Here is a 111,669-nt window from a genome sequence, read left to right on the forward strand (position 1 = left end):
AGAGCATGCGCACCTACCCGAGCGAGTCCGAGGCCCTGGAGGACTTCCTCGTCCTCGTCGGTGACCACGCGAACAGGACGGACTGCCTCGTCGTCACCCGACGCGACGATGCCTGGGTGACCTTTTCCACCGACGAGCGTGCTGCGGTCGTCGACGAGAGCATGCGCACCTACCCGAGCGAGTCCGAGGCCCTGGAGGACTTCCTCGTCCTGCTCCGGCTGAAGAAGCTCCTCCGCGACCTGCAACGGGAGCGCGACCTCGAGCGCGTTGAGGGGGCGGCGATGAGCCTCGCGTCGTTGCCTGCGCAGATGGAGGCGGAGGACGTGAACCGCATTCGTGTCGCTCTCGGTGACGATTACCTCAGGTGCCCGGACTGTCTCGCCGTGGCGCGACGTGACGGCGTGTGGAGCACTTTCTACGTCGACGAACGAGCTGCCGTGGAGGAACGGAGCCTGCACACGTTCCCGGACGAGGTCTCGGCCGTGGCCGACTTCCTCGACCGTCTGAGGTCCCAGCATCGCAAGCTCGAGATCCAGGACGAACTCCGTGACCGACGCCGACGAGCAGGAGAACCGTCATGACGATGGTCGCGCGCACCCTGGCCGACCTCCGAACCCAGGTGGACGCCCGTGGACTCGGCCACCTGAACGCCGTCATCGGGGACGCGACGACGGGGAAGCCCTTCGCGCTCGTCCTCGCTCGACGGGACGAGGTGTGGAGCACCTACTTCCTCGACGAGCGAGGCCTCGTCGAGGAGCAGAGCATCCGCACCTACGACGACGTCGAGGCAGCCGCAGCCGACTTCCTCCGGTTGCTGGGCAACCTGGCCCGCATCGAAGAGATCGGCGCCGAGCTGGCCGCCCGACGGCAGGCACAGCGTCCTCAGTGATCTCTCGGCAGCGTTCAAGCTTGGTTTGAGGTACGAAACGCTGGTCAGAGGTACATTCGTGTCGTCAACGAGCCGGGGCCACGGGGTCCCGGGTCACACCGATCAACCGAAAGGGGACTCTTCATCATGGCCATGTCTTTCGATCCTTTCACCGAGCTCGACCGTCTCACCGGCGCCCTCACGGGCCTGCGGCAGGGGCCCAGGGTCATGCCGGTCGACCTCTACCGCGACGGCGACCGCTACGTGCTCAACGCCGACATGCCGGGCATCGACCCGGGGTCGGTCGACGTCGACGTCGACGGTCAGCTGCTGACCATCCGGGCCAACCGCACGCCCGACACCCGTGACGGCGTCAAGTGGCTCGCGCAGGAGCGGCCGCACGGCTCGTACCTCCGCCAGTTCAGCGTGGGCGAGGGCATCGATTCGAGCCGCATCACGGCCCACTACGACAACGGCGTGTTGTCACTCGTCATCCCGGTCAGCGAGAGGGCGAAGCCGCGCAAGATCGAGGTCGTCTCGGGCCAGGCGCACGAGACCGTCGACGCGATCGACGCGTCGCCGGCCCGCGACACGACGAGCTGACCCTCAGGCGGTCTGGCCGTCGATCCCGGCCACGCCGTCGGCCCCACCACCCCGTCACGATCCGTCGTGGCGGGGTGGTCCTCGTTCCGGCGAAGCCGGTGCTCGACCGCTCCGCCGTCGGTCGCGGGCGCGTACGTACTCGGCCGCGGGCGCACGAGTACTGTGCGGTGCCCAGGTCGGCCGTGTCACCCGGCACCTGACCGTTGCCTCCGCACGTGGGCGAAGCCGACCCGCGCCTCCTACCGTTCACGGCAGGGCACGACGCCGACACGGCGTCGCCCGACAATTCTGAACACCGTCAGCAAGGAGTGCACCATGGCACAGGCCATCGAGACCATCGACGTCAACGTCCCCGTCAGCGTCGCCTACAACCAGTGGACCCAGTTCGAGTCGTTCCCGAAGTTCCTCGACGAGGTCGAGTCCATCACCCAGACCACCCCCACCCTCACGGTGTGGAAGGTGAAGGTCGGACCGGTCGAGAAGACCTTCGAGGCCGAGATCACCGAGCAGCACCCCGACGAGCGCGTCGCCTGGAACAGCACGGGCGGCGAGGTCGACCACGCCGGCGTCATCACGTTCCACAAGCTGAGCGACGACGTGACGCGCCTCACGGTGCAGATCGACTGGACCCCCGAGGGCTTCCTCGAGAAGGTCGGCAACACGCTCGGCGCCGACAACCACGCCATCAAGAAGGACCTCAAGAACTTCAAGGAGTTCATCGAGCGCGAGGGCAACGTCGACGGCGCCTGGCGCGGAGACGTCCAGGCCTGAGCCCCGGCTCCACCCGACGAGGCCCCCGGTCGGCTCCTGTTCGCAGGACGCCCACCGGGGGCCTCGTCCGTGTCAGCCGCCGAAGCCGAACGAGTGCAGCCCGTGCTCCTCGCTCAGTCGGCGGCTCCACTCGGCACCGCGGACGCTCGTCCCCTGCTCGTCGATGGGCGGGCTGAACACCGCCGCACCCAGCCGGTTCGGCGCCGACAGGACGATCGCCCCCGAGACGCTCGACTTCGCGGGCACCCCGACGCCGCGCATCCAGCGGCCCGACCCGTCGTAGACCCCGCAGGTCGCCATGACCGACACCACGTCGCGGGCGACGCGGGCGTCCACGACCTGCTCGCCCGTCACCGGGTTGCGGCCGCCGAACGCGAGCGTCGCGCCCATCACGGCCAGCGCCTCGCTGTCGACCAGTACCGAGCAGGCCCGGGCGTAGAGCGCGACCGCGTCGTCGGCCGTGTGCTCCAGGCTGCCCTCGGACCGCATCAGGTGGGCCAGCGCGTGGTTGCGGTCGCCGTGCAGCTGCTCGGACTCGCTGACCTCGCGGTCGTAGTCGAGCTCGCGCCCCGCGAAGGCCCCGAGCCCCGCCAGGATGCGCGTCGTGCGGGCGTCGCAGGTGCCGCCGTCGACCAGGGCGGCCGTGAGCAGGGCTCCGGCGTTGACCATCGGGTTCGGCGGTCGGCCGGTGCCGCCCTCGAGCTTGATCGCGTCGAACGCCTCGCCGGTCGGCTCGATGCCGACCGCGTCGAGGGCCGCTCCGCCGGTGTCGGCGAGGGCGAGCGCGAAGAGGAACGGCTTCACCGCCGACTGGATCGAGAACGCGTGGCCCGAGTCGCCGGACGCGACCACCTCGCCGGTGGACCGCACCACGGCGACCCCGAAAAGCTCGGGGTCGGCCTCGGCTAGCTGGGGGATGCTGTCGTCCACCGCGCCTCCTCGGGTCGGGAGGACGGAGGCGCGCAGGGCCTCCAGGGACGCGGCGTCGGACGACGGGATGGGGGACGGCATCGTTCCACCCTGACAGGCCGGGGCCCGTGCGTCCGGGCCTGCAGGAGGCAACGGGGGCCCGGGGTGGGGTACAAGGATCACGCCGGGCCCTCGGAGTCAACCCCTCCCGTTGTCAGGTCGCGTGTCTAACGTGCACCTCGTCGGGTCGCATCGGGGCGGCCCGCGAGAAGGGGCGACCATGCTGAACGACGGTGGGGGACGCCGGTCGGGCACGGCCTGGCCGGGACGGGGCCCGCTCGCCAGTGCCCTCGACCTGAGGCTCGACGTGATCGGCCGTGGCCGCTGGCGCATCGTCGACGTGCGGCGGTCGGAGCGCGGAGCCCCGGTGGTCATCGGATCGGTCGCCCAGACCGAGGCGGGCTACGAACTCACCCTCGCCGCGACCCCCGGTCGCCGCCTCTGGTGCACCGACCTCTCGAGCGCCCTCGACACCGTCGTGCGGGCCTCCTGGAACCGTCGCTGACCCGAGGAGGCGCGGCTCCGATCGGTCGGGACCGCCGCCGACCAGAGGAGGCGCGGCTCCCGTCGGTCAGGACGCCCGGCGCACCAGCGCGGCCGGCCGCCACCAGGTGACGCTCCGCCAGGCCCACTCGACCGGGCCGTAGACGAACCGGGCGAGCCAGAGGCGGCTCAGCACGGACTGCACGGCGATCAGGACGACGCTGATCGCCAGCCCCGGGACGACGCTCGTCAGGTGCCCGAAGTCGATCACGAGGGCCAGCCCGGCCACGACGATCGCCGCGACGACGTAGTTGGTCAGTGCCATGCGGCCCAGCGGCTCGAACACGGCGGCGACGACGCGGCGGGCGGGGGTGCGCCAGAGCAGGGCGAGGGCGGTGGCGTAGGCGACGGCCATGACCAGCCCGGCGATGCCGCCTGGCGTCGAGAAGCGCGGGTCGCCCGGGGTCGTGGCCTGCCAGAGCAGGGCCGGCACCGTGAGCACCGCGGCCGCGGCGAAGACCAGGCCGACGCCGCGCCCGGCGGACTCGAGCACCCGGGGCAGCCCGTACGCGGCGGCGCCGGCACCGAGCAGCATGAGGCCGGGAGTCGAGGCGAGGCCGCCACCGGTCAGGGCGTAGGCCGCGACGGTCAGCGCGGCACCGAGGGTCAGGGTCGCCCAGCGTGGGGCGAAGACGACGATCGGCAGCACGACGAGGCCGACGACGCCGTACTCGAGCAGCACGTTGCCGGGGTAGACGAGCATGAGCAGCCCCCCGATCGCGACGAGCCCGATCAGCCGGCGCACCATGACGAGTCCGGGCCGGGGAGCGCGCGCCCGGGCACCGGCGAGCACGAACCAGAGGCTCATGCCGAAGAGGAACACGAAGATCGGCACGAACCGGGTCTGCACCGTGAGGTACAGCAGGTCACGCGCCGGGTCGTCGACCGGGCCGGCGTTCTCGATCGCCAGGTCGATGCCGAGGCGGGTGATGTCGAGCGTGTTGACCAGCAGGATGCCGAACAGCGCGAAGCCGCGCAGCGAGTCGACGAACCTCCAGCGGATGCCGGTGGTGGGTGGGGAGTCGACGGCGGGCGCAGCGGAGGTCATGTGCCCAGCCAAGCCGACCCGCGCCTCCCGGTCGTCCCCCGCGGTGATGGTGCGCCTCCGCCTGAAGTATCAGATGTGGGTCAGGCGAGCGCCCACTCGGCGCGGAACTCGTCGCAGGTGAGCCGGTCGAGGTCCGCCTCGATCTCGACCTTGGACTCGTCGGCGCCGGTGAGGCCCTGGGGCGGCAGACGGTGGATCTCGCGACCGGTCGAGCGCTCGCGGACCACGACGTCGAAGCCCGGCCACTCGCCCTCGACCGAGCCGAGGAAGAACCCGACGACGACCGAGACGAGCCAGCGCCCGGCGACGAGCGGCCGCGGCCGCCGGGTCGTGACGATCTCGGCCTGCCACACCGAGGAGGCGCGGGGCACGTCGTCGGGGTCGGTCACCGGGGGCATGCCCCGAGGCTAACGGCGGGACCGTGCGGGCCGCCTCCGTCGCCCGGGTGACCCGGTGCCGTCGGGTGGGTCAGGAGGCGCGGCTCGTCACGGCGACGCGGGCGGGCGTGAACGAGACGCGCACCGACGACCCCGGTTCGCGCCGTTCGTCGGCCCGGTGGTCCAGCACGAGCAGCGTCTCGCGGTCCACGCGCACGCGGGTGCGGCACACGGCCCCCAGGAACGACACCGACTCGACGACGCCCGCGAGCCCGCCTTGCTCGACGAACGACACGTCCTCGGGGCGCACGTACGCCCAGACCGGTCCCTCGGCCGGCGTCCCCACGACCGGCACCTCGGGGCAGCCCGCCAGCCGCACGAGCCCGCCGATGACCTCGCCGGAGACCCGGTTGCTCGTCCCGACGAACTCGGCCACGAACGCCGTCGCGGGGGCCGAGTAGAGCTCTTCCGGGGTGCCCACCTGCTCGATCGACCCGGCGCGCATGACGGCGACGCGGTCGGCGACGGCGAGGGCCTCCTCCTGGTCGTGGGTGACGAACAGCGTCGTGATCGACAGCTCGCGCTGGATGCGTCGGATCTCGTCCCGCAGCTGCACCCGCACCTTGGCGTCGAGGGCGCTGAGCGGCTCGTCGAGCAGCAGCACGCGGGGTCGCGTGACCAGCGCCCGGGCCAGCGCGACGCGCTGCTGCTGTCCGCCTGAGAGCTGGTGGGCGTAGCGCTCGCCGAGGTCGCCGAGCCCGACCAGGTCGAGCATCTCGCCCGCCCGGGTGGCGCGGGCGGCCTTGTCGACCCGACGCATCCGCAGCCCGAACTCCACGTTCTGCCGCACGGTCAGGTGCGGGAACAGCGAGTACGCCTGGAACACCATGCCGACGTCGCGGCGGTGCGTCGGCACGCCGACCACGTCGCGGCCGTCGATCGTGATGCTGCCGCCCGTGACGTCCTCGAGCCCGGCGAGGCTGCGCAGCGCGGTGGTCTTGCCGCAGCCCGAGGGGCCGAGCACGGCGACGAGCTCGCCGGGCTGCAGCTCGAGGTCGAGCCCGGTCAGCGCCCGGTGCCCGGCGAACTGCTTCGTGACGTCGTGGAACGCCACGGCGGCGCCCGCGCCCGCACCGGCGGCGGTCGGACTCGTGACGGAGGGGCGGGGGAGCGTGGCGGTCACGAGAGGGCCTTCCGGGTGGGGATCGGGCGGGCGGCCCCGAGGGCTCCGACCCGCCCGATCACGAGCAGCAGCACGAAGGCGAAGGCCAACGAGATCAGGGCGAGGACGACGGCGGCGTAGGGGTCGGAACGGGACACCTGCACCAGGGCGGTCTGCAGGTTCACGCGGTTGAGCAGCGAGGCGATGGTGAACTCGCCGAGCACCACGGCCACGGTGATGAACGCCGCCGCGAGCAGTCCCCGGCGGAGGCTCGGCACGACGACGAGGGCCATCGTGCGCGGCCAGCTCGAGCCGAGCGTGCGCGCGGCCTCGGTCAGCGTGCGGAGGTCGGTGGCCGCGAGGTCGGACTGCACCGCACGGTAGGCGTAGGGCAGCACGGTGACGCCGTACGCGAGCGCGAGCGTCCAGGCGCCCGAACCGGCCACCCGCGAGACGACCGAGTAGACCGGCGCCAGCCCGACCACGAGCACGATCGCGGGCACCGTGATCGGCACGAGGCAGACGAACTCGAGGGGCCGGACGAGGCGCGGGTGGCGCAGGTGCACGAGCACCATCGCCGGCACCAGCAGCACGAGCACGAGCAACGCCGAGACGACGGCGAGCAGCAGCGAGTTCGTGACCCCCTCGACGAGGTTGCGGTACATCCGCTCGTTCTCGGGGTCGACGATCGCCAGCCAGTGGTTCAGGTCGTGACCCGTGCCGTCGGCGCTGCGCAGCGAGAACGCGACCATCGCCGCGATCGGCACCGCGAAGAGGGCCCCCACGACGACCAGGGCGGTGCGGCGCGCGACCGTGCCCGCGCCTCCTGCGCTCGTCGACCGCGGAGCGCTCGTCGTGCGCGTCGTGCGCGTCGTGCGCGTCGGCTCCGTCGTCCGGGCGCTCATCGCTGCCACCGCTCGGTGCGGCGCTGCAGCAGCGAGTAACCCGTCATCAGCACGGCCATGACGACGACCATGCCGAGCGCGAGCGCGCCCGCGACGTTCTCGCGGCCGAGCACCGTCTCGCTGATCAGTGCGGCGCGGATCTGCAGCGGCACGATCTGGGCGCCCTGGCTGATCAGGGCGGCGGCGGTCGCGTACGACGAGAAGGCGTTGGCGAAGAGCAGCAGCAGGCTGCCGACGAACGCCGGGGCGAGCACCGGGACGACCACGCGGACGAGGTGCTGCCACCGGGTGCCGCCGAGCGTGGCCACGGCCTCGCTCCACTGCGGGCGGAGGCCGCTGACGGCGGGCATGAAGGTGATCACCATGAGGGGCACCTGGAAGTACAGGTAGGGCAGCAGCAGTCCGGGCACCTGGTAGAACCAGACACCGTCCGTGTAGAGGTCGACGCCGGCGACGTCGATCAGCAGCCGTGTGACGACGCCCTGGATGCCGATCGTCGCGATGAAGGCGAACGCCAGCATGACGCCGCCGAACTGCGCGAGCACGCTGGACGCGGCGTCGATCGCGTTGCGGACGGCTCCGTCGGGGCGCAGCGAGGTGAGGCCCCAGCAGACGACGGCACCGACGACGGCCCCGGCCACGGCGGTGACGGCCGAGACGGCGGCCGAACTGGCGAAGGCCCGGACGATCAGCGGGTCGCCGAGCGCGGCCAGGTTGTCGAGGGTGAGGGCGCCGTCGCCGTCGACGAAGCCCGTCCCGAGCGCGAGCAGGCACGGCACGATCAAGAAGGCGAGCACCCAGACGGCGAACGGGGTCAGCCCCCACCAGGCCGCCGGACGGCGCCGACCCCGTGAGGGGCCGACGCCGTCGGAGGACGAGGAGGCGCGGGTCGGCAGGCCGCCGCCGTCCCCCTCGTGCGCCGACCGCACGTCGGCGGTCGCGTCCGCCGCGCGGGTCGACGTCGTCACCATCAGCCGATCGCCGTGGCCCAGGTGTCGGCCAGGACCTTCGAGGCGGCCTCGGTCTGCTCCGCCGTGAACTGGACGGTGTCGGCGGGCTGCTCGCCGACCTTCTCGAGGGCGTCCTGGTCGACGGTGCCGGCCTCGGTCATCGCCGCGAGGCGCACGGGGTAGGCGCCGGCCGCGAGGTACAGGTTCTGTGCGTCGTCACCCATGACGTACTCCTGCCACAGGCGGGCCGCGGCGGGGTGCGGGGCGTCCACGTTGATCGCCTGGTTGTAGTAACTACCGAGGGCGGTTCCGGGCAGGACGGCCGTCTTCCAGTCGCGTCCACCGGCGTCGGCCGCGGCGGCCAGGTTGTTGTAGCTCCAGTCGAAGACGACCGGGGTCTCGCCCGAGGCGATCGTCGCCGGGGTCGGGTCGGTGGGCAGGAAGTTGCCGGCGTCGGCCAGCTGCGAGAACCAGTCGACGCCCGTGCTGACGTCGTCGGCGCTGCCGCCGGACTGCAGCGCGGCCCACTCGACGGCCGCGGCGGCGGCACCGGCCTGGGTCGGGTCGCCGTTGATCGCGACCTTGCCCTTGTAGTCGCCACCCAGCAGGTCGTCGAGGCTCTCGGGGGCCGGCACGGCGTCGGCGTCGTAGCCGACCGACATCAGGCCGGTGTAGTCGTAGACCCATCTGCCGTCGGCGTCCTTGTGGTCGTCGGCGATGTCGTCCCAGGTCGACACCTCGTACGGCGCGAACTGGTCGAGGTTGGCGAGCGTCACGGCCGAGCCGAGGTCGAACACGTCGGGGGCGGTGTCCTGCCCCTTCAGGTTCTGGGCGGCGGTGATCTCCTCGGCGCTCGAGACGTCGGGGCTGTCCGAGTTGACGGTGATGTCGTACTTCTCCTCGAACCCGTCGATGATCTTCCCGTAGTTCGCCCAGGTGTCGGGCAGGGCGATCACGTTGAGCTCGCCCTCGGCCTGTGCGGCCTCGACCAGGGCGTCCATGCCGCCGAAGTCCTCGGCGCTGGTGGCGGTGGCGGCGTCGGTGCCGTTCGCCGCGCCTCCCGAGCTGTCGGCGTCGGCGCTCGCCGAGCAGCCGGTGAGGGCGAGGGCGGCGATGCCGAGGGTGGCGGCCGAGACGAGCAGGCGCTTGTCGATCATGCGGTGGAGTCCTTCGGGTGCGGGGCCGGGGTTCGCCGGGGACGGCGACGGGGGACCGGACGGCCCGCTGGGCACGCTAAGGAGGCGCGACGACGTCCCGGGGGAGGCCGCGTGAACGAGGGGCGAACAGGTGGTGGCGGGGCGGGCGTACCGACGGGGGCGTCGCCGCACGGACAGTCGGCGACGAGTGGGCAGAAGATGCTGCTCGTCACCGCGGGAGGAGCATCTTCTGCCCACTCGACGAGCGGTGGGGAGAAGAGGAGAGGGCGGGGGTCGAGAGGCGGGCGGGGCCGGCCGGGTCAGCGGGCGGCGGCGAGGGCCGAGAGGGCGACCTCGGCCGCGGCGGCGACGAGGGAGTCGTCGTACTCGGCGGCGGGGTCGTTGCGCGTGGTGAGCACCGAGATCACCACGGGGTCGCCCGACGGGGGGACGACGATCGCGACGTCGTTGCGGATGCCGCCCGCGCCTCCTGACTTGTCGGCGACCTGCCAGCCGTCGGGAGCGCCGGCACGGATCAGGGTGTCGCCGGTCGCGTTGCCCGACATCCACTCGAGCAGGGTGGCGCGGTCGTCGGCGGCGAGCCAGTCGCCGTCGGTGATGCGGGCGAGGGTGGCGGTGAGGGCGGCGGGCGTGGTCGTGTCGGCCGTGCTGCCCGGGGTGAGCGTGTTGAGCTCGGGCTCGCCGTGGACGACGTCGGTCACGTCGTCGCCCTGCGCGGCGAGGGCGGCGTCGAGCCCGGCCGGGCCGCCGAGCTCGGTCAGCACGAGGTTCAGCGCCGTGTTGTCGCTCTGCCGGACGGCCGCCTCGGCGAGCTGCCGCAGCGGGAGCCCGTCGGCGACGTGCTCGCTGGTCAGCGGCGAGTACCCCGCGGCGTCGACCTCGGCCTGGGTCCAGGTGACGACGCGGTCGAGGTCGGCGTCGTCGGTCGCGTCGAGCAGGGCCGCCACGGCGAACGCCTTGAGGCTCGACGCGTACCCGAAGCGCTCGTCGGCGCGGTGGTCGAGGGTCGCGCCCGAGCCGGTGTCGAGCACGGAGAGGCCGACGCGCGCGTCGTACCTGGCCTCGAGGTCGGTCAGCGCGGCCTCGACCTCGGGGGTCGCGAGGTCGGGCGCGGCGATCGGGCTGGGCAGGGGGACCGGGGTCGCGGTCGGGCTCGGGGCGGGTGCCGACGCCCCGGGCGTCGAGCAGCCGGTCAGCGCCAGGCCCAGGCCCAGGGCGGTGGCCGTCAGGAGGGTCGTCGTCTTCGTCGTCCGGGAGGTCATCGGGCCAGTCTCGCCGACGCCCGGGAGGCGCGGGTCGGCTCGACGTCGAGAGGTCGGGTTGCGGCACCGGGGTGAGGTTAGGCTAACCTAAGCGCGTGACCACCGACCTGCCCCTCGCGGCCACCGCACCCGCCTCGGCCACCCTCCGTGCCGACGACGTCTCGGTCGCCTACGACGGCGTCGACGTCGTCCGCGGAGCCCGCCTCGAGCTGCGCCCCGGCTGCGTCACCGCCCTCGTCGGCCCGAACGGCAGCGGCAAGTCGACCCTGCTGCGCACCCTCGCCCGGCTGCAGAAGCCGCGCACGGGCTCGCTGACCCTCGCCGCGCCTCCTGCGGGGGTCGAGTGGTCCGAGAACGTCGTCCGCGCCTCGGGGAAGGACGATTCGCGACCACTCGACCGCGCGAGCGCGAGCACGAGTGCGAGCGCGGACGCGGGCGACGAGACGGTCGACGGGTTCGAGCTGTCGCTGCGGCAGTTCGCGCGGCGCGTGGCGCTGCTGACGCAGGGGCGCCCGACCCCCGGCGGCCTCAGCGTGCGCGACGTCGTCGAGTTCGGCCGCTACCCGCACCGCGGCCGCTGGGGGCGCTCCGACCCGGACGGCCCCGCCGCCGTCGACCGCGCGCTCGGACTCACCGGCGTGGCCGACCTCGCCGACCGCGGCGTCGACCAGCTCTCGGGCGGTCAGCTGCAGCGCGTCTGGCTGGCCAGCTGCCTCGCGCAGGACACCGGGGTGCTGCTGCTCGACGAGCCCACCACCTACCTCGACCTGCGCTACCAGGTCGAGCTGCTCGACCTCGTGCGCGACCTGGCCGACTCGGGGCGCATCGCGGTCGGAGTCGTCCTGCACGACCTCGACCAGGCCGCCGCGCTCGCCGACCGCATCGTCGTGCTGAGCGAAGGCCGCATCGTCGCCGAGGGCGACCCCGGGGACGTGCTGACACCGCGCCTCCTGACCGACGTCTGGGGCATCCGCATCGACGTCGACACCGACCCCACCACCGGCCACCTGCGCACCCGCGCGATCGGCCGACACCACACCCGGGCCGAGACGCCCGTCCGATGAGAGAGACACCACCCGTGACCCAGCGCCTGATGACGACGCCCCGCCACACCCCGACCACCGGCGGCCCCGCCCGCCGCCCCGCCCGCCGACTGCTGACGGTCACCGCCGTCGCCGCGGCCGCGGCCCTGACCCTCGCCGGCTGCGGCACCACCGAGTCGGCCGACGCCGGCTCGACCTCGGGCAGCGGCGAGCAGATCACCCTGACCGACGGCACGGGGGCCGAGATCACCCTCGACGGTCCCGCGACGAAGGTCGTCGGCACCGAGTGGAACGTCGTCGAGGACCTCGTCGCCCTCGGCATCGAACCCGTGGGCGTCGCCGACGTGAAGGGGTACAACGAGTGGGACGCCGCCGTGCCGCTCACCAACGAGCCGACCGACATCGGCACCCGCGGCGAGCCGAGCCTCGACACCGTCGCGTCGCTCGCACCCGACCTGATCGTCGCGACCGACGGCCTGAGCGCCGACGCCGTCGAACAGCTGAAGGAGATCGCTCCCGTGCTGCAGATCACCTCGGCCGACGCCTCGCGCCAGATCGAGCACAGCATGGACAACCTCGACCTCATCGCCAAGGCCACCGGCACCGAGGAGAAGGCGACCGAGGTGAAGAAGGAGTTCACCGACGCCGTCGAGGCGGGCAAGCAGGCCCTCGCCGACGCCGGTCTCGCCGGTCAGCCCTTCGCCTTCGCCGACGCCTACGTCGACGCCGGCCAGGTCAGCATCCGCCCCTACGCCAAGGGCTCGCTCGTGTCCGACGTCACCGAGGAGCTCGGCCTGACGAACGCCTGGACCGTCGAGGGCGACGAGGCGTACGGCCTCGCCACGACCGACGTCGAGGGCCTCACGCAGCTGCCGGCCGACGTGCAGTTCCTCTACATCGACAACACCGCCGCCGGTGCCGACGACCCGTTCGCGGTGTCGCTCGCCTCGAACGCCGTCTGGACGTCGCTGCCCTTCGTGCAGTCCGGTGACGTGCACCGTCTCGACGACGGCATCTGGATGTTCGGCGGCCCCGCCGCGATGACCGCCTACGTCGACTCGCTGGTGTCGACCCTGACGAAGTAACCGGCACCGTGAGCACGACCGTCACCCCCACCGACCCCGCGCCGCCCCGGCTCGGCGAGCCCGCCGCCGGGCCCGACGCGCGGGCGCTCCGCGCGGCGCGAGCCCAGGAGGCGCGGCTCGCCGCCCCCCGCCGGGTCACGCTCGGGTCGGTGGGCGTGACGGTCGCGCTGGTCGCCGTCGTCGTGGTGCTCGCCCTCGTGGACGTCACGCAGGGCACCGCCGACGTCGGCGCCCGGCAGGTCTGGCAGGCGCTGACCGGCACCGCGACGGCAGGCGACGCGTCCGTGGTCGTGGCCTCGCGCCTCCCCCGGATGGTCGCCGGCCTGCTGGTCGGCGTCGCCCTCGGAGCCGCCGGTGCGGCCCTGCAACAGATGAGCCGCAACGTGCTCGCCTCGCCCGACACCCTCGCCGTCAACGCCGGTGCCTACGCGGCGCTCGCGGTCGCGGCCGTCACGGGGCTCAGCCTGCCCCTGCTCGCCTCGTCCGGCGTCGCGTTCGTCGGCGGGCTGCTCGCCGCGGGGCTCGTGCTCGCGGTGTCCGGGCTGGGCGCCGGCACCGTGCGGCTCGTGCTCGCCGGCAGCGCCCTCGCCCTCGGCCTCGCCTCGGTGACGAGCGCCCTGCTGCTGCTCTTCCCGCAGCAGACCGCCGGGCTCTACGCCTGGGGCCAGGGCAGCATCTCGCAGAACGGCTTCGACGGCGTCGTCCAGCTCGCCCCGGTGATCGTCGTGGGGCTCCTCGTGCTCGTCGCGATGAACGTCCGCGTGGACGCCCTCGCGCTCGGGGACGACGCCGCCCGCAGCGTCGGCGTCGACGTCCGCACGACCCGCGTGGTCACCGTCCTCGCCGCCGTGCTGCTCTCGGCCGCCGCCGTCACCCTCGCGGGGCCGATCGGCTTCGTCGGCCTCTGCGCCCCCGCCCTCGTCCGCCTGCTGCGTCGGGCCGTGCCCTCCGTCCGCCGCTTCCTCGTCTTCCTGCCCCTCGCGGCTCTGGCGGGCGCCGCCCTCGTGCTCGGCGCCGACGTGCTGCTGCGCGCCCTGGTCGGTGCCGAGACGTCGGTCCAGGTGCCGACCGGCGTCGTGACCTCGCTGCTCGGGGCGGTCGTCCTCGTCGTGCTGGCCTTCCGTGCCCGCGACCACGGCGGCGTCACCCCGACCGACCGGCACCCCGTGGTCTCCCGCCTGCGGTTCGTGGTCGTCGTCGTGGTCGTGCTCGCCGCCCTCGTCGCCGTCGTCCTCGGCTCGGTGCTGCTCGGCGACGCCAAGCTGCTGCTCGGCGACGTCGCCAACTGGGTGGCCGGTCGGTCCGGCCGCGTCGTCACCTACGTGCTCGACACCCGCGTCCCCCGGGTCGTGGCCGCCCTCGCCGCGGGGGCGGCGCTGGCGCTCGCCGGCACGCTCGTTCAGGCCGTCACGCGCAACCCGCTCGCCGAGCCGGGCATCCTCGGCGTGACGGGCGGAGCCGGCCTCGGGGCCGTGCTGCTCGTCACCACCGTGCCGCTCGCGACCGGCTGGGGCATCGCCGGCGCGGCGTTCGCCGGAGCCGTCGTGGCGGCCGTCGTCGTGTTCGGCCTCGCCTCCCGCGGTGGCTTCCCGCAGAACCGGCTCGTGCTGATCGGCATCGGCGTCTCGACGGCGACGGCGGCCGCGATCAGCCTGCTGATCGTCCTGACCGACCCGTTCAACGGCGCGAAGGCGCTGACCTGGCTGTCGGGTTCGACCTACGGCCGCACGCTGGACGATGCGCTGCCGGTGTCGCTGGTGCTCGTGGCCGCGCTCGTCGTGGTCGTGCTGCTGCGCCGTCGCCTCGACCTGCTCGGGGTGGACGACGACACCCCGCGCCTCCTCGGGGTCTCGCTCTCGCGGTCGCGCCTGGTCTTCCTGTCGCTCGCGGTGCTGCTCACGGCGACGGCCGTGGCCGCCGTGGGCGTGGTCGGATTCGTCGGACTCGTCGCCCCGCACGCCGCCCGGTCGCTGGTCGGACGGCGGCACGCGCGGGTGCTGCCCGTGGCCGTGCTGCTCGGCGCGGTGCTGGTCTGCGCCGCCGACGTGCTCGGCCGCACGCTGATCGCCCCGGCGCAGCTCGGCGCCGGCCTGCTGACCGCAGTGATCGGCACGCCGTACTTCGTCTGGCTGCTCTGGCGCGGGCGGGCCTCCGCGAGCTGACGCCCCGGCGCGCTGGCGGCCTGGCCGCCCTGGCCGGTCGAGTGGGCAGAACATGTCCTTCCCGCCTCGACGAAGGACGTTTTCTGCCCACTCGACCCGCGCCTCCCGGGGTCGGGACGTCAGGAGGCGCGGCGCAGCACCCGGAGCAGCACCAGCCCCGCGACGCCTCCCGCCAGGTACCCGAGCAGGTCGGTCGCCACGAAGGTGGAGCCGAGCACCCACGCGACGGGCGGGAACGCGTCGGCGGCGGCGGCGGGCAGTCCGGTCAGCTGGAGCAGCTCGATGCCGACCGACGCCGCGGTGGCGGCCCCGGCCGCGGCGGGGGCGGCCAGGCGCGGGGCGACGAGGCGCGGGGCGACGAGCGCGAGCAGCAGGGCGAGCAGCACCGTGTAGAGCGCCGAGCCGAGCAGGTCGCCCGTCAGCCCGGGGACGGCGAGCTTCGCGACGACGCCGAGGGCGACGGTCGCCGCCGCCGCGACCGCCGTCAGCAGCCGCCGCCGCCGCGCCCGCGGCCGCAGTCGTCGAGCATCCCCCGGATCTGCGGCCCGCGGGTCGAGTGGTCCCGAATCGTCCTTCCGCACAGCGGGAGGGACGCTTCGCGACCACTCGACGGGCGGCGTCACGAGAGGCACCCGGTCTGGACGCCGAACGACAGGCCGTCGGCCGTGCCGCGGATGCTCGCCGACTCGATGCCGTCGGGACGGCCGGGAGGCGCGGACCAGTAGTCCCGGCCCATGGCGCGACCGGCCTGGTGGAACCCGTCGGCCGACCAACCGTCGACGACGGCGTCGAACGGGCCCTGGGCGTCGTCGTGGACGGTGAACACCGGCACGACCACCGAGCCGACCACCCGGGTGCCGTACTCGGTCTCGCACAGTTCGCGCCTGGTCTCGACCTCGGCCGGCACGCCCGTCGCCGCCACGGATGCCTCGACGTAGGCGCGCACGGCGGCCTCCTGCTCGGGCAGTTCGGCGAGCGGGCCCTCGTTGACGAACGGGCTCTCACCGATGTCGCCCGGCTGGGGCTCCGGACCGTCGTCGGGCTCGGGTGCGCCGAGCGGCAGGCCGATCCAGCCGGTCTCCGGGGTGGTCGCCCGAGGCTTCCGCACCCAGAACTCGGTGCGGCGGGCGACCCCGGCATCGGCCTGCTCGTCGGCCGCACCCCGCAGGACGGCGAGCACCGGATCGGGCTCGTAGGTCGAGACGTCGAGCGACGGTCGACTGCTCGCGGTGACGTCACCAGGGGTGAAGGCCAGTCCGGTGACGCCGTCGAGCGCGAGTACCGCGTCGATCGTCGCGAGCATCGTCGGTGCCGGCGAGGTGGGGCTCAGGGCCACCGACGAAGGGACGGACGTCGTGGTCGTCGCCTGGCCGAGGTGGAGGGAGAAGGTCGGGCCAGCCGTGCCGAGGTGCGGCTGGACCGCCGCCGCAGCGTCCGCGAACGAGTTCCCGGGTGCGACGATCGCCGAGTAGGCGTAGCGGGTGGTGTCGACGGAGGCCAGGGTGCTCTCGCCGCGCAGGTCGCCCGCCAGTCCGACCTGGACCTCCGACGTCGGATCGACGGTGACCGGGGCGAGGCCCGGGCCGCCGGGGACGTCGAGGTCGATGTCGAGGGTGGTACCCGTGACGCCGTCGCCCACCACGCCGTCGACGAGGGCGGCGACCGCCAGGTCGGGGCCGTCCGCGGTGACCTCGACGTAGGCGTCCCAGGTGAAGGGGTCGTCCTTCGCGTCACGCTGCTGCAGGCGGGTCTCGACCGAGGCGACACCGTCGACGGCTGCGATCCGATCGGCGAGCTCGGCCAGGGACTGCTCGGACCCCTCGGGCGGTGGTTCGGCGAAGAAGCACGACGTGAGGCCGCACGCGACGACGACGGTCGCCACCGATGCCGCGATCGCCCGGTGCAGCGTGGGAGAGGCCATCTCTCGAGCCTACGAACGGGCGAGCCGGGTCGCGTCCGTCTCGGGGACCACGCCGCGCGCCGGGAGGACGACCCCGACCAGCCGAACGACGGCGTCACGGGGGCGTTCCTCGCCGACGCGACCCGCGCCTCCTGGGCGGTGGAGCTCAGGAGGCGCGGGTCGCGTGCTGCAGGTCAGGCCGCGTCGACGACGCGCGAGACGTCCGCGCCGACGCGCTCGCCGGCGACGGTGCCCGTCAGCCCGGCGCTCGCCAGGAAGCGGTCGGCGGTGCGCAGGCCGAGGGCCATGATCGTCAGGGCGGGGTTCGCGACGACGGCACTCGGGAAGACCGAGTTGTCGGCGATCCAGAGGTTCGGCACGTCGAAGCTGCGCCCGTCGGGGTCGACCACGGCCGTCGCCGGGTCGGTGCCCATGCGGCAGGTGCCGATCGTGTGCGCGGTGCGGGCCAGGACGCGGATGTCGCGGCCCCCGGCCGCCTCGACGATCGCGGTCATCGTCTCGACGGCGTGGTCGTCGATCGCCTTCTCGTTGTCGCCGGGCGTGAAGGTGACGACGACCTTGGGCATGCCGAACTCGTCGACCTCGTCGGACAGCGTCAGGCGGTTCTGTTCGCTCGGCAGGCACTCGGCGTTGATGCCGACGCCGGCCATGAAGCGGTAGTCGTCGAGCGCCTTCACGAGTTCGGGGCCCCAGAGGCCGGCACCGCGAGCCAGGGTCGTCGCCAGCGTCAACGGCATGGCGCCGAGGCTCTGGATCAGGTAGCCGCCGACGAAGTCGACGCCCTCGGGCCGCATCGTGTCTTCGGTGATGATCGACGACGGGTACCCGCGGTAGCCGCGCATCTCGGTGTCGAAGGTGCCCCAGACCTGCGTCGCGCCGTGGGCCATGAAGTTGCGACCGACCTGGTCGCTGCTGTTGGCGATGCCGGCGTGCAGCAGCAGGCGCGGGGTCTCGACGCCGCCCGCGCAGAGGAAGAGCGCGGCGGTGCGCTGGCGGTGCTCGACGCCGTCGCGGACGTAGACCACGGCCGACACCTCGCCGGCCTCGTCGAGCTCGATCCCCGTGACCATCGACTCGGGGCGGATCTCGGCCCCGTTCGCGACGGCCATCGGCAGGTAGCTGGTGTCCATGCTGACCTTGGCGCCGCTGCGGCACCCCTGGTGGCAGCTGCCGCAGCCGACGCACGCCGGGCGGGTGCCGACGTGCTCCTGGCGCCAGTCACGGCTGACCAGGGCCGCCGGGGCGTCCGTCGCGCGGATGCCCAGCGCCTCACACCCGCGGATCATCATGTCGCTCGACGCGTTCCGCGCGGGCGGCGGCATCAGGTACGACCGCGACGGGTCCCACGGGTAGTCGGCCGGGCCGGAGACGCCGACGAAGTGCTCGACCTCTTCGATGTACCCGATCAGCTCGGCGTGGTCGACCGGCCAGTCCTCGCCCTTGCCCGTGAGGGACTTGAGCTTGAGGTCCCGCTCGTCGGGACGGGGGGTGAAGGCACCCCAGTGCAGGGTCGAACCGCCGACGCCCTTGCCGCTGTTGTTCTGGCCGAAGGCGGTCGGGGTCTCGCCGCCGCTGAGGCGCTCGTCCATCCAGTTGATCTTGACGGCCTCGATCTCGTCCTGCGTGTACTCGTCGGGCTCGAAGTTGCGGCCGGCCTCGAGGGCGACGACCGAGAGGCCCTGCAGGGCGAGCTTCGCCAGGATCGGGGCGCCACCGGCTCCGGTGCCGATCACGACCGCGTCGACGACCTCGGACTCGTCGTAGGTGCGTTGTCCGTCGAGCTTCATCGGATGACCTCCATGGCTGGTTCCCAGCCCTCTCGTTGGCCGGCACCGAGCCGGCTGAATCCTTGCAGGGCGCGACCGGCACGGCCGTTCGCGAAACCGTCGAAGCCGATGCGTTCCATCGTCGCGGGGTGGGCGAGCCAGAGCTTGACCAGGTCGACGCGGCAGTCCTCGAACCATGCGGTGAGCTGCTCGACCGAGAAGGGGTGTGCCTCGTCGGGGCTGGGTTGCCCCGTGCGCCCGGGGGTGCCGCCGGTCATCCCGGCGTCGTCCTGGTCGCCGCCGTGGTGCGAGTCGCCGCCACCGCTGTCGCCGACGGTCCCGAGGGCGTCGTCGGGATCGCCCGCGACGATCGCGGCGAGCCGCTCGTCCTGCTGCTCGTACGACAGCCCGGTGAAGTCGGCGAGGGCGTCGAGGCCCAGCGCGTAGGCCTCGGGGTCGCTCGGCAGGTCGGCGTTGCGCCAGCCGTCGCCGTAGCCGGCGGCGAGCTGGGCGTCGACCCGCGCGGCGAGGTCGACCGAGTGGTCGGGGTCGTCCTGCGGCACGACGCGGGAGGCCACGGCACGTAACGTGGTCAGCTGCGCCTCGGTCAGCACCTGTGGGACGTAGCGCGGGTCGTCGGCGACGGCGCGCCGGGCGAGGATGCCGCGGGTGTTCGAGGCGGTGCGGCTCGAGGCGATGACGCGGGCGAAGTCGTCCGACATGACCGGAGCCCGCCCCGCGTCGTCGCGCCAGAAGTCGAGGACGGCCGAAGCGACCTCGGTCGGGCGCTCGAGCGGCAACAGGTGCCCCGCGCCGTCCAGGGTGAGGTGCGTGGCACGCGGGTAGACGGCGCCGTTCAGGCGACGCTGGGCGTCCTCGCCCAACGGCCCGTCGGCGCCCCCGGCGACGATCAGGGCGGGCACGTCGAGGGTGCCGACCTCGGCCGACCAGTCCTCGCGGCTGCCGCGGTCGAACCATGCGGTCCACGCCTCGGGGGAGGTGCGGTGCAGGTCGGCGAGGGCCTGGTCGTCGAGCGGCGTGGCCAGGGGAGCGCCGACGTTGTCGTCGACGAAGCTGCGGGCCGTGTCGGCGTCGAGCGGGCCGGCGGCGGCCGCGGCGATCATCTGCTCGCGGTTCGCCTCGCTCATGGGCTCGGGTGACGGCGGGGACGCCGCGAGCAGCACGACCCCGGCGAGGCCGAAGAGCCCGCCCTGCCCGGCGAGCGTGCGCGCGGCGACGATCGACGCGATCTTGCCACCCATGCTGTGACCGACGAGCAGCCAGCGGGTGGCGCCGTGCCGGCGGATCTGCCGGGTGACCTGACGGACCATGTCGTCGACGGTCACCCCGTCGGCCGTGGTGGCGTCGCCGAAGCCGGGAAGGTCGAGGGCGACCACCTCGACGTCGTCGCCGAGCGCCTCGGCGACGGGACCGTACTCGAGCCGGCTCATGCCGAGCGCGTGCAGGCAGAACAGGGTGGGGCGTGTGGTGGTGTCACTGGTCACTCGGACTCCTCGGAGAAGACGTGGGGCCGGGCGACGACCCCCGTCGTCCCGGCGCACTCGACGCTACGGCCCGCCACCGTCATCGGGCCGAATGAGGGCGTGCGGACCGTGCCGGTGGTACGACTAATTGCCCACCGCGGGTGGTCCCGACGCTGGGAGGCGTACCCCGAGGAGGCGCGGGCGGCGGATGCTCAGGAGTCGCGCCTTGTGCCCGCCCCGCCCGCCCGGGAGGATGGGCGGATGGAAACCGTCATCATCGCCCTCATGGTCATCGGGTCGATCGTCGTCATCTTCGGCATCGTCTTCTTCCTGGTCGCGGCGGTGTTGCCCACCCGTGCGCCCCGTGCCGACCGCCGGGGCCGCGGCGGACGTCCCGCCGCCCGCACCCGCTAGTCGGGGTCCGGGGTACGACGATGGACGAGGGACTCGTCGTCCACCTCCAGCGGTGCGCCGCCCAGCTGGTGACCCGCGACGAGCTCCGTGATCGGTTCGACCTCGCACGGACCGTCACGCACGCGGCCGACTTCTCGCGCCGATCGGCTGCCGAACGCGCGGCCGACGAACTCCGCACGGCGGGCTACGACGCGACGGTCACCCGGCACGGTCTGCTGGGGGCAGATCTCCGCGCCAGCCGGGAGGACGCGCTCGACGACGACCGCGCCGTGACCTTCACCCGAGAGGTGTTCGACGTCGTGCAGCGATCCGGCGGTCGGTACGACGGCTGGAGCGCCGAGGTCATCGCCGAAGCCCAGGCCTGACCCGCCTGCACCCGCCTGTGCCCCCGGGTCGCACCACCGAGGTGGTGTCGAACCGCCGATGTGCGTGGTTCGACACCACGTCGGGGGTTCGACATCGCCTCCCGCCCTACGGGACGATCGCGTCGACGTAGCCGCCGTCGACCCGCAGCGCCCCGCCCGTCGTCGCCGAGGCGAAGCGCGAGCTGAGGTAGACGACCATGTTGGCGATCTCCTCCGGCTCGATCAGTCGCTGGATGAGCGACTGCGGTCGGTGCTTCAGCATGAACTCGTGCTGGGCCTCGTCCCAGGGCAGGTCGTCGCCGACGAGCTCGCGCACGAACTCCTCGACGCCACCCGTGTGCGTCGGCCCGGCGATGACGCTGTTGACCGTCACGCCCGAACCGGCGGCCGCCTTCGCGAACCCCCGCGACACCCCGAGCAGGGCCGTCTTCGACACCCCGTAGTGGATCATCTCGACCGGCGTCACGATCGCCGAGTCGCTCGCGATGTACTGCACCCGGCCCCAGCCGCGCTCCATCATGCCGGGCAGGTAGGCCCGCGTCAGGCGCACGGCCGAGAGCACGTTCGTCTCGAAGTAGCGGCGCCACTCGTCGTCGTCGATGCTCAACGCGTCGGCCGAGCCGAAGACGCCGAGGTTGTTCACCAGCACGTCGACCTCGGGGAAGGCCTCGACCGCCGCCTGCGCGCCCGCCTCGGTGGCCAGGTCGGCCGCGAGCGTGACGACCCGCGCCTCCCGGGTCCCGGCGTCGAGGGCCGCGAAGGCGGCGTCGTGGGCCAGCGAGTCGAGGAGGCGCGCTCGGGCCGCCCCCGTGGTCTCCGTCGAGCGTCCGTTCACGATGACGCGGGCCCCGGCGGCGGCGAGCCCCCGGGCGATCGCGAAGCCGATGCCCTGGGTCGAGCCGGTGACGAGTGCGGTGGTGCCGTCGAGTTCGATCTTCATGGGTCCATCCTGCTCGCCGCCGCCCCGGGTGCCCACCCGACCTCAGCGGCGGCGCGGCACGACCATCGGCGACCCGGTCACGGGGTCGGGCACGACGACGCAGGGCAGGTCGAACACGTCGGTGACGAGCTGCTCGGTCAGCACCTCGGCCGGGGTGCCCGTCGCCACGACGTCGCCGTCGGCCATCACGATCAGGTCGGTCGCGTACCGCGCGGCCTGGTTGAGGTCGTGCAGCACCGCGACCACGGTCGTGCCCTGCCCGTGCAGCCGGGCGAAGAGGTCGAGCAGGTCGTACTGGTGGGCGATGTCGAGGTAGGTCGTCGGCTCGTCGAGCAGCAGCACCGGCGTCTGCTGTGCGAGCGCCATCGCGACCCACACCCGCTGGCGCTGGCCGCCCGACAGCTCGTCGACGGGCACGTCGACCAGCTCGGTGAGGTCGGTCTCGGCCAGGGCCGCGTCGACGGCCTCGCGGTCGGTGCCGGTCCACTGCCGGAAGAGCCCCTGGTGCGGGTAGCGGCCCCGGGCGACGAGTTCGGCGACGGTGATGCCGTCGGGCGCGGTCGAGGTCTGGGGCAGCAACCCGACGATGCGCGCCACCTCTTTCGCCGGCACGCCCGCGAGCTCGCGTCCGTCGAGCAGGACCGACCCCGACCGGGGCTTCAGGAGGCGCGCGAAGGCCCTCAGGAGGGTCGACTTCCCGCAGGCGTTCGGCCCGACGATGACGGTGAACGAGCCGTCGCGCACGTCGGCGTCGACGGCCTCGCTCACCGTCCGCCGGTCGTAGGCGAGGTGCGCGCCGCGGGCGACTAGGCGGGAGGGGCGGGTGTCGTCGGCGTTCACGCGGACCTCCGGGATTCCGAGACGAGCAGGGTGATCAGGTAGACCCCGCCGATCACGAGGGTGACGAGGCCGACCGGCACCGGGTTGGCGGCCACGTGCTGGGCGACGAGGTCGGCGACGAGCAGGAGCACCCCGCCGACGAGTCCGCCGGCGACGAGCGGCACCCCGGCCGATCGCACCAGGCGTCGGGCCAGCTGCGGCGCGGCCAGGGCCACGAACGCGATCGGCCCGGTGCTGGCGGTCACCACGGCGGTCAGTGCGACGCCGACGACGACGAGCGCCAGGCGCGACCGCTCGGCGCCGAGGCCGTGCGACCGGGCGGCGTCGTCGCCGAGCTCGAGCTGCCGGAGGGGACGCGACAACCCCATGACCAGCGGGGTCAGCACGACGAGAAGCACCAGCGCCGGGACGAGCTGCTTCCAGCCGACCAGCGCGAGCGAGCCCGCCCCCCAGAACGACGCGGTCAGGGCGACCTCGTTCTGCGCGCGCAGCAGCAACCAGCTGTTGACCGAGTGCAGCAGGGCCGTGACGCCGATGCCCACGATGATCAGCCGCAGCCCGTGCACGCCGCGACGGTAGGCCAGCAGGTAGACGACCAGCGCGGTGACGAGCCCGCCGATCAGGGCGCCGGCCGCCGTGCCGATCGTCGAGGCCGCACCCGACACGATGACGACGATCGCCCCGGTGTAGGCGCCGGTCGAGAAGCCGATCACGTCGGGCGAGCCCAGCGGGTTGCGGGTCAGGGACTGGAAGACGGCGCCCGAGACGCCGAGTGCGGCGCCGAAGACGAGGGCCGCGAGGACGCGCGGCAGCCGCCAGTTCAGCACGATGGTCGAGGCGAACCCGTCGCCGCCGAACAGCGCCCGCACGACCTGGGGCGGGCTGAGCGGGTAGTCGCCGATGCCGAGGGCGACGATCGCGACGACGACGGCCACCACGACCAGCGTCAGCGTCGCCGTGCGTCGCCGCCCGCCGGTCGAGCGCCACGAGCGCAGGAGGCGCGGGCCGACACCCGGGGAGGTCGACGTCGTCCGCGTACCCGACGACGTGCCCGTGCCCCGGGTCGGGCGCGTGTCCGGCCCCGTGCCCCCGGTCACGCGCCACCCACCCGTCGGCGTCGGGCGATCGCGATGAGCACGGGGGCGCCGACGGCGGCCGTGACGAGGCCCGCGGCCAGCTCGCCCGGGGGAGCGACCACGCGGCCGAGGACGTCCGCGAGCAGCAGCAGCACCGGCCCGAGCACGGCCGAGAGGGCGGTGATCCACGGCTGGCTGGGCCCGACGACGCCGCGGGCGGCGTGCGCCACCATGAGCCCCACGAACGCGATGGGCCCGACCACCGCGGTCGCGCCTCCGGCCAGCAGGGTGACGACGACCAACGAGACGACGCGCACGGCCGGCACCGAGACGCCGACCGACGCGGCGTGCTCGTCGCCGAGCGCGACGGCGTCGAGCGGGCGCGAGGCGATCAGGGCGACGACGACCCCGGCCGCGACGAAGGGCAGCACCGTGAGCACGGGCTCCCAGCCGCGGTCGGCGAGCGAGCCGACCTCCCACGCGCGGACGGCGTCGAAACGGCGGGGATCGGCCAGCACGATCGACGAGGTGATGCCCGCGAGCACCGACCCGAGCGCGAGGCCGGCGAGGGTCAGGCGGGCGGGACCACCGCCTCCTCGTCCGGCGCCGCCGATCAGGGCGACGGCGACCGTCGCGAGGCCCGCACCGACGAACGAGAACCAGACCCAGCCGCTCGCCGAGGTGACCCCGGCGAAGCCGACCGCGAGGGCGACGGCGAAGGCGCTGCCCGAGGTGACGCCGAGGATGCCCGGGTCGGCCAGCGGGTTGCGCGTCACGGCCTGCACGACGGCCCCGGCGACCCCGAGCCCGGCGCCGGCCACTATCGCGGCGACCGTCCGCGGCAGGCGGAGGTCGAGCACGGCGGTCGCGTCGGCGGTGTCGCGGCTCGCGGCGCCGGTGAGGATGCGCAGCACCTCGTCGAACGCGACCGGCCGCGCGCCGACGGCGAGGCCCAACACGACGGCGAGGGCCAACAGGGCCAGGGCGGCCACGAGGGCGAGGAGGCGCGTGCGGGTGCGCCGGGAGCCCCGCGTCGGTCGCGGGGCACGGCCGACCGTGAGCGCTCGGGGCATCGCCATGACGATTAGCTTAGGCTACCCTCACTTGGAGTCCGGCCGGGTGGCGCACGTCGCCGTCCAGGCCCGCCCCCCGCACCCGACCTTCCGCCCGACACCACGTCACAGCACCGACGTCACAGCCCTGAGGAACACATGCGCAAGTCACTCTCGATCACCGCCGCCGTCGCGGTCGCCACCCTCGCCCTGGCCGGCTGCTCGGCCGACGCCGACCCGGACGACGCCGCCGGCGGCGGAGCCTCGGGCGGATCGGGCGCGTTCCCCGTCTCGATCGACACGAAGTTCGGCGAGGTCACCATCGACCAGAAGCCGACGCGCGTCGTCGCGCTCGGCTGGGGCGACGCCGAGACGGCGCTCGCGCTGGGCGTGCAACCCGTGGGGGCCTCGGACTGGCTCGCCTTCGGTGACGAGGCCGACGGCGTCGGCCCCTGGGCACAGGGTCTCTACGACCAGGCCCCCGAGATCATCGGCACCCTCGAGCCCTCCTACGAGGCCATCGCGGCCCTCGAGCCCGACGTCATCCTCGACACGAAGAGCTCGGGCGACCAGGAGCGCTACGACCGTCTGTCGAGCATCGCCCCGACCGTGGGCGTGCCCGAGGGAGGCGACAGCTACCTGACCGACTTCGAGGACCAGATGGAGCTCGTCTCGAAGGCTCTCGGTGAAGAGGCCAAGGGTGAGCAGCTCGTCGACGAGAACGAGAAGGCCGTCGAGGCCGTCGCCGACGCCCACCCCGAGTGGAAGGGCAAGACGATCACCGCCGCCACGAAGACCAGCGAGGGCTGGGGTGCCTACGTCGAGGACAGCGAGCGGGTCGAGCAGCTCGAGGAGCTCGGCTTCGAGCAGAACCCCGCCATCTCGGCGCTGTCCCCGAACGCCGGTGGCTTCTCGGTGTCGATCTCGAGCGAGCAGCTCGACCAGATCGACGCGGACGTCATCGTGGCCTTCCCGATCTACATCGACACGACCGAGATCACCGACGACCCGCAGTGGAAGGCCCTGTCGGCGGTGCAGGACGGCCACGCCGTCGTCATCGACGGCGACGTCGCCGCGGCGTACTCGCTCGGTTCGGCGCTCTCGCGCCAGTACGCGCTCGACCAGCTGGTGCCGCTGCTCGAGGGCGCCACGGAGTAGTCGCTGCACCCGTGCGGGCCGAATCGCTGCAGAGGGTGAAAGATGTTCTGGTGACCCACGAGCTGCACGACCTGATGACCCCCGAGAAGAACGTCCAACGCATCATGTGGACCGGCACGATCTGGTTCGTCGCCGCGGTCGGCAGCGTGGCGGTGGCCCTGGGGCTGCTGCTCGCGACCGGCTGGCGTCCCGCCCTCCTCTCGGCCGGGCTCGCGACGTTGTTCTGGGTCGGTGCCGCGCTGGTCGCCCTGAGCGTCGGGCTCATCGGGTGGTCGGGCTGCCCGATCCTCGAGGTCGACGTCCCCACGGCCGACCGCAACAAGACCCGCACGATGCAGGCCGGCACGATGCTGTTCATCGTCGGCGGTGCGGCCGCCCTGCTCGCCGTCCTGCTCGGCCCCGCGAGCTGACGCCGACGCCCCGCGAGCTGAGCCCCGCGAGCTGAGCGGGGGACACCTCACGACCGCCCGTCACTAGGGTGGCGCGAATGAGCGAACACGAGTCCCCGACGACGGCCACCGCCCTGCCGGGCCCCTCCTGGACCGAGCACGTCGTGTGGTGGCACGTGTACCCCCTCGGGTTCGTCGGGGCGGACACGACGGGAGCGGACCGCTCGCCGGCACCGCGCCTCCTCGATCTCGTGCCGTGGCTCGACCACCTGGTGGCCCTCGGCGCCAACGGCCTGGCCCTCGGGCCGGTCTTCGCGTCGTCGACCCACGGTTACGACACCATCGACTGGTTCGCGGTCGACCCGCGCCTCGGCACCGAGGCCGACCTCGTCACCCTGATCGAGGCCGCCCACGCGAAGGGCGTCAAGGTCATGCTCGACGGCGTCTTCAACCACGTCGGCCCCGAGTTCCCCGCGCTGGTCGAGGCACGTCGCGACCCCGACTCGAGCGCCGCCTCCCTGTTCCGGCGCGAGGACGACGGCAGCCTGGGCACCTTCGAGGGGCACGGCGGGCTCATCGCCCTCGACCACTCGTCGCCCGAGGTCGCCCGCACGGTCACGGACGTCCTGACGTACTGGGCCGACCGTGGTGCCGACGCCTGGCGGCTCGACGCCGCCTACTCGGTGCCGTCGTCGTTCTGGGCGACCGTGCTGCCGCCGCTCCGCGAACGGCACCCCGACGTGTACGTCGTGGGCGAGGTGCTGCACGGCGACTACGCGGCGGCCGTCCGTGACGGAGGCCTCGACTCGGTGACCCAGTACGAACTGTGGCAGGGCGCCTGGCACGCCCTGGCCGAGGTCAACCTGTTCGAGCTCGAGTGGGCGCTGCAGCGTCACGACGGGTTCCTCGACGACTTCGTGCCGCTGACCTTCGTCGGCAACCACGACGTCACGCGCATCGCCAGCCAGATCGACGACGACCGCCACCACGCCCACGCGATCGTCCTCCTCTTCACCCTCGGCGGCACGCCCTCGGTCTACTACGGGGACGAGTTCGGCCTGCGGGCCGTCAAGGAGGCGCGGGTCGGCGGCGACGACGCGGTGCGTCCGGCGTTCCCCTCGACGCCTGCCGAGGCTCCGGGTGCCGGCGTCCCGGACGCCCTCCCCGAGGTCCTCGCCCTGCACCAGGAGCTGATCGGCGTGCGACGTCGGCACCCGTGGCTGCACACCGCCCGCAGCCGCACCGTGTCGGTCGCGAACGAGTCGCTCGTGCTCGAGGTCACGGGCGTCGGGGCGGGCCGGTCGCTCGTCGTCGCGCTGAACCTCGGCGACGACGAGCTGCGCGTGACCGACCCGGCCCCGGGCGAGTGGGTGGCCGGTCGGGACGCGGGCCTCGACGGCGACGTCCTGTCGGTGGGGCCGCACGGCTGGGCGGTCGTCGCGCGCGCCTGACCCGGCCCGCACGGCTGGGTGGTCGTCGCGCGCGCCTGACCCGGCCCGCGCCTCCGGGGTCCCTCCGACGCTCGTGGGCATCCCCTGGGAGTCGCGACGAACCCGGGCGGGCCGTCGCTACCGTGCCACGCATGGCTAAGACACGAGAGCTACTCATGACCTCGACCCTCGCCGTCGGTGCGCTGGTCGCCGCCACCGGATGCACCTCCGACCCCGCCGTGACGGCCCCGACCGCCGCGGCGACCGGCGTGCCGAGCGCCCCCGCGACGAGCGCGACCCCCGCCGGTTCCGAACAGGACTCGGCCGAGCAGGCGATCGTCGTCCGCTACCTCGACGCGATCTCGGGCGGCGACACGGCGGCGGCCTGGGCCCTGTTGACCCCCGAGGCGCAGCAGTTCTACGGCGCCGAGCGGACCTTTGCCGAGTACTCGCCGGTGGACGGCACGGTGACGCCCGACGAGGCGTCGGTCCTGGTCGACGCCGACCTGGCCGTGGCCGAGGGGCCCGAGGGCGCGTTCACGCTGGTGAGCGCCACGACCGACGACCTCGCCGACGCCTGGATCGTGCGCGAGACGGCCGACGGCCTGCGCGTCGACGACGCCGGCGTGCCGCCGACCGGCGACTCGGTCTACGAGTGGGACAACCCGGCCGTCGGGGCCGAGGACCAGAGCGCAGGAGGCGCGGTGTACGACACCACGGCCCCCGCGTCGATCTCGTTCGCCAGCCCGTTGAGCCAGGACCAGACCGAGCCGAGCGTCGTCGGCTACCCCGACACGCTCTGGGCCTTCCTCGACGGTCAGCAGCTGCCGTCGATCGAGGCCGTGTCGGCCGGCTCGGGCAAGCGCTTCACGACCGAGGTCGGCGAGTCGAGCGGGGCCGGCCGCGGCCTCACCGTCGTGTGGCAGACGGGCGACGACTCGCTCGGCTGGCGCAGCAGCACCGTCGTGCTCTGAGTTCTGGCCCGGCGGGACGTCCGCCGCGATCCCCGTTCACGAAGACGAACCCCGTTCACGCAGGGTTCATCTTCGTGAACGGGGTTCGTCGTCGGGAGGCGGCGGAGCGCTCAGCGGCGACGCAGCAGGGCCATCGCCTCGAGGTGCGGCGTCTGCGGGAACATGTCGAACACGCGCGCGGCGACCACGTCGAACGACGGCATCGCGTCGAGGTCGCTCGCCAGGGTGACGGGGTTGCAGCTCGAGTAGACGACGTGCTCGACGTCCGACCCCTCGAGCCAGCCGGCCAGCGTCGCCCCGATGCCGCGTCGCGGCGGGTTGACGATCACGAGCTCCGGAGGCGCGGTGCCGGTACCCGAGGGCCCCGCCCCCGCGGATGCGCCCGTCGCGAACCGGGTCGCGTCGTCGGCCGCGAAGCGCACGTGCTCGAGGCCTGCGCGACGGGCGCTGCCCCGGGCGCTGGCCACCGCCTCCTCGCTGGTCTCGATGCCGACGACCTCGCGGTGCGCGTGCCGACTCGAACGGCCGGCGCCCGGGCGCGCGACGTGCAGGGCGAAGCCTCCGACGCCGCAGTAGAGGTCCCACACCGTGGCCGGATCGATCGCGTCGACCCACTCGGCGGCCTGCGCGTAGAGCCCGGCCGCGATCGCCGTGTTCGTCTGGAAGAAGCTCTGGGGGCGCAGCTCGAGGTCGACCCCGCCGAGCTGCATGGTGAGCGTCTCGCGCTCGGTCAGCACGATCTCGTCGGTCCCCTCGAGCACGGCCTTGTGCTCGGGCAGCAGGTTGACCGACACGACCGCGACCCGGGGCAGGGCCTCGAGCAGCCAGGGCAGTTCGGACCGCAGCCGGGGCAGGGCCTGCTCGCTGCGCAGCACGAAGCGCACCATCAGCTCGCCCGAGGGCGACTCGGTCACGTGCACGTACTTCGCCTCGCCGCGGCGACGCGGGACGTCGTAGGGCAGGAGGCGCGCCCGGGTCACGAACGCCGCCAGCGTGGGCAGCGCCTCCTGGATTCCTGACGTGTGCAGCCCGCAGCCGCGCAGGTCGACGCCCTGCCCGCGGCCGTCGAGGATGCCGAGCGTCGGCTCGTCGATCGTGCCGCCGACGACCATCTTCGCCTTGTTGCGGAACCCCGACTCGGGGCCGGTCAGCGTCGGCAGCCAGGCCGAGGGCGCATGGCGCTCGCCGAGGAGGTCGCGGACGCGCGCCTCCTTCTCGGCGACCTGGACCGGGTAGGGGCGGTCGAGGAGCGTGCACGAACGGCACAGCCCCGCGTCGAAGTAGTCGCACTGCATGGCGGGCCGAGTCTAGGCGAGGGGCGTGGGGTGGCGACCCGCGCCTCCTCGGCCGGGTGCGGCCGGGTCAGAGCTGGGTGATGCCGCGTACGAGGGCGAGGGCGCTGCCGACGGCCGCGAGCGTCAGGACGAGGATGCGGCCGACCCGGGCCGGGACGACCTTGCTGAGGTGGTGTCCGACGAAGGCGCCGACGAACAGCAGGCCGAGGGCTCCCGCCCAGACGGGGACCGGCTCGGACGGGATGCCCTTCGTCAGCACCGAGGTCAGGTTGATCGCCAGCAGGAACACCTGGCCGGTGCCGACGAAGACCTCCCGGGGCCAGCGGTCGCTCGTGGCGTGCACCGTCAGCGCCGGACCGCCGACGCCGGCGGTCACGTTCATGAAGCCGCCGAGGGTGCCCGCGGCCACGGCGCCGACGCGGCCGGGCAGGAGGCGCGCGCGGCTCGAGAACGCCATCACGAGCACGCCGACCAGGGCCAGGGCGCCCACCGCGATGGTCAGCGGGCCGGTCGGGGCGGTCTGCACGACCCACGCGCCGATCGGGATCGTCACGAGGGCGGGCAGGACGAGGAGGGCCGCCGTCCGCCACCGCACCGTGCGCCAGGTGCTCGCCAGCACGACCAGCGCGAGCACGGCGGCGAGGGCGTTGCCGACCGAGACGCCGGCCTCGGGGCCGAGCACCACCACGAGGAGGGGTGCGGCGGTCAGCGCGAAGCCGATGCCCGCCATGCGCTGCGTGAGGGCGCCGACCACGATGGCCGCGGCGGCGAGGGCGAGCGTCAGCGGGGTCACGCCGCCACGCTACCCGGCGTGCCGGGCCGGGCTGCGCCGTGCCGGGCTGTGCCGGGCGTGCGTGGCGGGTCGGCATGGCGCCAGGAGATGGTCACAGCGCCAGGACTAGTCGTGGTGCGGTGGCCATCTCGTGGTGCTGTGGGGCTGGGGCTGGGGCTGGGGCTGGGGCTGGGGCAGGGCAGAGGCGCGGCGTCAGTAGGGTGGCGGCATGACCGACTCGTCGAAGACCGTCCAGTTGCGCCGCTACGAGCTCATGGAGGGGGTGCTCGACGACTTCGTCGCGTGGTTCACCTCGACGCTGATCCCGGCTCGGCTGTCCGAGGGCTTCGCGATCGAGTTCGCCTACGCGGACCGTGACGCCAACCAGTTCGTCTGGGCCGTCAGCACGCCCGGCGACGCCGCACGGTTCGCCGAGGTCGAGGCCGCCTACCTGCAGTCCGAGGCGCGGGCCGCGGCGTTCGCCGGCCAGCCCGTGCGGGTGGCGACACAGCACGTCGCGCTGGTCGAGCCGATCGCCTGACCCGACCGCTGCCCCCGTACGACGTCGCCCCCCGGCGATCCGTGAATCGCACCGCCGTCTGAACGTCGCACCGCCGAACTGCGCGGTGCGACGTTCAGCAGGCGGTGCGCTACGGGCGGCCGCCGCGTGGCGGGCGCTGACCGAGCGTCGCACCACGGTCCGCGCATTGCACCACGGCTCGAGAATCGCCGCGTCCGGAGAGTCGCACCGCGGTCTGAGCGTCGCACCGCCGAGGTGGGCGGTGCGATGTTCAGCAGGCGGTGCGACAGGGGCGGCCGCAGCGTGATGGGCCCGGCCCGAGCCTCGCACCACGGCCCGAGCGTCGCACTGCGGCTCGAGAATGGCGGCGGCCCAGGAGTCGCACCGCGGTCTGAGCGTCGCACCGCCGAACTTTGCGGTGCGATGTTCAGCAGGCGGTGCGACAGGGGCTGCCGCCGGGTGAGGAAGAGACGGCGGTGCGGAACGGGCGCCGGCGGACGGAGGCCCGGGCCGCGAGCCCGCGACCCCGAACCCCGAACCCCGAACCCCGAACCCCGAACCCGGGGACCCGGATCGCGGGCCCCGGGCTCAGGGCAGCAGGCCCGAACGGTAGGCCCAGACGACCGTCTGCAGCCGGTCGCGGGTGCCGAGCTTGGTCGTGATGCGGGTGAGGTGCGACTTGACCGTGCTCGTCTCGACCACCAGGCGCTCGCCGATCTCGTCGTTGGACAGCCCCTCGCCGAGCAGGCGGACGAGCTCGCGCTCGCGCTCCGTCAGGACGTCGGGCGACGGCTCGACCGCCGATGCCCGACGGCGTCGGGTGAACTCGGCGATCACCCGCCGCGTGGTGGCACCGTCGATCGCGGCCCGCCCCGATGCGAGTGCCCGCACGGCGCCGACGAACTCGTCGGGCTCGACGTCCTTGAGCACGAACCCGCTCGCACCGGCCTCGAGGGCGCCGAACACGTACTCGTCGAGGTCGAAGGTCGTGGCGACGAGGACCGCGGGGGCGCCCGCCGAGCCGACCCGCGCCTCCTGCCCGTCGGCAGTCCCGAGTCCGGCGCCGCGGCCGCTGCCCCCGGAGCCGCCGCCCTCGAGCCCGCCGCCGTCGAACCCGACGCCGTCGAGCCCGCCCCCATCGAGCCCGCCGCCCTCGAGCCTGCCGCCCTCGAGCCCGCCCCCACCGAGCCTGCCGCCCTCGAGCCCGCCGCCGTCGAACCCGACGCGGGCGTCGACGATCGCCCGCGTCGCCTCGATGCCGTCGCCGCCGGGCATGCGCACGTCCATCACGACGACGTCGGGTCGGGTGCGTCGCACGACGTCGACCGCCTCGCGCCCCCCGGAGGCCTCGCCGACGACCTCGATGCCGCCCGCCGTCTCGAGCACGACCCGGAACCCGGTACGCACGATCGCCTGGTCGTCGACCAGCACGACCCGGATCACTCGGCACCCCCGCCGGTGATCCCCGTGTCCGGCCCCGGCCGGAGCCCCGAGGTGGGCCCCGAGGCGGCCCTGCCGTCGGCCCCGGACGCCGCAGCGGTCGCCGACGGCCCGCCCGCAAAGGCCTCGGCCTCGACCGGCAGCTCGAGTCGCACTCGCCAGCGGCCGTCGGCGGTCGCTCCGGTGTCGAGCCGCCCACCGACCAGGTCGGCCCGTTCACGCATGCCGACCAGCCCGAAGCCGCTGCCCCCCGACGTGTCGTGAACGACGGGCAGGTCGTTCTCGACGACGATCACGAGGGACCCGGCCGTCGCGGTCAGGTGCAGCTCGACCGTCGCCCCCGGCGCGTGCCGACGGGCGTTGACGAGCGCCTCTTGCACGGTGCGGTAGGCCGTGACGTCGGCGAGCGGGGCCAGCGAGGGCAGCGTCCCGTCGACGTGCGACGCGACGACGGCCCCGGAGGCGCGGGCCTGGTCGACGAGGTCGGCCACGTCGCCGAGACCGGGGACCGGCACGGTGCCGCTCGGTCCGTCGCCGGTCTCGCGGAGGATGCCCACGATCGACCGCAGCGCGTCGAGGGTCTCGCGGCCCTGGGCCCGGACGCTGCGGAGGGACTCCTTGGCGCGCTCGGGGTCGCCGTCGACGAGGCGTTCGGCGGCACCGGCCTGCACCACGAGCCCGGTGAGGTGGTGCGCGGCGACGTCGTGCAGCTCACGGGCCATGCGGGTGCGCTCGGCGGCGACCGCGGCCCGGGTGAGCGCCGCCTGGTGCTCGACGCTCTCGGCCGCGCGGGCCCGCGCGTCGCGGTCGTGGGCGCGGCGCAGGGCCACCCACGAGCCGACGGCGGCGCTCACGCCGTTGATCAGCACGGCGCTGGCCACGAGGGCGAGCGCCTCGACCACGACGCCGACCTCGCCGAGCCCGGCGGGGGCGCCCAGCTGGTCCTTGACGATCGCCGACGCCCCGACGGCGGCACCGACGGCCTCGATGCCCACGGCGGCGAGCACCGCCCCGACGACGTCCCGGGTCGGCCGCAGGGTGGCGACCGTGTAGGCCGTGACGACGGGGGCGGCCGTCCACAGGGCGAGGCCGGTCGGCAGCACGGTGAGCAGGGCGGCCTGCAGGACGGCGACCGCGAGCAGGGCCGTGACGGGGCGGACGCGCCGGAGTGCCAGGGGCACGTGCTGGACGAGTGCCAGCACGATCACGGCGACGATCTGGGCGGACGGGATGCTGCGGTTCGCCCCGTAGAACTCGCCCGCGGCCAGCAGCGTGGCGAGGAAGGCCACCGTGACGAGCGCCCAGACGACGGCGAGGGCGACGTCGCGGCCGAGCACCGTGTGCACGCCCAGCCGGTCGAGGACGCGGCGCACCGTCGCCATCCCGGGCCCAGCCGAACCGGCCTGCCCGGCCTGCCCGGCCTGCCCGGCCTGCCCGGCCTGCCCGGCCGAACCGGCCTGCCCGGCCGAACCGGCCTGGCCGCGCGGACCGCCCGGAGCGGGCGAGGTGTCGGGGGTCGTGGTCACCGTCCGAGCATGCCAGGTGCCGTGGGCGTCTCGGCCCCGGGCCGACGACGGCTGTGCACCGTCGGCCCGGGTGTCGCGCTGGGGGCGGGTCATCAGAAGCTCACGCTCGGGGCGATGAGGCGGAAGCCGAAGGCGAAGCCGGCGAGCACGACGAGCGACGCGAGGACGAGCACGCGTCCGGTCACCACGGCCCAGCCGCGACGGTCGCGCACGGCCCGCCAGGCGACCAGGGCGGCCGGCACGATCGCGACGACGCCGAGCAGCTGCAGCCCCTGGAGGACCCGCAGGGTGACGGCCGACACCTCGGCGAACGACATGGCCTGCACCGCGACGACCGCCCAGCCGACGAGGGCCAGCAGCGTCGACGCCTGTCCCAGACGCGACAGCAACAGGGTGCGGTCGCGGCGACGCGGGGTGGTGGTCGCCGACCCCGTCGACAGGCCGGCCCGGAGGTCCCGACGTCGGCGTCCGACACCGGCGAGGGCGGTGGCCGGCCAGACGATCATCGAGGCGAGCAGCACCACGACGGCCAGGACCACGCTCGGCAGCACGGCCGACGCCGCCTGCCAGGGCTGCGCCCGCAGCATGGTGAAGGAGGCGCCCCACGAGATCGCCTCGACGGTCGAGTCCCCGTCGGTGTCGGTGGTCCGCGTCGCGAGCAGGGCGTCTCCGCCGACCTCTCGCCACAGGTCGGTCCCGACCTTCTCGTAGACGCCGGTGGTCACGCCGAGGGGTTTCGGGGTGACGGCGACCGTGCCGTCCGAACGGGGGACGATCGTGGTCTGACCGCTCAGGGCGAGCAGGGCGCCGGGGTTGGTGACGGGGGAGCGCGACGAGAGGTACGTGCCGGCGAGGTCGGCGGCCACGGGACCGTCGGAGGCGTCGCCGTCGACCGTGCCCGCGCCTCCTCGGCTGTCCGTGTCGGCCGTGCCGACGGTCGCCGCGTCACGCAGGTACCGGTCGGCGAACCCCTGCAGCACCGTGGTGCGCAGGTCGAGGGAGGCCGTGGCCGATCGTCCGCTGCCGTTCATGCTGAGGAAGATCCCGGTGTCGTGCTCGGGGAACATCCGCATCGCCGAGTGGAAGACCTGCGTGTCGCCGTCGTGGCCGAAGGCGGCCAGGCCGGGCGTGCTGTCGTCGAAGAACGCGAGGTCCATGCGCTGGCCGGCCACGAGCGTGCCGAGGTCGTCGGCGCCGAGGGCGGGACGGTGCATCTCGGCGAGCGTGTCGGGCTGCAGCAGCGCCTGGTCGTCCGGCAGGTCGCCCAGCTGGGCGAGCATGAAGCGGGCCATGTCGGTCGCGGTGGCCGACATCGCACCGGCCGGGGCCGCGTTGACGACCTCGGTGGCGACGGCGGGCTTCGAGTCGTCCGGGTAGCCGTGCGCCAGGCGGGCGTCGAGGTCGGCGGGAAGCGGCTGGGCGAACGACGACGAGGTCATGCCCGCACGGTCGAAGACGTCCTGCTGCAGCAGGTCGGCGAACGGGACGCCGCTGACGCGCTCGGCGACGTACCCGGCCAGGGTGGCTCCGTAGTTGGAGTACGCCGGGGTGGTGCCGGGCGTGAACACCTGGGCGGGAGGCGCCTCCGAGACGGCCTCGCGCAGCGTCTTCTCGCTGCCGGGCGTGCCGATCAGCCCCGCGATGACCTCCTCGAAGCCGGCCGTGTGGGTGAGCAGGTGCCGCAGGGTGACGGCGCCCTTCGGGGTGTCGAGGTCGAAGTCGAGGTACTGCTGCACGTCGGCGTCGAGGTCGAGGTCGCCCTTCTCGACGAGCTGCATGATCGCGGTGGCCGAGACCACCTTCGACACCGAGCCGACGCGGAACAGCGTGCGCTCGGGGTCGACCGCCTCGGCGGGCGTCTCGCCGGTTCCCGTGTCGGCCATGCCGTAGCCGCGGGCGGTCAGCACCTTCCCGTCGGCGACGACCGACACGGTCGCCCCCGGGATGCCGGTCGTCTGCAGCGCCGATCCGACGGCGCCGTCGAGCCACGTGTCGACGTCGTCCTTGGTGAGCGAGTGACCGCCGGGCTGGTGCTGAGGCGGAGCAGGAGGCGCGGGGTCGGCGGTCGCGCCCGTCGCCCCGGACGCGCACCCGGCGAGCGTGACGCCCAGGGCGACGACGGCCGCGGCGGCGGCGAGACGGGTCGTGCGGGTCGTGCGGACGAGGAGGCGCGGGTGGCGCCGGCGGGACGGAGGGGCTTCTCGGGTCGGTGTCGTGATCATGCCTCTACGCTCGCGGCTGCGCCGCGGCCGCACCGGGTGCGGGAGTCGGGACCTGCCGTACGACTTTCGTCGTACGCCGGACGTCGGTGGTCGCGCCTACGGTCGCCGACATGGGCGTGCAGACGAAGTTCGAGAACGCGCGGGCGGCACTGCGCAAGCCGCCGGCCGAGCATCCGTGCGCGATCCCGCCGATCCCGGGCGGGCAGGGGCTGTGGCTGATCCGGCAGGGCGAGGCGGCTCCGCTCGGCTACGTGCGCCAGCGGCCGGTCACGGGCGGCTTCGCGTTCGACGTCTACGCCCACTGCCGCGACGAGGGCGGGCGTCGGCCCTGGTTGCACACGGCGTCGTCGCTGAACTCGGCCGTGGCGTGGACGCTGCAGCACGACGCCGACGTCCGCGCGCTCATCGCCCGCAGTGCAGCCGAGCCCGACCCGTGGCCGCCCGCCGCGCCTCCCGAGCCTTCCGCCGGTCGCCGCCGCCGCACCCCCTGACCCCGGGCCGGCCCCGGGCGGCAACGGAAAAACCCCGCCCCGTGCGTGAGCACGAGGCGGGGTCCACCGGGATCGCCGACCCCGTCGAGCAGGGCGGGGCCGGTGCGTCGTCACGGAGACGACCCGGTTTCCAGGCCGCACCTCGCGAGGCGGAGTGCGGCCAGACAGGTACTACTCCGTGGCGGCGGTGATCTTCGCGACGCCGACGAGCATCTCGTCCTGGACGGCGTCGGTCTTGAAGGTCTGGTTCAGCAGCGACGCGGCGTCGGGGCTGATGTGCACCGTGGTGCCCTCGAGGACGGCGTTCGAGCCCTCCATCTGGATCGGCTTCAGCGTGCCACCCCAGAGGTTGAAGAGGTAGGCGTCTTCGGCGGCGACGGTGCCGTTGGCGGTCACGGTGCCGTAGAGCTTCGACTCGCCCGGGTCGATGCGGAAGTCGGTGAGTTCGACGACGGTGCCGTCGGCCGAGGTCAGCGACAGGCCGGAGCCGTCGTGGTCGATCTCGCCCTGGACGTAAGGTCGCACGTCGCTGTCGGGGCCGTAGTAGTCGACGTTGCCGCCCGTGATGGGGAAGGCGAAGGTGCCGTCGGTGAAGGTCGCGGTGCCGACGACGCCGGGGGTCAGGCCGAGCGAGGTGATCGCGTCGACGAAGGACTGGTCGACGGCGACCTGGGTGTCGACGCCGTTGCTGAGGTCGGCGATCGACGCGGCGGGCGTCGACGCGGCGCTGGGCTCGGACGAGGAGGACGACGACGTCGAGGAGGTGTCGGTCGCGGTGCCCGAGTTGGACGAGCAGGCGGCGAGCGAGAAGATCAGGGCGCCGGAGGCGGCGATGCCGAAGGCGGCTTTCGTGATGCGCTTGCGAGTGAAGGCGTTCATGGTGAAGCTCCTTGTCAGTTGGTCCCGGTGGGGATGTACAGGGTTCGCCACCGAGGGCGAGAAGGTTTGGATCTCGGTCACTTCGTTACCCGCCCGTGACCTTCACCCCCGAACGAGGGGTGGTCGTGTCCGAGGGGTCGAAGCCGGTGCGCAGGAGGCGCGGTGCCGGTCTCGAGGACCGGCGCCGCGCCTCCTGCGGTCGCGTCGAGTTCCGCTCTACTTCTTGAGGAACTCGAGCACGACGCGGTTGAACTCGTCGGCGTCGCTGACGTTCGCGCCGTGCGGTGCGCCGGCGATCACGTGCAGCTCGGACCCGGCGATCGCCGCGTGCGTCCGGGCGCCCGAGCCCTCGTACGGCACGGTCGCGTCGCCGTCACCGTGGATGACCAGCGTCGGCACGGTGACCTTGGTCAGGTCGTCACGGAAGTCGGTGTTCGCGAACGAGGCCATGGCCTCGAGCGCGGCGGCCTTGTCCGCCTGCTTCGCGAGGCGCAGGGCGTCCTGGCGGTCGGCCTCGGACACCTTGAGCACGCCGTCGACCGAGAAGAAGCCGGTCGTGAAGTCGTCGTAGAACGAGTCCTCGTCCTTGGTCAGGCCGGCCGTCATCTCGGCGGCGGCCTCCTTGGTGAGGGGGCCGTCGGGGTTGTCGTCGGTCTTGAGCAGGTACGGCGGCACGGCCGAGGCGAAGACGACGCTGTGCAGGCGCTCGGTGCCGTACGTGCTGAAGTAGCGCGCGACCTCGCCGCCACCCATCGAGAAGCCGACGAGCGTGACGTCGTCGAGGTCGAGCTCGGTGAGGACGGTGTGCAGGTCCTCGGTCAGGTGGTCGTAGTCGTAGCCCGTCTTGGGCTTGTCGCTGCGTCCGAAGCCGCGGCGGTCGTACGTGACGACGCGGTAGCCGGCCTCGACGAACGCGGGGACCTGCTTGCTCCAGGACTCACCCGACAGGGGCCAGCCGTGGATCAGGACGACGGTGCGACCCGTGCCGCCGGTGTCGTCGACGTGCAGGTTCGTGTCCTTGAAGAGGCCGTGGTGTGCGGTGATCTCGGTCATGGTCGGGTGCCTTCTCTCTCCCGCCGTCCTGGCGGGTACCCCTCCGTTAGTAGTCGGCCTCCCTGGAGGCCGGGCCGTCTCGGAGGCATCTCGGAGGTGGGGGACAACCGGCGGGCAGGCCTGGCAGGGATACCCCTAGGGGGTATAAGCTGAGGCCCGATCGAGAGGACAGCGCATGACCGACACCACCATCACCACCCTGCAGGTCGACGGCATGACCTGCGAGCACTGCGTCGCGAGCGTCACCGAAGAGCTCTCCGAGGTCGACGGCGTCGACTCGGTCGAGGTCGACCTCAACCCCGGAGGCGCGTCCACCGTCTCGGTCCAGGCCGACGCCACCGTCGAGCACGACCAGCTGCGCGCCGCCGTCGAAGAGGCCGGCTACCAGCTCTCCGCACGATGACCACCGCCGGAGGCGCGGGTCGGCCGGGCGAGGGCGTCACCGGGAGCACCCTGCCACCCGACGCGGTGCAGTTGGACATCACCGGCATGACCTGCGCCTCCTGCGCCAACCGCATCGAGCGCAAGCTCAACAAGCTCCCCGGCGTCGAGGCCTCGGTGAACTACGCGACCGAGAAGGCGCACGTGCGGGTCGTGGCCGGTGCGGTCGACGACGCACGCGAGGGCGACCCCGGGGTGCCCGACGTCGACGCGCTCATCGCCACGGTGGCGGCCGCGGGGTACGGGGCCACCGTGCCCGCGCCTCCTGCGTCCCCGACGCGCGCGGCCGACGGCTCGTCCGACGCCGCCCCGGACGCCCGGGCCACCGAGGTCGACGCCCTCCGCCGGCGCACCCTCGTCAGCGCCGCCCTCGCCCTGCCGGTCGTGGTGCTCTCGATGGTCCCGGCCCTGCAGTTCACCAACTGGCAGTGGCTCGCGCTGACCCTCGCGGCCCCCGTCGCCGTGTGGGGCGCCTGGCCCTTCCACCGCGCCGCGGCCGTCAACCTCCGCCACGGCGCCGCGAGCATGGACACCCTCGTCAGCGTCGGCGTGGTCGCCGCCTTCGCCTGGTCGCTCTGGGCCCTGTTCTTCGGCGACGCCGGCCGGCCGGGCATGCACATGTCGTTCAGCCTGGTCGCCACCCACGGCGGTCCGACCGAGCTCTACCTCGAGGTCGCGTCGGCCGTGACCGTGTTCATCCTGCTCGGCCGCTGGCTCGAGGCCCGCGCCAAGCGCCGCTCGGGCGAGGCCCTGCGCGCCCTGCTCGAACTCGGCGCGAAGGAGGCCACCGTGCTGCGCGACGGTCAGGAGGCGCGGGTCGCCACCGCGGGTCTGGTGCCCGGCGACCTCGTGGTCGTCCGTCCGGGCGAGGCGATCGCCAGCGACGCCCTCGTGCGCGAGGGCACCTCGGCGGTCGACCTGAGCATGCTGACCGGCGAGTCGGTGCCGGTCGAGGTCGGCCCGGGCGACCGCGTCGTCGGAGCGACCCTCAACGTGGGCGGACGCCTGCTCGTCGAGATCACCCGCGTCGGGGCCGACACCGAGCTCGCCCGGCTCGGTCGCCTCGTCGAGGAGGCGCAGAGCGGCAAGGCCGAGGTGCAACGACTGGCCGACCGGGTCTCGGCCGTGTTCGTGCCGGTCGTCATCGGGCTGGCCGTGCTGACCTTCGTCGGCTGGCTCGCGTTCGGCGGCTTCGTCGAGGGTGCCGGGGGCGGGGGCTTCTTCGCCGGGTCGCTGCAGACCGCGTTCACCGCCGCCGTCGCCACCCTGATCATCGCCTGCCCGTGCGCGCTCGGGCTCGCGACGCCCACCGCGCTGCTTGTCGGCACGGGCCGCGGCTCGCAGCTCGGCATCGTGATCCGGGGGCCGCAGGTGCTCGAGCGCACCCGCACGGTCGACACGATCGTCCTCGACAAGACCGGGACGGTCACGACCGGGCGGATGAGCGTGCGCGAGGTCGTCCTCGACGACGCCGCGGCCACCGGGGTCGACGACGTCCTGGCCCGGGCCGCCGCCGTGGAGTCCGGCTCGGAGCACCCGGTCGCCCGCGCGGTCGAGGCCGAGGCCGCCCGGCGCGGGGTCGTCGTCCCGACCGCCGAGCAGTTCACCGCCCACGCCGGGGCCGGCGTGCTGGCCTTCGTCGACGGCACGCTCGTGCTGGTCGGCCGCCCCGGGTGGCTGGCCGACGAGTGGTCGGTCACCGCGCCTCCCGGGCTCGAGAGGGCGTTCGCCGCCGCCGAGGCGACCGGTGCGACCCCCGTCGCCGTCGCCTGGGACGGTCGGGTGCGCGGTGTCGTCACCGTCGCGGACACCGTGAAGCCCGGTGCGCGCGAGGCCGTCGAGCGGTTCCGCGGCCTGGGCCTGACACCCGTGCTGCTGACCGGCGACAACGCGGGCGCGGCGCGGCACGTCGCGGCGCAGGTCGGCATCGCCGCGGCGGACGTCGTGGCGCAGGCGACCCCGCAGCAGAAGGTGGAGGCGGTGGCCCGGTTGCAGGCCGAGGGTCGCGTCGTCGCCATGGTCGGCGACGGCGTCAACGACGCGGCGGCCCTCGCCACCGCCGACCTGGGCATCGCCCTCGGGACCGGCACGGACGCGGCCATCGCGGCCGGCGACCTGACCGTCGTCAGCGGCGAGCTCGCCGGGGTGGCCGACGCCATCCGCCTGTCACGGGCCACGCTCGGCACCATCAAGGGCAACCTGTTCTGGGCCTTCGCCTACAACGTCGCGGCGATCCCGGTCGCGATGCTCGGGCTGCTCAACCCCGTGCTGGCCGGCGCGGCGATGGCGGCGTCGTCCGTGTTCGTCGTGACGAACAGCCTGCGCCTGCGGCGGTTCCGCGCCGGGTGAGGCGGGGCGGGCTCCGCGTGCCCGCGTGCCCGCTCGAGTCGCACCGCCGGAACGACCCCCGGGCATGGCGAAGCCCGAGACCGTCCAACCGATCTCGGGCTTCGATGTGCTCTCCGTGAAGAGAACCAGGGACCCAACAGAGATCCCGCTTCATCTGATCGGAAGTGTAATCCCATGACGATCGACGTGCAAACGTCGATCCCACGGGGTGGGTCCCTGGCTCTCTCGCGGTGTTCGCCGGCGCGAACACCGAGAGGAGGGAGCGGATGTCCGACGACGACCGCCGCCCGCCCAGGAAGACCGTGCCGTGGTGGCAGATCGCGACTCTCGTCGTGACCGTCGCCCGGTTCGCGGTCGACCTGGTGCGCAAGGGCTAGGAACAGGGTCCCGGGGCCACCAGGCCCCGGGACCCGCTCCCGCCGGCTGCTCCGACGCCGCCTAGGGTGAGCGCATGATCATCTTCGGCACCAAGGGCACGAGCGCCCTGCTCGGCGTCCTCTTCTTCGTCTGCCGGGTCTGCGGCAACGAGGCCGCGCAGCGACTGGTCAAGCACCGTCGGTGGTTCACGCTGTTCTTCATCCCGGTGATCCCGTACTCGACGAAGCACGTCTACACCTGCGCCTACTGCGGCGCGGGCACCGAGCTCGACGCCGAGGCGGCCGGCCGGTTCCAGGCCGACGCCGAGCATGCCGCGGCCTCCCGCGGCGGCCGGTCGCAGGGCTGACCGACCGCTCCCGCGGCGGCCGGCCGCAGGGCTGACCGACCGCTCGGCGACACGGGACGCCCAGGGAGGCACGGCCGCGGCGTCAGGGCAGCGCGCGGTACCAGCCGGCCACGCGGGCACGCAGGCCGACGGGGCGGGACCGGAGCCGCGCCTCCTCGGGGGCGTCGGCGACGGCCGGGGCGAAGCCGACGGTCGCGCACGAGGTGCAGACGAGCACGTGACGGTGCACCGAGAGGGCCGTGCCGTAGAACGGGTTGGGCTCGAGACGGGTCGGCGACGCGCACAGCGTGCACAGGGGGAGTTCGCGCGTTTCGTCCATGAGGATCACCACGACTCATGTTCGGCCACGAGGGGCCCCTCGGTTGTCCCCCACTTCGGGTGGCGGGGTACGCAGCGACGGGCGTCGGGGGGACCCGACGCGGCGCCGGCTCGGCCAGGGCGGAGCCCGACGTCGGGACGAGGAGGCGCGGGTCGGCCACCTAGGATCGTCGCGTGACGGACTCCCACGCTCCCGGGCACGCCGCTCCCGCTCACGGTTCCCTCGGCCACGCCCACGGCGGCTGGTCCCCGCTGGCCGGCAGCGCGCAGGCCGTGGTGCTCGACATCCTCGTGCACGGCGCCCGCCCCCGGACCGAGCTCGCCGCCCGGCTCGGCCTGTCGGGCCCGAGCCTCACGCGCATCACCAGACCCCTGCTCGAGAGCGGGCTGCTGGTCGAACGCGCGTCCCTCGCGCCGTCCGGCTCGGGTCGCCCCTCGGTCCCGCTCGACCTCGACCCGGACGCCCACCACTTCGTCGGCGTCAAGCTGACCCGTGACCGCCTCTTCGTGGTCGTGGCCGACCAGCGGGGCAGGGTGCTGGACGGCCACGACGACGACCTGCCCGACCCGTCGCCCGCCGCCGTCGTCGCCCAGGTCGCGGCGGTCGTGACCTCGGCCCGCGGCCGGGACGACCGCATCCGCGCGGTCGGCGTCACCGTCGGCGGACAGGTCGTCGACCGTGCCCACGTGCAGCACGCGCCGTTCCTCGGCTGGGACGACGTGCCCCTCGCCGAGCTGCTGACCGCCACGACCGGCCTGCCGACCTGGGTCGAGAACGACGTCCGCGCGCTGACCCAGGCCGAGCTCTGGTTCGGCGAGGGACGCGGTCTGCGCTCGTTCGCCCTGGTCACGATCGGCGCCGGCGTGGGGCTCGGCCTCGTCGCCGCGGGCGAGGTGCTCGGCGGGGCACACTCGTCGGCGGGCAGCGTCGGACACCAGCGGATCGTGGCGCCCGTGCCCGTGCCCGTGCCCGTGCCCGTGCCCGTGCCGGTGCAAGTGCCCGTGCCGGTGCCCGCGCCCGTGCCCGTGCCGGTGCCGGTGCCCGTGCCGGTGCCCGTGCCCGCGCCCGCGTCGGCCGCCGCTGCGGCCCGCGCCGACGTGCCGGCCCCCACCTGCGACCTCGGCCACCACGACTGCGCGAGCGCGTTCCTCACGGTCGCCGCGGTCGAGGCCGCCGCCGCCCGGGCCCTCGGCCGCCCGGTCGCCTACGACGACCTGCTCGTCCTCGCCGCCGACGGACACCAGGAGGCGCGGGTCGTCGTCGACACCGCCGCCGACGTCCTGGGCCAGCTGATCGCGGGCGTGCTGAACGTGCTCGACCCCGAGGTGGTCCTCATGTCGGGCGAGGGCGTGCGGCTCGCGACCGTCGGTGGGGCCGCGGTGGACGCGGCGATCGCACGCGACGCCCACCGGGCGGTCCCGCCGCCCCGCCTGCTCGTCCAGGAGTTCCGGTTCGACGAGTGGGCCCGCGGCGCCGCCGCCGTCGCCATCCAGATGCACGCACTCGGTCGCTGACGCCGCGCGTGCTCGCGCGAGCGCCCCTCGGGACGCGACCCGCGCCTCCTGCCCGACCCGCACCTCCTGCCCGACCCGCGCCTCCTACCCGACCGTTCGCCGATGAACCCCGAATGCGAAGACGAACCCCGATTCATCGGGGTTCATCGTCGTGAACGGGGTTCATCGGGCAGCGAGCCGAGCAGCCGCCCCCGCCTCACCCCGCGGCGGTGACCCGCAGCAGCACGACCCGCTCGGGGAACGACGACGGCGCCTGCAGCCCGGCGACCGCCAGGGCGCGCCCGTCGAGCACCACCCCGGGGTACGCGCCGCCCTCGTCCGCCGTGCCCCACCACGGCGGGGGCGTCAGGCCGTGGTCGGGCGAGCCGACGGTGACGGGGGCGACCCGGTACCGGCGCTCGGGGTCGAGCCCGGGCAGCAGCACGCGGCCGAGCGGTGCGACGTCCGACCGTCCGACGTAGGCGAGGAAGAACAGGGCCTCGCTCGCGTCGGCGGCGACCGAGCCGTAGACCAGCAGCGACGGGTCGGCCTCGTCGACCCGGACGAGGTCGCCCGTGTGCATCAGCTGGCGGTGCTCCTTGTAGAGGGCGATCCACGCGGCGAGGTCGCGGTTCTCGGCATCGGTGGCCCGGGCGAGGTCCCACTCGATGCCGAGGTGGCCGAACAGGGCGGTGCCCGCCCGGAACGACAGCTCGTGCCAGCGGCCGGTCGAGTGGCTGACGCCCGAGGCGATGTGCGAGCCGAGCAGCTCGGGCGGCAGGAGCTGCATGGTCCAGCGGTTCATCTGCTGCCGGTCGAGCGGGTCGATGCAGTCGCTGACCCAGACGCGGTCGGTGCGTTCGAGCACGCCGAGGTCGACGCGGGCGCCGCCGGACGAGCACGACTCGATCTCGAGACCGGGGAACCTCGCCTTGAGCTCGTCCATCAGCCGGTACGCCGCGAGGGTCTGCTCGTGGACGCCCGCGGCGCCGGTCGGCCAGGTGCCGGCGTCGACGAGGTCGCGGTTGTGGTCCCACTTCAGGTAGGCGATGTCGTACTCGGTGAGGATCGCCGTCATCTGGCCGAGCACGTGTTCGAACGCCCCAGCGATGCCGAGGTTCAGCACCTGCTGGTCGCGCGACCGCGGGGGCAGCCGGTCGCCGGTCTGAAGCAGCCATTCGGGGTGCTCGCGGGCGAGGTCGCTGTCCTCGTTGACCATCTCGGGCTCGAACCAGAGGCCGAACTCCATGCCGAGGCCCGTGACGTGGTCGATCAGCGGTGACAGGCCGTCGGGCCAGACGTCGGCGTCGACCACCCAGTCGCCGAGGCCGGCGTGGTCGTCGCGTCGTCCCCGGAACCAGCCGTCGTCGAGCACGTACCGCTCGACGCCGAGGGTGGCGGCCCGGTCGGCCAGGTCGCGCAGGCGGGCGAGGTCGTGGTCGAAGTAGACGGCCTCCCAGACGTTGATCGTCATCGGGCGCGGGCGGGTCGGGTGCTGCTCGCGGGAGCGCAGCCACCGGTGGAACCGCCGGGCCTGGTCGTCGAGGCCGTCGCCGTACGAGCCGAAGACCCACGGGCTGCGGTACGACTCGCCCACCTCGAGCCGCAGCTCGCCCGGCAGCAGCAACTCGCCGCCGCCCAGGACCTGCGCCCCGGTCGACAGGCGTTCGGCGTAGTGCCGGTGGCCGCCGCTGAACCCGACGTGCAGTCCCCAGACCTCTCCCGAGCCGGCGCCGAAGCCGAACCCGGGCACGCCGACGCTCAGCACGGTCGCGGCGTCCGGGCCGGTGCGGCCCTTGCGTCCCTCGCGTTCGTGCACGCCGACGACGAGCTCGCGGCGCTGGGGCGTGCGCTCCTTGCCCCAGCGGCCCGCGAAGTCGAGGATCTCGCGGGCTCGTGGCGGCACCGGCAGGGCCAGGTGCAGGTCGGTCAGCGTGTACACGTCCGCCGCCGTGCTCGCGGCACCGGCCGCGGTGCTCGCCGCCCGGTCGTCGCCGGGGGTCGACCGACCGCCTCCGCGTCGCCCGGCGACGTTCGTCAGCTCGGCCCGGGTGCGGACGAGCCCGCTCGCCGTCAGCTCGATCTCGAGCACGACGGCGAGTCCGGCGACGTCGTCGTGCGCCTCGACCGTGACGACGGCGGCGCCGGCGTCGACCAGCTCGGGACCCGAGGAGGCGCGGGTCGCCTCCGCCTCGCCCGTCACGTCGAGCGTGTCGACCGTGAACCGCGGCGACCAGTCGGCGCCGTCCGAGCGGTGACCGCCGACCCCGGGCTTTCCCGACCAGCCCGCGTGGTGCTCGGGCAGGATCGCCAGGCGCACCGGTTCGTCCATCAGGTTGTTGACGTACGGCGGCACCGCCGCGACGGCGAGGGACCGCACGTCCTCGAGCGTCGGCCGGCCGAGGGCGGCGCCCCAGTGCAGGACCGCCGGCAGGCGCGCGTCGGTGACGTCGAGCAGCAGGCTGACGCCGGCGCTGCTCAGGTGGACGAACGCGTCGGGTGCTCGGGACGGCGCGACGACGGTGGGCGACGGGGTGGGGTGCGACACGGGTGCTCCAGACGGCGGCAGATACTTTCGTCCGAAAAGTATCTCCGACGCCGAGCGGGGGTCACAACCCCGGCGGGGTCGGACCGTGGGTCAGGAGGCCCCGGTCAGCGGGCCCCGATCAGGAGGCGCGGGGCGAGAACAGTCCGTCGGTCACGTCGGTCGGCTGGTCACGGAACCAGCGCAGCAGGGTGCGGACCTTGTGCGACGACGACGGGGACAGGTTGCTGAAGTCGTCGTGGACGCCGGCACCCGCGACGGAGGCGGAGCCCGTGCCGGTGCCCGTGCCCGTGCCGGTGCCGGTGCCGGTGCCGGAGTCGAAGACGTCGGCGTAGCCCGGGAGGACCGTCGCCAGGTCGTCCGTGACGGCCCGGTAGCCCATGGTCCAGGCGGGGAACAGCCGGTCCTCGACGAGTTCGTCGACGATGGTGTGCACGGCTGTGTGCCGGGGGTCGCGCGCGATCACGGCGAGGCGCTCGCGGACCGCCTCCTCCGGCCCCTCGAGCACCTGGATGAAGCGGCCCTCGCGGTGCAGCAGCATGCCGGTGATGCCCAGGCGGGCGTTGTTCGAGCGACTGGTCATCAGCAGGTTGGCCAGGTCGTCGTCGGTGAAGGGGTACGACGATCGACTGACGTACACGGTGGACAGCACGGGTGGGCCTCCTCGGGCTCAGGGCTGAGCCGATTCTGCACGGCGTCCGGCCCCGCCGCACTCCCCACTTCTGGGCGCTGACAGGTCCGACCCCGGCCCCTCCGTCCCCGCCGCGTCTCGGCCACGTCCCCGCCCGACCAGGTCGCACCACCGACGTGTCGTCGAACCACCCTCGTGCGTGGCTCGACGACACATCGGTGGTGCGACCTCACTCGGCCCGGGGCATCGTCCGCCCTCCGCTGGAACCGTGCTGCCGACCCCCGAGCCCGAACCACTCGGCCTGCCCTGACCGATCGCGCCGCGTCGCCGTCGCGCCGCCGACCCGGGCTCGCACCGTGACCGGCGGGTGCCCCGAGGCCGCACCACGCTCGCGTCGTCGAACCACCTCGGAGCACGGTTCGACGACGCGACGGTGGTGCGACCCGACCCGACCCGACCCGACCCGACCCGACCCGACCCGACCCGGTCCGGCACGGACCGGATCAGCTGCCGCGCGGTGCCGCCCCCCGGGCCCGACGTCCCTCGAGCACCCCGGCGAGCAGCACCACGGCCACGCCCACCACGGGCACGAGCAGCAGTCCGTACCGCAGCCCGGCCGAGTCCGCGACGAACCCGACGACGGGTGGCGACGCCAGGAACCCCAGTCGCAGCAGCCAGCTCACCAGCGTCAGCCCCGTGCCGGCCCGGAACCCGGGCAGGTTGTCCGCCGCGTGCATCGCCGCCGGGATCAGGGTCGCGACGCCGAACCCCGCCGCCGCGAAGCCGAGGATCGTGCCGATCACCGACGGGAACGCCAGGGCGATGCCCATGCCCACCGCGACGAAGACGCCCCCGGCCCGGGCGACGGCCTTCTGGCCGAAGCGGTCGACCATGCCGTCGCCCAGCAGTCGTCCGACGAACTGGGCCCCCTGCAGCGAGACGAACCCGAGGGCGGCGACGGTCACGCCGGCCCCGAGCGACCCCAGGTAGAGCGCGGCCCACGTGCTGCCGGCGTCCTCGACGACGGCGCCCGACGACGCGATGACGACGAGGGCCAGCAGCACGCCCCACTTCGCGACGAACCCGGGCGAGACGCGGTGACCGTCACGAGCCGAGGAGGCGCGGGTCGCGTCGTCGACGGAGCCCGCCCCGGTCGCCGAGCCGGCCCGCGCCTCCTGCGCTCCGCCGTCGGGGGAGTCCGTCGCCACGGGTGCGGCCGCCGCCCCGGCGCCCGCGGTCACGTCGTCGCCGGGCAGGACCGCCGCGTCGGCCGTCTCGGACGGACCCTCGGCCGATTCGGGCCCGGCGAGCAACAGCGGGTAGGCGACGAGCGCCACGACGGCGCAGATCAGCGCCGAGGCCCCGAGGTGCCAGACGATCGGGATGCCGAGTCCCGCCGCCGCCCCGCCCATCAGCCCGCCGAGGACGGCTCCGATGCTCCACACGGCGTGGAACGAGTTGAGGATCGACCGGCGGTAGCGGTACTGCACGCGCAGTCCGTGCGAGTTCTGCGAGACGTCCACGATGGCGTCGAGGGCACCGGCGAGCAGGAAGCCCGCGGCGAGCAGCCCACCGACCGGGGCGATGCCGGCCAGCAGGACGGCGACCCCGGTGACGACCGTGCCGACCACGGCCACCCGTGACGACCGGAGGCGGCGGATCAGCCATCCGGCACCGAGCCCCGCGACGAGCGCGCCGACGGGCATCGCCGCGACCGCCAGGCCGAAGTCGGCGTTGGACAGCTCGAGGCCGTCCTTGATGGCGGGGTAGCGCGGGAGGAGGTTCGCGATCAGGGCGCCGTTGGTGAAGAAGAGCAGGGCGACGCCGAGTCGGGCGCGGCGGTCCTCGCGCGTCGGCACGGTGCGGGCCGGCGCCGCGGGAGAGGTCGTCGGTGACGTCATGGTGTACGAACGTACACTAAGGCCGGGCGGCGGCGGACCGCTCGCGGGGACGCGCCGCCGAGGTGATCAGCGAGGCGCCCGCGACCACCACCAGCACGACGATCATCGCGCTGCGCAGGCCCACGTGCTCGCCGACGAAGCCGAGCAGCGGCGGCCCGACCAGGAACGCCACGTAGGCCATCGTCGCGACGGCTCCGACCGCCGTCGTCGGGTCGTCGCCGTCGGCCGCGGCCGAGACGGTCACCGGGAAGCCCAGGGCGGCACCCAGACCCCACAGCACGACGGCGACGCCCGCGACGACGACCGAGTCCGAGAAGACGACGAGGGCGATGCCGACCGCCGAGACGAGTGCACTGGCGCGCAGCACGGTGGCGTGCCCGAAGCGGGCGAGCAGCGGTTCGCCGAGGAAGCGGCCGACCGTCATCGCCGCCGCGAACGCCGTGAAGACGACCGTGCCGGCGGTCGCCGAGACCCCGTGCCCGTCGACGAAGAGCAGCGGCAGCCAGTCGTTGGCCGACCCCTCGGCCAGGGCGAGCGCGAGCACGATCAGGCCGAGCAGCACGAGCCGGCGGTCGTGCCAGACCGCGAGCGACCCGGCGAGCCGGGCCCGCACCCCGGAGGCGCGCTCGGCCCGCTCGTCGGAGCGTCCGGTCGAGCGCGGCACGATCGGTACCGCCCAGGCCAGTGCGGCGCCACCCGCGAGCGCGACCCCGAGCAGGTGCCACTGGACGGGGACGTGCGTCGCCGTCAGCAGGATGCCGAGGCCGGCCCCCGCGACCGTGCCGAGGCTGAAGCAGCCGTGCAGCACGGGCAGCACCGACCGGCCGGAGGCGGTCTCGATGGCGGCGCCCTCGATGTTGACGGCGATCTCGGCCAGGCCGACCCCTGCCCCGACCAGGGCGAGGCCGACGAAGACGCCGGGGGTGATCGAGAGCGAGGCGGCCACGCCGACCAGGGCCACGCCGGCGACCAGCGAGCTGCCGCCGATCGCCACGGCGCGGTGGGCTCCGTGACGTCGCACGATCGGGGCGGACGACACGATGCCGCCCATCGACCCGACGGACAGGCCGAAGATGACGAGGCCCATCTCGCCCGTCGACGCCTGCAGCAGGTCGCGGATGGCCGGGGTCCGCACGACCCACGAGGCGAGCGAGACGCCGACGACCGCCATGAAGACGAACACCGCCGCCCGGCGTCGGGCGAGCTCGGGGCTGAACGGCGGTCGGTTGGTCATGGGTCCAGTGTGTACGTTCGTACGCTCGTCGTCTAGGGTGTCGTGCATGACCACCACCGACCACTTCGCCGGCGACCCGCGCACGAACCACGAGCGGATGCTCGCGGGCGACCTCTACATCGCGGACGACCCCGAGATCGCGGCGCAGCAGCAGCGGGCGATCACCTTGCAGGCGCGCTTCGCCGCGGTCTTCGCCGACGACGTCGACGCCGCGCAGGCCGTCGCGCGCGAGCTGTTCGGCAGCATGCACGAGACGGCCCACGTCCGGCCGCCGGTGTACGTCGACTACGGCAGCTCCATCACCATCGGGGCCGGCACGTTCGTCAACTACGGCCTGACCGCGCTCGACGTGGCCCCGATCACGATCGGGGCCGACTGCCAGATCGGCCCGAACGTCCAGCTGCTGACCCCGACGCACCCGGTCGAGCCGCAGCCGCGTCGCGACAAGCTCGAGGCCGCGAAGCCGATCACGATCGGCGACAACGTCTGGCTCGGCGGCGGCGCGATCGTGCTGCCCGGGGTGACGATCGGCGAGAACAGCGTGATCGGCGCCGGGGCGGTGGTGACGAAGGACGTCCCGGCGAACGTGGTCGCGGTCGGCAATCCGGCCCGCGTGCTGAGGAGCATCTAGTCGTGGGCGCCGTGCGACGCACCGAGCCCGACCGTCGTGACCGCCTCATCGACGTGGCGCTCGACGTCGTGGCCGAGGTCGGCGTCGCCGGCGCCTCGCACCGCAAGATCGCGGCGCGCGCCGACGTGCCCCTCGGCTCGATGACCTACCACTTCGACGGCATGGACGAACTGCTGTACGAGGCGTTCTCGCGCTTCGCCGAGACGATCATCGTCCGGTTCGAGAGCCGGCTCGGTGCCGCGACCACTCGCGACGACGCCAAGGAGGCGGTGGTCGCGTTGGTCCACGACGACCTGACCGGCCCTGCCGCGGTCCGCGACCAGGTGCTCAGCTACGAGCTCTACACGCTGGCCGCGCGGGAGCCGAGGTTCCGCGAGATCACCCGCGAGTGGATGCGCCGCAGCCGGGTCGAGCTCGAACGCCACTTCGACCCGGACACCGCCCGCCAGGTCGACGCCCTGATCGAGGGGCTGTCGATCCACCGCGCCCTCGACCCGTCCCCGCCGAGTCGGGCGCTGACCCGCGAGGCCGTGGACCGCATCACGCGCGCCTCCTGACCGTCGCCGGCCGCGCCTCCTGCGGTTCCGCTCGTCCTGGCCACAAACCGAACTGCCGTCGCACCGGGATGCGACTCACAGTAGCTAGGCGCTCTAATGGAACCAGTGCAGAACATGCACGGCGGTGAGAAGGTACGCACCGGATCGGGACGAGAGTCGAGAAACCAGTGGACGCAGAGAGCGACATGTCGCGCCGCGCCCCCGAGGTCGACGCTCCCGGGGCCGCCGGTTCGGACGCCCCCGACACGGCGTTCGGCGACTTCAACGTCGCCAGCGACTTCGGCGAGATCGGCGACGCGACCCGCACGGCGGCGGCCGACCTCTTCTTCGGCGACTTCGCGCCCCCGCTCGACCCCGACCTGGTCTTCGAGTGCTCGGCGTCCATGAACGGCGAACACGGTGCGGTGGCCCTCTACGAGGACCGCGTCATCGTCGAGAGCCCCGACGAGCCCGACGGCGAGGCCGTGTTCTCGACCGAGACGGTGCGGTCCTGGTGGTTGGTCGAGGGCGAGACGTTCTTCGCGCTGGTCGTCGAGGCCGACGTGCTGCACCGCACGCGGCTGCCGACGGGCTTCAAGGCCGTGCTCAAGGCGGCGTTCACGAAGGCCTTCGGCCCGGCGACGAGCCCGACCGGCGCGTGAGCCCCACGCACCTCCGCCCCCGCTTCGGGGCTTCGGCCCGGTCAGGGCGTTCTTTCAGGGGCCCGGTCATGGCAGGATCACTGTGATGGAACCCGAACAGACCCTGCCCCCGGTGCGTTCCGAGATGGGCGGCCGCGACATGGACCAGGCGCGCGCCCTGTTCGAGGACACCTACAACGGCGCCGGGTTCCGCACCGACACCCGGCAAGAGACGTTCGCCTACCGCTACACGACGGCGGGCGACGAGGACATGACCCTGCGGTCGGCGATGTTCCTCGGGGACATCCGCGGGGCCATCCAGCCCGAGCGCGAGTACGTCGTCGCCTGGATCACCGCGGGCGAGGGCCGGGTCGACGTGGGCGCCGAAGAGGCCGCGTTCGAGATCGGCCGTCCGCTGATGTTCCCGACCGGCAAGGCCTTCGAGTTCGAGGTGCGCGAGTACCGCCAGAACCTGGTGCACTTCGACGCCGCCTACCTCGAGCGCATGGCCGCCGAGCACGAAGGGGCCCTCGCCGGGCCGTTGCAGTTCGACCACACGGCCGTGCCCGACCTGGCGAACCTGCGTCGTTGGCAGTCCACCATCACCAACGCCGCGAAGACCATCCTCGGCGGCGAGTCCACCGAGCTGCTGCGCTCCGAGCTCAAGCGCGAGTCGGCGTTCGCCCTGCTCGACACGTTCTCGCACCGGTCGATCGACCTGCCGCCCGCCCTGCTCGTGCCGCGCAACGCCCGGCTGCGCGAGGCGGTCGAGTACCTGCACACGCACTCGCACCTGCCGGTCAACATGACCCAGCTGGCCGAGTCCGTGCACCTGACGCCGCGGGGGCTGCAGCAGGCCTTCAGCCGACAGCTCGGCGTGACGCCCACCGAGTACCTGCGCACCATCCGTCTCGACCACGTGCGGGCCGAGCTGATCGAGCTCGCCCCGGGCGAGGCCACCGTCGGCGCCGTCGCCCAGCGCTGGGGCTTCACCCACCTGAGCCGCTTCACGGCGTCGTACGTCGGACGCTTCGGCGAGTACCCCAGCGCGACGCTGCAGCGCTGAGCCCGGGCGGTCAGCCGCGCCGGCGCGAGCAGGCCGCGCCGCGCCTCCTCGGACGTCCCGCCAGCCGGGCACGCCGCCATGATGTAAACAGTCCGCCACGTCTTTGTGTGGCGGACTGTTTACTTCATGGCGGGATGGGGCGTGGCGCGACCAGCCCGCCAGCCACCACGCCAGGAGGTGGACACCGCGCCACGGGAAAACCTGGCGCCGTGACCACGTCCTTGCGCCTTGACCACCTCCTGGCGCGGTGCCCGTCCCCCGGCGGCGTGCGCGCGACGCGGGGCAGCCCCCTGGAGGCGCGGGTCGCCACCCGACGCGGGTCGCGCCCGACGGCGCGCGGGTCGCGGACCGCGGGTCGTGCCCGATGGTGCGCGAGGCGGGTCGCGTCAGCCGCGCAGCGCGCCGGCGACCCGGTCCCACCAGGCGGCCGACGCCGCGCGGGTCCCGTCGAGGCGGTCGGCCCACGCCGAGCGCACCGCGTCGCGTCCGGCCCAGGCCGCCAGCGCGACCGCGTCGGCCTCGCCCGCGAGCAGCTGCGCGGCCGAGACGACGCTCGTCTGCCCGAAGTTGCCGAGCGCCCCGGTCAGCTTGATCGTCGTGTAGTCGTCGACCGCGAGCCCGACCGTCGGCACGCCGCCCGCGACGGCGAACACGGCCGGGTGGTAGCGGCTCGTCAGGTGGAGGGCCGCCCCGCGGGCGAAGCGGGCGGCCGCGGGGGAGTCGGTCGTGGGTTCGACCCGCGCCGGCACGGTCAGCTGGTCGAGCACGGCCCGGTGCAGCAGCGAGTCGCCGCGCTCCTCGGTCGGGTCGAGCGAGCCCCAGTGCGCGAGGAACACGACCTCGAGCCCCGCCTCGCCCGCCACCCGGTCGAGCAGTCGGGCGACGGCCGTGGCGAAGGCTCCCCGGTCGGCGTCGCCCACGTGCGCGGACAGGCTGACGGCGAGGTACGGCGCCGCCGCGCCCGCCACGGACGCCGCGCCCGCCGCACCCCCGGCAGGAGGCGCGGCCTCGAACCCGAGGAAGCTCGCGTCGTCCACCGTCCCCACGGTCGTCGCCGGGTCGACGCCGAGCGACCGCACCAGCTCGAGCGACGCGCCCTCGCGCAGGCCCACGAGCGCGGCGGCGTCGAGCAGTTCGGTGACGAGCTCGCGGTCCTCGCCCTCGAGCACCGGCCCGATGGTCTGCCCGCTGACGACCAGCGGTTTGTCGAAGCGTCGGGCGACGAGTCCGAGCGTGTTCCGCTCGTAGACGTGCATCGGCCAGAGCGAGGCCATGTTGCCGCCGCCGGCGACGAGCACGCCGTCGGCTTCGCGGACGGCCTCGACCACCTGCCAGGCCGGGTCGTCCTGCGGGAGGTGACCCGCGCCTCCGTCGATCGCCGACAGCACGCGGGCGCGTCGCTCGCGCTGGCCGAGCCGGCCGCCGGTCGTCGCGGGGTGGAAGCCGATCGCGGGCACGGCGTCGATGCCGTACCGCTCGGCGGTCTCGGCCGGGTTCGACGAGACGCCGGTGATCGTGGCGCCGCGGGCACGCAGCTGCACGGTCGCCTCGTGGAACATCGCCTCGTCGCCGATGTGGACCATGCCGTCGAGCACGCCGACGTCTCCGATGGTGACGATTCGCACGGGTGTGACCTCTCGCTGCGGGACTCGGCAGCGGGATCGATGCCGCCCACGACGGTACCGGACCCCCGCGGCGCCGAGCACACCGTGCGGCCACCGGGCGGCCACCGGGCGGCGATAGGCTCCACCAGGCCCCGGGCTCCGCGGGCCGGGCACCGCACCACCACCCCGCCGCACCCGAGAGGCACCGCCATGGGCATCCAGACCTCGCTCGACGCGATCCACGAGGCCGACCGCCTGGTCGACTCGATGCGCCTCGCCGACGACCTCGCGCTCGACGCCGCGCGCACCGGCGGGGCCCGGACGATCCGCGTGCTGCGCGGCGCGCTCGGCAGCCCCGACCAGCTCGTCGCCATCGCGGCGACGAACGCCCTCGCGCAGGTCTTCGACGAGCAGGCCGACGTCGTGCTGAGCGACCTGCTGTCGAGCGACCGCACCTTCCTCCGCGAGCACGCCGCGTCGGCGCTCAGCCAGCGGCTGCCCCGCTACGACACGGTCGGTCGGCTGATCGGGCTCGTCGTCGCCGGGGGCTTCACCGGCATGGTCGCCCAGCGCACGCTCGAGCAGTGGTCGTCGGCCGCCCCCGCCGTGGTCGGCGTCGCGCTCGAGGGCGCCCTGATCGGCGTGCACGAGCCCGACGCCCGGTACCGCCTGGTCGAGACGCTGGGCCTCGTGCGCGCCCGCATCACCTCCCGCCCGCTGCTGACGATCGCCCGCGACCGGGGCGAGGACGAGCACGTCCGCGTCGCCGCCGTCTCGGCCCTCGGCCAGCGTCGTGGCGACCAGGCGGTCGCCGCCGTCGTCCACGAGCTCGCCCGCCACGACGGCTACCTCGGCGACGTCGCGCGCCTGTCCGCGATCGACCTCTCCGCCCCGGACGAGGTGCCCGACGGCCACCGGGTGCACGACCGCGGAGTCGAGGACGGACCCGACGGCGACCACCCCGCCGGGCGCGACGGCCTCACCATCGCGCAGCTCTTCCTGCACGCCGACATCGACGCCGGCCTCACCCACGCCGGCAGCGGCGACAACGGCGGCATCGCGACGCTGCTCGTCCGGCTCGGCGACGCGCTCGCCGCGGGCGGCGTGCTCCCCGCCGGAGCCGTGCTCCCCGCAGGAGGCGCGGTGCAGGCCCTCGGCGACCGTCACGTCGAGCGGGTGGTCACCCTCTCGCGCGGGTCGGCGGACGCTGCGGTCGAGAGCGTCCACGACCTGGCGACCCGCGCCTCCGGACACGTCTACGGACGCGTGCCGCTGCTCAGCGACCCCGTCTCGTCGGCGACCGCGTGGCCGCTGCGGGTGGCGGCCCGGCGCGGCATCCGGCGGGTGCTGCGCGCCGCGGGCGGCGTCGACCTGCTGCACCTGCGGATGGCCGACGTGGGCAGCCTCGCGGCGGCCGACGTCGCCCGCGAGCTCGACATCCCCGTCGTCTTCACGGTGGCACCGGACCCGCACGCCGTCATCCAGTCGCTCGACCTGTCGGGCGCGCTGACCCGCGAGACCTTCGGCGACGTCGACGAGGTCGAGCACTTCTGGTTCCGCACCCGGCTCGTCCAGCAGCTCGCGTCGAACGCGTCGCACACCGTGCTGTTCCCCCGGCCCGAGCTCGAGCGCGACATGCGCGAGCTCGTCGGCATCGACGTCACGTCGCACCCCGAGCGCCACACGATCGTGCCCGAGGGCATCGACCTCGGCGTGGTCGACCGCTCGGTCGCCGAGGCCGCCGAACACGCCGCGGGCCTGCCCGCGACCCCGCCGCTCGCCGAGCTGGGTGCGCTGCTCGAGACCCTGCCGCCCGAGCGTCGCGGCCTGCCGCTGCTGGTCAGCGTCGGACGACTGCACCGGGTCAAGGGCATGGCGACGATCGTCGAGGCCTGGGCCGACGGTCCCCTGCGGGATCGCGCGAACCTGCTGCTGATCGGCGGCGACCTCGAGCACCCGAGCGCCGACGAGCGCGAACAGCTCGACCTGATCGACGCGATCGTCCCCGCGAGCCGGCACCGCGCCTCCGGACTCCTGTTGCCCGGCCACCGGCCGAACGACACGGTCGCCCGGTGGGTCGCCGCGGCCCGCTTCGGCCTGCCCGGGCTCGCGGCGCCCCGCGGCGTCTACGTCTGCGGCAGCCTGAAAGAGGAGTTCGGCATCGCCCTGCTCGAGGCGATGGGCTCCGGTCTGCTCGTCGTCGCGCCGCAGGGCGGCGGGCCCTCGACCTACGTGCGTCAGGGCGACACCGGCTGGCTCACCCGCACCTGGGACGTCGACGCCCTGCGCCTCGCGATGGGCGAGGCGCTCACCGCGGCCTCGGTCGAGACGACGGAGGCGCGCGCGGCCCGGTCACGCGACACCGTCGAGCGGTCCTTCACGATCCAGGCCATGGCGCGGTCGCTGTCGGGCGTCTACGACACGGTGCACCACGACGAGCTCGAACAGCGCGAGTGGAGCGTGAGCGCACGATGACCCTGCTCGTCGTCAGCCCCGACTACGCGTCGCACCTGCTGCCGCTCGCGACCCTGGCCACCGAGTGGCGCGACCGGGGCGAGCGCGTCGTCGTCGCGACCGGCCCGGCCACCGCCGCCATCGTCGAGTCGTTCGGCTTCGAGCGCGTGCACCTGCAGCTCGGGCGCGGCTCGAACCCCGGGGTGATCCGTGCCGAGGAGCAGGTGGCCGAGGAGGACGCGTCGCTGCGCGGCTTCTTCGACGCCACCCGGCTCGGCATGGTCGAGACGCTCTCGTACCAGGCGCGCGAACGCCTCACCGACCTCATGTGGCAGCCGGTCGCCACGGCCCGGGCGGTGCTCGACGTGGTCGCCGCCGTCCGGCCCGACCAGATCGTCGTGGACCACCTCGCGTTCAGCGCCCGGCTCGCGCTCGTGGCCGGCGGCGTGCCGTTCGCCGACGTCGTGCTGGGGCACCCGACCGCGCTGCCCGTGGGCGACGAGGTGTACGGCTGCCCGCCCGAGTGGCCCGCGGCGTTCGGCGGTGCCGGCGCTGGTGCCGACCCGGCGCTGGCCGGAGGCCGCACCACCGTCGAGTCGTCGAACCACCCCGGAACGCGGTTCGACGACGCGAACGTGGTGCGAGCTGCCGGAGATGCGTCGGTGGCGCGGGCCGACGCCGGCGCCGCGCCCGAGGGCGTCGCCGGGCTGCGCGAGTTGTGCGAGCGGGTCGACGCCTCGTTCACCGCCGAGTGGAACGCCGCGCTGGCCGAGCTCGCTCCGCACCTGCCGCCGTCGACGAGCGCCTTCGGCGAGCACGGCGACCTGCTGCTCTACAACTACCCGGGCGAGCTGGCCGACCCCGAGCGCGAGGCCCTGCTGCCCCCGCACGTCTGGCTCGGATCGGCCGTGCGTGCCGAGCCGGTGGACGCCGAGGTCGCCGCCTGGCTGGCCGGCGGCGCCGACCGCGCGCCCGCGCCAGCGCCCGACCTCGACCCCACCCCCGATCGCGACCCCACGTCCGATCCCGACCCCGACCCCACGCCCGCCCCGTTCGTTTACGTCAGCTTCGGCAGCTTCCTCTCGGTGCGGTCGGACGTGCTCGGGCGCGTGGCCGAGGCCCTGCGTCGGGTCGGGGTGCGGGCCGCGATCGCGCTCGGCTCGGGCGACCGGGCCGACCTCGGCGAGGTGCCGAGCGACTGGCTCGTCCGCGAGTTCCTGCCGCAGGTGACGCTGCTCGACGCGGCGACCGCGGCCGTCACGCACGGCGGCAACAACAGCGTGACCGAGGCGATGACCGCGGGCGTGCCCGTCGTCGTCCTGCCGTTCTCGACCGACCAGTTCGCCGGGGCCGCCGCCCTCGAGCGCACCGGGGTGGGCGTGGCGCTCGCCCCGAACACGGCGACGGTCGACGAACTGGCGGAGGCGCTGCGGCACGTGCTCGACCTGCCGACGCGCGACCCCGGTGCGGCCGGACGCCTGGCCGGGCTGGCGGCGTCCCTGCGCGAGACGCCCGGACGGGCACGAGCCCACGCGGCGCTGACCGGGCGCGACTGACCGAGCCGGCCCGCGCCTCCTCGGCTCGCCCCGCTTCTCAGCTGTCACGACGTGCCGCTCGCCTTCGCAGGCGAGCGGCACGTCGTGCCGTCTGGTCCGTCCGGCCGAGGGCCGACCGGCAGGAGGCGCGGGTCGGCCTACATCGTCCGGGTGTGGAGGATGCCGCCGTCGACGTCGAGCAGGGCCCCGTGCACGAAGGCCGCCTCGTCCGACGCCAGGTACCGCACCGCGTGCGCGATGTCGACGGGACGCACGGGTCGACCGGCCGGGGTGGCCGCGGTCAGGGTGTCGAGGACGGCCGCCGACTCGGCGTTGCCCGGAGTCGACGTCGCACCGGGTGCGACGCTGTTGACCCGGACGCCGCGGGGGCCGAACTCGGCCGCCCAGGTGCGGGTCATCTGCTCGACGGCGGCCTTCGACGCGGTGTACATGGCGCCGAACGGCACCCCGACCCGGGTCATCCACGAGCCGATGTTGACGATCGAGCCGTCTCCACGGTCGGCCATCGCCGGGGCGAGGGCCCCGACGAGCACGTGCGGCGCCCGGACGTTCGTCGCCAGGATGGCATCGAGGTCCGCGTCGTCGAGGGCGTCGGTCGGCATCGTCGGGTAGACGCCGGCGTTGTTGACCAGGATGTCGACGCGACCGCCGAGCACCTCGGTGGCCCGGGCGGCGAAGGCGCGGACGTCGGCGTACGGGCCGGCGAGGTCGGCGGGCACGGCGTGGGCCGAGCCGCCCCGGGTGGTGATCGCGTCGACCACACGTCGGGCCCGGGCGTCGTCGCGGCCGCTGACGACGACGGTGGCACCGGAGGCGGCGAGCACGCGGGCGATCGCCTCGCCGATGCCGCTGGTCGAGCCGGTCACGAGGGCGGTGCGACCGGCCAGGCGGTCGTCGGTGGGCAGGGAGTCGAGGACTTCTTCATTGGACTGCATGGTCCATTGCTAGCACGGACTGGACCGTCGAGTCCAGTGTTCGTGGACCGAATGGTCCACTCGACGTAGGATCTCTCCGTGGACGAGACGAAGATCACCGAGCGCGGGCGGCTCACCCGCCAGAGGATCATCGACGAGACCGGTCGGCAGATCCTCGCCGCGGGCATCGGCGGGACGACGCTCGACACGGTGCGGGCCGCGACGCTGACCAGCAAGAGCCAGCTGTTCCACTACTTCCCCGGCGGCAAGACCGAGCTGATCCACGAGGTCGCCCGGTGGGAGGGGCGCCAGCTGCTCGAGGCGCAGGAGCCCGAGATCCACGACCTCGGCACCTGGGAGTCGTGGGAGCGCTGGCGCGCCGCCCTGGTCGAGTACTACATCAGCCTCGGCCGCTGGGCGTGCCCGATCGGCACGCTCGCGGCCCAGGTCGCCGCCACGGACGCCGAGGTCGAGCGCAGCGTCAAGGCGAGCTGGGACGCCTGGCGCGAGCAGCTGGCCGCGGGCATCCGGCGGCTGCAGGCCTCGGGGTCGGTCGACGCCTCGGCCGATCCGGTGCGCGTCGCCACCGCGGTCATCGCGGCGATCCAGGGGGGACTGCTGCTCAGCCAGTCGGAGCGGGCGGGCTGGCCGCTCGAGGCCGCACTCGACCACGCGCTCGGCCCGTTGCACACCGTCCGCCGCGACTGACGCGGGTCGTCCGCCGGACGTGCCCCGCGCCTCCTGCGCTGTCGCTCTTCCGCTCAGTCGCTCTGGCGCTCTGTAGCTCTAGGCGCCGAAGACGACCGCGCGCATCGCGTCCTCGCCGACCGCCGCGTCGCGGTACCGCTGCATCAGCGCGGCGTTGGCGTCGTACTGCGGCCCCTCCCGCACCTCGGCCTGGTGGTGCAGGGCGAAGACCATGCCCTCGTGCCGTCGCGGGGCCTCGCCGAGCAGGGTGGTGTGGGCGAGGTACCAGGCCGCGTCCTCGAAGCCCCAGCCCCGGAAGCGTTCGTCCTGCCCGCCGTGGCTGCGCCACGAGGAGGCGCGGGTCACGTAGACCCCCGAGCAGGCCCCGCGCACGAGCTCGAAGTCGCACTGCTCGAGGGGGGTGCCCGCGGCCGCCTGCGCGGTGCCGTCGCGTCCCAGCCAGTGGTACTCGGTGTAGGGCAGGTGCACCCGGCCGCTCGTGCGGGCCGCCTCGATCGCCGCGAGCAGGGGCTCGCGTTGCGGCAGGGTGTCGGCGTCGCCGATCACGGCGACCTCGTCGTCGGCCAGGCCGGCGACCCCCAGGTTGCGGCACTGGGCCAGGTTGAACACCGGGTCGGGGGAGTCGATCGTGCGGATCTCGGCCTCGGGCAGGGCGTCGGCGTACCAGTCGCGGACGACCTCGAACGCCGCGACGCGACTGGGTTGCGGACGCCAGGGGAGCACGACGGTGACCATCCCGCGAGCCTAGCGGCGTGCGCCGGGCCGCCCCGCGCCTCCTGCGCCGCCCCGCCGGCCAGGGGCCGCGAACCCCGTTTGCGAAGACGAACCTCGTTCTGTCGGGGTTCGATTTCGTGAACGGGGTTCGAGGCCGGGTGCATCGCCGTCCGATCGCACGCCGAGCAGTCGTCAGGAGGCGCGGGTCGCGTCCGCCGCACCCGGCAGCGTCAGCTCGAGTGCGTGGCCGCGCACGTGTGCCAGGGCCCGCTCGACGGCGCCCGTGGTCACGACCGCGTCGCCCAACGTCGAGGCGACGACCTCGGGCGCGGCCCGGTGCGTGAACCGGCTGAGCCACGGTGTCGTCCGGTCGAGCAGCAGTCCGAGGGAGGGCGCCACGGCCCCGGCGACGACGATGCGGTCGACGTCGAGCATGCCGCTGAGCATGGCGCAGACGCGTCCGAACCGTTCGGCGGCCTTCTCGACCAGGCGCAGGGCGGTCGCGTCGCCGGCGTCCGCCGCGGCCAGCACGGCGGGGGCCTCGAGCTCGTCGAGCGGGATCGCCCGCAGCGGCGACGAGGCCGGCACGGTGCCGAGCTCGCGCGCGGCCCGGGCCCAGTCGCGCAGCAGGGCTCCGAGGCCGTCGGCCGATCCGACGCCCTCGACCAGGTCGAGGAGGCGCATCTCGCCCGCGGCACCGCGGCTGCCCCGCACGAGGGCTCCGTCGAGCACGAACCCGGCGCCGAACCGCTCGCCGGCCAGCAGGGTCACGAACGACGCGGTGGCGGCACCGGCACCCCCACCGACCTCGCGGTCGGCCCGGGACGCGGCAGCGGCCTCGGCGACCGCGGCGAGGTTCGCGTCGTTCTCGACGACGACGGCCCAGCCGCGCGGGGCGAACAGGCCGACGTAGTCCGGGTTCATCAGCTCCCAGAAGTCGGCGCCGGCCTCGACCGGTGACCGGCCCTCGGCGTCGGTGGGGGCGGGGACGCCGACGGTCACGGCGAGCACGTCGGCGTCGGCGAGCGAGGCCGAGGCGAGGGCGTCGTCGACCAGGGCCGACACGATGCGTCGGCGGTCGTCGGCCGAGCCGCAGGGGTCGATGCGGCGGACGGCCCGCGCGAGCACGTCGCCCCGCAGGTCGGCGACGACGGCGGTGAGCTGGTGCTGACCGGCGTCGACCCCGACGACGTGCCCGGCCGACCGTGCCAGGGCGTAGCGCCGTGCAGGGCGGCCCTTGCGGTACTCGCCGGTCGAGCGGGCGTCGGCGAGCGACACCATCCAGCCGTGGTCGATGAGGTCGTCGCAGACCCCGAGCACGGTGGACCGGGTGAGTCCGGTGAGGGCGATCAGGTCGCTCGCCGTGACCGCGTCCGCGGACCACGCGTGCCGCAGCACCTCGGCCGCGTTCATGCGGCGGAGCAGGCTCGGCGACGACACCCCGGTGCTCAGCGCCACCCGCGCCTCCTCGTGCTGTGGCCGGTGCCTCGCGACACGGCGGATCTTTTCGACGACGACCCATGGTGCCACGCCGGGAATTGATCTAGGGTCTAAATCTACACACCAGATCAACTCGGTCCCGACGCTGTCGTCGGGGTCGCGACCCGGGAGACGACGACGTGCCCACACCCCCACTGCCCTCCGGTGCCGGCCTCAGCCGACGCACCCTCCTCGGCGGGATCGGTGCCGCCGGGGCGGCGCTCCTCCTCGCCGGCTGCGCCCCGTCCGGCTCCGGCCGCGGGCGCACCGAGATCACCTTCTACGCGACCAAGCCCGAGGCGATCCCCTACTTCTCCGACCTGGTCTCGCGCTTCAACGAGTCGCAGTCGGCGGTCCGGGTGATCCACGACTCGACCTCGGGCATCTCGGCCGGCTTCGTCCGGGGCAACCCGCCCGACGTCGCGGCCTTCACGTACAACCTCGAGATGGCCCGCTTCATGGAGCGCGGGGCGCTGAGCGACCTGGGCGACCTGCCCGAGGCGCGCACGATCCGCCCCGAGGTGCAGGAGCTGGTCGACCAGTACGCGACGTACCCCGGCCGGACGAGCGTGCTGCCGTACTCGATCACCGCCGCGTCGGTGATCTACAACCAGCAGGTCTTCGCCGACCTGGGCGTCGAGGTGCCGACCACCTGGGACGAGTTCCTCGCGGCGTGCGACACCTTCACGGCGGCCGGCGTCACGCCGATCTACAGCACCTTCCGCGAACCGTGGACCGTCGCGCAGGGCCTGTTCGACTACACGACCGGCGGGTCGCTCGACGTCGCGGCCTTCTACGAGAAGATGAACGCCGAGGGCACGAGCGTCGGCCAGGGCGGCTCGGTCTCGTTCGAGAAGGACTTCCGCGAACCCGTCGAGCGCATGGTGCAGCTCGGACGGCTGTCGAACGCCAACCGCAACAGCCGCGGTTACGGCGACGGCAACCTCGCCATGGCGCAGGGCGAGGCGGCGATGCTCATGCAGGGGCCGTGGGCACTCGGTGAGATCACCAAGGCGAACCCCGAGGCGAGGGTCGGCACGTTCCCCTTGCCGATGACCGACGACCCCGCCGACCGCAAGGTGCGGGTCAACCTCGACCTGGCCCTGTGGGTGCCCGAGCAGTCGCGCAAGCAGGACGCCGCCCGCGAGTTCCTGACCTACCTGATGCAGCCCGAGATCCAGGACGCCTACAACCGCGACTTCCTGGCGTTCGGCACCACGAGGTCGGCCCCCGCCGTGACCGACGAGCGCATCGTCGGCATGCAGGGCTACTACGACGACGCGCGGTTCTACCAGGGGGCGTCCAAGGCGATCCCGCTGACGATCCCCGCCGAGAACTACGTGCAGGGCATCGTCACCGGCGCCAGCGTCGAGGGCACCCTGCGCACCATGGACGCCGACTGGCGCCGCCTGGCACTCCGCGCATGAGCGCGATCGACGGCGCGGGCCGCGCCACGGCCCCGGCCACCCCGACCACCGCCCGAGTCGAAGGAGACCCGATGGCCACCACCACCCCCACGGCCGTGCGAGGCGCCCGCACCTCGCTGAGCGGCAGCACGACCGGCAACCCGCGGCGCCGCGGCAGGCGCGTCGACCCGGTCTTCTACTTCTTCCTCGTGCCGACGCTCGTCCTCTTCTCGCTGGCGATCACCCTGCCGGCCGTGATGGGCGTGTTCTACAGCTTCACGAACTCGATCGGCTTCGGCGAGTTCGACATGGTCGGCGTCACCAACTACCTCGCGATGGCGACCGACCCGGCGATCCTCGGCTCGTACGGCTTCACGATGGGCTTCGCACTGGTCACGGTGATCGCCGTCAACGTGATCGCCCTGCTGTTGGCGATCGGCCTGACCTCGCAGATCAAGGCGAAGACCGCGCTGCGGGCCGTGTTCGTGATCCCGATGGTCATCTCGGGCATCATCATCGCCTTCGTCTTCCAGTTCCTCTTCTCGAACTCGCTGCCGGCCCTCGGCACCTCGCTCGGCATCCCCGGGCTGCAGGACAGCATCCTCGCGAACGCCGACACCGCCTGGATCGGCATCGTCGTGGTGACCGCGTGGCAGGCGATCCCGAGCACGCTGCTGATCTACATCGCGGGCCTGCTCGCGATCCCCGGCGAGGTGTACGAGGCGAGCAGCCTCGACGGCGCCTCGGGCTGGAAGCAGCTGCGGTCGATCACGCTGCCGCTCGTCGCGGGCTACGTCCTGATCAACACGATCATCGGCTTCAAGAACTTCCTGAACTCGTACGACATCATCGTCGGCCTGACGAACGGCGGCCCCGGCACGTCGACCCGCAGCATCGCGATGACGATCTTCACGGGCTTCACCGGCGGCGACTACGCCTACCAGATGGCCAACGCGACCATCTTCTTCGTGATCGCCGTCGCGATCGCGCTCGTCCAACTCCGGATCACCCGCGGAAAGGCGGCCGTCTGATGGCGAACACCGCACTCGTCACCCCGGCCGCCTCGGCGGCCCCCACCCCAGGAGGCACGGGTCGCGACGCCGACGCCGTCACCCGTCGTCGACGCGGTCGCGTCGGTCGGGAGCGCCCGAACCGCCTCGTCACCGTGCTGCTGGTGCTCGGCACGATCACCGTGCTGATCCCGATCTACGTCACCGTCACGATGTCGCTCAAGACGTCGGCGCAGGCCGTCGACGGCAACGCGTTCAGCCTGCCGGCACCGATCGACTTCTCGAACTTCGCGACCGCCTGGCAGCTGACCGACTTCCCGCGGGCGTTCGGCATCTCGACCCTCGTAACGGCCTCGACCGTGATCGGCACGGTCGTGCTCGCCTCGATGGCGTCGTACGCGATCTCGCGCAACTGGGACCGCAAGCTGTTCCGCTTCTCGTTCTTCTACCTGCTGGCCGCGATGTTCCTGCCGTTCCCGGTCGTCGCGCTGTCGCAGATCAAGTTGACCGGCATCGTCGGCCTCGACAACCCCGCCGGCGTCGCGCTGCTGCACGTCATGTTCCAGCTGTCGTTCTCGATCCTGCTGTTCACGGCGTTCCTGCGGTCGTTGCCCGAAGAGCTGGAGGAGAGCGCGCGGCTCGACGGCGCCACCACCTGGCAGGTCTTCTGGCGCCTGGTCTTCCCGCTGCTCGCCCCGATGAGCGCCACGGTCGGGATCTTCGCCTTCCTGGCCTCGTGGAACGACTTCGCGATGCCGTCGCTGATCACCGCCGACCCGTCGCTGCAGACCCTGCCCGTGCTGCAACAGATCTTCCAGACGCAGTTCAGCAACGACTACAACGTCGCCTTCGCCTCGTACCTCATGGCGATGGCCCCGGCGATCGTCGTCTACCTCTTCACCCAGCGCTGGGTGATGGCGGGCGTGACGCAGGGCGCGATCAAGTAGGCGTCCGTCGGGGGCGCGGCCCGCGCCTCCTGACCCCCAGGCAACCCACCACCACCGAGAGGACCTCGCTCCACGATGACCGACACGCTCCGCACCGCACCCTCGACCGAGCTGCTGACCGACGACCCGACCTGGTGGCGCCAGGCGGCGGTCTACCAGATCTATCCCCGCAGCTTCGCCGACTCGAACGGCGACGGCATCGGCGACCTGCCCGGCATCACGGCGGCGGTGCCCTACCTGCAGCGGCTGGGCGTCGACGCGGTCTGGCTCAGCCCGTTCTATCCGTCGGCCCTCGCCGACGGTGGGTACGACGTCGACGACTACCGCGACGTCGACCCCAAGATCGGCACGCTCGCGCAGTTCGACGAGATGATCGACGCGCTGCACGCGGTCGGCATCCGGGTGATCGCCGACCTCGTGCCGAACCACTCGTCCGACCGGCACGTCTGGTTCCAGGAGGCGCTGGCCGCCCCCGCCGGATCGCCCGCCCGGGCGCGCTACATCTTCCGCGACGGTCTCGGCGAGACCGGCGAGCTGCCGCCCTCGGACTGGACGTCGATCTTCGGCGGCCCGGCCTGGACCCGCGTCGCCGACGGCCAGTGGTACCTGCACTCGTTCGCGAGCGAGCAGCCCGACTGGGACTGGGACAACCCGGAGGTGCGCGAGGACTTCCTGACCACGCTGCGCTTCTGGTCGGACCGCGGGGTCGACGGCTTCCGGGTCGACGTGGCGCACGGGCTGGCGAAGAGCCTGCCCGAGGTGCTGCCGTCCACGGCCGAGCTCGAGGCGCTGCCCAAGGCCGACGGCGACCACCCGCTCTGGGACCGCGACGAGGTGCACGAGATCTACGCCACGTGGCGTGAGGTCTTCGACGAGTACGACCCGCCGCGCATCGCCGTGGCCGAGGCCTGGGTCGAGCCGTCGCGCCGTGCCCGCTACGCCAGCGCCGAGGGCCTGGGCCAGGCGTTCAACTTCGACCTGCTCGAGGCCGACTTCGACGCCACGCAGTTCCACGACATCATCACGTACAACCTCGACGCCGCCGAGGCCTCGGGCTCGTCGACGACCTGGGTGTTCTCGAACCACGACGTCGTCCGTCACGCGACCCGGTACGGCCTGCCCGCCCTCGACGGTCGCGACGTCAAGCAGGGCGCCGAGTGGCTGCTCTCGGGCGGCACCTCGCCCGAGGTCGACGTCGAGACCGGCCTGCGTCGGGCCCGTGCCGCGTCGCTGTTCATGCTCGGCCTGCCCGGTTCCGCCTACGTCTACCAGGGTGAGGAGCTCGGGCTGCCCGAGGTCGCCGACATCCCCGCCGACGAGCGCCAGGACCCGTCGTTCTTCCGCAATCCCGGCGTCGACATCGGTCGGGACGGCTGCCGCGTGCCGCTGCCCTGGACCCGGTCGGGGCCGTCGTTCGGCTTCGGCGCGGGCGAGGCGCACCTGCCGCAGCCCTCGTGGTTCGGCGAGTACTCGGTCGAGGCCGAGGAAGCCGACGCGACGTCGACGCTCGCGCTCTACCGGGCGGCCCTCGCGGCGCGGCGCGACCTGCAGACCGACGAGACGCTCGACTGGCTGCCCGTCGACGGCCGCGACGACGTGTTGCACCTCGTCCGCCCCGGCGGATGGCACGTGGTGTGCGTGTTCGGCACCGAGCCCGTCGACCTGGCCGCGCTCGGGCTGGGCTCGGGCGAGGTGCTCGTCGCGAGCGGGCCGCTGACGGATGCCGGGCAGCTGCCGGGCGAGACGGCGGCCTGGCTGCGCGGCTGACGGCGGCCTGGGCTGCGCGGCTGACGTCGGCCTGGCTGCGCGGCTGACGTCGGCCGCCGCCGGCCGGGGGGCGGTGCCGGTCAGGCGGGGACGTCGTCGCCGGCCGTGGAGCGGCGCTGCTCGACCTCGGCCTCGAGCTTCGCCAGACGGGCGAGCCGCTCGTAGTGCTCGGCCTCGCGGTCGAGGTCGGCGAGCTGCTGCTCGGTGCTGCGGACGCGGTGGTCGAGCGTGCGGGCCGCGGCCTCGTGGTATCGGCTCTGGTCGCGGGGTCCGATCTGCTCGACGCGGCTGCCGTACTCGCGGCCCGCGGCGAACCAGACGATGCTGCCGATCAGCGGCAGGAACAGCACGATCATGATCCACAGGCCCTTGGGCAGGTGTCGCACGTCACCGTCGGGACGCGTGACGATGTCGACGAGCGCCCCCACGATCAGCAGGAGGGGCAGGGCAGCCAGCACGAAGGTCACGGCCCGAGGGTAGGGGGTGCCGCCTGCCCGGCGGAAGCCCCGCGAGGAGGGGTGACCGCACCCCCGCCTGTGCCGCGTTCTGGGTGTGACGGGCCCTCCGGACGGTCGGTAGCGTCACCCGCATCACGGCGAGCGACCCCGGTCAGGAGGTGCGGTGCCGGTCGACCACGAAGGGTGCAGCTCCTGAAAATTCGCCTCCACCCCTGGTCAGCGGGCGGCTCTGATCGTAAGGTGGGTCGGTCCGCCCCATCGAGGAGAACCGTGAGTCGACGCGCCGTCCGTCCCAGGAAGCGCTCATGACCGACCCCTCGAACACCCGCGAGACCGCGGTGCCGGCCGAGCCGACCTCGCCCGTCGAGCAGACGCCCGGTGCCGCCGTGCCGCTGACCCGCCGCGAGGCCCGCGCCCTCGAGCGCGCCGCTGCCGCCGCTGCCGACGCTGGTTCTGCCTTTGCCCCGTCGTCCGCTGCGCCCGTCTCCGCCCCGTCGTCCGCTGCGCCTCCGACTGCTCCGGTCGCTGCCGCCGCTCCTGCTGCGCCCGTCTCCGCACCGTCCTCCGCTGCTCCTGCGACCAGCCCGGCGATGAACCCGGTGTCGAACGATGCACCCACGAGCAACCGGGTGCATGGTTCGGAAGTGGGTGCGACGGCCACCGAGGCGGCACCCGCGACCCGTGTCGCGCGCCGACCGCGCCCCTCCGTGCCGGCCGTGCTCCGTCGGACCCGAGAGGCCGGCCGCCCGAACCCGAGCCCTCGGGCGACCCCCGGCCGTTCGCGGCTTCGGGCCGTCTCGTCGCGCGTCCGTGCGGCGACCTTGCCCGTGCTCGGCGTCTGCGCCGTCATGCTCTTCTTCACGTCGAACCTCACCCCCGCCTCGGCGAGCGACCTGGGTGGGTCGAACATCCCGACCGCCGGTGCCGCGCCGATGCCGACCCAGACCCTCGCGGCGTCGCTCGTGGTGCTGACCGTGTCCGACCGCGACGCCTTCGGGGTGACCGACGCACCGCCGCCGCCGCCTCCGCCACCCGAGCCCGAGCCCGTCGTCACCTCGAAGAACGTCGCGGGGTCGACGAACTCCTACCGCGCCTCCTCGGGGGCCGGCACCATCGTCAACTCGGGCATCGGTGACATCCGCTGGCCGTTCCCGGGCTCGGTCGTCCTCAGCTCGGGCTTCGGTCCCCGTGCGGCTCCGTGTGCGGCGTGCTCGAGCATGCACATGGGCCTCGACATGACGCCCGGCGGCGGCACCCCCATCGGTGCCGCGGCCGCGGGCGTGGTGCGCACGTCTGGCATGCACGGCCAGTTCGGTCAGTACGCCGTGATCGACCACGTGATCGACGGTCAGCGCGTCAGCACCCTGTACGCGCACATGCAGATCGGTTCGAGCCCGCTCGTCGCCGGGCAGACGGTCCAGGTGGGCGAGCTGGTCGGCAAGGTCGGCCGCAGTGGTGTCGCGACCGGCGAGCACCTGCACTTCGAGGTGCTGCTGGGTGGCACGACGCAGGTCGACCCCAAGGCCTGGCTCGAGGCCAACGCCGGCCGCACGCTCTAGCCATCAGCGACGCCTGACCGACCGGAACGCACGGTACCTCCGTCCGTCCAGTTCGTCGACACCGGTCCATCGGAACGGCCCGTCCTGTACGAACTCGCCCGCCCTCGCGTGCGTCGGCGCCCACCCCCTACCCTCGTGCCCGGTGTCTCGGGCCCCGCGCCTCAGGCCGCGCGCTTCACGCAGCGAGCTTCAGGCCGCGCGACGCGCCTCGCGCCAGGCCTGCACCTCGGCGGTGAGTTCGGCCTTGCGGCCGGCGTCGGCGAACGACGCCTCGACCGAGTTCGTCGCCAGCAGGGCGAGCATGTCGTCGTCCAGCCCGAGCACGTCGCGCAGCGCCTCGTAGTTGTCGCCCACGTAGCCGCCGAAGTAGGCGGGGTCGTCGCTGTTGACCGTGACGAGCAGCCCGGCCTCGAGCATGCGGGGCAGCGGGTGCTCGGCCAGGTCGGACACCACCGCGAGCCGCAGGTTGGACAGCGGGCAGACGGTGAGCGGCACCCGGTCGGCGACGAGGCGGGCGACGAGGGCGTCGTCCTCGAGGCTGCGCACCCCGTGGTCGACGCGTTCGACGTGCAGCAGGTCGAGGGCGTCCGTGACGTACGACGGCGGCCCTTCTTCACCGGCGTGGGCGACGACGTGCAGCCCGAGCGCGCGGGCGCGGTCGAAGACGCGGGCGAACGCGGCGGGCGGGAACCCCACCTCGGACGAGTCGAGTCCCACCCCGATCAGGTCGGAGGCGCGGTGCGCGACGGACTCGAGGGTCGCGGCCGCGTCGCCCACCGGCAGGTGCCGCAGGAAGCAGAGGATGAGCCCGCCCGTGATGCCGAACCGCTCGCGCGCCTCGCCGAGCGCCTGGGTGAGCCCGTCGATGACCTCGTCGACGTCGACGTCGCGAGAGGTGTGCGCCTGGGGGTCGAAGAACATCTCGACGTGACGCAGCCCCTGGGCGTGGGCGCGTTCGAGGTAGGCCCAGGCGAGGTCGCGGAAGTCCTGTGCGGTCTGCAGCACGGCCGTGCACGCGTAGTAGAGGTCGAGGAACTCCTGCAGCGAGCCGAAGGAGTACGCCGCGCGCAGCTCGTCGATCGAGGCGAAGGGCAGGTCGACGTCGTTGCGGTCGGCGAGGGCGAAGACGAGCTCGGGTTCGAGCGTGCCCTCGACGTGCAGGTGCAGCTCGGCCGTGGGCGGCGTCGCCAGCACGGTGCCCGAGAGGGGCGAACCCGAGAAATCCGTACCCGAGGAGTCGGTGCCCGACAGGGGCGACCGCAGGTGGTCGCGGGTCGTCGGGGTCGTGCCCGTGAGGGGCGTGCCGGGCGCGGGGGCCGCGGTCGTCGGGGAGGTGTCGATCGCCGTCATCGGGCCACCGTAGCGGCAGCGTGCCTCTCGACGAAGCCCCGTGCACGATCGTTCACCGTCCCGTCACCCGGCGACCGCCTGGGGACGAGACGAGGAGGCGCGGGGCGGCTCGACGAGGACGCCACCCGCGCCTCCTGCCCGGACGTCGAGGAGGCGCGGTGCGCGACGACCGCACACCGCGCCTCCTGCAGGTGGCTATGCCGTGAGTACGACGGCGAGCGTCTCGGGCTGGTCGTGCCCGGTCCACGTGCCGGTGAGGACCTCGACCCCGTGGTCGCCGCTGTGGCCGCCGGTCGAGGCGAGGGCGCCGGCGTCGTGTCGACCGAGGACGCGGGCGACGACGATGCGGACCGCCGCGCCGGTGACGACCGTCCGGCCCTCGACCTGGTCGACGGTGAGGCGGTCGACGTCGGGCACGGGGGTGCCCGGGGTGCCGCTGCCGACGACGGTCGAGTTTGGCTCGCGGACCTGTCGCTCGCCGTCGACCTCGAACCAGGCCTCGGCCTGGGTGCCGCCGGTCAGCACGGCCGTCGCGAGGGCCGCGGCCCAGACCGGGTCGGCCGTGCCGTCGTAGACCCACCGCGTGCCGAGCACCGAGTGCTCGGTCGTCCCGACGAGGTGGTCGTCGGCACCGGCCAGGGGAGCGTCGCGATACGTGAGGGGCACCTGCAACTGCACGCCGTCGGGCGTGGCGACGATGATCGTCTCGACGCCGACCTCGCCCGCCGGATCGTCGAAGCGGAAGGCCGCGACGCTGCGCAGGCCCTCGTCGGCCGTGCCCTCGGACCGCGGTGGGCCCTCGAACCACGGCTGGGTCGGCACCCAGGCGTCGAGCAGGTCGATCTTGGAGGGGCTCATGCCGGCCCGGTGCAGGTGTGCCATGCCGTCGATCGTAGGGCCGACCACCGTCACCGTCGGTCACCGCCACCACCACGCCCCGACACCGCCGGCGGCACGACCCCGACCGCGCCCCGACCGCGCCCCGACCCCTCCGGTAACGCGACACCTGTCGTGCGTTCTCCAGCGGTCGGGCGTAGCCTGCGGCCCATGAAGGCACTCCAGTACACCCAGGTCGGTCAGCACCCCGAAGTCGTCGAGATCGAGAAGCCGTCACCCGGCCCCGGGCAGGTGCTGCTGAAGGTCACGGCGGCCGGTGTCTGCCACTCCGACGAGTACGTCATGAGCCTCGGTGAAGAGGACTACACCGCGCAGGGCTACCCGCTGCCGCTCACGCTCGGGCACGAGGGCGCCGGCATCGTGGCCGAGCTCGGCGAGGGCGTCGAGCACCTGCAGGTCGGTGACGCGGTCGCCGTCTACGGCCCGTGGGGTTGTGGTCGGTGCCACCAGTGCGCCCAGGGCAAGGAGAACTACTGCGTCAACGCCGCCGCCGAGGGCATCAAGCCTCCCGGGCTCGGCGCTCCCGGGTCGATGGCCGAGTACATGATCGTCGACGACCCCCGCCACCTGGTGCCGCTCGGCGACCTCGACCCGGTCGAGAACGTGTCGCTCACCGACGCCGGCCTCACGCCGTACCACGCGATCAAGACCTCGCTGCCGAAGCTCGGCGCCGGCACCTACGCCGTCGTCATCGGCACCGGAGGCCTCGGGCACGTCGGAATCCAGATCCTGCGGGCGCTCTCGGGTGCGCAGATCATCGCGCTCGACGTGAGCGACGAGAAGCTCGAGCTGGCGAAGCACGTCGGTGCGCACCACACGGTGATCAGCGACGAGCACGCCGCGGACGCCATCCGCGAGATCACCGGGGGCCTCGGCGTCCAGGCCGTCTTCGACTTCGTCGGGGCGGGGCCGACGATGGCCACGGCCGTCGCGGTCGCCGCGGCGGACGCCGACGTGACCATCGTCGGCATCGGTGGCGGCACCGTCGAGCTCGGCTTCGGCGCGATCGCCTACGACGTCGCCGTGCGCATCCCCTACTGGGGCAGCCGCAGCGAACTGATCGAGGTCCTCGACCTCGCCCGGGCCGGCCAGGTCGAGGTCGCCACGCAGCGCTACTCGCTCGACGACGGCCCGAAGGCCTACGAGGCCCTCGCCGCCGGCACCGTCCGCGGCCGGGCCGTCATCGTCCCCTGACGCGACCACCCCGAGGAGGCGCGGTGCCGGATTCCGCGCACCGCGCCTCCTGCAGGTCGCAGCCGCCGATCGGCCGCACCTGACCCCGTCGTCGCGACGGGGAACGGGGTCTTGGCCACGGCGAGCACCGCGGCGGGAGTGAGCGTCGGCACGTCGATGACCGTGGCGATCAGGGTCGCCGTCTCGGGCGTCGACCATGAGATGCGGGTGGCTCCGAGTGCGAGCAGGGGGATCGAAGCCGATGTGGGGCCCCGGCGGTCGCATCCTGGGGGCTTTCTGCGAAACTTTTGGTGCTGCGGTGGGGACGGCCTTCACCGTCGCGAGCTCGAGGAGAGGTCGAAATGCCCGCCGAGCAAACGCCGAAGGCGAATGACCAACGACCTTGGCACTGGATCGTCCTAGGCCTACTGGCAGCCGTTGGGGGTTCGATCGCCCGTCCGATGGGGGAGTGACCATGACCAAGCACAAGACGGCCCAGCCCGCCGCCATCGCCCAGGCGATCGTCGCGCTCACCGCGGCCGCGAAGCAGACCCGCACCGTCGGTGCAGGCACCTGGAACGCGCACCAGGAGGCCGCCGACTTCGCAGAGCTCGCCGCCATCGTCTTAACGTCCGTCGCCGCGAACGTCGGGGGGACTGAGGCGCTGCTGGCCGGGCGTCCCGGTCGTGGGATGCCGACCTGGTGCGTTAGCTCGTCGACGGCACTGCACGCGGCGACGTCGACCGCTACCGCACCCACGACGACGGCACGCACGTCGAGCCGTGAGCGCCTTCACGATCGAGAACCCCCACGACGGCATCCGGCCGTCCCTGGGGCCACTGGGGGAGCTGCTGGGACCGATCCTCGGCGTCGTGGCGATCCTCGCCGCCCTCGCTGTGCTCGGGCTCCTCTGGCGCGACGTCCGCAACGCTCGTCACTGGCCGCGGCCAGCGGAGCACCGCGGCCTCGGGTACTCGGCTGGCCCCGCGGGTGGTACCTCGTCGCTGCGGGCCTCGCCGCTCTGCTCGGTCTCTTCTGCCTTGTGTTGCCCAGCTCGCACCGTGACCGAGCTGTCTGAATGGAAGGCGTGGAACGCCGCCGTCACCGAGTCGGCCCCCGAGCGGTCCCAAGCGGCTCCTTCAATTAGTTTGCGTTCGAAGGGTGGCGGACCGGGAGGCCCCCGCCCGGCGCCGGGTCGTCCAAACGAACGGGCCTCCCTAGACTCGACCCCATGACTTCATGGACGCCGGACGGGCCAAACCTCGTCTTTCACGACGACAATGCCAATGTTCTTCCTGCGCTCCCCGACGGTTCGTTTCAGTTGATCTACATAGATCCGCCATTTAACACTGGGAAAAAGCAGAGCAGGCAGTCGGTGAAGACAACGCGCTCGCTAACAGGTTCACGCGTCGGCTTCAAAGGACAGAGCTACGAGACGGTCAAGGGCCTGGTGACTGGTTACGACGATGCGTTCGACGACTACTGGAGCTTTATGGAGCCGCGTCTCGAGCACGCTTGGCGACTGCTCGCACCTTCGGGAACGCTGTATTTGCATCTCGACTACCGCGAGGTGCACTACGCCAAAGTTCTCCTCGACGCGTTATTTGGTCGCGAGCACTTTCTGAACGAGATTGTCTGGGCTTACGACTACGGCGCGCGGGCTAAGAATAAGTGGCCTGCAAAGCACGACAATATTCTCGTCTACGTAAAAGACCCAAAGACGTACTACTTCAATAACGAAGAAGTGGATCGTGAGCCCTACATGGCACCCGGGCTTGTTACGCCGGAAAAAGCGGCCAGGGGAAAGCTGCCCACCGATGTTTGGTGGCACACGATTGTCTCGCCCACCGGCAGAGAAAAGACGGGTTACGCGACGCAGAAGCCTGAGGGAATCGTGCGCCGCATGGTAGCGGCGAGTTCTAAGCCAGATGACTGGGTCCTCGACTTTTTCGCGGGGAGTGGCACGCTAGGCGCCGTCGCTTCAAACCTTGGGCGCAAATTCGTTCTCATTGATAAAAACCCCGAAGCGATTGAAGTTACTCGTAAACGACTTGGTGGAGCCGGCGATTTGTTTGGCAGCGCAGTGGAGTTTGTTAAGCAACCGATTGGTGACCAGTGAACCGCATAATCACCGATCCTGAAGTTGCTTACCTCGCAGCACTCGCCGGAACATTACAAGCTGATTACATTGGCGATAAAGAAACCTCTATGTGGAGGGGTAGCCCGTTCTATTGGATCAAGAGTCGACCCTCTCGACAGATTGGGTCCATCGGCGAAGCGCTTGCTGCCGGCTGGGCAGCGTCCAAGGGGTTCGATGTGCAGAGGCCACTGAACTCCGATCACGACAGGCGGATCGCAGGGCTGAAGGTGGAAGTGAAATTTTCCACTTTGTGGACAGATAGCGAGATATTCAAGTTTCAGCAGCTCCGTGACCAGGATTATGATTACGCGTTACTTCTTGGCGTTTCTCCATTCGATGCGCAAGCGTGGTTCGTACCGAAGGCTGAACTGTCCTACAACCGACCACCTTCACTTGTGCCGCAGCACGGGGGTGCCGCAGGAAGGGACACCCGATGGTTGTCTTTTGCCGCGACAAATCCGCCTACTTGGCTAGACGAATTTGGTGGTCGCTTGTCTCGCGTGCGCGAACTAATTCAAGATGTCGCATTGAATTAGATCTGTGTGCGGGGTTGCCGGGCGATCCGGCGCCGTATGACCTGGGCTACTAATCGACATTAAGACGCCTGGAATTCGAGCTCAGAAACGAGCGATTGGGGTTGGACTCGGCCAGGGCCGGATGGACCGGCCAGAAACGGTGACCGGTTCGAAACGAGGTTTCGAACCGGTCCGGTTTTCCGGGAAGCCCGCTGGCCGAGCGCCCGTTAGACTGTCGCGTTCAGCGGGACACCTTTCAGGCCGTGCCTCGACCGGCCGAGGCCAAGTGGCGCTTGGCTTCGGATTCGCGTATGCCTGTCCCGTAAAAAGTGCCCGGTGATGGGGGTCTAGACGCTCCAGTCGTCGGATGCTCATCGGATACGCCCGCGTCTCGACCTCGGGTCAAGATCTTGCAGCACAGAGTGATGGTCTTGCAGCGTTCGGTGTTGACGATGAGCACGTGCATGTTGACCACGGGCTGTCTGGTACAACTCGAGCGCGGCCTGGCCTTCGGGAGGCCCTCGCTGCGTGCTGTGCCGGCGACGTGCTGGTCGTCACGAAGCTCGACCGCCTCACCCGTTCGCTGCGCGACGGGACCGACATCGCCGAAGAGCTCACGAAGAAGGGCGTCGCACTCAAGCTCGGGGGAGCCGTCTACGACCCCACCGACCCCGTCGGCCGGCTCCTCTTCAACGTCCTCGGCATGGTCGCCGAGTTTGAAGCCGACCTCATCCGTGCCCGAACCCGTGAGGGCATGGCAATCGCGAAGGCGGCCGGTAAGCTCCGCGGCCGGAATCCCAGGCTCTCCGCCTTCGCAAGAGAAGCACCTCGTGCAGCTGCACCGCATTGGCGCCCACGATTGGCGCCCACGCGACGAGCGAGATCGCCGAGCTCTTCGGTGTCGCCCGATCTACGGTTTTACAGGGCCGTGAATCGGGCCAACTGACGCTTTGCCGCCAGTCTGAAGGTCGGTGGGTTTGGTCGCTCATCGCGATGTCAATGGCAGAGGCCAACTCGGTAAGATTGGAGCAATCGTTCGGGAGGGGTCCGCGTGGCTGTTCGAATGCCTGTTCGTCCTGCCATGCTGCGGTGGGCGCTGGATCGGTCCGGTATGAGGTCCGACAGTAAGCGCTTCGAGCGGTTTTCTCGATGGGCCGATGGCGATGGCCAGCCCACATTCCGTCAGCTTGAAGAATTTGCTCACGCCGTCCATGCGCCGCTGGGGTATCACTTTCTCCCGGAACCTCCAGTCGAAGACGTGCCGATCCCGGATTTCCGCACCATTGGCGACGTTCCGGTCATCGGGCCAAGCCCTGATCTTCTGGACACCATTCACGCCGCCCAGCGGCGGCAGGATTGGTATCGGGATTATGCGGTTGATCGTCACCTTGACCGCATCGACTTCGTGGGTTCCCTCACCGTCGATGCCGCGATGGCCGGGTCGGTGGCGAACTGTTCGAGGCCGTCGGCGTGGGTGACGAAGCCGGCGTTGTTGAAGGCCGAGACCGCGTAGAAGACACCGTGCCACGTGCCTGAGACGAACGACCCCTCCCGCACGATGAACGCGGGCACGAGCACGAGCGCGAGCGCCGCCTCCACGACGACCGTGGTGAGTGCGACGATCTTGAGCAGGGACTGGACCTCGCCGAGCTTGCTGGTGCCGATGCCTTGCTGGGCCATGATCCGCCCGCGTACGCCGAGCTTGTGCGTGACGGCCCGCGACAACAGGAGCGCGATGGTCACGATGCCGAGGCCGCCGACCTGGACCCCGGCGAGGATGACGACCTGGCCGAAGAAGGACCAGTGGGTCGCCGTGTCGACGGTCACGAGCCCGGTGACGGTCATCGCGGACACCGCGGTGAAGACCGCGTCGTGCAGCGGGGTCCTCGTGCCGTCGGCCGTCGCGACGGGGAGTGCGAGCAGGGCGGAGAAGAGCAGGACGACACCGAGGAAGATCCCCAGCGCGACCAGTGCAGGCGAGCGGCGCAGGACACCCTGCGAGAAGGCAGCGATCCGGGCAGGAGCGGCGGTGCCCTTCGTCTGCGTCGTCACCGGCCCCACAGTAAGACACTTCGCCCGCCACCCCGCAATGCCGACCGGCGCCGAACGGAGGACGCGGAGAGAGCCCGCGAGGCCGACCGCGCTACGGTGTGTCCTCCGAGGTGCCGGCGACCTGACGGGAAGAAGCCGCTCCGCGCGCCGTCACGCTCCGGTTCCGAGAGTCGATCGTCGCAGCGTTACTCCTCACCCCTCCGCCCCGAACAGCTCCTGGACTTCGACGAGGGTGTGACAGAGGCGCTGTTCGTCGGGCTGCGAGAGATCGGTCACCGCGTAGGCGTCCGTCACCCACTGCACGAAGCCGACGAGGACGTCGATCCCGGTCTTCCCGTTCCGGTAGTCGAGGACGCGCCAGGTGCCCTCGGCGATCGGGTCGAGCAAGATCATGGGCATGGCGCGGGGGAGGCGGCCGGCGGCAGGGGTTGCTCGATCATCGTGGTCGCCTCTCGGATCTCGCTGGCGCCCGGGCACCACGAGAGTGGTGGGTGGGAGCGGCCTCGTGGGCGAGCCGATGTCGCACGTGACCGGCGACGGAGTCGGCTCGTCCCGTGACGGCGACGAGCAGGACGAAGGCGACGAGGTGAGCGAAACCGCGGGTGGGGATCGGCATGGATCGTGTCTATGCCCGGGGCCGGATGCGCGAAGAGGGGTTGCCGAGAACCCCCGCTCGGAGGTAAGGCCGATCGCGTCGCGGGTCGTCAGTGGAACGGGCACCGGGATGGTGCACCGGCTGCGCGGACCCGGCCGCCGGACGACGGCTTCGTCGGCAGCCGTCGCCGGTCGACGTCGAGCCCGTCGTCGAGGATCGCCAGGCGAGGGTCGCTGAGCGCGGTGACGGCGGCGGCGAGGCCGGCGATGGCGAGCTTCTCGCCGGGGCATCGGTGTCCGCCCGCGGGGTCCCCGCCACCGTGAGGGATGAACGTCGAGATCGCCTCGTAGTCGTCGACGCCCACGAAACGTTCCGGATCGAACTCGGAGGCGCGGTTCCAGGAGGCATCATCCGTGTCGGTGCCGAGGATGTCGAGCAGGACCCGCCCGCCGGCGGGGAGCTCCCGTCCGTCGATCTCGACGTCGTGGCGCGCCCAGCCGGGCAGCATCGGGACGAACGGCGCGGTCCGCCGGACCTCCTGCGCGAACGCGACGGCGAGCGGCCCACCGGTCGACGTTCCACGCTCGGTGGCTTCCTCGGCGATCCGCTCTCGCCACTCGGGGTGGTCGTGCAGTGCCTTCGCGGCGAACGCGACGAAGCGGGCCACCGCGATCATCGGGCGGATGCTGTTCTGCAGCTCGATCCCCGCCAGCTTCGCGGGCAGCAGCTCGCCCTCGGGGTCCCGGTGCCGAGCCCACTCGTCGAGGGCCGTGCCTTCCCCGGGCTCGAGAGTGCCGGCGCGAACCGCCTCGACGAGGCGGCGAGCGTGCCGATCGGACCAGGCACGGTTCACCGCTGCCAGCAGGTACTCGGGGGAGTAAGGCACACCGAAGCCGTCGACGATCTGCGCGAGGCGGGCCGACCAGCGGGTCCGCGCCTCCGGGGTTCCCGGCAGGCCTGCCCACCTCATGCTCGCGCGACCGAACGCCCCGACGGCCGCATCGTAGGCGGAGCGTCGACCCCCGGACAGCCAGGCCTCGATCTCGTGCTGCCACTCCCGTTCGAGCAGGGGCGTCAGCCGGGCGACCTGGTCGTCCTCGTACGCGACGTCGAGGAACGTCGCTTTGCGGTGCCGGTGTTCCGCTCCGTCGAGGCTGTGCACGGACCCGGTGCCGAAGAGCGTCTGCTGGACGATCGCGGGCATGGCCCCGTGCCGAGCGATCTGCCGTTCGTCGTAGAAGAGCTCGACGGCCTCGGCGCCCCGGACCAGCAGCGCCTCCCGCCCGAGCAGGCGGAGAGGCACGGCCTGGGCGCCCGTCCGCGTTCGCTCCCAGAGGCGCGCACCGAAACCGTAACCCCGGGTGAGCAGGGAGATCGAGTCGTCGCGAAGCGGGTTCGTCCTGGGTGTCGAGGGGAACATGCGGCCATCGTGCCAGCGCTCGCGCATTCGCGACCAGGCGATCTCGCCGAGGTCACGGCCGTCCGCCGGGAGCGTCGTCGCCGTCGTCGCGCCTCCCGGCCCCGGTGGGCGTGTGGTGAGCGTGTGGTGTCCGTGAGGAAGACGGCGTTCGGCGTAGGGAAGTCGTAAGGGCCCGCGATCGGCGCTGCGGCGAGGTGTCTACTGACTCGCTGTGCCCACGACGGGCACCGGGCCGTCCGGCCCGTCGATCGTCCTCCTTGGAGTCGTAGTGCTCGACATCGTGTACGTGCTCGCCGTCATCGCTGTGTTCGCAGTGGTGTCCCTCGTCGCGAAGGGGGTCGAGAAGCTGTGATCGTCTTCAGCATCGGAGCCGCCGTCCTCGCCGTGGCCGCCCTGGCGTACCTCGTGTACGCCCTCGTGAAGCCCGAGCGCTTCTGATGGACGCGCTGTTCGGCATCCTCCAGATCCTCACGGTCGTCGTCGTCCTCGTCGTCGTGTACCGCCCCTTGGGTGACTACATGGCGCGGATCTTCACGACGGCGAAGGACGCCCGCGTCGAGCGTGGCTTCTACCGCCTCATCGGCGTCGACTCCGCGGCGGAACAGACCTGGCCCGCCTACCTGCGCGGGGTCCTCAGCTTCTCCGTCGTCGGCGTGCTGTTCGTCTACGCGATCCAACGCCTCCAGGCGTTCCTGCCCTACTCGCTCGGCTTCCCCGCCGTCCCCGAGGGCCTGTCGTTCAACACCGCGGCCTCCTTCGTCACGAACACCAACTGGCAGTCGTACTCGCCCGACGTGACCCTCGGGTACGCGGTGCAGCTCGGCGGACTCGCCGTCCAGAACTTCGTCTCCGCGGCCGTCGGGATCGTGGTCGCCGTGGCCGTCATCCGCGGGCTCGCCCGCGCGAAGAGCGGCACGCTGGGCAACTTCTGGGTCGACCTGACCCGCACGCTCGTCCGCCTCCTCCTTCCCCTGGCCGTCGTCGCGGCCCTCGTGCTCGTCGCGGGAGGGGTCGTCCAGAACGTCGCCGGGTTCACCGACGTCACGACCCTCACCGGAGGGACCGCGACGATCCCCGGCGGGCCCGTCGCCTCGCAGGAGGCGATCAAGATGCTCGGCACCAACGGTGGCGGTTTCTTCAACGCCAACAGCTCCCACCCCTTCGAGAACCCCACGCCGTGGACGAGCCTGTTCGAGATCCTCATGATGCTCGTCATCCCGTTCTCCCTGCCGCGCACCTTCGGCCGCATGGTCGGCTCGACGAAGCAGGGCGTCGCGATCGCCGCCGTCATGACGACGATCTTCGCCGTCTCGCTGACCGCCATGACCTGGTTCGAGCTCCGCGGTGCCGGCACCGCCACCCAGCTCGCCGGAGGCGCGATGGAAGGCAAGGAGGCGCGGTTCGGCATCTGGGGATCGACCCTGTTCGGTTCCACCTCGACCCTGACGTCGACGGGTGCGGTGAACTCGATGCACGACTCGTACACCGCCCTCGGCGGCCTGATGCCGATGATCAACATGATGCTCGGCGAGATCGCCCCTGGCGGTGTGGGCTCGGGTCTCTACGGCATGCTCGTCCTCGCCGTGATCACGGTGTTCATCGCCGGCCTGCTCGTCGGCCGCACCCCGGAGTACCTCGGCAAGAAGATCGGGCCGCGCGAGATCAAGCTCGCCAGCCTCTACATCCTGGTCACGCCGACCATCGTGCTCGCCTTCACGGCGCTGAGCTTCGCGATCCCCGCGGTGCGTGCCGACGTCGAGGGCACGTCGATCTGGAACCCGGGCCTGCACGGCTTCAGCGAGGTGCTCTACGCCTTCACCTCCGCCGCGAACAACAACGGCTCCGCCTTCGCCGGCCTCACGGCGAACACGCCCTGGTTCAACACCACCCTCGGTGTCGCGATGCTGCTCGGCCGGTTCGTGCCGATCGTGCTCGTGCTCGCCCTCGCCGGTTCGTTCGCCGCCCAGGACAAGGTCCCCGCCACCGCCGGGACCCTCCCCACGCACCGCCCGCAGTTCGTGGGCCTGCTCACCGGCGTCTCGGTGATCATCACCGCGCTGACCTACTTCCCCGTCCTCGCACTGGGACCGCTCGCTGAAGGGCTGCAGTAACCATGTCCGTCGTCACCGACACACCCACCACCGACCACGACCACGAGGGCGAGCACGCCCCGACGAACCGAGGAGGCGCGTTCGGCGTCGCCCAGCTGGTCGCGGCCCTGCCCGGCGCGCTCCGCAAACTCGACCCGCGCGAGATGTGGCACAACCCCGTCATGTTCATCGTCGAGGTCGGTGCCGCCTACACGACGATCCTCGCGATCGCCGGCCTCTTCACCGGTCCCGAGACCTCGGGCGGCTCGCCCGTCCCCGGCTCGTTCACCTGGGCCATCGCGGTCTGGCTCTGGCTGACCGTCGTCTTCGCGAACCTCGCCGAGTCCGTCGCCGAGGGTCGCGGCAAGGCACAGGCCGAGACCCTCAAGGCGACCCGCACCAGCACCACCGCCCAGCGCGTGGTCTCGTACGACGCGACGTCCGACGCCGGTGCCGAGCGCGCCTCCTCGGAGTCGGTGTCCTCGGCCGACCTCACGCTCGGCGACACGGTCGTGGTGACCGCCGGCGAGCTGATCCCCGGCGACGGCGACATCGTCTGGGGCATCGCCAGCGTCGACGAGTCGGCCATCACGGGCGAGTCCGCCCCGGTGATCCGCGAGTCGGGCGGCGACCGCAGCGCGGTCACCGGCGGCACCCGCGTGCTGTCCGACCGGGTGGTCGTGCGCATCACGAGCAAGCCCGGCGAGACCTTCGTCGACCGCATGATCCGTCTCGTCGAGGGCGCCTCGCGCCAGAAGACCCCGAACGAGATCGCGCTGAACATCCTGCTCGCGAGCCTGTCGATCGTGTTCGTCGTCGTGACCCTGACGCTGAACCCCATCGCGGCCTACAGCGACGCGTCGGTGAGCATCCCCGTGCTCATCGCCCTGCTGGTCTGCCTCATCCCCACGACGATCGGGGCGCTGCTGAGCGCGATCGGCATCGCGGGCATGGATCGCCTGGTGCAGCGCAACGTGCTCGCCATGTCGGGCCGCGCGGTCGAGGCCGCCGGTGACGTCACCACGCTGCTGCTCGACAAGACCGGCACCATCACCTACGGCAACCGGCAGGCGGCCGAGTTCACGCCCCTCGACGGCATCGCCCGGGCCGAACTCGTCGACGCCGCCGCCCGGTCGTCGCTCAGCGACCCGACCCCCGAGGGCAAGTCGATCGTCGACCTCGCCCTGACGACGGGGTGGCACGACGCCGACGGTCAGCCGGGTGAGATCGTGCCCTTCACCGCCCAGACCCGCATGTCGGGTCTCGACCTGCCCGACGGCACGCAGATCCGCAAGGGTGCCGGCAACTCCGTCATCGCCTGGGTCGAGGAGGACCGTCGTCTCGCCAGCACCGAGCACGACGAACTGCAGACCCGCATCGACGAGATCTCGAACGCCGGAGGGACCCCCTTGGTCGTCGCGATCAAGACCACGGCCTCGGAGGCTCGCGTCCTCGGCGTCGTGTACCTCAAGGACGTCGTCAAGACCGGCCTGCGCGAACGCTTCGCCGAACTGCGCAGCATGGGCATCCGCACGGTCATGATCACCGGCGACAACCCCCTCACCGCCAAGGCGATCGCGGCCGAGGCCGGCGTCGACGACTACCTCGCCGAGGCCACCCCGGAGGACAAGCTCGCCCTCATCCGCCGGGAGCAAGAAGGAGGCGCGCTCGTCGCGATGACCGGCGACGGCACCAACGACGCCCCCGCGCTGGCCCAGGCCGACGTCGGCGTCGCGATGAACACGGGCACCTCGGCCGCGAAGGAGGCCGGCAACATGGTCGACCTCGACAGCGACCCGACCAAGCTGATCGACATCGTCCGCATCGGCAAGCAGCTGCTCATCACCCGCGGCGCCCTCACGACGTTCTCGATCGCCAACGACATCGCGAAGTACTTCGCGATCATCCCGGCCATGTTCGCCGGGGTGTTCCCCGGGCTCGGGCTGCTGAACGTCATGCAGCTGTCCTCGCCGGCCTCGGCGATCCTCTCGGCGATCGTCTTCAACGCCCTCGTGATCGTCGTGCTCATCCCGCTCGCCCTGCGGGGCGTGAAGTACCGGGCGGCGTCGGCGTCGTCGATCCTGTCGCGCAACCTCCTCGTCTACGGACTCGGCGGCGTCGTCGCCCCGTTCGTCGGCATCAAGATCATCGACCTGATCGTCAGCCTGCTCCCCGGCTTCTGAACCGACGCAGACGACGAACGAGAGAGAGACCATGAACACCCGCACCCTGCTCCGCCAGTACGGTGTCGCCCTCCGCGCGATGCTCGTCTTCACCGTCGTCCTCGGCGTGGCCTACACGGCCGTCGTCACCGGGGTCGGCCAGCTCGTCCTGGGCGGCAAGGCGGACGGTTCCGCCGTCCACGTCGACGGTGAGACCGTCGGCTCGTCACTCATCGGGCAGTCCTTCACCGACGCCGACGGTGTCGCCCTGCCCGAGTGGTTCCAGTCGCGGCCCTCGGCTGCCGGTGACGGCTACGACGCCTCCGCCTCGAGCGGCAGCAACTACGGGCCCGAGAACGAGGACCTCATCGCGGCCGTCGAGGAGCGGCGGGCGGCGATCGCCGAGAGCGACGGAGTCGCCCCGGAGGACGTCCCCGTCGACGCGCTCACCGCCTCCGCGTCCGGGCTCGACCCGCACATCAGCCCCGAGTACGCGCGCATCCAGGTCGAGCGGGTCGCCGCGGCACGTGACCTGCCGGTCGCGGACGTCGAGGCGCTCGTGGAGGAGCACACCCAGGGCCGCGACCTCGGCTACCTGGGCGAGCCCACCGTGAACGTGCTCGAGCTCAACGCGGCCCTGGCCGAGACGGGACGCTGAGACCGTGAAGCGGGGGCGGCTCCGGGTGCTGCTCGGCGCCGCCCCCGGCGTCGGCAAGACCTACACCATGCTCGAAGAGGGGACCCGGCTCGCCCGAGAGGGCAAGGACGTCGTCGTCGCCGTCGTCGAGACCCACGGCCGCGAGGCCACGGCGTCCATGCTCGGCGATCTCGAGGTCGTCCCGCGGACGACGACCCTGCACCGCGGCATCGAGCTGACGGAGATGGACGTCGACGCGGTCCTCGCCCGGAGACCCGACCTCGCCCTCGTCGACGAGCTCGCCCACACCAACGCTCCGGGCTCGGCCCGGCAGAAGCGGTGGCAGGACGTCCAGGTCCTCCTCGACGCGGGCATCGACGTCATCTCGACCGTCAACGTCCAGCACATCGAGTCACTCAACGACGTGGTGGAGAAGATCACCGGGGCCGCCCAGCGCGAGACCGTCCCCGACAGCATGCTCCGGAGCGCCGATCAGATCGAGGTCGTCGACCTCGCCCCCCAGGCGCTCCGCGACCGTCTCGCCGAGGGGAACGTCTACCCGGCGGCCCGCATCGACGCCGCGCTGTCGAACTACTTCCGCCTCGGCAACCTGACGGCGTTGCGGGAGCTGGCTCTGCTGTGGCTGGCCGACGAGGTCGACAGCGCCCTGAAGGCCTACCGGGTCGAGAACGGGATCGACAGCAAGTGGGAGGCGCGGGAGCGGGTCGTGGTCGCCCTCACCGGCGGGCCGGAGGGCGAGACCCTCATCCGTCGTGGCGCCCGCATCGCCGCCCGGTCGTCCGGGGGCGAGCTCGTCACCGTGCACGTCATCGCCCAGGACGGCCTCCGCGATGCGCACCCGGGTGCTCTCTCGGCGCAGCGCGCCCTGACGGAGAAACTCGGCGGCACCCATCACCAGGTCGTCGGTGGTGACGTCCCCGTCGCCCTGGTCCAGTTCGCGAAGGCGATGAACGCCTCCCAACTCGTCATCGGCGTCAGCCGCCGGAGCCGCGTCGCCGCAGCCCTGACGGGCCCGGGGATCGGCGCCACCGTCATCCGCGAATCGGGTGACATCGACGTGCACATCGTGACCCACTCCGCCGCCGGCGGCCGGTTCACCCTCCCCCGGGCAGGAGGCGCGCTGACGCTGCGGCGTCGCCTCCTGGGGGGCGGTCTCGCCGTGGTGCTCGGCCCGATCGTGACCTGGCTGCTCGTGATGTTCCGCAGCGACGAATCGCTCACGAGCGACGTGCTCGTCTACCAGCTGCTCGTCGTGGTCGTCGCGCTCGTCGGCGGGATCTGGCCGGCCCTCTTCGCGGCGGTGCTCTCGGGAGTGACGCTGGACTTCTTCTTCGTCGAGCCCTACGACAGCATCACCGTCGGCCGGCCGCTGCACCTCCTGACCCTCGTCCTCTACGTCGTCATCGCCCTGCTCGTCAGCTACGTGGTCGACCAGGCTGCCCGTCGATCCCGGGCGGCGGCGCGTGCCGTCGCCGAGTCCGAACTGCTCGCGGCCGTCGCCGGGGGCGTCATCCGCGGCCAGGACGCGCTCCACGCGCTCCTGTCCCGCACCCAGGACGCCTTCCGCCTGCGGACGGTCTCCGTCATCGACGTCGACGGTGACGTCGTCGACTCCCTCGGCGCACCCCGGGCCGGCGACGAGACGACGATCGTCCCCGTCGGCACCCGTGCGCGCCTCGAGATGACCGGACCGCCGATGGCGGCGTCCGAGAGACGCCTCCTCGCGGTCATCGCGGCCCAGGTCGAGACGGCCCTGGAACACAAGGCCCTGTCGGCGACCGCCGACTCCGCGGGGCCGCTGGCGCAGGTGGACCAGGTCCGCACGGCACTGCTCGCCGCCGTCGGACACGACCTGCGGCGGCCGCTCGCCTCGGCCACGGCGGCCGTGACGGGCCTGCAACAAGACGACGTCGTCTGGGCGGACCGCGACCGCGACGAACTCCTCACCACGGCCCACGAGAGCCTCGACGCGCTGTCGGCCCTCGTCACGAACCTCCTGGACGTCAGCCGCGTCCAGGCGGGAGCCCTCGCGGTGTCACGCCAACCCGTCGACGTCGACGACGTCCTCTTCGCGTCCGTGGACGAACTCCAGGTCGACCCCGGACGCATCGAGCTCCGGATCGGCGAGGACGTTCCCCAGGCCGACGCCGACCCGGTCCTCCTCCAGCGCGTCCTGGTGAACCTGCTCGACAACGCCCTCAAGTACGCCCCCGGGGGGACACCGGTGCGTCTCTCCAGCAGCAGCTTCGGGGACGCCGTGGAGATCCGCGTCGCCGATCAGGGGCCGGGGATCAGTCCCGAACGCCTGGACCTGGTGTTCGTTCCCTTCCAGCGCCTCGGCGACACCGACAACACCGCCGGCCTCGGGCTGGGACTCGCCATCTCCAAGGGCTTCACCGAGGGCATGGGGGGCACCCTCCGAGCCGAGGAGACCCCGGGAGGCGGGCTCAGCATGGTCGTCTCCCTTCCTGTGGCTCATCAGACGACCGGGACGGACCACGCATGAAGATCCTCATCGCCGACGACGATCCGCAGCTCGTCCGGGCCCTCACCCTGACCCTCGGGGCGGTCGGCTACGACATCGCCACCGCCGCCGACGGAGCCGAGGCGCTCCGCGCCGTCGTCGAAGAACATCCCGACGTCGTCATGGTCGACCTCGGCATGCCGCACGTCGACGGGCTCGGCGTCATCGAAGGCCTCCGCGGGTGGAGCAACATCCCGGTCCTCGTCGTCTCGGGCCGAGCCGGCGCCGCGGACAAGGTCGAGGCGCTCGATGCCGGCGCAGACGACTACATCACCAAGCCGTTCGCCATGGACGAGCTGTTGGCCCGCCTCCGGGCGCTGACGCGACGGACGACTCCGACCCCCGATCAACCGTCCGAGACGTTCGGGGGCATCCGGATCGACTTCGTCGCCAAGAGCGTCGTCCGCGAACCGGACGAGGCGATCCGCCTGACTCCCACCGAATGGCGCATCCTCGAGATCCTGGTCAGGAACCCGGGGCGTCTCGTCACACGGGAGGACATCCTCACCCGGATCTGGGGTCCGGCACACACCACTGACGGCGGGTACCTGCGGCTGTACGTCTCCCAACTCCGGAAGAAGCTCGAAGCGGTCCCGGCTCAACCTCGCTACCTCCAGACGGTGCAGGGCATGGGCTACCGCTTCGTGCCCGACGAGCCGAGCAGCTGACCTCGGATGCCACGCGCCTCCTGCCCCCGTCGTCAGGGAAGTACACGATGGCGGTCAGAGGACGGGTGCGCTGAGGGACTCCCTGAGACGTCCGACCCGAACGGGGACGTGGTGATCGAGGACGACGCCCGTCGCCTGGAGGGGGCGGTGCCGCACGAGGTCGAGCACGTCCGGTTCCGACAGGGCGTCGGCTCGAGAGGCCGGCAAGAGCAGCGCGTTGGTCGAGACGTCCATGCCGTGGGTGTTCGCCGCCACGGCCCGCGTGCGCGACAAGACGCCGCGAAGGGTCGAGAAGTGAGACCCCGAGACGCGTCCGGAGGCGCGGATGCGTTCCAGGAGGAGGATCTGGCTCACCGGTCGGAGGTGCCGCAGCTGCGTCTCCAACACGTCGGTCAAGAACCGGCCCGCGTCCCGGGAGTCGCGTCGCGATGCGGCCGAGAAATCGTCGACCTCCAGGGCGAGGGCATCGAACTGCGGCCCCGTTCCGTAGAAACGAGTGGCGACGGGGACCGACGTCTTCGACGTCATGTCCGGTTCGAATCCGCCGGCAACGCGGTGTAGACCTCGTTCCAGCGCGCGAGGTACCGCTCGAGCGAGAGGTGGCCTGACGCGAATTCCCGCTCGAGGGCGACGAGCCGCGCAGCCGTCGCGCGGACGCAGGCGGCGTCACCGAGCACGACCAGACCGCCCGGGGTGCACGTCGAGGACGCCGTCAGCTCTCGCACCGTGGCCCGGAGCCGTGTCGTCATGACGTCGAGGCACAGGAACCCGAGACCGTAGAGGGCCAGAGCGATCGAGGCCGCCACCGGAGCCGGGACCCGGGATGCCAGGACGAGGAGCGACACGGCCGAGCAGATCGCCCCGGCGACGGGCCAGATCTGCCGGAGATGGAGGAGCCTCCTCTCGCGGAGGCTCGTTCCCGGTCGCAACACCCGGAGGGTGATCTGCTGCACGACCGTCGACCGAGCCGGAGCCTGGTCCAGCGTGCCCCACGAATGAGCACCGTCCACGACGTCGTGCACGGCGTGACGCATCGTCGGGAGGGCGCCAGGGGTCGTCATCGTCGGCTCTGGTGCCGGCGCAGACGCCCGACCGTGATGTCGCCCGGGCACGGGACCGCCAGGAGGTCGCCGATGCGAAGGTCTCCGGGCAGGTCGGCCACGGCGAGATCGGGCCCCTCGTCCTGCAGGCCGATCACCATGGCCACGTCGTGGGCCGTCGAGATCCGCCCGATCAGACGCAGCTCCCCGATGGCGACGGGCACCGCACCCAGTCGGGCGTCCACCTGGACGACGATCGCACCGGAGCTGTGGCGACAGACGTTGCTGACGGTGACGACGATCGCCGTGGCGTCGTCGACGGTCGACACCCGGCCACCGGAGCGGGGCACGAGGGCAGCGCCCGTGTGGACGCACGGCGTCTCGCAGATGCTCGCCAGGCGGACGAGGGACACCCCGCCGATGACGACGTCGTCCAGGGTCGGACGAGTCCGTTCCGGCCAGGCGTCGGGGACGAACGGGTCGGCGATCACCCGTCGCATCGAGGGAAGGATGTCCGTGAGGGTCATGAACGGACCTGACGCGCGACACGGCGGTCGCAGGTCGTGTCAGGGGTGGCCGGCGATGAGTGCATGAGACAGTCCTAAGCGGCCCAGCCGCGCGAGACGGAGTCCCTTGCGACATCTGAACGCCGTGGCCCCACATCCTGACGCAACCCGTGCGCGAGGACCTCGTCACCCTTCGACGCGGGCCGCCATCCGGGCCGCCCAGGGAGTCTCCGACCGGGCCCCGGCCGCGGTCTGCCGGGGGGCCCCGACCGTCAGTCGGTCGACGGCAACCGGAGCGCCGCGGTGTAGTCGGTCCCGTGCCTCGGGTGGGAGGCGAAGCGGCGCAGGTCCGAGTGATCACCACGGCAGATGGCCGCCGCCATGCGATGGGCGCGGGCGGCGTTGCGGACGGGAGAGTACTGGTCCGCATCCGGTTGCACGGCGTTGAGATCGGCAGCGAGGCGATCGTGGTGCGAGGCCGCGACCTCGAGGTCCCCGCCGCTGTCCCGCGTGATGGTCGCCGCCAATCGCAGCTGCGACTCGAGGGTCTGCACTCCGACGTCGGTGGGCTCGTTCGTCCTCAGGACGCGGACCAGCTCGCCGAGGGCGAGCGTCCGGGCCCAGGCGGTGAGGCGAGACGACTCGCTCACCGGTGACCTGGCCATGTAGCGCTCGATGCGTTCGAGCAGGGGGTCCGTCATGACGTCATCCTCGCAGCCGCCCGTCGTCGTCCCGGGTCAGTCGTAGACGCGCCCCAGCACCCAGCCGCCGTCGGTGCCGAGGACGACCTCGAACATGTGGGTGGTGCCGTCGTCGTCGGTGGCCTGGAAGCGCCAGCCGACGAAGCGACGGGGCGGGTGCGTGATGAAGGGGGGCGTGACGGCCGGTTCGACCCGCAGCTCGGTCGGGGTGTCGCTCACCCGCCACCGTCGGCAGGACCAGACCAGCCGCGCCGGCAGGTCGCGCTCGAACCACAACGCGACGGGCTCGTGGGTGGTCTGGGTGCTCATGTCGTCCTCCTGCACGTTCGAACGTGTGTTCGAACGGATCGAGTGTAGGTCAGGCCGGGAGGGCAGGCAACCAGATCACGATCGTCTTCCCGGACAGGGGGTCGAGCGCGGTGCCCGGGGCTGGATATGATCCGGCGTGACCCGGTGATCCGACCGCCCGGTCCACGAAGGGGACGACCGTGAGCACACCGATCGAGCCGGGCGCACCCGAGCAGCGACCGCAGGGATGGCAGCAGCCCGAGCAGCCGCAGCAGCAGCCGCAGGGGTGGCCCCCGCCCGGGTCCGAGTCGCCCGGGTGGCCGCAGCAGCAGCCGCAGCCCCAGCAGCAGCCGCAGCCGCAGGCCCAGGCCCCCTGGCAGCCGTGGCCGACGCAGGACCCCTACGCCGCGCCTCCTGCGTTCCTCCCCGCCCTGCCGTCGCAGCCGTCGAGGACCCCCTGGGTCCTCGCGATCGTCGGTGCCGCGGTCGTCGCCCTGATCGTCGGCGGCGGTGCCGGCCTGCTCGGCGGGATGTCGCTCGCCGGCGGGTCGGCCGGCTACGGCTACGACGACGGTTCGTCGTACGCCGACGAGGACCCCACCACGTACTTCGGCTCGGACGCGGTCTACGGCGACTACCTCTACCCCCTCGACTTCTCGGGCGTGACCAGCGTCGACGGGCTCGACGTCGGCACCTGCTTCACCGTCGGCGACCTCGGTCGCGAGGGCACCGGCGACGTCGAGACCGCCTCGTGCGACGAGGCCCACGACGAAGAGGCCTACCTGGTGGACGAGCTGGACGGCGGGGCGTTCCCTGGCGGCTACGAGGTCCTGGACGAGGCGGCCGACCTCTGCGACGCGGCCTTCAGCGACTACGTCGGGGCCTCGTACGACGAGTCCCTCGCCGACTACGGCGTGCTCGCCCCCACCGAGAAGGGCTGGGACGACGGCGAGCGCTCGGTCGTCTGCTACGCGTACACCTACGGCACGACCCGCGTCGGCAGCCTGGCGGACTCGGGCGTCTAGGCCGGGACTCCCGGCCCGGGGTCGCTCTCGTGGCGCGCCTCGGCGGCGGTGACGCCCCCGAGCGACCTCACCACGGCCGGCGCGATCGCCTGCCCCCAGCGCCGGTGCATGGTGGCCCACGACAACAGCTCCTGGTGGTACAGCCCCTCGGACCGCCACTCGGGGAACGGCACCCACGATGCGCCGGGCGTGGTCAGGGCGACCCGGGCCGTCAGCGCGTTCAGCCGTTCGATCTGACGGGTCAGCAGTCGCTTGGCCACCGGGGGGATCGGCCGGAACTCGGCCATCGGCGGGATGCCGACGTAGACCATGCGGCAGTCGGGGCCGGCCGTCTCGCGCACCCGGTCGGCGAGACGGCGGAGGTCGGCCTCCCAGGAGGCGCCCCCGGTCGCCAGCAGGACGTCACAGATGCCGAGCAGCACCACCGCCGCCTCCGCGGGCTCGGCCGGCAGCTCGACGCGGGCGGCCTCGGCGGCGGTGAGCACGGGTGCCGAGACCTCGCGCCAGGTGACGCCGCGGCCCCGGGCCGAGCCGACGAGGCGGGCGGTCTGGCTGGCGCAGGTCAGGTCGTGCGCGAGCACGCCGAAGCCCTCGACGGCGATGCTGCCGACGAAGAGCAGGTGCACGGGGTCCGGGCCGTCGACGGTCATGTGGCGGGCGTCGCGGGGGTAGGGCGCCCGCGCCACCTCGCGCCGGTACAGCGCGAGGTGCAGGCGGAAGAGGGGTTGGGAGGCGCGCAGGACGGCCGCGATCAGGCGGCCGTGCGGGCGGGGGGTCGGGGTCTCGACCAGGGGCATGTGCGTTCGCAATCCGTGCAGTGCAGGAGGCGCGGCCTCCGGCGGTCTCGTCCCGAGACCGAGGTCAGTCTGCCGGTCCCCCGAAATGAGGACATTCCCCTTTCGGGGGTGGGTGGCGCAGAAGGCCGGGGAATCAGGCCTCGGAGCCGGCTTGGTCGACGACGGAGAGGGGGCGCTGTCCGCAATGCGAACAGCCCGGTCGAGTAGTTAGAGGGACTAGCTATCCCGTGGTTTCATTCCCATGCACCGACTTCACGGGCGGTGCGGGACGCGACCGGGTCGCGCCCCCTCCGGCAACAGCATCACGGGCAGGCAGCACAGGGCTGCCGAGATCGGACACACCATGACACTCCTCACGCCGTCGCGTCGCCGCATCGACGCGGACCAGAGCCCCTTCTCCGAGGTCCGCGAGACCGAACGCCAGGCGACCCTCTTCGTCATCGCCACGGCGGCCGTCGGCGCCAGCGCGAGCCTCGTCGCCGCGCTCTTCCTCAGCAACGGGCTCTTCCTGTGAACGACGACCTGGTCTACGTCGAACTGGCCCCCACCGAGCCCCTCGACCTGTCGATGCTCTTCGCGGCCGAAGCGGCCTGACCCCTCGAGGCGGGTTGACCCGACGAGGCGGCCCGAGCCGTCCAGGCGGCCCGCCTCGGCCGGCCGGCCACCGCGGGACGTGACGTCCATGCGGTTCCGAGCCGGCGCCTCCTACCCTTGACGCCATGCAGACCCTCGACCCGGCGCGCGCCGATCCGGCCTCACGGCTCGACAGTCGGTACGGCCGGCGGCCGGGCCGGACTCGTCGATCGCGACTGATCGCCCTCGTCGCGGGTGCCGTCGTGGCCGTCGTGGTGGCGGCCTGGGTCGTGCTCGTCGCGTTCGACGGCGACTCGGCCGAGCTCGAGGTGAGCCACTACGGCTTCACCGTCGCGGGCGACGACGCCGTCCAGGTGCAGTACACGATCAACGTCGCGGGCGGCACGGACGTCGGCTGTGCGGTGCAGGCGCTGAACGAGAACCGCGCGGTGGTCGGGTGGAAGGTCGTCGACCTCCCCGCGGTCGACACGTTCACGCAGACCTACACGACCTCGCTCGTGACCAGCGAGCGCGCGGTGACCGGTTCGGCCTACCGCTGCTGGGTGCTCTGACCGGCACCTCCACGAACGACGCGACCCGCGCCTCCTGCAGGAGGCGCGGGTCGCGTTCGTCGGGCGGCGTCACCGCCCGGCCGGGTCAGGAGGCCTGCGGCACCCGGTTCGCCTTCGCCAGGTTGGCGACGAGCTCGTCCTTCGTCTGACGGACGACGTAGGCCGGGCGGTCGCGCTCCACGCGCCAGCTCTCGGACAACGGGCTGACGTCGACGGTGTCGAAGCCGAGCTCGTCGTAGAGGTCGGTCATCAGGGCGACGGCCTCGGGGGAGTCGCTCGACGTGGCCAGCGCGCGGCGGTCGGGGGTGCCGGCCGGGGCGGTGTCGGTCGTGATGTCGTCGGCCGGGATGTGGTTGAAGCCCTTGACGACCGTGCTGGTGGGCAGGTGGCGCTGCAGCATCTCGGCGGTCGTGTCGGTGCCCTCGTCGAGCGCGGTGATGTGGCCGTCGCGCTCGAAGTAGTAGTTGTTCGTGTCGATCACGGTCTTGCCCGCGAGCGGCTCGACGGGCACCTGGTCGACGTTCTTGAGGGGGACGGTGACGACGACGACGTCGCCCGCTTCGCCGGCCTCGGTCGCCGTGGCGGCCCGGGCCTTGGGGCCGAGGTCGGCCACGAGGTCGGCCAGGGTCTCGGGGCCGCGCGAGTTGCTGATCACGACGTCGTGGCCGTGGGCGATGACCGCCCGGGCGACCTGGCTGCCGATGTTGCCTGCTCCGATGATTCCGTAGGTTGTCATGCGCAACGCAACCGATGGCCCGCCCGATGCCTTCCCGACGACGACGTTCTCCCAGGGCATCGCAAGGTCCGGCCGGCTCGCGCCGGGGTCCCCGGGCGATGGGCGTGACCTCGTCGTGATGTGATCGTCACCCGCCGGACCGTCCCGAGATCGCCCCGCATGCGACAGGATGGACCACACACCAGTCACGAGGGGGAGGCGATGGCCGCGCCACAGCAGGACGACGCGCTCGATCGCGTCCTCGCCGAGCGCTACCGCCTGCAGTCCGTCGTGGGCCGGGGTGGCATGGCGACCGTCTACAAGGCCGTCGACGAGAGCCTCAACCGCACCGTCGCGATCAAGGTCTTCCACAGTGCGATGGTCGACCCGGCCCGACAGGAAGCCGAGCTCGGCGTGCTGTCGAGCCTCGAGCACCACGGCCTCGTCGGTCTCTTCGACGCGGGGGTCGAGCAGGGGCCGAACGGTCCCCAGCGATTCCTCGTGATGCCGCTGATCGCCGGGCTCAACCTCGAAGACCGTCTGCGGCACGGAGCGCTCGCCGCGCGGCACATCGCCGAGATCGGCTACGACATGGCCGAGGCGCTCGACTACATCCACGGCCACGCGGTGGTGCACCGCGACATCAAGCCGTCGAACATCCTGCTCGTCGACTACGGCGACCACGAGGCGGCCCGCGCCCGGGCCAAGCTCGCCGACTTCGGCATCGCCCTCACCGAGGACGTCGAACGGCTCACCGCCGAGGGCGTCACCACCGGCACCGCGGCGTACCTCAGCCCCGAGCAGGCCGTGGGCGGCCAGGTCGGCCCCCCGAGCGACGTCTACAGCCTCGGCCTCGTGTTGCTGCAGTGCTTCACGCGTCGACGCGAGTTCCCGGGGTCGCTCGTCGAGTCGGCCGTGGCCCGGCTGTCGCGCGACCCGGTGCTGCCCGACCCGCTGCCCGAGCACTGGCGTCACGCCTTGCGGGCGATGACCCGCCGGGACCCCGCCGAGCGGCCGACGCGGGCCGAGCTCGTCGCGATGATGCGCGACGTGGTCATCACCGAGACGACCGAGCACCGCGACGCCGTGGGCGACCTGTCGACCGGCGACGGCTCGATGCGCGGGGGCGACACCGAGCCCTTCGACCACAGCGAGGTGCTCGACACCCTGCCCAACGAGGCGCTCGACCGCGTCACCGCCATGGCGGCCCGCCTGTTCTCGGCGCCCATCGCCCTGGCGACCGTCATCGACGACGACCGCACGTGGTTCACGACCCACTACGACCCCGCCGTGGGCGACATCGCCCGGCACATCGACCTCTCGCTCGGGGCCGTCCACTCGTCCGAGCCGCTGGTCATCGAGGACGCCGCGACCGACCGTCGCGTGGCGTCGAGCCCGCTGGTCACCGGTCCGCTCGGCATGCGGTTCTACGTCAGCGTGCCCCTCACCCGGCGCGACGGCCACACGATCGGCACCCTCTCGGTGATCGGGCGCGAGCCGGGCACGGCCAGTGACGAGCAGGTCGCCAACCTCGCCGACCTCGCGGCGCTCGTCGTCGCCCAGCTCGAGCTGCGACAAGAGAGCCTGCGCATCGCCGGCACGACCACCGGCAGCGTCCCGCACGCCGAGCGCGTCGACCTCGACTCCCGCACCCGGAGCCCGTCCGACCGCTGACGTGCGGCAGACTTGCCCGGTGACCGTCGAGCTCGTGCCCTCCGCCGCGAGCCGGCCCACCGTGAGGCAGTCCTCCGCGACCGGGGCCGCCACGGCGACCGGGGCCGCCCCCGTGCCCGCCCGCGTCGCCGCCTTCCCCCGCCTGCGCTACATGGGCTCGAAGTACGCGCTGCTGCCCGTGCTGCACGACGTCTTCTCGAGCGTCGCGCCCGTGCCGGCCCGCGACCCCGAAGGCGAAGGAGGCGCGGTTCGGCCCTCGACCGCGATCGACGCCTTCAGCGGGTCGGGCGTCGTCTCGTACCTCATGAAGGCGGAGGGTCGCCAGGTCGTGAGCAACGACTTCCTGGCCTTCCCCGCGGTCATCGCCCGCGCCTCCGTCGTCAACGGGTCGACGACGCTGTCGGACGACCTCGTCGACGAGATCTGCGGCCCGCCCGCCGACGACCGCGACGTCGTGCGCCGCACCTTCGACGGCGTGTTCTTCTCGGCCGACGACCGCGCGTTCCTCGACTCGGCCTGGTCGCACGTCGACCGGCTCGACGGCGCCGAGCGCGATCTGGCGATCGCCGGCCTCGTGCTCGCCGCGGCGCGCAAGCAGCCCCGGGGCGTCTTCACCTTCACGGGCGCGCGGTACGACGACGGGCGCCGCGACCTGCGGATGACCATGGCCGAGCAGTTCCGGGCGGCCGTCCGGGCCTACGGCGCGACCGTGTTCGACGACGGCCTCGCGCACGAGGCCGTCGAGGGCGACGTGGCCGACCTGAGGCGACCGCCCGCCGACCTGGTGTACCTCGATCCGCCCTACGCGCCTCCTCGGGACGACGCGGACTACATGAAGCGGTACCACTTCCTGCAGGGACTGGCCGTGTACTGGCGGGGGCAGACGGTCATGACCGAGACCAAGACGAAGAAGATCGTCAAGCTGTTCACGCCGTTCGCCTACCCGCGGACGGTCGACGACGCCCTCGTGCGCACCTTCGAGCAGTTCGCCGACGCCGGGGCGCTCGTGCTCTCGTACTCGTCGAACGCCGTGCCGAGCCGCGAGCGCATCGAGCAGCTGATGCGCACGATCAAGCCGCACGTGGAGGTGCGCGTGGTCGACCACACCTACAGCTTCGGCACGCACCGCACGGCGACCCGCACGGCGGCCACCGAGTACGTCTTCGTCGGGAGGGACTGACCGTGACGATCCCCACTTTCGACGAGTACGTGGCGTCGCTCGGGCGCATGACCCCGCACGTCGACCCGACCGCCCCCTCGGCGGCGGCGACCGACCTAGGTCGGGCCGCGGCGAGCCTCGGCGACCTGCCCGTCGTCGACCGCGACCACCTCGCCGAGTGGACCCGGCAGCACCCGGCGTGGGTGCCCGCCCTCGGCCTGGCCGTCGGGCTGTCGCAGGAGAAGCTGCGCAACTCGCTGCGGCACGCCTTCGACACCCCCAGCTGGCTGACGCTCGCGCGGGGACGGGCCGACGAACTGGTCGCCCACCTCGACGACGAGTTCGAGCTCGTCCGTCTCGTCGCGTCCCAGCGGCACCGCACGTACGACTTCGGCGACCTGCTCTCGGCCCGGGCCGGCACCCGGGCGTCGGCGATCCGCGCCGGGGTGTCGGGTCGGCGGCTCGAGGACGAGATCGAGGCCATCGCCCGTGACCTCGGACTCGCCTGCGGCACGCGGACGCGGTTCACCGGCCGGGCGAACCGCACGGCGCCGTGCGACCTGGTGATCCCCTCGGCGCAGGAGCCCGCCATCGTGGTCGCGGCGAAGGGGTTCGACTCGACCGGTTCGAAGCTGACCGACGCCGTCCGCGAGATCGAGGAGATGGCCGACGTGCGGCTGCCCCGACAGACCGTCATGGCCGTGATCGACGGCATCGGCTGGAAGAGCCGTCAGGCCGACCTCAAGCGCATCCACCAGCTCTGGGTCGACCAGCAGATCGACGGGCTCTACACGCTGTCGACGCTCGACCGCTTCCGGGCCGACCTGGCCGACGCCGCACGCCTGCGCCGCCTCATCCCCTAGGCCGCGGCCCGCGGCCCGTAGCCCGCGGCCCGTGGCCCGTGGCCCGCGGCCCGCAGTCGAGGCGGGTCAGGCGGCGGCGTGGGGCGCGTCCCGGGTGCCGACCCCGTGGCGGTCGAACGCCCGGCCGAGGTCGAGCAGCGTGTCGGCGAGGGCACCGTGTCGCGACGCCGGCACGACCTCGGCGAACGCGGCGGCGTAGGCGCTCGCGATGGCCGTCGTGACCTCGACGCCGCGCGGCGTGCGGCTGACGATGACGCTGCGGCGGTCGTCCGGGTTGCGGCGCCGGTCGAGGTGCCCGGCGTCGACGAGGCGGTCGACGAGGTTGGTCATCGCACCCGACGAGAGGTCGAGGTGCTCGGCCGCCCGCTTCGGGGTGACCAGGTCGCCGGTGGCCCACACGTAGAAGAGGAACCGGATGTCGGTGTCGCCCAGCCCGAAGAGGTCGCCCTGGTGGTCGAGCACCCGCGAGTGGTTCAGCATCAACAGGCGGAACGAGTCGAGCAGGCGGCCGAGGTCGCCGGGGGCGAGGCCGGGGTCGGGCGTGAGGCCAGGGCCGGGGCCGGGGGTGAGGCCGGGGTCGGCCCGGGGTGGGGAGATGAGCAAGGGGGTCCTCCGTGACGCGTGTGGGCGTGCCGTCCATGGCACCGGCTCAGTCAACAAGAATCTCGACGATCGTGACACCCCCACCACTGGGGACATGGTTCGCCTTGCGTGCCTCTCGGAGTCCAAGTAATTTGATTGTCGTACCACTTGAGAACAACGACCACTCGAAACCGGAACGGTTCGGGAGGTGAGCTTCTCACCGGCGAAGCCCCTGAATCACCTCGCCGGGGTGGCCCCCGACATCCCCCCTTCCCCCCTCTCGCCCTGGAGCACACCATGTCCCGTCCCACGCCCCGCATCGCCCGCATCGCCGCCTGGATCGCCATCCCCGCCGCCCTCGTCGCCTCGGGCATCGTCGTCTCGACGGCGTCGTACTCGGCCTTCTCGTCGACCACGGTCAACCCCACCAGCAACTGGACCGCCGGCACCGTCGCCCTGACCGACGACGACAGCAACACCGCGCTCTTCACCGCCACGAACCTCAAGCCCGGCCAGACCGGCAGCAACTGCATCGCCGTCACCAGCACGGGCTCGCTCGCCTCGGCCGTCAAGCTCTACGGGACGGGCGCCGCCACGACCAACAACCTCGCGTCGAACATCACGCTGAGCGTCGTGCAGGGCACCGGCGGCGGCTTCGGCTCGTGCACCGGCTTCACCCCGCTCTCGGCGGGCTCGAGCCTCTACAACGGCACGCTGGCCGCCTTCGGCACCAGCTACACCAACTACTCCAACGGCGTCGGCACCTGGGCCCCCACCGGCACCGCGTCCGAGACCCGCACCTACCAGGTGACCTACACCGTCTCGAACACCGCCCCCAACACGACCCAGGGCGGCACCGCGAGCCTCGGCCTCACCTGGGAGGCCCAGAACAGCTGAGGCCCGTCCCGCGGCTGACCCCCGCGTCACGGCGACACCGCACCAGCACCGCGCACCACCGCACCAGGCGGCCCGACACCGCATCATCCGCACCACCCCCCCCGAGTAGAGGCACCCATGAGCACGATCGACCTGAAACTGCGGCCCACCACCGCGGCCGCGGCCTCGATCACCGTGCCCCTGGGTGCCTCTCGTCCGTGGCTCGACTGGACGCGCCTGGCCCTCGGCACCGCGTCACGCGTCGTGCTCTACTCGCTGCTCGGCCTGATGGTCTACGCGGCCGCCCCCGCCGCCCTCGGCTGGAGCCCCACGACCGTGATGACCGGCTCGATGGAGCCCCGCATCCACCCCGGCGACGTCGTCGTCGCGAAGCCCGTGGCGGCGTCCGACGTGCACCGCGGTCAGGTCCTCCTCTTCGACGACCCCGACCAGGCCGGGCACCTGCGGCTGCACCGCTACCACGACAACGGCCAGGCCGGGCAGATCGTCACCAAGGGCGACGCCAACCCGAGCGTCGACTCGACGCCGATCGACCGCAGCGCCGTCATCGGCGTCGGGTTCCTGCGCGTGCCGTACGTCGGAACGCCCTTCGTCTGGGCCGCGGCCCACCAGTACGGCCACCTGCTGGTCACCGGCGGACTGCTGATCCTCGTCGTCCTGCTCAGCCGCAACGACCGGTACCTGCTGCGTGACGAGCGTCCCGCGTCGCCTCGGGTGACCGCCCCCGCCGGCCGCCGCGTCCAGCGTCGTCGCGAGCGGCGCCTCCGTCGCCTGAGGACCGCAGGAGGCGCGATCGGCCTGGCAGCGATCGGTGGCGGTCTCGCACTCACCCTCGTCGTGTCCGGTGGCGCGCACGCCGCGTTCGCCGCCCCGACCGCCAACCCGACCTCGAGCTTCGGTGCCGGGAACTACGACTGCCTGCAGGACACCTACAACTCGCAGACCTCGTACGGTTTCCCGTACAACGAGACGTCCGGCACGACCACCACCGACGGCAGCTCGTTCGCCCGAGTGGGCACCCTGAGCGGCGGGGCGACGTTCGTCGCCGGCTCGTGCGCCACCAACCAGAGCCCCTACCTGCAGCTCGACGGCACGGGTCAGGTCACGACCGCGGTCAACCTCACCGGCCAGGCCGCCTTCACGATCGAGACCTGGTTCCGCACGACCAGCACGGCCGGGGGCACCCTGGCCGCCTTCACGACGGCACAGACCGGCACGAACACGACCGCCGACCGCGCGCTGTACCTGACCACGGCGGGCAAGATCGTCCTCGGCGTGCGCCCCACCACGACCACGACCAAGGCGACGACGACGCCCGCCTCGTACAACGACGGCGCCTGGCACCACGTGGTCGCCACCCTCTCGGGCACGAGCACGGTGGTCTACGTCGACGGCGTCGCCGTCGTCACCGACAGCACGAACAAGACCGTGCAGACGGCCACCGGTTACTGGCGGGTCGGCTACGCCCCGCTCAGCGGGCTGCCGTCGGCTCCGACCAACGGCTACTTCGTCGGCTCGGTCGACGGCACGACGATCTACAACAACTCGGCCCAGAGCGCCTCGGCCGTGCAGGCCCGGTACGCGGCCGGCCACTGAGCGACCGCAGCGGGTCTGCTCAGCCGGCCAGCGCCTCCTCGATCACCGCGACGACCTCGGGGGCGTCGGGCTCGGTCGTCGGACGGAACCGGTGCACGGCGCCGCCGGGCGTGATCACGAACTTCTCGAAGTTCCACTTCACGCGGCCGGCCTTGCCGTCGGCGTCGGTGGCCTTCTTCAGTTCGGTGTAGAGCGGGTGCTCACCGCGGCCGTTGACCTTGACCTTCTCCATCATCGGGAAGGTCACGCCCCAGGTCGCCGAGCAGTACTCCTCGATGGCCTCGCCGCTCGAGAGCTCCTGGAAGAACTGGTTGCTGGGGAAGCCCAGCACCGTGAAGCCCTGCTCGCCGTACTGCTTCTGCAGCGCCTCGAGCTTCTCGTACTGGGGCGCGAGGCCACAGCGGGAGGCCACGTTCACGACCATCACGACCTTGTCGGCGTAGGCGCCGAACGTGGTGGACTCGCCGCGGATCGTGGTCAGGGTGATGTCGTCGAGGGTCATGGGTCCGACCGTAGGCCCGCCCGCTGCGAGCCGGCCCTCAGGCACGTCGTCGAGCGACTGTCAACCCCCCTGGGATCGACTGGTGCGGGGTTTGGAGTGCGTGCAACAATTCGCTGAGATGGCTGCCCGCGACGACAAGATGCGCTTCGACGCGCGGGGGCGCGATCTCGACGAGGCGGTCGACATCCTGCAGGCCGGGTACAACGGCCGGGGTTTCCGCGTCGCTCCCACCGAGGCCCCTTTCTCGTTCCGCCACACCATCGTCGGCGACGGGGCCATGACCCTGCGGTCGACGATGTTCATGGGTCGCGTCGACGGGCACGCGGCCGCGGGTGACGAGCACGTCGTCCACTGGCTGCTCGACGGGCGTTCCACGATCGACAACGGTCGCGACGAGGTGGCCGGAGCCGTCGGACGACCGATCCTCTTCCCCGAGGGGCGGGACTTCGAGTTCACCACCGAGGACGTCAACCAGAGCCTGCTCCACCTCTCCAAGTCGGTCGTCGACGAGGTCGCGGCCGAGCAGCACGGCATCATGCCCGGCACGCTCCGCTTCGACCACGCCGCCCCCGTCTCGTCCGCCGCGATGCAGGCCTGGCACGCCACGGTCCGTCTGATCGGACGCGCCTACCTGGGCTCGGGCGAGCCCAGCGACCTGATGCGCACCGAGATGGCCCGGATGGCCGCGGTGGCCCTGCTCGACACCTTCGCCCACACCTCGAGCCAGATGCCCGCGGCGTTGCTGGCACCGCGCAACGCGAGCCTCCGCCTCGCCGTCGAATACATGCACGCCAGCGCCCACCTGCCGATCTCGGCCGTGGACATCGCCCGGGAGGCGGGGCTCACCCCGCGCGGGCTGCAACAGGCGTTCAGTCGTCACCTCGACACCACGCCCACGGCCTACCTGCGCGAGATCCGCCTCGAGCGCGTGCACGACGCGCTGCGGGCGGCCGCCCCGGACGCCACGACCGTCGCCGACGTCGCCCGACACTGGGCCTTCGCCCACCTCGGCCGGTTCTCGGCCGCGTACCAGCAGCGGTTCGGCGAGTACCCCCGCGAGACGCTGCACCGCGGCTGAGGTCGGGGGTGCCCGGAGCGTGCGGCCGCCTCGCCGCCGAGCGCGCCTCCCGGGCTCGAGCCGGAGGTCAGCGATCGATGGCGGCGTAGACGCGCAGGGCGCCCGGGACGACCTCGACCGTGACGGGCAGCGGCCCGACGCGCTCGCCGTCCGCGTAGGCGGCGACTCCGTCGGCCTCGATCACGGCCCGACGCACGCGGTGCACGGTCACGTTCGGGTGGCTCAGGTGGGTGCCGCGGAACACGCTCGGGAAGAGCCGGACGAACTGCCAGCGCGTCAGCCGCTCCACCACGAGCACGTCGAGCAGCCCGTCGTCGAGCACGGCGTCGGGCGTGACCTTCATGCCGCCGCCGAGCGACTGGCCGTTGCCGACCGAGATCAGGGTGCCCTCGACGGTCGAGGCGACCCCGTCGAGCTCGAGGCGGTACGAGATGCGCGGCAGGCGCACCAGCTCGATGGCGAGCGCGACGTCGTAGCGGCGGCGCCCCTTCGGCCAGCTCAGCCGATTGGCCCGCTCGTTCACGACGGCGTCGAAACCGGCCGAGACCATGCAGGCGAACCAGGTGGCCCGGCCGTCGGCCTGCAGCACGCGTCCGGCGTCGATCGTCGTCGGCTCGCCCTCGAGCAGCCGGACCAGGAGGCGCGTGGCCGCCTCGGCGTCGTCGTGGGGCAGCCCGAACGCCCGGGCCGTGTCGTTGCCGGTGCCGGTCGGCACCAGTCCCAGCGGCACGTCGGTGCCCGCGACGAGGTTGGCCCCGAGGTTCACCATGCCGTCGCCGCCGACGACGATCAGGGCGTCGGGACGCTCGCCGTGGTCGGGGTCGAGCTCGCGACGGGCGGCGGCCACGAGGTCGTCGTAGCTCGACTCGGTGAGCGGCACGACCGTGTGTCCGGCACCGCGGAGCCCGGCGAGCACCCCGTCGGCGAGGTGCTTCCGGCCGCCGGCGGAGGCGCCGGGGTTGATCGCCACGACCAGGCGGAGGGGCGTCGGGGTCATGGCGTCGATCTTGCCAGCCCCGCGCCCCGCGCGCCCCGCGGGCCGCGTGACACCCCTGTTCCAGCGTGACACCCCGCGTTCCCGGGGTGTCACGCCGGGCCGGGGGTGTGACGCCGAGGCGGGTGCGTCGCACGGCGGGCATACTGGACGCTGACCCACGGACGAGAGGCATCTTCACCATGAGCAGCACCCACGGCACCACGACGACCGCGACCCCGGCCCCCTACGAGCCGACCATCCGCGAGTCGCCCAACCGCGGGGCCGGCCTGTTCGTCGGCACGGTGTTCCTCCTGCTCGGCGCCATCGGGTTCCTCGTCGAGGACATGGGCACGTTCTTCTCCACGCAGGGCGCGTCGCTCTGGTTCGTCTGGAACCTCAACCCCGCGCTGGTCGTCGTCTGGGTGCTGGCCGGTGCCGCGCTGATCATCGCCGGCGCGTCGTCGCGAGCGAGCGCGCGGTACATCAACACCTGGATCGGCCTGATCTTCGTCATCTTCGGCGTCGCCGGATTCTTCCTCGAGGGCACCGACGTCAACTTCCTGGCGTTCAACCTCGGCGACAACGTCACGCACCTCGTCGGCGGCCTGCTGCTGCTCGCGACCGCCGTGGGGGCCGAGCGCCGCCGCCGCTGACCCCTGCCGCAGGGCGCCGCACCTCTCGACGGGCTGCGATCCGGCTGCACGTCCGCCGGGATCGGCCCCGGGGGCTACCGGCGCCGCGCCTCCCTGGCTAGGGTTAGGGTCACCTAACCCAGGTGACCCAGGAGGTGCGCACCATGACCGTCGTCATCCCCTTCTCCGAGGCGGTGCGCGAGCGCACGGCCGAGCGGGTCCCCGCCGACGTCGGCTGCTCGTTCATGACCGACCTGCTGATCGGCCGGGGCACGCGGGACGACTACGTGCAGCTGCTCGCTCAGCACTACTTCGTCTACGCCGCCCTCGAGGACGCCGCCGCGGGGTGGTCCGGCGACGCGGTGGTGGCTCCGTTCCTCGCGCCGGGGCTGACCCGGTTGCCGGCCATCGAGGCCGACCTGGCGTTCCTGCTCGGTACCGACTGGCGGGCCCGGATCTCACCGCTGCCGACCACTCGGGCGTACGTCGATCGCATCGAGCAGGCGTCGGCCTGGGCCGGTGGCTTCATCGCGCACCACTACACGCGCTGCCTCGGTGACCTGTCGGGCGGGCACCTGATCCGCAGCATCCTGCAGCGACGGTTCGGATTCGACACGAACGGCGTCGGGTTCTTCCTGTTCGCCGAGATCGCCGAGCCGAAATCGTTCAAGACGACCTACCGCCGCCAGCTCGACGCCGTCGCCTGGTCGGCCGACGAGCGCGAGCACGTGCTCGACGAGGTGTGCGCCGCGTACCGCTTCAGCACCGAGCTGTTCGCCGACCTCGCCGCTGCGAAGGCCGCGGCCTAGCTGTTCGCCGACCTCGCCGCCGCGAAGGCCGCGGCCTAGCCGTTCGCCGACGGGGTGGGTCCCGGGCCACCGCGTGGTCGGACCGGGTCGTCAGCCCGTGGCGGCCGTCGTCGCGTCGTCGCCCACGCCGGCGTCCGCGGCTGCCTCGATGGCCGGCACGCGTGACGCCTCGCTCATGAAGCGGCGCACGTCGAGGTCGACGATGATGTCGGCCGGTCGCAGCGGGCGCGACAGGTACAGACCCTCGAGCGAGGTGATGCGGCTGAGGGCGACGTAGGTCTGCCCCGCGCTGAACACCCGTGAGCCGAGGTCGACGATGGCCCGGTCGTAGGTCTTGCCCTGGGACTTGTGGATCGTGACGGCCCAGGCGAGGCGCAGCGGGAACTGCGTGAACTCGGCCACGACGTCCTTCTTGAGCTGCTTGGTGGTCGCCGAGTACGAGTACTTGTGCTTCTCCCACACGACGGGCTGCACCTCGTGGACCTCGCCGTCGACCTCGACGAAGACCGTGTCGCGCACCCGGGTGACGACGCCCGTCGTGCCGTTCACCCAGCGTTGCTCGGAGTCGTTGCGGAGGAACATCACCCGGGCCCCGACCTTGAGCTCGAGGGCCTCGTCGGCCGGGTAGGCCCGGCCGCCGAACTCGCCGCTGACCTCGGCCTTGGCGGTCATCACCTTGCCCGACAGGCGATCGAGCTCGACCTTGTTGATGCGGTTGACGGTGTCGTTGCGCGTGGCCAGGGTGATGGCCCCGCCGTCGGTCGGAACGGGTCGTGCCCCGGCGCCGTTGAGGGCCCCGGCGATCTCGGCCGTGACCCGACCGTGCCGCACGGCGTTGAGCATCTCTTTGAAGTCGCCCTCGGTCTGGCGGTGGATGAAGGCCAGCTCGTAGATGCGTAGGCTCGCCTCGGCCCAGACCTTGGCGTCGAAGAACCACATCGAGCGGTAGTTGTCGCGGAAGTACTCGCGCTCTTCGGCGTCGCCCGGCACCGGCGGCAGCTGGTACGGGTCGCCGAACAGCACGACCTGGACGCCGCCGAACGGCTCGTGCTTGCGCTGCCGCGCCTGCCGCAGCGAGCGGTCGATGGCGTCCATCAGGTCGGCGTTGACCATCGAGACCTCGTCGATGACGAGGGTGTCGATGGTGTTCAGCAGCTTGCGCAGCTCGGCGTTCTGCTCGATGTCGTGGTCGGCGATGAGCCCGACCGAGAGGCGGAACAGCGAGTGGATCGTCTGGCCGCCGACGTTGAGGGCGGCGACGCCCGTGGGGGCGCAGATGACGATCTGCTTCGAGGTGTTCCACGACAGGTGGTTCAGCAGGGTCGACTTGCCCGTGCCGGCCCGTCCCGTGACGAAGATGTGCTCGCGGGTGTTCTCGATCGCGTCGTACAGCGCCTGCTGTTCGGCGGAGAGGGCCACGCTCACGACGACGAGCACCTTTCGGGAGGGGGCGGGGGAGGCCACCAATCTACCCGTGACGGGCGTGACGCTCGGTTCTTCGTGACCCGCGCCTCCTATTGTTGTCGTCATGTCGTCGTCTGTGGGGGAGGAGACGCGCCCACCGCTCGGCTGGCCCTTCGTCGCGATCTGGGGCGGGGCGCTGCTCTTCGTGCTGATCGGTTTCTGGGTCACCGTCGTGGCCCTGAACGCCACCGTCTACAGCGGCGCCGGTTTCGTCCGCGGCTACGTGGCAGCGGTCGACCGCGGCGACACGTCGAGCGCGTTGACCCTCGCCGGCGTCACGCCGACCGACCAGCTGGCCGACGCCCTGCTCGAGGTGCCCTCGCTCGGCGGCGTCGACGACGTGACCGAGGTGGGCGACGTCGACCTCGGCGACGACACGCACGCGATCACGCTCTCGTACTCGATGCAGGGCACGTCGGCCACGGCCGAGGCTCCCGTGCAGTCGCAGTTCGTCGTGCAGCGGGCCGGCACCCGGTTCGGGCTGTTCCACGCCTGGCGCTTCGTCCAGGCACCCACCGCGCAGCTCGACGTGACGCCCCAGCACGACTCCCGCTTCACGGTGGACGGCCGCGACGTCACGACCGACGCCCCCGACGTCGCGACCCGGTTCACGGTGCTCGCCCCCTCGCGGTTCGAGCTCGACCATGCGTCGCGCTACCTCGAGGCCCCGACCGTCGAGGCCGACGTGCTCAGCGTGGGGGCGACGTCGGGGGTGTCGATCGAGGTGCAGCCGCGGGACGAGTTCGTCGAGGCCGTGCAGGACATGGTCGACCAGCAGCTCGACGAGCAGTGCGTCCCGCAGCAGGTGCTGCTGCCGGCCGGGTGCCCCTTCGGCCGCCAGGTCGACGACCGGGTCACCGACGACCCGACGTGGACCGTGCCCGTCCACCCCGTCGTCTCGATCGTGCCCGGCCCGTCGGGTCAGTGGCAGGTGCCCGGCGTGGCCGGCACCGCCCACCTCGTCGTCGGCGCCCAGTCGCTCTTCGACGGGAAGCGCTACACGATCGACGAGGACGTCCCGTTCTCCGTCACGTACCTGATGCGCATCAGCACGTCCGACGAGCTGACGTTCGACTAGGCCCGCCCGTGGCCGCCCGGTAGCCACCCGGGGTCGACCGGACGCGGGAGGCGCGGGTCGGCCCGTCGAGGACGGTCCCGCTCAGGCGGTGGCCGCCCCGGCCCGCTCGAGGTCGCGCAGGTCGTCGACGCCGCCGAAGGTCGCTCGGTAGGCCCGCGGGGTGGTGCCGAGGACGCGGGCGAAGTGGTGTCGCAGGACGGCTGCCGAACCGAAGCCGACCTCGTCGGCGATCGCGTCGATGCCGAGCCCCGTCGCCTCGAGCAGCTCCTGCGACCGCAGGAGGCGCTGGCGGGTGAGCCACGCCCCCGGCGTCGCCCCCAGCTCGGCCTTGAACCGTCGGGCCAAGGTGCGCGGCGACATGTGCGCCCTCGCGGCCAACCCCTCGATGCTCAGGTCGTCGCGGAGGTGTCCGAGCATCCAGTCGGTCAGGGGCGCGAGCGAGTCGTCGACCTCGACCGGGAGGGGCGTCTTGATGAACTGGCTCTGACCGCCGTCGCGGTGCGGCGGCACGACCATCCGGCGGGCGATCACGTTCGCGGCGGCGGCACCGTGCTCGCGGCGGACGAGGTGCAGGCAGGCGTCGATGCCGGCGGCCGTGCCCGCGCTCGTGATGATCCGGCGGTCCTCGACGAAGAGCACGTCGGCGTCGACCTCGATCGCGGGGTGCTCGCGCTGCAGGGCGTCGGAGTACCGCCAGTGCGTCGTCGCCCGGCGGCCGTCGAGCAGCCCGGCCTCGGCCAGGACGAACGCCCCGCTGCAGACGCTGAGCAACCACGCCCCCGGGCCTCGGCCGCGACGAGCAGCTCGCGCACCGCCGGGGAGACGAGCTCGGCCTGGTCGGGACGGTTCCACAGCGCCGGCACGCAGACGACGTCGGCGTCGGCCGCGGCGCCCAGGTCGAGGTCGACCGTGATCGAGAAGCCCTGGTTCGTGCGGACGAGTCCCGGGCGCTCGGTCACGATGCGGTGCTCGAACGGAGGCGCGCCCTCGTCGGTCCGGTCGAGGCCGAACACCTCGCAGAGCACGCCGAACTCGAACGGCGCGACGCCGTCGGCGACGATCGTGGCGACGGTGCGGAACGGCATGGGTGCTCCTCGGGGGATGTCCAGTACTCCGCCACGAAGTAAACAATCCGCCACGCAAAAAGGTGGCGGCCTGTTTATTTCGTGGCGGGCTGGCGGGCTGGCGGGCTGGCGGTGTGGCGGGCTGGCGGTGTGGCGGGATGTCGACGAGTGGTGGCAACACTGCCACTCGTGGCAGGACCTGTCCACCCGTAGGGTTCCTGCCATGCCCACCGAGTCCCGCCCGACGCCCGAGCCCCGCCCGACGCCCGAGCCGCGATCGACCGCCGCCGTCCTCGACGAGCTGCTCGCGCCTCCTTCGCTCGTCGCCGCCCGGGCCCTCGAGGCCGCCGCCGCCGTGTCGAGCGCGGCCCTGCTCGCGCACAGCCGTCGCTCGGCGGCGCTCGCCGTCGATCTCGGGCGACGCGAGGGGCTGGCCTTCGACCACGAGCTGCTGTTCGTCGCGGCGGCCCTGCACGACGTCGGGCTGACGTCGCCGTTCGACAGCCACACCGAGCCGTTCGAGCGAGCGGGGGGCGAGGTCGCCCGGGTGTTCGCCGCGGGGGCGGGCTGGTCGGCCGGACGCGCCCAGCGGCTGGCGGACGTCATCGTGCGGCACATGTGGCCTGCGGTCTCGGCCGACCTCGACGTCGAGGGTCACCTGCTCGAGCGGGCGACGAGCCTCGACGTGTCGGGGGTGGGTGGTCAGGACTGGCCGGCCGAGCTGGTCGCCGCCCTGGTCGAGCGGCTGCCCCGCGACGGGTTCGGTGCCGAGTTCGGCGGGCTGATGTCGACGCAGGCGCACCGGAAGCCCGGCTCCGAGGCCGCCCGCACGATCCGGGGCGGCATGCGCGACCGGATCGCCGCGAACCCGCTCGACCGCCTCTGACCCCGGCGCCGACACGCCCTGCCCCCTCCCGCGATCGCGCTCCATCGGTTAGAATGATGCGAACGTATGAATCAGGAGAGCACCCGCATGGCACACCCCCTCGAGTTCGGCCTCGACACCTTCGGCGACATCACCGACCGCCTCGACGGCAGCCCCGTCACGCACGCCCAGGCCATCCGCAACCTGGTCGACCAGGCCGTCCTGGCCGACGAGGTCGGTCTCGACTTCATCGGCGTCGGCGAGCACCACCGCAAGGACTTCGCCGTCTCGGCCCCCGAGGTCGTGCTCGCCGCGATCGCCGCCCGCACGAAGACCATCCGCCTGGGCTCGGCCGTCACCGTCCTCAGCTCGGACGATCCCGTGCGCGTGTTCCAGCGCTTCGCCACGGTCGACGCGATCTCGAACGGCCGTGCCGAGGTCATCCTGGGCCGCGGCTCGTTCACCGAGTCGTTCCCGCTCTTCGGCCTCGACCTGCAGGACTACGAGGTGCTCTTCGAGGAGAAGATCCAACTCTTCGCCGAGCTGCTGAAGGAGGGCCCGACGACCTGGTCGGGCACCGTCCGCGCCGGCCTCGACGCGCAAGAGGTCTACCCCAAGACCGAAGGCGGCTCGATCCGCACCTGGGTCGGCGTCGGCGGATCGCCGCAGTCGGTCATCCGGGCCGCACACTACGGTTTCCCGCTCTTCCTCGCGATCATCGGAGGCCAGCCGGCGCAGTTCGCGCCGTACGCCGACCTCTACCGACGCGCCCTCGGCGAGTTCGGCCACGACTCCCAGCCGATCGCGATGCACTCGCCCGGTTTCGTGGCCGAGACCGATGCCGAAGCCAAGGAGGCGCTGTTCCCCTACCAAGAGGAGCAGACGAACCAGCTCGGTCGCGAACGCGGCTGGCCCCCCTACAGCCGCGCGCAGTACGAGGCCAGCGCCAGCTCGACCGGCGCGCTCTACGTGGGCTCGCCCGAGACCGTCGCCACGAAGATCGCGCAGAACATGCGCCTGCTCGGCGCGACGCGTTTCGACATGCGGTACAGCATGGGCCGCCTGCCGCACGAGCTCATGATGCGCAGCATCGAGCTGTACGGCACGAAGGTCGTCCCGCTTGTGCGCGAGATGCTCGCCTGACGCCACCCGCGCCTCCTCGGGGCTCGTGCCCTACGACCCCGACCCAGCGCACCGCGTTTCGTGCACCGCACCCCGACCAGTCGCGGTGCCCTGCACGAAACACGGTGCGTTGCTGTTTCGCGGTCCGCGGTCCGCGGCCCGCGGCTCGCGGCTCGCGTCAGCGGGTGCGCTCGCGCTGGTGGGACAGCGCCTCGAGTTGCTCGTTGTACGCCCGGAGCTCGGCGTCGTCGTCGCGCTCGGCCTGGCGGTCCTTGCGGACGGCCTCTCGGCCGTCGCTGCGGCTCCACATGATGGCGACGGCGATGGCCATGACGATCGTGGGGATCTCGCCGACGCTCCAGGCGATGCCGCCGGCGACGTACTGGTCCTGCATCGGCGTCGGGCCCCAGGTGCGCCCCATGGCGCCGTACCAGTCGGCGAGGAAGAGCCCCGTGGCGCTCATGATGCCCAGGCCGAAGAACGCGTGGAACGCCATGGTCCCGAGCAGCACGACGAGTCGGGCGGGGTAGGGCAGTCGACCCTTGACGGGGTCGATGCCGATCATCGACTGCACGAAGAGGTAGCCGGTGATCAGGAAGTGCACGATCATCCAGTAGTGGCCGATGTGCGTGGTCGTCGCCCAGCTGAACAACGGCGTGTAGTAGAACGCCCACAGCGAGCCCGCGAACAGCACCGCCGAGATGATCGGGTTGCTGACGAAGGTCGCGAACCGGGAGTGCACCAGGATCATGATCCACTCGCGGCCGCCGCGGGTGCCGTCGCTGCGTTTCTTGATGGTGCGCAACGCGAGCGTCACGGGCGCGCCCGGCACGAGCAGCACGGGCACG

107 protein-coding genes and 1 pseudogene (1 of these 108 only partly in view) are annotated in these 111,669 nt (G+C 72.6%); 57 read left to right on the plus strand and 51 right to left on the minus strand.

Features of this window, described 5'->3' with window-relative positions:
- From QRN23_RS13090 to QRN23_RS13105, 4 genes are all read left to right on the plus strand, one after another.
- Positions 1 to 581, plus strand: a 581-nt coding sequence (locus QRN23_RS13090; protein WP_285063767.1) for a hypothetical protein, incomplete at its 5' end; no start/stop codon positions are given.
- Complete coding sequence (locus QRN23_RS13095) at positions 578 to 889, plus strand: hypothetical protein (RefSeq protein ID WP_192125315.1); 312 nt, start codon at positions 578 to 580, stop codon at positions 887 to 889. The genes QRN23_RS13090 and QRN23_RS13095, both read left to right, overlap by 4 nt.
- A gap of 126 nt (positions 890 to 1,015) precedes the next feature.
- On the plus strand, positions 1,016 to 1,471 hold the full coding sequence (locus tag QRN23_RS13100; protein ID WP_192125317.1) for an Hsp20/alpha crystallin family protein: 456 nt from the start codon (positions 1,016 to 1,018) through the stop codon (positions 1,469 to 1,471).
- Between the two features lie 315 nt (positions 1,472 to 1,786).
- Positions 1,787 to 2,242 (plus strand): SRPBCC family protein, encoded by a 456-nt coding sequence (locus QRN23_RS13105; RefSeq protein WP_056044418.1) that lies wholly within the window; start codon positions 1,787 to 1,789, stop codon positions 2,240 to 2,242.
- A 72-nt stretch (positions 2,243 to 2,314) separates the two neighbouring features.
- Here the strand turns inward: QRN23_RS13105 and glsA are convergent, their stop codons facing one another.
- Positions 2,315 to 3,253 carry a glutaminase A gene (glsA, locus tag QRN23_RS13110; protein ID WP_285063768.1) on the minus strand — a complete coding sequence of 313 codons (939 nt, stop codon included), beginning with the start codon at positions 3,251 to 3,253 and terminating at the stop codon, positions 2,315 to 2,317.
- Between the two features lie 178 nt (positions 3,254 to 3,431).
- Between glsA and QRN23_RS13115 the strand changes: the two genes are divergently transcribed.
- The gene (locus QRN23_RS13115; protein WP_056044422.1) at positions 3,432 to 3,716 is read left to right on the plus strand and encodes a hypothetical protein; all 285 of its coding nucleotides are present in this window, start codon (positions 3,432 to 3,434) and stop codon (positions 3,714 to 3,716) included.
- Positions 3,717 to 3,782: 66 nt separating this feature from the next.
- Here the strand turns inward: QRN23_RS13115 and QRN23_RS13120 are convergent, their stop codons facing one another.
- The 7 genes from QRN23_RS13120 to bla form a co-directional block, all read right to left on the minus strand.
- Positions 3,783 to 4,802, minus strand: coding sequence for a DUF418 domain-containing protein (locus QRN23_RS13120; protein WP_285063769.1), 1,020 nt, complete (start codon positions 4,800 to 4,802; stop codon positions 3,783 to 3,785).
- Positions 4,803 to 4,882: 80 nt separating this feature from the next.
- On the minus strand, positions 4,883 to 5,200 hold the full coding sequence (locus QRN23_RS13125) for a hypothetical protein (protein ID WP_267659048.1): 318 nt from the start codon (positions 5,198 to 5,200) through the stop codon (positions 4,883 to 4,885).
- Between the two features lie 70 nt (positions 5,201 to 5,270).
- Positions 5,271 to 6,362 (minus strand): ABC transporter ATP-binding protein, encoded by a 1,092-nt coding sequence (locus QRN23_RS13130; RefSeq protein ID WP_502874820.1) that lies wholly within the window; start codon positions 6,360 to 6,362, stop codon positions 5,271 to 5,273.
- On the minus strand, positions 6,359 to 7,246 hold the full coding sequence (locus QRN23_RS13135) for an ABC transporter permease subunit (protein ID WP_285063770.1): 888 nt from the start codon (positions 7,244 to 7,246) through the stop codon (positions 6,359 to 6,361). The genes QRN23_RS13130 and QRN23_RS13135 overlap by 4 nt, the downstream gene beginning before the upstream one ends.
- The gene (locus tag QRN23_RS13140) at positions 7,243 to 8,217 is read right to left on the minus strand and encodes an ABC transporter permease (RefSeq protein ID WP_285063771.1); all 975 of its coding nucleotides are present in this window, start codon (positions 8,215 to 8,217) and stop codon (positions 7,243 to 7,245) included. Before QRN23_RS13140 ends, QRN23_RS13135 begins: the two co-directional genes overlap by 4 nt.
- Complete coding sequence (locus QRN23_RS13145) at positions 8,217 to 9,353, minus strand: ABC transporter substrate-binding protein (RefSeq protein WP_285063772.1); 1,137 nt, start codon at positions 9,351 to 9,353, stop codon at positions 8,217 to 8,219. Before QRN23_RS13145 ends, QRN23_RS13140 begins: the two co-directional genes overlap by 1 nt.
- Positions 9,354 to 9,652: 299 nt before the next feature.
- On the minus strand, positions 9,653 to 10,615 hold the full coding sequence (gene bla / locus QRN23_RS13150) for a class A beta-lactamase (protein ID WP_285063773.1): 963 nt from the start codon (positions 10,613 to 10,615) through the stop codon (positions 9,653 to 9,655).
- Between the two features lie 95 nt (positions 10,616 to 10,710).
- On the opposite strand from bla, the gene QRN23_RS13155 reads away from it, so the two are divergent.
- From QRN23_RS13155 to QRN23_RS13165, 3 genes are read left to right on the plus strand one after another with little or no spacing between them, the layout of a single operon-like run.
- Positions 10,711 to 11,679 (plus strand): ABC transporter ATP-binding protein, encoded by a 969-nt coding sequence (locus QRN23_RS13155; protein WP_200413122.1) that lies wholly within the window; start codon positions 10,711 to 10,713, stop codon positions 11,677 to 11,679.
- Positions 11,680 to 11,693: 14 nt separating this feature from the next.
- A complete protein-coding gene (locus tag QRN23_RS13160) occupies positions 11,694 to 12,743 on the plus strand; it encodes an ABC transporter substrate-binding protein (RefSeq protein ID WP_285063774.1) in 1,050 nt (349 codons plus the stop codon).
- Positions 12,744 to 12,751: 8 nt separating this feature from the next.
- Positions 12,752 to 14,905, plus strand: a complete 2,154-nt coding sequence (locus QRN23_RS13165; RefSeq protein ID WP_285063775.1) for an iron ABC transporter permease — start codon at positions 12,752 to 12,754, stop codon at positions 14,903 to 14,905.
- 119 nt (positions 14,906 to 15,024) lie between these two features.
- On the opposite strand, the gene QRN23_RS13170 is transcribed toward QRN23_RS13165, so the two are convergent.
- From QRN23_RS13170 to QRN23_RS13185, 4 genes are all read right to left on the minus strand, one after another.
- Entirely contained in the window at positions 15,025 to 15,486 is a 462-nt protein-coding gene (locus QRN23_RS13170; RefSeq protein ID WP_162234590.1) for a DUF2809 domain-containing protein, read from the minus strand.
- A 38-nt stretch (positions 15,487 to 15,524) separates the two neighbouring features.
- Entirely contained in the window at positions 15,525 to 16,826 is a 1,302-nt protein-coding gene (locus tag QRN23_RS13175) for a hypothetical protein (RefSeq protein ID WP_285063776.1), read from the minus strand.
- A 173-nt stretch (positions 16,827 to 16,999) separates the two neighbouring features.
- Positions 17,000 to 18,613 carry a GMC family oxidoreductase gene (locus QRN23_RS13180; RefSeq protein WP_285063777.1) on the minus strand — a complete coding sequence of 538 codons (1,614 nt, stop codon included), beginning with the start codon at positions 18,611 to 18,613 and terminating at the stop codon, positions 17,000 to 17,002.
- Positions 18,610 to 20,097 carry an alpha/beta hydrolase gene (locus QRN23_RS13185; RefSeq protein ID WP_285063778.1) on the minus strand — a complete coding sequence of 496 codons (1,488 nt, stop codon included), beginning with the start codon at positions 20,095 to 20,097 and terminating at the stop codon, positions 18,610 to 18,612. Before QRN23_RS13185 ends, QRN23_RS13180 begins: the two co-directional genes overlap by 4 nt.
- Before the next feature lie 240 nt (positions 20,098 to 20,337).
- Between QRN23_RS13185 and QRN23_RS13190 the strand changes: the two genes are divergently transcribed.
- The gene (locus tag QRN23_RS13190; RefSeq protein WP_157485223.1) at positions 20,338 to 20,490 is read left to right on the plus strand and encodes a hypothetical protein; all 153 of its coding nucleotides are present in this window, start codon (positions 20,338 to 20,340) and stop codon (positions 20,488 to 20,490) included.
- A 20-nt stretch (positions 20,491 to 20,510) separates the two neighbouring features.
- A complete protein-coding gene (locus QRN23_RS13195; protein ID WP_123570990.1) occupies positions 20,511 to 20,855 on the plus strand; it encodes a ribonuclease E inhibitor RraB in 345 nt (114 codons plus the stop codon).
- 106 nt (positions 20,856 to 20,961) lie between these two features.
- On the opposite strand, the gene QRN23_RS13200 is transcribed toward QRN23_RS13195, so the two are convergent.
- Genes QRN23_RS13200 through QRN23_RS13215 form a run of 4 tightly spaced genes read right to left on the minus strand, consistent with a single transcriptional unit; the run spans position 20,962 to position 24,790 of the window.
- Positions 20,962 to 21,795, minus strand: a complete 834-nt coding sequence (locus QRN23_RS13200; RefSeq protein ID WP_285063779.1) for an SDR family NAD(P)-dependent oxidoreductase — start codon at positions 21,793 to 21,795, stop codon at positions 20,962 to 20,964.
- Between the two features lie 42 nt (positions 21,796 to 21,837).
- Positions 21,838 to 22,635, minus strand: coding sequence for an ABC transporter ATP-binding protein (locus QRN23_RS13205; RefSeq protein ID WP_056044437.1), 798 nt, complete (start codon positions 22,633 to 22,635; stop codon positions 21,838 to 21,840).
- A complete protein-coding gene (locus QRN23_RS13210) occupies positions 22,632 to 23,732 on the minus strand; it encodes a FecCD family ABC transporter permease (protein WP_285063780.1) in 1,101 nt (366 codons plus the stop codon). The genes QRN23_RS13205 and QRN23_RS13210 overlap by 4 nt, the downstream gene beginning before the upstream one ends.
- Complete coding sequence (locus QRN23_RS13215; RefSeq protein ID WP_123570988.1) at positions 23,729 to 24,790, minus strand: FecCD family ABC transporter permease; 1,062 nt, start codon at positions 24,788 to 24,790, stop codon at positions 23,729 to 23,731. The genes QRN23_RS13210 and QRN23_RS13215 overlap by 4 nt, the downstream gene beginning before the upstream one ends.
- A 132-nt stretch (positions 24,791 to 24,922) precedes the next feature.
- Here QRN23_RS13215 and QRN23_RS13220 point away from each other — a divergent pair, with 132 nt between their 5' ends.
- The 4 genes from QRN23_RS13220 to QRN23_RS13235 all read left to right on the plus strand — a co-directional run bounded on the left by QRN23_RS13220 (position 24,923) and on the right by QRN23_RS13235 (position 28,714).
- The gene (locus QRN23_RS13220) at positions 24,923 to 25,921 is read left to right on the plus strand and encodes an iron-siderophore ABC transporter substrate-binding protein (protein WP_285063782.1); all 999 of its coding nucleotides are present in this window, start codon (positions 24,923 to 24,925) and stop codon (positions 25,919 to 25,921) included.
- 50 nt (positions 25,922 to 25,971) lie between these two features.
- Positions 25,972 to 26,331: a hypothetical protein gene (locus QRN23_RS13225; protein WP_043595969.1), complete on the plus strand. Its 360-nt coding sequence runs from the start codon at positions 25,972 to 25,974 to the stop codon at positions 26,329 to 26,331.
- Between the two features lie 77 nt (positions 26,332 to 26,408).
- Complete coding sequence (locus tag QRN23_RS13230; RefSeq protein ID WP_285063783.1) at positions 26,409 to 27,761, plus strand: alpha-amylase family glycosyl hydrolase; 1,353 nt, start codon at positions 26,409 to 26,411, stop codon at positions 27,759 to 27,761.
- Between the two features lie 131 nt (positions 27,762 to 27,892).
- A complete protein-coding gene (locus tag QRN23_RS13235) occupies positions 27,893 to 28,714 on the plus strand; it encodes a hypothetical protein (RefSeq protein ID WP_277959613.1) in 822 nt (273 codons plus the stop codon).
- Between the two features lie 110 nt (positions 28,715 to 28,824).
- On the opposite strand, the gene rlmC is transcribed toward QRN23_RS13235, so the two are convergent.
- Positions 28,825 to 30,009: a 23S rRNA (uracil(747)-C(5))-methyltransferase RlmC gene (rlmC, locus tag QRN23_RS13240; RefSeq protein ID WP_285063784.1), complete on the minus strand. Its 1,185-nt coding sequence runs from the start codon at positions 30,007 to 30,009 to the stop codon at positions 28,825 to 28,827.
- 67 nt (positions 30,010 to 30,076) lie between these two features.
- Positions 30,077 to 30,802 (minus strand): sulfite exporter TauE/SafE family protein, encoded by a 726-nt coding sequence (locus QRN23_RS13245; RefSeq protein ID WP_285063785.1) that lies wholly within the window; start codon positions 30,800 to 30,802, stop codon positions 30,077 to 30,079.
- 208 nt (positions 30,803 to 31,010) lie between these two features.
- Here QRN23_RS13245 and QRN23_RS13250 point away from each other — a divergent pair, with 208 nt between their 5' ends.
- Positions 31,011 to 31,322 (plus strand): hypothetical protein, encoded by a 312-nt coding sequence (locus QRN23_RS13250; protein ID WP_285063786.1) that lies wholly within the window; start codon positions 31,011 to 31,013, stop codon positions 31,320 to 31,322.
- 567 nt (positions 31,323 to 31,889) lie between these two features.
- On the opposite strand, the gene QRN23_RS13255 is transcribed toward QRN23_RS13250, so the two are convergent.
- From QRN23_RS13255 to QRN23_RS13265, 3 genes are all read right to left on the minus strand, one after another.
- Positions 31,890 to 32,744 (minus strand): response regulator, encoded by an 855-nt coding sequence (locus QRN23_RS13255; RefSeq protein ID WP_285063788.1) that lies wholly within the window; start codon positions 32,742 to 32,744, stop codon positions 31,890 to 31,892.
- On the minus strand, positions 32,741 to 34,267 hold the full coding sequence (locus tag QRN23_RS13260) for a sensor histidine kinase (RefSeq protein WP_285063789.1): 1,527 nt from the start codon (positions 34,265 to 34,267) through the stop codon (positions 32,741 to 32,743). Before QRN23_RS13260 ends, QRN23_RS13255 begins: the two co-directional genes overlap by 4 nt.
- 92 nt (positions 34,268 to 34,359) lie before the next feature.
- The gene (locus QRN23_RS13265) at positions 34,360 to 36,489 is read right to left on the minus strand and encodes a serine hydrolase domain-containing protein (RefSeq protein ID WP_285063790.1); all 2,130 of its coding nucleotides are present in this window, start codon (positions 36,487 to 36,489) and stop codon (positions 34,360 to 34,362) included.
- Positions 36,490 to 36,599: 110 nt separating this feature from the next.
- Here QRN23_RS13265 and QRN23_RS13270 point away from each other — a divergent pair, with 110 nt between their 5' ends.
- On the plus strand, positions 36,600 to 36,980 hold the full coding sequence (locus QRN23_RS13270) for a hypothetical protein (protein ID WP_157485225.1): 381 nt from the start codon (positions 36,600 to 36,602) through the stop codon (positions 36,978 to 36,980).
- 171 nt (positions 36,981 to 37,151) lie between these two features.
- On the opposite strand, the gene QRN23_RS13275 is transcribed toward QRN23_RS13270, so the two are convergent.
- Both QRN23_RS13275 and QRN23_RS13280 read right to left on the minus strand, forming a co-directional pair.
- Positions 37,152 to 37,859, minus strand: a complete 708-nt coding sequence (locus QRN23_RS13275; RefSeq protein WP_123570978.1) for a hypothetical protein — start codon at positions 37,857 to 37,859, stop codon at positions 37,152 to 37,154.
- Positions 37,860 to 38,075: 216 nt separating this feature from the next.
- On the minus strand, positions 38,076 to 38,912 hold the full coding sequence (locus tag QRN23_RS13280) for an alpha/beta fold hydrolase (protein WP_192122836.1): 837 nt from the start codon (positions 38,910 to 38,912) through the stop codon (positions 38,076 to 38,078).
- A 175-nt stretch (positions 38,913 to 39,087) separates the two neighbouring features.
- Between QRN23_RS13280 and QRN23_RS13285 the strand changes: the two genes are divergently transcribed.
- The 3 genes from QRN23_RS13285 (at position 39,088) to QRN23_RS13295 (ending at position 42,426) form a co-directional block, all read left to right on the plus strand.
- Complete coding sequence (locus tag QRN23_RS13285) at positions 39,088 to 39,315, plus strand: heavy-metal-associated domain-containing protein (RefSeq protein ID WP_054145925.1); 228 nt, start codon at positions 39,088 to 39,090, stop codon at positions 39,313 to 39,315.
- Positions 39,312 to 41,702, plus strand: coding sequence for a heavy metal translocating P-type ATPase (locus QRN23_RS13290; protein ID WP_502874821.1), 2,391 nt, complete (start codon positions 39,312 to 39,314; stop codon positions 41,700 to 41,702). The genes QRN23_RS13285 and QRN23_RS13290 overlap by 4 nt, the downstream gene beginning before the upstream one ends.
- 451 nt (positions 41,703 to 42,153) lie before the next feature.
- Entirely contained in the window at positions 42,154 to 42,426 is a 273-nt protein-coding gene (locus QRN23_RS13295) for a zinc-ribbon domain-containing protein (RefSeq protein WP_043596621.1), read from the plus strand.
- Between the two features lie 82 nt (positions 42,427 to 42,508).
- Here QRN23_RS13295 and QRN23_RS13300 read toward each other — a convergent pair whose 3' ends face one another.
- Positions 42,509 to 42,745, minus strand: a complete 237-nt coding sequence (locus QRN23_RS13300) for a hypothetical protein (RefSeq protein ID WP_148053668.1) — start codon at positions 42,743 to 42,745, stop codon at positions 42,509 to 42,511.
- A gap of 173 nt (positions 42,746 to 42,918) precedes the next feature.
- Here QRN23_RS13300 and QRN23_RS13305 point away from each other — a divergent pair, with 173 nt between their 5' ends.
- On the plus strand, positions 42,919 to 44,259 hold the full coding sequence (locus QRN23_RS13305) for an ROK family transcriptional regulator (protein ID WP_285063792.1): 1,341 nt from the start codon (positions 42,919 to 42,921) through the stop codon (positions 44,257 to 44,259).
- Positions 44,260 to 44,455: 196 nt separating this feature from the next.
- Here the strand turns inward: QRN23_RS13305 and QRN23_RS13310 are convergent, their stop codons facing one another.
- The 4 genes from QRN23_RS13310 to QRN23_RS13325 all read right to left on the minus strand — a co-directional run bounded on the left by QRN23_RS13310 (position 44,456) and on the right by QRN23_RS13325 (position 50,549).
- A complete protein-coding gene (locus QRN23_RS13310; protein WP_285063793.1) occupies positions 44,456 to 46,786 on the minus strand; it encodes an alpha-galactosidase in 2,331 nt (776 codons plus the stop codon).
- Positions 46,787 to 46,904: 118 nt separating this feature from the next.
- The gene (locus tag QRN23_RS13315) at positions 46,905 to 47,435 is read right to left on the minus strand and encodes a BLUF domain-containing protein (protein WP_285063794.1); all 531 of its coding nucleotides are present in this window, start codon (positions 47,433 to 47,435) and stop codon (positions 46,905 to 46,907) included.
- A 482-nt stretch (positions 47,436 to 47,917) separates the two neighbouring features.
- On the minus strand, positions 47,918 to 49,315 hold the full coding sequence (locus tag QRN23_RS13320; RefSeq protein WP_285063795.1) for an MFS transporter: 1,398 nt from the start codon (positions 49,313 to 49,315) through the stop codon (positions 47,918 to 47,920).
- Between the two features lie 16 nt (positions 49,316 to 49,331).
- Positions 49,332 to 50,549 (minus strand): MFS transporter, encoded by a 1,218-nt coding sequence (locus QRN23_RS13325; RefSeq protein ID WP_123570971.1) that lies wholly within the window; start codon positions 50,547 to 50,549, stop codon positions 49,332 to 49,334.
- A gap of 46 nt (positions 50,550 to 50,595) precedes the next feature.
- Here QRN23_RS13325 and QRN23_RS13330 point away from each other — a divergent pair, with 46 nt between their 5' ends.
- From QRN23_RS13330 to QRN23_RS13345, 4 genes are all read left to right on the plus strand, one after another.
- Positions 50,596 to 51,180 (plus strand): sugar O-acetyltransferase, encoded by a 585-nt coding sequence (locus QRN23_RS13330; protein ID WP_123570970.1) that lies wholly within the window; start codon positions 50,596 to 50,598, stop codon positions 51,178 to 51,180.
- Between the two features lie 2 nt (positions 51,181 to 51,182).
- Positions 51,183 to 51,737 (plus strand): TetR/AcrR family transcriptional regulator, encoded by a 555-nt coding sequence (locus QRN23_RS13335; protein ID WP_056044717.1) that lies wholly within the window; start codon positions 51,183 to 51,185, stop codon positions 51,735 to 51,737.
- Between the two features lie 167 nt (positions 51,738 to 51,904).
- On the plus strand, positions 51,905 to 52,378 hold the full coding sequence (locus QRN23_RS13340; RefSeq protein WP_285063796.1) for a hypothetical protein: 474 nt from the start codon (positions 51,905 to 51,907) through the stop codon (positions 52,376 to 52,378).
- 85 nt (positions 52,379 to 52,463) lie between these two features.
- A complete protein-coding gene (locus QRN23_RS13345; protein ID WP_056044714.1) occupies positions 52,464 to 53,423 on the plus strand; it encodes an AraC family transcriptional regulator in 960 nt (319 codons plus the stop codon).
- A gap of 386 nt (positions 53,424 to 53,809) precedes the next feature.
- On the opposite strand, the gene QRN23_RS13350 is transcribed toward QRN23_RS13345, so the two are convergent.
- Positions 53,810 to 55,048, minus strand: coding sequence for a polysaccharide pyruvyl transferase family protein (locus tag QRN23_RS13350; protein WP_285063797.1), 1,239 nt, complete (start codon positions 55,046 to 55,048; stop codon positions 53,810 to 53,812).
- A gap of 189 nt (positions 55,049 to 55,237) precedes the next feature.
- On the opposite strand from QRN23_RS13350, the gene QRN23_RS13355 reads away from it, so the two are divergent.
- Positions 55,238 to 57,502, plus strand: coding sequence for a glycosyltransferase (locus QRN23_RS13355; RefSeq protein WP_056044709.1), 2,265 nt, complete (start codon positions 55,238 to 55,240; stop codon positions 57,500 to 57,502).
- Positions 57,499 to 59,037 (plus strand): nucleotide disphospho-sugar-binding domain-containing protein, encoded by a 1,539-nt coding sequence (locus tag QRN23_RS13360; protein WP_285063799.1) that lies wholly within the window; start codon positions 57,499 to 57,501, stop codon positions 59,035 to 59,037. Before QRN23_RS13355 ends, QRN23_RS13360 begins: the two co-directional genes overlap by 4 nt.
- A gap of 137 nt (positions 59,038 to 59,174) precedes the next feature.
- Here the strand turns inward: QRN23_RS13360 and QRN23_RS13365 are convergent, their stop codons facing one another.
- On the minus strand, positions 59,175 to 59,972 hold the full coding sequence (locus QRN23_RS13365; RefSeq protein WP_200413537.1) for an SDR family NAD(P)-dependent oxidoreductase: 798 nt from the start codon (positions 59,970 to 59,972) through the stop codon (positions 59,175 to 59,177).
- Between the two features lie 78 nt (positions 59,973 to 60,050).
- Here QRN23_RS13365 and QRN23_RS13370 point away from each other — a divergent pair, with 78 nt between their 5' ends.
- The gene (locus tag QRN23_RS13370; protein WP_285063800.1) at positions 60,051 to 60,659 is read left to right on the plus strand and encodes a TetR/AcrR family transcriptional regulator; all 609 of its coding nucleotides are present in this window, start codon (positions 60,051 to 60,053) and stop codon (positions 60,657 to 60,659) included.
- A gap of 78 nt (positions 60,660 to 60,737) precedes the next feature.
- Here QRN23_RS13370 and QRN23_RS13375 read toward each other — a convergent pair whose 3' ends face one another.
- Both QRN23_RS13375 and QRN23_RS13380 read right to left on the minus strand, forming a co-directional pair.
- Positions 60,738 to 61,394 carry a galactosyltransferase-related protein gene (locus tag QRN23_RS13375; protein ID WP_200413536.1) on the minus strand — a complete coding sequence of 219 codons (657 nt, stop codon included), beginning with the start codon at positions 61,392 to 61,394 and terminating at the stop codon, positions 60,738 to 60,740.
- Between the two features lie 171 nt (positions 61,395 to 61,565).
- Positions 61,566 to 62,831: an ROK family protein gene (locus tag QRN23_RS13380; RefSeq protein ID WP_285063801.1), complete on the minus strand. Its 1,266-nt coding sequence runs from the start codon at positions 62,829 to 62,831 to the stop codon at positions 61,566 to 61,568.
- 161 nt (positions 62,832 to 62,992) lie between these two features.
- Here QRN23_RS13380 and QRN23_RS13385 point away from each other — a divergent pair, with 161 nt between their 5' ends.
- The 4 genes from QRN23_RS13385 to QRN23_RS13400 all read left to right on the plus strand — a co-directional run bounded on the left by QRN23_RS13385 (position 62,993) and on the right by QRN23_RS13400 (position 67,982).
- Positions 62,993 to 64,279: an ABC transporter substrate-binding protein gene (locus QRN23_RS13385; protein WP_123570963.1), complete on the plus strand. Its 1,287-nt coding sequence runs from the start codon at positions 62,993 to 62,995 to the stop codon at positions 64,277 to 64,279.
- Positions 64,280 to 64,350: 71 nt separating this feature from the next.
- Positions 64,351 to 65,289, plus strand: a complete 939-nt coding sequence (locus tag QRN23_RS13390) for a carbohydrate ABC transporter permease (protein ID WP_123571173.1) — start codon at positions 64,351 to 64,353, stop codon at positions 65,287 to 65,289.
- Positions 65,289 to 66,215, plus strand: a complete 927-nt coding sequence (locus QRN23_RS13395; protein ID WP_285063802.1) for a carbohydrate ABC transporter permease — start codon at positions 65,289 to 65,291, stop codon at positions 66,213 to 66,215. The genes QRN23_RS13390 and QRN23_RS13395 overlap by 1 nt, the downstream gene beginning before the upstream one ends.
- Positions 66,216 to 66,290: 75 nt before the next feature.
- Complete coding sequence (locus QRN23_RS13400; RefSeq protein WP_123570962.1) at positions 66,291 to 67,982, plus strand: glycoside hydrolase family 13 protein; 1,692 nt, start codon at positions 66,291 to 66,293, stop codon at positions 67,980 to 67,982.
- A gap of 80 nt (positions 67,983 to 68,062) precedes the next feature.
- Here the strand turns inward: QRN23_RS13400 and QRN23_RS13405 are convergent, their stop codons facing one another.
- Positions 68,063 to 68,449 carry a PLD nuclease N-terminal domain-containing protein gene (locus tag QRN23_RS13405; protein ID WP_056044696.1) on the minus strand — a complete coding sequence of 129 codons (387 nt, stop codon included), beginning with the start codon at positions 68,447 to 68,449 and terminating at the stop codon, positions 68,063 to 68,065.
- 296 nt (positions 68,450 to 68,745) lie between these two features.
- Between QRN23_RS13405 and QRN23_RS13410 the strand changes: the two genes are divergently transcribed.
- Complete coding sequence (locus tag QRN23_RS13410; protein WP_157485258.1) at positions 68,746 to 69,999, plus strand: M23 family metallopeptidase; 1,254 nt, start codon at positions 68,746 to 68,748, stop codon at positions 69,997 to 69,999.
- Positions 70,000 to 70,188: 189 nt separating this feature from the next.
- On the opposite strand, the gene QRN23_RS13415 is transcribed toward QRN23_RS13410, so the two are convergent.
- Together QRN23_RS13415 and QRN23_RS13420 are read right to left on the minus strand one after the other, a co-directional pair.
- Positions 70,189 to 71,349, minus strand: a complete 1,161-nt coding sequence (locus QRN23_RS13415) for an adenosine deaminase (protein ID WP_285063803.1) — start codon at positions 71,347 to 71,349, stop codon at positions 70,189 to 70,191.
- 195 nt (positions 71,350 to 71,544) lie between these two features.
- Positions 71,545 to 72,231 carry a CG0192-related protein gene (locus tag QRN23_RS13420; protein WP_056044693.1) on the minus strand — a complete coding sequence of 229 codons (687 nt, stop codon included), beginning with the start codon at positions 72,229 to 72,231 and terminating at the stop codon, positions 71,545 to 71,547.
- A 165-nt stretch (positions 72,232 to 72,396) separates the two neighbouring features.
- On the opposite strand from QRN23_RS13420, the gene QRN23_RS13425 reads away from it, so the two are divergent.
- From QRN23_RS13425 to QRN23_RS13440, 4 genes are all read left to right on the plus strand, one after another.
- Complete coding sequence (locus QRN23_RS13425) at positions 72,397 to 73,440, plus strand: NAD(P)-dependent alcohol dehydrogenase (RefSeq protein ID WP_192125018.1); 1,044 nt, start codon at positions 72,397 to 72,399, stop codon at positions 73,438 to 73,440.
- 1,210 nt (positions 73,441 to 74,650) lie between these two features.
- A complete protein-coding gene (locus tag QRN23_RS13430) occupies positions 74,651 to 75,538 on the plus strand; it encodes a DNA-methyltransferase (protein WP_285063805.1) in 888 nt (295 codons plus the stop codon).
- Entirely contained in the window at positions 75,535 to 76,095 is a 561-nt protein-coding gene (locus tag QRN23_RS13435; protein WP_285063806.1) for a hypothetical protein, read from the plus strand. The genes QRN23_RS13430 and QRN23_RS13435 overlap by 4 nt, the downstream gene beginning before the upstream one ends.
- Before the next feature lie 346 nt (positions 76,096 to 76,441).
- Positions 76,442 to 77,020 carry a recombinase family protein gene (locus QRN23_RS13440; RefSeq protein WP_502874822.1) on the plus strand — a complete coding sequence of 193 codons (579 nt, stop codon included), beginning with the start codon at positions 76,442 to 76,444 and terminating at the stop codon, positions 77,018 to 77,020.
- A gap of 437 nt (positions 77,021 to 77,457) precedes the next feature.
- Here the strand turns inward: QRN23_RS13440 and QRN23_RS13445 are convergent, their stop codons facing one another.
- The 3 genes from QRN23_RS13445 to QRN23_RS13455 all read right to left on the minus strand — a co-directional run bounded on the left by QRN23_RS13445 (position 77,458) and on the right by QRN23_RS13455 (position 80,141).
- A complete protein-coding gene (locus QRN23_RS13445; protein ID WP_285063807.1) occupies positions 77,458 to 78,126 on the minus strand; it encodes a potassium transporter TrkG in 669 nt (222 codons plus the stop codon).
- Between the two features lie 192 nt (positions 78,127 to 78,318).
- A complete protein-coding gene (locus QRN23_RS13450; protein WP_285063808.1) occupies positions 78,319 to 78,525 on the minus strand; it encodes a hypothetical protein in 207 nt (68 codons plus the stop codon).
- 305 nt (positions 78,526 to 78,830) lie between these two features.
- On the minus strand, positions 78,831 to 80,141 hold the full coding sequence (locus QRN23_RS13455) for a cytochrome P450 (protein WP_285063809.1): 1,311 nt from the start codon (positions 80,139 to 80,141) through the stop codon (positions 78,831 to 78,833).
- Positions 80,142 to 80,352: 211 nt separating this feature from the next.
- Here QRN23_RS13455 and QRN23_RS13460 point away from each other — a divergent pair, with 211 nt between their 5' ends.
- The 7 genes from QRN23_RS13460 to QRN23_RS13490 are packed head-to-tail and all read left to right on the plus strand — an operon-like array spanning position 80,353 to position 88,243.
- On the plus strand, positions 80,353 to 80,493 hold the full coding sequence (locus tag QRN23_RS13460) for a hypothetical protein (RefSeq protein WP_156155567.1): 141 nt from the start codon (positions 80,353 to 80,355) through the stop codon (positions 80,491 to 80,493).
- Complete coding sequence (gene kdpF, locus QRN23_RS13465) at positions 80,490 to 80,579, plus strand: K(+)-transporting ATPase subunit F (protein ID WP_071257733.1); 90 nt, start codon at positions 80,490 to 80,492, stop codon at positions 80,577 to 80,579. The genes QRN23_RS13460 and kdpF overlap by 4 nt, the downstream gene beginning before the upstream one ends.
- A complete protein-coding gene (gene kdpA, locus QRN23_RS13470) occupies positions 80,579 to 82,252 on the plus strand; it encodes a potassium-transporting ATPase subunit KdpA (protein ID WP_285063816.1) in 1,674 nt (557 codons plus the stop codon). The genes kdpF and kdpA overlap by 1 nt, the downstream gene beginning before the upstream one ends.
- A gap of 2 nt (positions 82,253 to 82,254) precedes the next feature.
- Complete coding sequence (gene kdpB / locus QRN23_RS13475; protein ID WP_159825883.1) at positions 82,255 to 84,414, plus strand: potassium-transporting ATPase subunit KdpB; 2,160 nt, start codon at positions 82,255 to 82,257, stop codon at positions 84,412 to 84,414.
- 31 nt (positions 84,415 to 84,445) lie between these two features.
- The gene (gene kdpC, locus QRN23_RS13480) at positions 84,446 to 85,051 is read left to right on the plus strand and encodes a potassium-transporting ATPase subunit KdpC (RefSeq protein ID WP_137847194.1); all 606 of its coding nucleotides are present in this window, start codon (positions 84,446 to 84,448) and stop codon (positions 85,049 to 85,051) included.
- Positions 85,052 to 85,055: 4 nt separating this feature from the next.
- The gene (locus QRN23_RS13485) at positions 85,056 to 87,557 is read left to right on the plus strand and encodes a DUF4118 domain-containing protein (RefSeq protein WP_137847195.1); all 2,502 of its coding nucleotides are present in this window, start codon (positions 85,056 to 85,058) and stop codon (positions 87,555 to 87,557) included.
- Positions 87,554 to 88,243: a response regulator transcription factor gene (locus QRN23_RS13490; protein ID WP_056049824.1), complete on the plus strand. Its 690-nt coding sequence runs from the start codon at positions 87,554 to 87,556 to the stop codon at positions 88,241 to 88,243. The genes QRN23_RS13485 and QRN23_RS13490 overlap by 4 nt, the downstream gene beginning before the upstream one ends.
- 54 nt (positions 88,244 to 88,297) lie before the next feature.
- Here QRN23_RS13490 and QRN23_RS13495 read toward each other — a convergent pair whose 3' ends face one another.
- The 5 genes from QRN23_RS13495 to QRN23_RS13515 all read right to left on the minus strand — a co-directional run bounded on the left by QRN23_RS13495 (position 88,298) and on the right by QRN23_RS13515 (position 90,799).
- Positions 88,298 to 88,771 carry a hypothetical protein gene (locus QRN23_RS13495; RefSeq protein WP_055976375.1) on the minus strand — a complete coding sequence of 158 codons (474 nt, stop codon included), beginning with the start codon at positions 88,769 to 88,771 and terminating at the stop codon, positions 88,298 to 88,300.
- A complete protein-coding gene (locus QRN23_RS13500; protein WP_285063818.1) occupies positions 88,768 to 89,304 on the minus strand; it encodes a DUF6611 family protein in 537 nt (178 codons plus the stop codon). The genes QRN23_RS13495 and QRN23_RS13500 overlap by 4 nt, the downstream gene beginning before the upstream one ends.
- Positions 89,301 to 89,810: a hypothetical protein gene (locus QRN23_RS13505; RefSeq protein ID WP_055976379.1), complete on the minus strand. Its 510-nt coding sequence runs from the start codon at positions 89,808 to 89,810 to the stop codon at positions 89,301 to 89,303. The genes QRN23_RS13500 and QRN23_RS13505 overlap by 4 nt, the downstream gene beginning before the upstream one ends.
- Before the next feature lie 251 nt (positions 89,811 to 90,061).
- Complete coding sequence (locus QRN23_RS13510; protein ID WP_285063819.1) at positions 90,062 to 90,490, minus strand: hypothetical protein; 429 nt, start codon at positions 90,488 to 90,490, stop codon at positions 90,062 to 90,064.
- A 36-nt stretch (positions 90,491 to 90,526) separates the two neighbouring features.
- Positions 90,527 to 90,799, minus strand: coding sequence for a hypothetical protein (locus tag QRN23_RS13515; RefSeq protein ID WP_192124978.1), 273 nt, complete (start codon positions 90,797 to 90,799; stop codon positions 90,527 to 90,529).
- 179 nt (positions 90,800 to 90,978) lie between these two features.
- Between QRN23_RS13515 and QRN23_RS13520 the strand changes: the two genes are divergently transcribed.
- Positions 90,979 to 91,803, plus strand: coding sequence for a septum formation family protein (locus tag QRN23_RS13520; RefSeq protein WP_285063820.1), 825 nt, complete (start codon positions 90,979 to 90,981; stop codon positions 91,801 to 91,803).
- Here QRN23_RS13520 and QRN23_RS13525 read toward each other — a convergent pair.
- Positions 91,800 to 92,600 (minus strand): SGNH/GDSL hydrolase family protein, encoded by an 801-nt coding sequence (locus QRN23_RS13525; protein WP_192124974.1) that lies wholly within the window; start codon positions 92,598 to 92,600, stop codon positions 91,800 to 91,802. The two genes, QRN23_RS13520 and QRN23_RS13525, sit on opposite strands and share 4 nt — an antisense overlap.
- A 343-nt stretch (positions 92,601 to 92,943) precedes the next feature.
- Between QRN23_RS13525 and QRN23_RS13530 the strand changes: the two genes are divergently transcribed.
- Positions 92,944 to 93,114, plus strand: a complete 171-nt coding sequence (locus QRN23_RS13530; protein ID WP_157485568.1) for a hypothetical protein — start codon at positions 92,944 to 92,946, stop codon at positions 93,112 to 93,114.
- Positions 93,115 to 93,319: 205 nt separating this feature from the next.
- The gene (locus QRN23_RS13535) at positions 93,320 to 93,745 is read left to right on the plus strand and encodes a DUF4307 domain-containing protein (protein WP_056049814.1); all 426 of its coding nucleotides are present in this window, start codon (positions 93,320 to 93,322) and stop codon (positions 93,743 to 93,745) included.
- An 85-nt stretch (positions 93,746 to 93,830) separates the two neighbouring features.
- Here the strand turns inward: QRN23_RS13535 and QRN23_RS13540 are convergent, their stop codons facing one another.
- Complete coding sequence (locus tag QRN23_RS13540) at positions 93,831 to 94,541, minus strand: NADPH-dependent F420 reductase (protein WP_255350810.1); 711 nt, start codon at positions 94,539 to 94,541, stop codon at positions 93,831 to 93,833.
- 141 nt (positions 94,542 to 94,682) lie between these two features.
- Between QRN23_RS13540 and QRN23_RS13545 the strand changes: the two genes are divergently transcribed.
- The 3 genes from QRN23_RS13545 to QRN23_RS13555 are packed head-to-tail and all read left to right on the plus strand — an operon-like array spanning position 94,683 to position 98,156.
- The gene (locus QRN23_RS13545; RefSeq protein WP_285063821.1) at positions 94,683 to 96,134 is read left to right on the plus strand and encodes a protein kinase domain-containing protein; all 1,452 of its coding nucleotides are present in this window, start codon (positions 94,683 to 94,685) and stop codon (positions 96,132 to 96,134) included.
- Positions 96,135 to 96,153: 19 nt separating this feature from the next.
- Positions 96,154 to 97,314 (plus strand): DNA adenine methylase, encoded by a 1,161-nt coding sequence (locus tag QRN23_RS13550; protein WP_285063822.1) that lies wholly within the window; start codon positions 96,154 to 96,156, stop codon positions 97,312 to 97,314.
- A 2-nt stretch (positions 97,315 to 97,316) separates the two neighbouring features.
- Positions 97,317 to 98,156, plus strand: coding sequence for a hypothetical protein (locus QRN23_RS13555; RefSeq protein ID WP_285063823.1), 840 nt, complete (start codon positions 97,317 to 97,319; stop codon positions 98,154 to 98,156).
- A gap of 66 nt (positions 98,157 to 98,222) precedes the next feature.
- Here QRN23_RS13555 and QRN23_RS13560 read toward each other — a convergent pair whose 3' ends face one another.
- On the minus strand, positions 98,223 to 98,759 hold the full coding sequence (locus QRN23_RS13560) for a MarR family transcriptional regulator (RefSeq protein ID WP_158612878.1): 537 nt from the start codon (positions 98,757 to 98,759) through the stop codon (positions 98,223 to 98,225).
- Between the two features lie 276 nt (positions 98,760 to 99,035).
- Here QRN23_RS13560 and QRN23_RS13565 point away from each other — a divergent pair, with 276 nt between their 5' ends.
- Together QRN23_RS13565 and QRN23_RS13570 are read left to right on the plus strand one after the other, a co-directional pair.
- Positions 99,036 to 99,635: a hypothetical protein gene (locus QRN23_RS13565; protein WP_056049806.1), complete on the plus strand. Its 600-nt coding sequence runs from the start codon at positions 99,036 to 99,038 to the stop codon at positions 99,633 to 99,635.
- A gap of 117 nt (positions 99,636 to 99,752) precedes the next feature.
- A complete protein-coding gene (locus tag QRN23_RS13570) occupies positions 99,753 to 101,231 on the plus strand; it encodes a signal peptidase I (protein ID WP_123570928.1) in 1,479 nt (492 codons plus the stop codon).
- A 19-nt stretch (positions 101,232 to 101,250) separates the two neighbouring features.
- Here QRN23_RS13570 and QRN23_RS13575 read toward each other — a convergent pair whose 3' ends face one another.
- On the minus strand, positions 101,251 to 101,733 hold the full coding sequence (locus QRN23_RS13575) for a glutathione peroxidase (protein ID WP_056049801.1): 483 nt from the start codon (positions 101,731 to 101,733) through the stop codon (positions 101,251 to 101,253).
- A gap of 118 nt (positions 101,734 to 101,851) precedes the next feature.
- Here QRN23_RS13575 and QRN23_RS13580 point away from each other — a divergent pair, with 118 nt between their 5' ends.
- Positions 101,852 to 102,811: an AraC family transcriptional regulator gene (locus QRN23_RS13580; RefSeq protein ID WP_285063824.1), complete on the plus strand. Its 960-nt coding sequence runs from the start codon at positions 101,852 to 101,854 to the stop codon at positions 102,809 to 102,811.
- Between the two features lie 67 nt (positions 102,812 to 102,878).
- Here QRN23_RS13580 and QRN23_RS13585 read toward each other — a convergent pair whose 3' ends face one another.
- Positions 102,879 to 103,808, minus strand: a complete 930-nt coding sequence (locus QRN23_RS13585; RefSeq protein WP_285063825.1) for a diacylglycerol kinase family protein — start codon at positions 103,806 to 103,808, stop codon at positions 102,879 to 102,881.
- Between the two features lie 179 nt (positions 103,809 to 103,987).
- Here QRN23_RS13585 and QRN23_RS13590 point away from each other — a divergent pair, with 179 nt between their 5' ends.
- Entirely contained in the window at positions 103,988 to 104,440 is a 453-nt protein-coding gene (locus tag QRN23_RS13590) for a DUF4383 domain-containing protein (RefSeq protein WP_159825625.1), read from the plus strand.
- Between the two features lie 143 nt (positions 104,441 to 104,583).
- Positions 104,584 to 105,228 carry a biliverdin-producing heme oxygenase gene (locus tag QRN23_RS13595; RefSeq protein WP_200412642.1) on the plus strand — a complete coding sequence of 215 codons (645 nt, stop codon included), beginning with the start codon at positions 104,584 to 104,586 and terminating at the stop codon, positions 105,226 to 105,228.
- Between the two features lie 90 nt (positions 105,229 to 105,318).
- Here QRN23_RS13595 and QRN23_RS13600 read toward each other — a convergent pair whose 3' ends face one another.
- Complete coding sequence (locus tag QRN23_RS13600) at positions 105,319 to 106,653, minus strand: ATP-dependent DNA helicase (protein WP_233568441.1); 1,335 nt, start codon at positions 106,651 to 106,653, stop codon at positions 105,319 to 105,321.
- A 103-nt stretch (positions 106,654 to 106,756) separates the two neighbouring features.
- Between QRN23_RS13600 and QRN23_RS13605 the strand changes: the two genes are divergently transcribed.
- Positions 106,757 to 107,770, plus strand: a complete 1,014-nt coding sequence (locus tag QRN23_RS13605) for a hypothetical protein (protein WP_285063827.1) — start codon at positions 106,757 to 106,759, stop codon at positions 107,768 to 107,770.
- Between the two features lie 81 nt (positions 107,771 to 107,851).
- Here QRN23_RS13605 and QRN23_RS13610 read toward each other — a convergent pair.
- Positions 107,852 to 108,855: pseudogene (locus QRN23_RS13610) on the minus strand (GlxA family transcriptional regulator).
- 202 nt (positions 108,856 to 109,057) lie between these two features.
- Here QRN23_RS13610 and QRN23_RS13615 point away from each other — a divergent pair.
- Both QRN23_RS13615 and QRN23_RS13620 read left to right on the plus strand, forming a co-directional pair.
- Positions 109,058 to 109,720, plus strand: a complete 663-nt coding sequence (locus QRN23_RS13615; protein WP_285063828.1) for an HD domain-containing protein — start codon at positions 109,058 to 109,060, stop codon at positions 109,718 to 109,720.
- An 87-nt stretch (positions 109,721 to 109,807) separates the two neighbouring features.
- Entirely contained in the window at positions 109,808 to 110,842 is a 1,035-nt protein-coding gene (locus QRN23_RS13620; RefSeq protein ID WP_056049785.1) for an LLM class flavin-dependent oxidoreductase, read from the plus strand.
- A 157-nt stretch (positions 110,843 to 110,999) separates the two neighbouring features.
- Here QRN23_RS13620 and QRN23_RS13625 read toward each other — a convergent pair whose 3' ends face one another.
- Positions 111,000 to 111,669 carry the final stretch of a bifunctional copper resistance protein CopD/cytochrome c oxidase assembly protein gene (locus tag QRN23_RS13625; protein ID WP_267658995.1) on the minus strand. Its footprint extends 1,316 nt past the window's final position, so only the last 670 of its 1,986 coding nucleotides appear in the window; its start codon lies beyond the right edge, outside the window; the stop codon is at positions 111,000 to 111,002.

The organism is Frigoribacterium sp. ME-P-080 (genome assembly GCF_030209595.1).
GTDB lineage: Bacteria > Actinomycetota > Actinomycetes > Actinomycetales > Microbacteriaceae > Frigoribacterium.

Bases quoted from the DNA above. Each gene is read 5' to 3' on its own strand.
- QRN23_RS13540 (WP_255350810.1), bottom strand. From the start codon at position 94,541: ATGCCCTGGGAGAACGTCGTCGTCGGGAAGGCATCGGGCGGGCCATCG.
- QRN23_RS13530 (WP_157485568.1), top strand. From the start codon at position 92,944: ATGACACTCCTCACGCCGTCGCGTCGCCGCATCGACGCGGACCAGAGC.
- QRN23_RS13410 (WP_157485258.1), top strand. From the start codon at position 68,746: ATGACCGACCCCTCGAACACCCGCGAGACCGCGGTGCCGGCCGAGCCG.
- QRN23_RS13320 (WP_285063795.1), bottom strand. From the start codon at position 49,315: ATGACGTCACCGACGACCTCTCCCGCGGCGCCGGCCCGCACCGTGCCG.
- QRN23_RS13200 (WP_285063779.1), bottom strand. From the start codon at position 21,795: ATGAAGATCGAACTCGACGGCACCACCGCACTCGTCACCGGCTCGACC.
- QRN23_RS13450 (WP_285063808.1), bottom strand. From the start codon at position 78,525: ATGCCCATGATCTTGCTCGACCCGATCGCCGAGGGCACCTGGCGCGTC.
- QRN23_RS13425 (WP_192125018.1), top strand. From the start codon at position 72,397: ATGAAGGCACTCCAGTACACCCAGGTCGGTCAGCACCCCGAAGTCGTC.
- QRN23_RS13190 (WP_157485223.1), top strand. From the start codon at position 20,338: ATGGAAACCGTCATCATCGCCCTCATGGTCATCGGGTCGATCGTCGTC.
- QRN23_RS13235 (WP_277959613.1), top strand. From the start codon at position 27,893: ATGGCTAAGACACGAGAGCTACTCATGACCTCGACCCTCGCCGTCGGT.
- QRN23_RS13620 (WP_056049785.1), top strand. From the start codon at position 109,808: ATGGCACACCCCCTCGAGTTCGGCCTCGACACCTTCGGCGACATCACC.
- QRN23_RS13580 (WP_285063824.1), top strand. From the start codon at position 101,852: ATGGCTGCCCGCGACGACAAGATGCGCTTCGACGCGCGGGGGCGCGAT.
- QRN23_RS13115 (WP_056044422.1), top strand. From the start codon at position 3,432: ATGCTGAACGACGGTGGGGGACGCCGGTCGGGCACGGCCTGGCCGGGA.
- QRN23_RS13325 (WP_123570971.1), bottom strand. From the start codon at position 50,549: ATGACCAACCGACCGCCGTTCAGCCCCGAGCTCGCCCGACGCCGGGCG.
- kdpA (WP_285063816.1), top strand. From the start codon at position 80,579: ATGGACGCGCTGTTCGGCATCCTCCAGATCCTCACGGTCGTCGTCGTC.
- QRN23_RS13490 (WP_056049824.1), top strand. From the start codon at position 87,554: ATGAAGATCCTCATCGCCGACGACGATCCGCAGCTCGTCCGGGCCCTC.
- QRN23_RS13330 (WP_123570970.1), top strand. From the start codon at position 50,596: ATGACCACCACCGACCACTTCGCCGGCGACCCGCGCACGAACCACGAG.
- QRN23_RS13590 (WP_159825625.1), top strand. From the start codon at position 103,988: ATGAGCAGCACCCACGGCACCACGACGACCGCGACCCCGGCCCCCTAC.
- QRN23_RS13415 (WP_285063803.1), bottom strand. From the start codon at position 71,349: ATGACGGCGATCGACACCTCCCCGACGACCGCGGCCCCCGCGCCCGGC.
- QRN23_RS13375 (WP_200413536.1), bottom strand. From the start codon at position 61,394: ATGGTCACCGTCGTGCTCCCCTGGCGTCCGCAACCCAGTCGCGTCGCG.
- QRN23_RS13585 (WP_285063825.1), bottom strand. From the start codon at position 103,808: ATGACCCCGACGCCCCTCCGCCTGGTCGTGGCGATCAACCCCGGCGCC.
- QRN23_RS13525 (WP_192124974.1), bottom strand. From the start codon at position 92,600: ATGCCCCTGGTCGAGACCCCGACCCCCCGCCCGCACGGCCGCCTGATC.
- QRN23_RS13295 (WP_043596621.1), top strand. From the start codon at position 42,154: ATGATCATCTTCGGCACCAAGGGCACGAGCGCCCTGCTCGGCGTCCTC.
- QRN23_RS13500 (WP_285063818.1), bottom strand. From the start codon at position 89,304: ATGACGACCCCTGGCGCCCTCCCGACGATGCGTCACGCCGTGCACGAC.
- bla (WP_285063773.1), bottom strand. From the start codon at position 10,615: ATGACCTCCCGGACGACGAAGACGACGACCCTCCTGACGGCCACCGCC.
- QRN23_RS13395 (WP_285063802.1), top strand. From the start codon at position 65,289: ATGGCGAACACCGCACTCGTCACCCCGGCCGCCTCGGCGGCCCCCACC.
- kdpC (WP_137847194.1), top strand. From the start codon at position 84,446: ATGAACACCCGCACCCTGCTCCGCCAGTACGGTGTCGCCCTCCGCGCG.
- QRN23_RS13145 (WP_285063772.1), bottom strand. From the start codon at position 9,353: ATGATCGACAAGCGCCTGCTCGTCTCGGCCGCCACCCTCGGCATCGCC.
- QRN23_RS13095 (WP_192125315.1), top strand. From the start codon at position 578: ATGACGATGGTCGCGCGCACCCTGGCCGACCTCCGAACCCAGGTGGAC.
- QRN23_RS13280 (WP_192122836.1), bottom strand. From the start codon at position 38,912: ATGACCGAGATCACCGCACACCACGGCCTCTTCAAGGACACGAACCTG.
- QRN23_RS13180 (WP_285063777.1), bottom strand. From the start codon at position 18,613: ATGAAGCTCGACGGACAACGCACCTACGACGAGTCCGAGGTCGTCGAC.
- QRN23_RS13265 (WP_285063790.1), bottom strand. From the start codon at position 36,489: ATGATCACGACACCGACCCGAGAAGCCCCTCCGTCCCGCCGGCGCCAC.
- QRN23_RS13285 (WP_054145925.1), top strand. From the start codon at position 39,088: ATGACCGACACCACCATCACCACCCTGCAGGTCGACGGCATGACCTGC.
- QRN23_RS13275 (WP_123570978.1), bottom strand. From the start codon at position 37,859: ATGAACGCCTTCACTCGCAAGCGCATCACGAAAGCCGCCTTCGGCATC.
- QRN23_RS13270 (WP_157485225.1), top strand. From the start codon at position 36,600: ATGGGCGTGCAGACGAAGTTCGAGAACGCGCGGGCGGCACTGCGCAAG.
- kdpB (WP_159825883.1), top strand. From the start codon at position 82,255: ATGTCCGTCGTCACCGACACACCCACCACCGACCACGACCACGAGGGC.
- QRN23_RS13125 (WP_267659048.1), bottom strand. From the start codon at position 5,200: ATGCCCCCGGTGACCGACCCCGACGACGTGCCCCGCGCCTCCTCGGTG.
- QRN23_RS13430 (WP_285063805.1), top strand. From the start codon at position 74,651: ATGACTTCATGGACGCCGGACGGGCCAAACCTCGTCTTTCACGACGAC.
- QRN23_RS13400 (WP_123570962.1), top strand. From the start codon at position 66,291: ATGACCGACACGCTCCGCACCGCACCCTCGACCGAGCTGCTGACCGAC.
- QRN23_RS13515 (WP_192124978.1), bottom strand. From the start codon at position 90,799: ATGAGCACCCAGACCACCCACGAGCCCGTCGCGTTGTGGTTCGAGCGC.
- QRN23_RS13220 (WP_285063782.1), top strand. From the start codon at position 24,923: ATGCGCAAGTCACTCTCGATCACCGCCGCCGTCGCGGTCGCCACCCTC.
- QRN23_RS13365 (WP_200413537.1), bottom strand. From the start codon at position 59,972: ATGCAGTCCAATGAAGAAGTCCTCGACTCCCTGCCCACCGACGACCGC.
- QRN23_RS13250 (WP_285063786.1), top strand. From the start codon at position 31,011: ATGACCGACTCGTCGAAGACCGTCCAGTTGCGCCGCTACGAGCTCATG.
- QRN23_RS13290 (WP_502874821.1), top strand. From the start codon at position 39,312: ATGACCACCGCCGGAGGCGCGGGTCGGCCGGGCGAGGGCGTCACCGGG.
- QRN23_RS13535 (WP_056049814.1), top strand. From the start codon at position 93,320: ATGCAGACCCTCGACCCGGCGCGCGCCGATCCGGCCTCACGGCTCGAC.
- QRN23_RS13390 (WP_123571173.1), top strand. From the start codon at position 64,351: ATGGCCACCACCACCCCCACGGCCGTGCGAGGCGCCCGCACCTCGCTG.
- QRN23_RS13355 (WP_056044709.1), top strand. From the start codon at position 55,238: ATGGGCATCCAGACCTCGCTCGACGCGATCCACGAGGCCGACCGCCTG.
- QRN23_RS13345 (WP_056044714.1), top strand. From the start codon at position 52,464: ATGGAACCCGAACAGACCCTGCCCCCGGTGCGTTCCGAGATGGGCGGC.
- QRN23_RS13615 (WP_285063828.1), top strand. From the start codon at position 109,058: ATGCCCACCGAGTCCCGCCCGACGCCCGAGCCCCGCCCGACGCCCGAG.
- QRN23_RS13575 (WP_056049801.1), bottom strand. From the start codon at position 101,733: ATGACCCTCGACGACATCACCCTGACCACGATCCGCGGCGAGTCCACC.
- QRN23_RS13120 (WP_285063769.1), bottom strand. From the start codon at position 4,802: ATGACCTCCGCTGCGCCCGCCGTCGACTCCCCACCCACCACCGGCATC.
- QRN23_RS13215 (WP_123570988.1), bottom strand. From the start codon at position 24,790: ATGGCGATGCCCCGAGCGCTCACGGTCGGCCGTGCCCCGCGACCGACG.
- QRN23_RS13135 (WP_285063770.1), bottom strand. From the start codon at position 7,246: ATGAGCGCCCGGACGACGGAGCCGACGCGCACGACGCGCACGACGCGC.
- QRN23_RS13595 (WP_200412642.1), top strand. From the start codon at position 104,584: ATGACCGTCGTCATCCCCTTCTCCGAGGCGGTGCGCGAGCGCACGGCC.
- QRN23_RS13360 (WP_285063799.1), top strand. From the start codon at position 57,499: ATGACCCTGCTCGTCGTCAGCCCCGACTACGCGTCGCACCTGCTGCCG.
- QRN23_RS13570 (WP_123570928.1), top strand. From the start codon at position 99,753: ATGAGCACGATCGACCTGAAACTGCGGCCCACCACCGCGGCCGCGGCC.
- QRN23_RS13230 (WP_285063783.1), top strand. From the start codon at position 26,409: ATGAGCGAACACGAGTCCCCGACGACGGCCACCGCCCTGCCGGGCCCC.
- QRN23_RS13300 (WP_148053668.1), bottom strand. From the start codon at position 42,745: ATGGACGAAACGCGCGAACTCCCCCTGTGCACGCTGTGCGCGTCGCCG.
- QRN23_RS13195 (WP_123570990.1), top strand. From the start codon at position 20,511: ATGGACGAGGGACTCGTCGTCCACCTCCAGCGGTGCGCCGCCCAGCTG.
- QRN23_RS13105 (WP_056044418.1), top strand. From the start codon at position 1,787: ATGGCACAGGCCATCGAGACCATCGACGTCAACGTCCCCGTCAGCGTC.
- glsA (WP_285063768.1), bottom strand. From the start codon at position 3,253: ATGCCGTCCCCCATCCCGTCGTCCGACGCCGCGTCCCTGGAGGCCCTG.
- QRN23_RS13140 (WP_285063771.1), bottom strand. From the start codon at position 8,217: ATGGTGACGACGTCGACCCGCGCGGCGGACGCGACCGCCGACGTGCGG.
- QRN23_RS13440 (WP_502874822.1), top strand. From the start codon at position 76,442: ATGCTCATCGGATACGCCCGCGTCTCGACCTCGGGTCAAGATCTTGCA.
- QRN23_RS13100 (WP_192125317.1), top strand. From the start codon at position 1,016: ATGGCCATGTCTTTCGATCCTTTCACCGAGCTCGACCGTCTCACCGGC.
- QRN23_RS13505 (WP_055976379.1), bottom strand. From the start codon at position 89,810: ATGACCCTCACGGACATCCTTCCCTCGATGCGACGGGTGATCGCCGAC.
- QRN23_RS13605 (WP_285063827.1), top strand. From the start codon at position 106,757: ATGTCGTCGTCTGTGGGGGAGGAGACGCGCCCACCGCTCGGCTGGCCC.
- QRN23_RS13545 (WP_285063821.1), top strand. From the start codon at position 94,683: ATGGCCGCGCCACAGCAGGACGACGCGCTCGATCGCGTCCTCGCCGAG.
- rlmC (WP_285063784.1), bottom strand. From the start codon at position 30,009: ATGCAGTGCGACTACTTCGACGCGGGGCTGTGCCGTTCGTGCACGCTC.
- QRN23_RS13420 (WP_056044693.1), bottom strand. From the start codon at position 72,231: ATGGCACACCTGCACCGGGCCGGCATGAGCCCCTCCAAGATCGACCTG.
- QRN23_RS13510 (WP_285063819.1), bottom strand. From the start codon at position 90,490: ATGACGGACCCCCTGCTCGAACGCATCGAGCGCTACATGGCCAGGTCA.
- QRN23_RS13565 (WP_056049806.1), top strand. From the start codon at position 99,036: ATGTCCCGTCCCACGCCCCGCATCGCCCGCATCGCCGCCTGGATCGCC.
- QRN23_RS13455 (WP_285063809.1), bottom strand. From the start codon at position 80,141: ATGTTCCCCTCGACACCCAGGACGAACCCGCTTCGCGACGACTCGATC.
- QRN23_RS13175 (WP_285063776.1), bottom strand. From the start codon at position 16,826: ATGGCCTCTCCCACGCTGCACCGGGCGATCGCGGCATCGGTGGCGACC.
- QRN23_RS13495 (WP_055976375.1), bottom strand. From the start codon at position 88,771: ATGACGTCGAAGACGTCGGTCCCCGTCGCCACTCGTTTCTACGGAACG.